The following is a 115,343-nucleotide window of genomic DNA, read 5'->3' as shown; positions in this document are numbered from 1 at the left end:
GTTGATCGCTACAACCGCTTTTTGCTGGCCGATCTTCTTGAGTTCCGCCGCAGTCAGGCCGTGGAAGATGTCCGGAAGCTTGCCTGAAGCAACCGTAACCTTCAGCTTGTCGCTGTAAGTGGCCGGCGAGTAAGCCTGGAAATTGATCTTAATCCCGGTGCGCTTCTCGATTTCCTTCACGATAAGCTTGTCGTTCAAATTCGTGTTCTCGCTGACGACCATCCATGTAATCGTGGTTGGCTTATCGACAAGCGGCAGCTTCAATCCGCCGGTGTCCCCATATTGATTGGGATCTGCCGCAGGCGCGGGATCGCTTCCTTTATTGGTTTGATTTCCGGCCGGAGCTTCTTCGCCGCCTTTGCCTTCTTTGTTGCTGTTGTTGCTGCCGCACGCAGCCAGTACCGCGATGAACATCGTCAGTACCAGCAGTACGCTGACCAACTTCTTTGACATTTTTCTTCCTCCCCTTATGATGTCGTCTTCCCCCCGAATCTTTGCAACCGATTACAAGCTTCGGATATTTCTCATGATAAAAGCGTTTACAGCAACCGTAAATTATTCGATTTCGGCGTTATCTCTATTCCTCCCCCGATCTGATGCAAAAAGCCGAAAAACCCTGTCATATCAAGGTTTTTCGGCTTGTGGAAAATGCTAAAGCGGTAGAAATATATAAAAAAGAGGGCGAATTTAAGCAATGATTTCACGCCATTAATTACGGCTTAAACACGATTTCACGCCCGGTGCGGGCCGATTCATAAACGGCACACAGCATTTTCATTATTTCCACGCCGTCCTCGACCGGGCTGAGCGTCTCCTACAGGCCGAGAGTGCTGTCGATGAAATGCGCAACCTCGTTCCGGAAGGCGCCCTCGAAGTCGAACGAAAGACTGTCGACCTGAGGAGCGAGATTCAGAATCGTGTCGTATTTCTCCGATACGATGGAAAGCTCGGGCTTCGGATCGTACGCCATTCACGGTAACCTTAAGATGAGAGTTCAAATATTCCGCTACAGCCTCCGATTGTTCTGTAACGCCGAGCTTAATTCATTTCGCGGAACGCCGGGATTCACTCCGGGATCGACGACCCGTCCGAATTCAAAATAATCTATATAAAGCACATAATGCATGTTATTCTCTTCCAATGTCACCTTCGAATATCCTTCACTGTATCCGTATGCGCCTAAACAACCGGAGAACGCATCAGGATGCCCAACCAAACATACAACAATCCCAAACAGCAGATTACTGCTTTCTTCACATCTCTCACGCGTCTTATGCGGGTAGAAAAGGTGAGGCCCTTGCCTCCCGGATTCGGATAAAGGGCCTCTTGATTTCAACTATTGCGAATATCTTTCACGTCATTGAGATGTAAAAGCGTACAGATTGCCGTCGAAAGCTCCGACGACGAGCGTATTGCCAGTAATGGCCGGTGAGGAAGCGACCCATGTGCCGATCTCGTATTGCGATAAAAGTTGTCCTGATTTTTTATCTAGTGAATACAAGTTGCCATCGTTAGAACCGATAAAGATGGTATCTCCACTGACGGCAGGCGAGGAAATGATTCCGCCCTTGGTGCGGTATTTCCATAGCAATGTACCTTTTTCGGCATCAAGCGCAACGACGTTGCCATCCGACATTCCTATATATACGACTCCGTCCACCAGAGCCGGTGAAGAACCCGTTGTATAGCCCGCGATATAGGAAGTATCGGTGCTTAAGTAACGCCAAAGCTCTTGGCCTGTCGAAGCGTCAAGGGCGACGATGAGTCCGCCTTTATAACCCAGACCCATATACAGCCGGCCATCCGCAATGGCAGGCATCGAATGCATAACATTATCTCCGAGGGCCGGTTTTGTACGCCATAGTTCGGCTCCGGTCTTCGCATCTAATGCGACGATCCATCCTTCGGCACCGACATAAACTTTACCGTTATCATAAACCGGCGAACTATCGGCGAACCAGCCTCCGGCAAGCGGTTTGTTCCAGAGCTCGTCGCCTGTCTTCGCATCCAGCGCCATGATCGCACCGCCGCCGTATGCCTGATATACCACCTGTTCCGCGACAGTCGGAGAATAGTACATCCACGCCCGGCTCCCGTCCTGCGGGCCTACTGTTTTCTCCCAAAGCTTCTCGCCGCTTGCCGCATTCAACGCATAGAGCGTTCCGTGAATCGACGAGGCGTAGACGATGCCGTCAGCCACAGCCGGCGAAGAATGCACTTGGGCGTTGGCTTTAAAATACCACTTCCTCAGGCCCGTCTTCAGATCAACCGCATGAACTCCCTGATGATCGGCTCCATCTTCGTCACGCGTTCCTATATACGCCACTCCGTCGGCGATTGCCGGCGAAGAAGTGAGAATGCTCCCCGGCGTCTTGTAACTCCAAGCCAACCGAAGTTCTGGCGTCAAAGCATCGGCAGCCTTTCCGGTATGCTGCGCATTGCCGTGAAACATCGGCCAGTTTGCGCCGGCTTGAATGTCGGGTAAACTGCCGGGCCGAACGATTTCATACTCGCCCGATCGTTCCCAACGTTTTCCGGCAGCATCGGTTACTTTCACTTCAATCTTGTGCTTGCCGGCAACTGACCTTCGGGCATCATAGGCTGCGGTCCATGAAACTGCGCTCGACTTCTTCAGATTGAACCACACGCCGCCGTCAATGCGATATTGAACACTGTTGACTTCTTTCGAAGTATCGTATGCGTTGACCAGCACATCCATCATACCCTGCTCGATTTTGCTTCCCGGCGCTGGATTGACGATGGACAAGCTTTTCTCGACATCAAACATTTTGAAAGGAGTAACCTGGCTCCCACCCTTGAACTTCACATGTCGGAACCCGTTAGGTGTCTGGTCGATCGTATACGCGCTTGAGTTGGTGAGAACGTAGTTAGCCCCCGGTAACTTGTCCATCGTGTCGACATCGTTCAAATGGATATGTCCCATTAATAACAACACCGTGTTGTACTTACCAAGAAGATCGATGTACTCCTCGGTGCCGTTCGGCGTCTGCGGAGCCTTCAGAGGTTTGTGGATGATGACCACGACCTCTTTGTCGACGGCGTTCGCTTCCAAGTCCTTGCGCAGCCATTCAAGCTGATCCGCCTCGCTAAATCCAAGGTTGTTTTCGAGCGTGACGAAATGGCGGTTGCCATAGTCGAAAGAATACCATTCCGGTCCCAAATACATGCGGTAGCGGTCGATTCGGGTACGATAGTCCGGACCGGGGGTTACATCATGATTTCCTACTGCCGGATATACAGGAATTTTTGAGACTGCAGTTCCCGCCATGTAATCCAGAAACTCCTGATCTGTCGCGCGGTTGGTCAAGTCTCCGCTCACAGCGATAAAAGCAGGCTTCTCGGTCGAATTATTGATTTGCTCAATCTGCCCGATAAACCGTTCCTTGTAGTTTGCCGAGCCCGCTTGGACATGAACATCGGCCGCATTTGCAAAATTAAAGTCCGGTTTGGCAGTCTCGGGAGCGATCAACAGGCCGAAATCCTGCACCCGTTGTTCATTTGGTTGCAGTTCCCCAAGCTGCTTGTAAAATTGAGGCGTCTTATCCTTGTTAACAGGCACTTTATAACCGCTGGGCACATTGACGAAAACAATGTCACCCAGTCGTCTTGCTGTATCTACGGTTAGACTATAATTTCCTTCGTCATCCGTCTTTGTAAATTCCTTGCCGTCGGAGACGCTCATGCCCGCAATACCGGGTTCATTGGCATCTTTAACGCCGTCCGCGTCCTTGTCCTTAAAGACGGTTCCGGTTACAACCGCGTCGGTGTCAAGCGCGAATACAGGCTTTATCAAAGCCAACAAGGCTAGCCCAACCAAAAGCGCAATAACGGGATACCGAATCTTTTCCTGAAACTGTTTCGAGCCAACCATCATATCGATCACTACCTCACCACTCCTTTTGTTTGTGCATACTTTTTACGAATTTCACCTGCAAGCGGAGAAAACTTAACTCAATATGTACAAGCCCCCCTTTCAATGCGACTGTAACAAGGTTTTGTTAAATTAAGGAACGGCCAATGATAATTATTTCTAAAGATAAGCACATCCCTCCCTAATGAATGGAACATTATTGGAAGTTTTCTTCCAAGTAGCAGACTTAAGGGGTTACTTCTCGAAACGAAAAAAAATCGTACGCTAAGCAATTGCGTTGCATGAAAAAACCGAACCCTTTACTCTACAAGGGAATCGGTTTTCGTAATAGCAATCGAGTAAGAGGGGGCTAGTCTTTAGCGGTCCGATGCATCGCGTTTGGCCTGGATTCGGTCACCTGCGAGAAAGCAAAGCGATTTCGGTCCAAATTCAGCCTTGAGCGGCAGCTTATCTATTTCTGAATCCAAGCAAAAAAACGGCTGCTGTTCGCATTTTTCGCGACAGGGCCGTTTTCGTGTTTTCTTACGCTCTCCCGCAGCTAAACCGGGAGAACGAACTCGGAATAATTCGTTGGGACACAAGGCGGCACGCATACCCGATTCGTCGAGACGACCGCTTCTTCGAATTGTTTCACGGTTAAACGTCACCTTCCTCTCATCTCGCGAAGCCTCATCTTCTTGATTCCAGATCCGACGGCGATTTCCATTTTATTGGAAAGGGATTCTCATAACGGGCGGCGAGCGGTCTCGGCCGTTCCATCTGCTGCCGCCGGCCCGGAGACGTTGGAGTCGGGTGTCGCCCAGGCCATGAGATTGTGGTTCAGCATGAGCAGCTTCGCGCTCAGAAGCGCCAGCACCGACGTCAGCTCGACGATCTCCTCGAGCGTCTGCTCCAGCCGTTCGGCGTCTTTGGACATCCGCGATACGTCGAAGGAGTCCATGACGACCGCGGCCGCGGCGAGACCGGCGGCGATGCAGAACCAGATCCAGGCGGCTTTGCGAACTTTGAACACACGATAGATGTAGACCAAGAAGCAGAGCGCGACAACCGCGTAGAGCAAAATGACGAAGTCGCCTGCGCCCATCCAGGGCAGCAGCCGGATATCGGCAGGCTTCAGCCAGTGGTCCCGGACCCGTTCGTGAAGCGCAAACCGTTCATCCGCCATGAGGAAAAAGCAGGCGCCCGCAAGCAGCAGCCAGACTGCGGCCTCCAGCCGAAAGCCGCGGCGCGCGTAGACGAGCGTCAGGCTAAGCAAGGCCAGCAGCCCGCAGCCGAACCAGACGACGCTCTGCAGCCAGGTCATCGGGGTTTGCTCGGATGCGATATACTCCCAGTAACGGGGCCACTTCACGGCCAGCAGCAGCAGCACGAAGACGGCGCCGATGACGAAAGCAGCTGCAATCAGCCTTCGTTCCATGCGCCGCAGCCGTCCGGCGGCCGCAGCGTATTCCCCGTTATCGTGAAGCGCCGGCGAGTTATTCGTCATCGCGATTCCGTCCTCCCTTCATCGCAGTTCTATGCCGCGAATCGTCCTTCAACAGGCCGATGACGTTATCGACCCATGCCTCATACCCGCGCTCGATGACTTCTTCGGAATACCAGGCCGTATGGCCGGTTTGCAGAATGCGGCCTTCTTCGATCTGCCGCTGCGCCCGTTCGTTCGCGAGGGAGAAGCGGTCGTCGACCGCATAGCCGCGAAGCCGTCCCTGCTCGATGGCGGCGACGACCGCTTCCTCCTCGACCAGCGCGGAGCGGGATACGTTGATCAGGATGGCACCGCGCTTCATCTGTCCGAGCTCGCTAGCGCCGAAGCTGTGTGCGCTCTTCCAGCTGGATGGGTAGTGCAGAGACACGATGTCCGATGAAACGAGCAGCTCCTGCAGGCCGACCATCGTAATGCCGGATCCCCGCCCGGGCCTGGGATCGCAGCCGAGCACCCGCATGCCGAAGGCCGCCGCGATTCCCGCCACATGGCTGCCGATCCGACCCAGGCCGATCAAGCCGATCGTCTTGCCGCGCAGCTCCCAGCCTTTGACCGAGGTGCCGGCCGGAACCCGGCCTCTGACGCGGTCCTGGCTGAGATGAATCCGGCGGGATAGCGTCAGCAGCATGCCGATCGCATGCTCCGCCACGGATACGGTGGAATACTCGGGCAGATTTGCGAGGGCGATGCCCCGTTCTTCCAGCCACTCCAGGTCGATATAATCGACACCGGTCGCGAACACGGCGATCCCCCTCAACTTCGGCAGCCCGCCGAACGCCGCCTCGTCGATAACCGGCACGGAACGCGGCGTCAGTCCCGCGACGTCGGCATCTTTCAGCAGAAGGGCGAGTTCATCCGGCGGAATGGGATCAAGCGCCTGATGGAATACGATGTCGCCGGCCGCTTCAAGGCGAGCGAGCTGCCCGGCAGTGAACGTTTGCTTTCCCATGGCGGTAATCAGAACGGCTTTTCTTTTCATATGCGATCTTCCTCCTATTTACAAGGATGGGGCAGAGTCATCTGATGCGGCAAGAATCAACCCTTTCATCGCAGTATAGCTTCCGGATGTTTCCAAGTTATTTCGACGGCGAGAGCGGCTCTCCTCCGTAAGATGAGGAGATTCCCGGCCAGCGGCTGTACGAGAACCGTGCGTTTTTGAAGCGTATCCGCTTTTTACTGAATGGCCGCTAATTCTTCATCGGTAAGGCGAATCTTAATCCGGTTTGGACGTTTACGGTTTTCACTCAACGAAACTCCCTGCCTTCCTTCTCCTTTGGAACTTATTTTTCAAACATGCTTACGTGCTCCAAGCAGTGTAGATGTGGCGGAGGGAAGCGACAGGGTCATGGCCGCAATGGCAAGAACCCGCAGGGCGCGAGGCTCACTGTACCCGAAGGGCCGGAACGAAGAGGAGGAAGTCGGTAGCCTTTACATGTGAGAAGCCCTGCGGTAGATTATCTGGGCAGCCATGACCAAGAGCGACCGCAGCCACGGCTACGGAGCGGTACAAACAACGAAGAGCTGCATGGAGTTGCTACGGAGGTTTCGAGGACGAAGCAATGGAAGCAGTGGAAGCAGTGCTATTGTTCCGCTTACTTCCATTGCCAGTTTGCGCCGGCCTAACTCCGATATGGAACCTGCCCCGATTAAGCCAACCTTCAATTTTGCCATCTGAATTTCCTCCTGTTGTAGGGTAATGAAAATTACGGATGAATGCGGACTGCCGCTCCGCTGGTTCTGCTCTCCTCCGCCTTCTCCAGAAAGCGGATGATCGCGATGGTTTCCTCCCAGTTGAGGGAGGGGCGGCCGGTCTTGAACATCGCGATGACCTGCTCCATTAATCCGGCATAAGCCGGTCTCGCCGCGGCGCTGGCATTGATATAAGCCGATCCTTTCGTACGGTGGACGAGAGCGCCGAATTGATAGCTGCCATCGCGGCTGCCCCGGATCGTGCCGATGCGCCCGTCCCTCCACCTTCCGGTTATAAGCTCATGCGATTCGGACGAGCTGGCATACACCTCTTCGCAACCGGTGCCCATAATGGCAAACAGCATCTCGGCTGTATGTATCCCGTACCAGAAATAATAGGATTGGGTCGGCTCCACCGGCATCGGCCCGTGTACATCCGCACCGGTAATCATGCCCGCGCCCTCCCGCTCAAGCTCGGCGATCAACGCGTCCGTATAACGGAGCGATGAAGCGCTCATGACCGGAATGCCGTGCTTAGCCGCAATCCGGCCGATCTCTTCCGCATCCGCGGCTTTAAGGGCAAGCGGCTTGTCAATGAATACCGGCTTCCCGTAAGAAGCGATTCTGCGGAACTGCTCCAGATGAACCCGCCCATCCGCGGATTCCAGTAGAATCGCGTCGCAGCGCTCGGCGACCTCCTCCGGGGTAGCGACGATTTCGACGCCATATTGATTCCGCAGCTCCTCCGTGAATCCTTCCACGCGGTTGATGCTGAGCGGAAAGTCGGGCGATCCGCCCGGGTAAGCGGCCGTCACGCGGCCGCCCGGAACATGATGCTCATGATTCACATCGTTAATGAGCTTCGTAAATGCCGTGACATGCGAAGTATCCAGACCGATCATACCAATCTTGATGCTGTCCATTGGCAATCTCCTCCTCATCATCATTCATGACGCCCGGGTTCTCCCGCTGCAGTGCCTATAGCAGTACTTGCCGCTAGCCGATGCAGGGCAATCGCAGCGAGCAGCGATGCGCCGAGCGGAATGCATTCCTCGTTCAACGTATACCTTGGATGATGCAGCCCGCAAGCTTGATCCGCATCCTCAAGCGGGCCGGAGCCCAGCCAGAAGAAGCAGCCCGGGATCCGCTCCAGATAGACGGAGAAATCTTCCCCCGCAAGCGTCGGTGCAGCGGTAATTCTGCGTTCCGCCCCGATCACCCGGTCCAGAACCGAATCGACATGGCTGACGCAGGCATCATGATTCATCAATACCGGCACCTGCCGGATATACCGAAGCTCTGCCGTACATCGATAACCGTCGGCAATCTGCTTCACGATCCGCTCGATTCGGGCAGGCATCGCTTCCTGCACCCGCGGTTCGAAGGTGCGGACCGTGCCCGTTAATTCAGCGCGGTGCGGGATGACGTTGTTGGCATGACCGGCCTGAATGCTGCCGATTGTGACAACAACGGGATCGAATGGCGAGACCTCGCGGCTGACGATGGTCTGAAGACCCATGACGATGGCCGAAGCGCAGACGACCGGATCGACCGTTTGATCGGGAATGGCGCCATGGCCGCCTCTTCCTTCGATCGTCAGCTCGATCCGGTCCACCGATCCCATAAGCGGGCCGTATTTCGTCGCCGCCATGCCCGCCGCCAGCGTCGGGAGGTTATGCAGCCCGTATATTTCGTCCACGCCTTCCAAAGCGCCTTCCCCAATCATCGCCTTGGCGCCGGCGTTAATTTCTTCCGCCGATTGGAAGAGAAGGCGGACCGTACCCGCGAACGGCTCCTCCCGAAGAAGCCGCGCCGCGCCAAGCAGTATCGCGGTATGCGCATCATGACCGCAGGCATGCATCACCCCCGGACGGGCAGAGGCGTACGCCAGACCCGACTCTTCCTCGATCGGGAGCGCATCCATATCTGCCCTCAGGGCGATGACGGGTCCAGGCCTGCCGCCCTTGATATCGGCGACAATACCATGTCCTCCGACGCCCGGTTTATAGGCAATGCCGAGCGCCTCCAATTGCCGTCCTACTTTGGCCGCTGTCTCGGACTCCTGGAAGCTAAGCTCCGGATACCGGTGCAGATCGCGCCGGAAAGCGATCAATTCGTCCGCGATTCGTTTGCCCGCATCAATGACATTCATGGCTTCGTCGACTCTCCTTCCCCGTTCTCCTGACGACTGCGATTCGCGCCGTAGAGATCCTTCATAATACGGCGCCCTGTCGGCGTCTGGGCAAGACCGCCCTTGGCCGTCTCCCTATGCTTGGCGGGCATCGCCGTTCCGACCTCCAGCATCACGCCGATGACTTCATCGGACGGAATAACGCTCCGCACGCCTGCCAGCGCCATGTCCGCCGCGGCCAAGGCGGTCACGGCTCCAAAGCCGTTGCGTACGATACAGGGGATCTCGACCAAGCCGCCTACCGGATCGCATATTAAGCCCAGTGAATTTTTGAGCGCCAAGCCGACCGCATGCACCGCTTGCTCCGGCGTCCCTCCGCGCAGCTCCGTCAAAGCTCCGGCCGCCATGCCGATCGCAGAGCCGACCTCCGCCTGGCAGCCGCCTTCCGCCCCGGATATGAAGGAATTGTTCGCGATGACATAGCCGATCGCGCCGGCGGCGAACAATCCCATGACAAGATGGCGGTCTTCCCACCGGTAACGTTCCTGGGAGCTGACGAACACGCCCGGTATGATGCCGCAGGAGCCTGCCGTCGGCGTCGCCACGATGCGCCCCATCGAGGCATTCACTTCGGATACGGATAAGGCGTAGGCCAGCGCTGTACACGCTTCCACGCCAAGCGACGGCAAGCCGCTGCTCACATATTGATGAACGCGGCTTGCATCGCCGCCGGTCAGACCGCTCCGGGAGGGAACGGGCTCCTCGATGCCCCGGCGCACAGCCTCCTTCATAATGCCGTAGTAATCGGCCATCTGCCGGAACGTATCCGACTCGCTCTGTCCCGACTCCTTCGCTTGCTCGCTCAGCATCAGCTGCCCGATGGATACCCCGTCCGAACTGCAGCAATCGATCAGCTTCCGCAGCGTTTGAAATTTCATGATTTCACCTCTTCGGCCGTAAGATCCGCAAGGCAGACGCGCCGGACATCCGGCAGAACGCGTATGCGTTCCATCAATACACCCGGAACCGCTTCGTCGGTCTCCATAACCGTCAGCGCTTCCCCGCTTCTGCCTTTGCGGTCCACATCCATATAACCGATATTTATGCCGTCTCCGCCCACAATGTTCATCATGTCCGCAAGCATGCCGGGCCGGTCTCCGTGAAACACCAGCAAGGTCGGATAATTCATGGTGAATTTGACGTCGAAGCCGTTGACCGCCGTCAATTCGATATTGCCGCCGCCGATGGAGGAGCCGACAATGATGTCCTCCCGCCCGTCACCGCGCAAGGTTAACCTTGCCGTATTCGGATGCGCCGCCGGATTGGAGCCGGTCTTGAACGCAAGCTTCATGCCTGAAGCGTCTGCGATCGCCAGCGCGTCCCGGATCCTCATGTCATCCGCAGCATAGTCAAGGAGACCGGCGGCAATCGCCAGATCGGTCCCATGACCGCGGTAGGTTTCGGCGAATGAACCGTAGAACATAATTTCGGCCCGGGCCGGAAGCCCGCCGAAGATGCGCCGCGCCGCGCGCCCTATACGGACAGCTCCCCCCGTATGAGAGCTTGAGGGCCCGACCATGCTCGGCCCGATAATCGAAAATACGTCTTTAAACCGCAAGATAGACCACCCCGCTCATCAATTCCGAGCCGCTCACAATGATGGCGCAAGCCCGCAGCTTTCATTATTCCCCGGAAAGCCATTCCTGCAGATGAGCCGCGACAAAATCATCGTCGTTCAAGTGCGGGTAATCCCGGTAGACCCGGTCGATTTCTTCCGCTTGGCCCGGCGACAGCTCCTCATGCGGATTCAAGCACCATATACCCTTCAGCAGCCCTTGACGCCGAAGAACCTCGTGAATGCCCGGGATGCAGCCGGAAAACTGGTGCGCGGGATCGAAGAATGCCGCATTGGCATCCGTTACTTGAACGTTCCGGGTCAGCCATTCCTTCGGAATTTCGCGGGAATCGCGATAGCGCTTCACATCGTTAAGCAGCTCCACGGCCTTATGCGTCCAGACCGCCCAATGGCCCAGAAGGCCGCCCACGATCCGCTTCTCCACGATCGAGTCGTCGACCGTGAAGCGATACGACGTGAGCAGATCATTCACGATGTTGTCGTCATTGCCCGTATACAGCGCAATCTCGTCGCACCGGCTGGAATAGCATACCGCACGGACGACATCGATCGTCTGGTACCGGTTGAACGGCGCCATCTTAATCGCCGCCACATTCGGAATTTCAGCGAATTCGCGCCAGAAGTCGAAGCTGAATATTTTGCCGCCGACGGAAGGCTGCAGGTAGAACCCGATGACCGGGAAGATTTCCGCCACCTTCCGGGTCCGCTCCAGAATCTCCTGCTCGCTGAGGTCCGCCAGGCCGCCCATGCTGAGCAAGCCTGCGTCATAGCCCAGCCCCTTAGCTATGCGGGTTTCTTCCAAAGCCTGTTCGGTCGGTCCGCAGATGCCCGCCACCTTGATGAACGGACGGTCGAGACGGGCCCGTTCAATTTCTTCCGCAGCCAGCCGCAATACCGGCTCATACAAGTCGATGCCCTTGTCGCGGATTTCGAATTGCGTTGAATGGACCCCGACCGCAATGCCCCCGGCTCCTGAAGCGGCATAATAGCGGGTCAAGGCGCGCTGATGCTTCTCATCGAGCTTGCGGTTCTCATCCAAGGCCAGCGGGTGAGCCGGAATAACCAGCCCTTCATGAAGCGCCGCGAGCAGTCCAGGCGACAGCTTATTGTTCTCGCTCAATTAGAATTTCCCCTTTCTTTCTTGAAAATGGGTCGGTTTATTCCATGTCTGGCCGCCTGCCTGCACCCATTCCGCCACCCAGTCGATCATCTGCAGCAGCGATACGCGCGGATAGCCGAACAGCTGGTGGGATTTCGAAGCATTGTTCAGCAGCGCGTTCTCCGACTCCTTGCCGGTGAATGCCGCTTCCTTGCCCATTCGCTTCGCCAGCTCCTCCGCCGCCCAGCGGATCGACATCGTCTCCGGTCCCGTGACATTCACGACCTCCGGCGGATTCGAGCACTTCGTCAGGCAGCGCAGCGCCATCTCATTGGCGTCTCCCTGCCAGATGATATTCGCATGTCCCATTGTCAGATCGATCGCACGGCCTTCATGGACGGATTTGGCCAGTTCCAGCAAGACGCCATACCGCATGTCGATCGCATAGTTCAAGCGGTACATCGCCATGGGCGTACCGTTCTGATGGGAGAAGTATTCGAATACCCGCTCCCGGCCGAGACAGGATTGCGCATATTCGCCCAGCGGCTCCGGAGCGACCGCTTCATTCACGCCCCCATTGCCGACCGGCGTGAACGGATAGATATTGCCGGACGAGAACACCACGATCCTGGAATGCTTATATTTCTCCGCCACCCGGCCGGGCATATACGCATTCATCGCCCATGTAAAATACTCGCGGCCGGTCGTTCCGAATTTATTGCCCGCCATATAGATCACGTTAGAAACATCCGGCAATTGGCGAAGCTCATCATCGTTAAGCAGGTCGCACGAGATCGTCTCGACGCCGGCTTCCTCCAGCTCGCGGCGCGCTTCTTCATTCGAGAAACGCGAAACGCCGATGACGCGCTTGTTCAGGCCCCCTTGCTTAATGGCATTAGCCGCCAGCCGCGCCAAGCTCGGGCCCATCTTGCCGCCCACGCCCAGTACGATGATATCTCCTTCTATCGAACGCAAATCCGCAATAAGCGCCTCCGAGGGCTCCGCCAGTTTGGCTTCCAATTCTGCTACCGTTCTCATGTCCGTCGATCGCCTCCTTGTTTGCTTTCCTCCTCTATCATAACGACCCGCTTTATATAAAGACAAATCTTTTAATCGTCTTTAAATAGACGTCCGAAGCCATCTCGACACGACCCGCATTCACGGCAAAAAAGCGGTATGGAGCACGCGCCACATCCGCTTTTATCTGAAGACTCTTCCGCCTTATAGAGGGGTTTTCTGCAGAAACGTAAATTTGAAAATCTGTCTCGGCCTTCCGCGCGGCACCTTCTCCAGCCCCGATACTTCGACAAATCCCTGATCGATCCAATGAAGCAGCAGCCGGTGTGCGCTTCGCACGGTAATACCAAGTAATGCTGCAAGCTCATGGACTTTGTACTCATATTTGTCCAGCCTTGCCCGATTGTGAAGCAGCTTGCTTAGATAAGCGCTCGTCATACCGGCGTCCTCCGCCCGCTTGATCAGCTCCGCATCGGTGAAGGACAGCACCTCGCGGATCGGATCGGCCATCTCGAGCGGCCCGATCAGCGTTCCGTCCTCGCGGACGATGAAGCAGGCGTTGCCCCCGGCCTCCTTCGCCTTTCGCATGGCGACCCGCGCATTCGTTCCCGCCGCGCTCGCCGACCGGCCGAAGCCCATGCCGATGCTGAGCGAGAGGCCGTGCGTTTTATTCATATCCTTCGCCAGCGGAATTGTCTTATACCCGCCCGATTCGCGCTCGAAGATGCCGCGTGTCGTGAAGAACAGGTATTCATCGCCGCCCAGATGCGTCAAGTACCCATCCAAGGACTCCACATAGTCAAGCACCATCCGATGAATATCCAGCTTCAGCTTCTGCACCTCATGCTCGCTGCTGCGCTTCAGCGCAAGGCTGCCGAAGTCGTCCACGTTAATCATGCCGACAACGATTTGCGCTTCCTTGCTGCGGCGGGATTCCGTCGACAGCAGCGCGCGTTCCAGCGTCACGACGATATCCTGATCCGAGGGCAGGAGCCAGCGATTCGGAATACCGAGAGCACTGAGCTCCTGTGCGGCGGAACCGGCACCCGTAAACGCGATCGAGCATGCTCCGCTGCGGAACTGCTCCTGATGGAACGCGAGCAGCTTCTCCATGGACGTATAAGCAGGCCCGTCGAAAATAACGGTGCGGATGCCGGATATGTCCAGATCCTTCAGCGTTCGCATGACCATCGTCTCCGACAAGGTGTCCACCGATATTCCGCCGGCGAGACTGCCGTTCTGCTGCGCATAGAACAGCGCCTTGTACAGGCCGGCATCGGTAATCGGGACATGCAGCGTCGGAACCGTAACGTTCATCCTTTCTTTCGCCTTGCGGTGAGACAGAGGATCGGCGAATAGAATCACCTCGACATCGCCGCCGATTTCTTCGGCAAGCGCCGGCGCTTCGTCCTCATGCCCATAAACTAGCGGCACGGGCGCAAACGACGGAAACGTCTCGATCATGCGCAGGATGGCGTCGACGATCGTTCGCGGTCCGATGATCCCGATGCGTATTTGATGAATGTGACTGCCGCTCGTTACCGACAAGGTTGATCACTCCGTTCATGGCATTCCTGCTCAGCTGCCGCCTTTCTTACAGGCATGACGCAGAAACATGATTATGGATAATCATACCCAATCCAGAAATTTTGGCAAGCTATGGAGCCTGTACATCCCTTTTTAGGTAGAATCACCATGGGTGCTGTAGGACTGAACATTTTTCAGAAGGCATGGACTTTCGTTTAATTATCGACTCCGCCTTATTTCCCTTCTTTGACGAACAGCTCAATCCGGTTCTTGATCGAATCGCGAACGGTGCGGAACTGGTGCATGATTTCGTCCTCGGTTCCGGTCGCCTTTGCCGGATCATCGAACCCCCAATGCCATTTGGTGACGTTCTGATTGGAGATCACAGGGCAATGCTCGTCGGCGTGGCCGCACAGGGTAATGACATAATCGGCATGATTCAATATCTCCGGATCGATCACATCAGAGCTGTTCTTGCTGATATCCACGCCGGCTTCGTTCATGACTTGAACCGCACGCGGATTGAGTCCATGCGCTTCAAGACCCGCGCTTTTCACTTCGTATTTGTCGCCGCCCAAAGCCTTCAAAAACCCATCCGCAATTTGGCTTCTGCAGGAATTTCCGGTACACAAAAAGTAAACGATAGGTTTTTTCTCCATGATGAAAAATCTCCTTTTCATATCATTAATTTACGCGCCTTGATGCCCTTTTTTCGTTTGTTTGCCGCCCAAAAACGACTTGATGATCATCGCAGCTGCCACAAGCACGACCGCAATCGCCGCAATGCAGAGCCAAATATTCACTTGAAAGGTTTGAAGGACATACAGCCACAGATAAAGACCGATAAGCGTAATGAATAACGTAGGAACGGTTAACAGGATGCCGACTTTGAAATAATAGCCCCAGCTGATTTTCACGTTTTTCGTGGACAGTACATGCAGCCAAAGCAGGGTGGCCAGCGAGCCGATCGGTGTAATTTTCGGACCTAAATCGGAACCGATCACATTCGCATAGATCAGTGCCTCACGAATGAACCCGTCGGTTTGAGTGCCTTGGATGGCCAGCGCATCAATCATGACCGTCGGCATGTTATTCATAATGGACGACAGGATCGCCGCGATAAAGCCCATACCTGCCGTGGCTGCGAACAGCCCATGGTCTGCGACCGTTTGAATGACCTTGCCCAGCGCATCGGTAAGACCGGCGTTTCGCAGGCCATACACGACCACATACATGCCAATGGAGAAAATGACAACGGCCCAAGGAGCGCCTTTCACAAGCTTCCACGTATGAATCGCAGGGCTCTTTCTCGCAGCGAACAGAAACGCAATGGCCGCGGCCCCGGCAATGACGGATACAGGGATCGAGAAAAATTCACTGACGAAATACGCGATAAGCAGTGCGGCCAAAATGACCCAAGATAATTTAAACAGCCGTATATCCTTGATGGCTTCCGTCGGCTTCTTTAATTGGGTAAGATTATAGCTGTTCGGAATGCTTTTCCGGAAATACAGATACAGTACAATCAAGCTGGCAAGGATGGAAAAGAAATTCGGAACAATCATGCGGCTCGCGTATTCCGCAAAACCGATGTTGAAAAAGTCCGCCGATACAATATTAACCAAGTTGCTGACAATAAGCGGCAAAGAAGCCGTATCCGCAATGAAGCCGCTCGCCATAATAAACGGCAGGATCATCTTGTCGTCGAATTTAAGCGCCCTCACCATGGCGAGCACAATCGGCGTCATGATCAGAGCCGCACCATCGTTTGCAAACAGGGCGGAAACCGCCGATCCAAGCAGGATGATCAACACAAACATCAGCAGACTGTTCCCGCGTGCGAGCCGCGCCATATGCAACGCCGCCCACTCGAAAAATCCGATTTCATCCAGTACCAGCGAGATTAAAATAATGGCGACAAACGTCAGCGTTGCGTTCCACACGATACCGGTAACGGTTCCGACGTCCGCGAAGCTCACCACGCCGAATAGCAGAGCAAGGATCGCTCCAGCACTCGCGGACCAGCCGATATTCAATCCATTCGGCTGCCAAATAACAAACGTTAAGGTCGCTAAGAAAATAACGAATGCAGCAATAACCATGGAATCCTCCCCATTAATCGCAATCATTTTTCACTTGATTAATTTTCTCTTGTAACGATGGGAGGCAGCCCAAAATCGCCTGAATATAGGGTTTATCTTCAATATTCAATGAATAATAAATCCACTGCCCTTTGCGTGTTTCGCTCACAAGCCCCGCAGCTTTTAATTTACGCAAATGCTGGCTTGCGTTGGGCTGCGAGGTTTCCAGCAGCTCCACAAGATCACAAACACACAGGGAGCGATGCTTCAATAAGGCCATCATGGTGAGCCGGGTCTTATCCCCAAGCAACTTTAAGCTTTCTGCTACTTCATCGATTTGTTCCAATGTCATGCCTCCAATCCAAAGACTACAGCTCATCGATTATTGCTTCATCATGAATAAATATATACGCATTCGCTTATATAATCAACAAGTTATATTGTGGACGTTTTGTAAAGGGATAAGCGGCCTCCTGTCGGACTTCTTCACCAAAATCGACTCTGCAGCGGCTGAAGAAGGCAATTTGCGAATAAGGTTCAGCTTCCTCCGGCAGCCCTGCATTTAAAAAAAGCACCCCGAAGGGTGCTGAACTTGCGAATTAGTTCTCAATAACGATGCCGCTCAGCTTCATGTTAACCGGAGCTGCGATCGTATCCCCTACCGGGCACTGCTTCTCCAGATACGCAACGAATTCCTCGACGCGCTCTCTCGGCGCATCGGTCTTGATATGGAAGGTATAGCGGATATCGGAATAACCCCGGCGGACATCGGACTTGTCGAAGAAGCCGTCCAGATCGATATCGCCTTCGACTTCCACCCGGAAATCCTCGAGACGGATATCGAATTTTCTTGCATAGACTCTGGCAACAATCGACTGGCATGCGCCGAGCGAGCCCAGCAGCGCTTCGACCGGGTTCATCCCCGTATCCGTTCCTCCCAGACTCTTCGGCTCGTCAATCGTCAGCTCGAAATTCCGGGAACGGACTTTCACGACGACTCCTTCTTGCAAATGCGCGGATGCTTTGAATGTTTGAACGGCCATTTCTCTCGCCCCTATTCTACTAAATGATATTTATCGCTATAATATCATATATTTCCTATGTAGTTAATAGGGATTTCTATAAGGCAGCCATTCTTTGTTACAAAATAACGACAATGACGCTAAACATGCCCTTAGTAGCGGTATAAATGCCGGTCTTCCGCCTCGCGAACCCATACCTGCATGAACCCGGCCTCCCGGTTATCCCACGCATAATAAGGGATGAACAAACAAGACTTCCCTTCCGCCGCTTTGCCCCTCAGAACAGTTACGCCGCCGAGCAGATCCTCCCGGTGCTCGACCGATAGCGGTTCACGCGCCGCCAGGGTAAAGTCGTCGCATGACAGCTCCGGATTATCGGTCTGCTCCATGCAGTATACAATTGGTCCGCGCTGGAGGGCAAGCCTGCCCTGGTTCGCTTCTACCTCCGGTCTTGACCGGACGACTCCAACCGGCATATCGAGCTCCAATATAACGTTGTCCCCCGGCATCCAATGGCGGTCCAGAACAAGATAGCCATTGTCGACTAATCCTTCCGAGCCCGGCACTTGGCCGTCTGGAACCGTTAACTTATACCCTCTGCACCAGCCGGGAACGCGCAGCCGAACCGCGAACCTGTCCGCCCGATCCGGAGAAACCGTCAGCTCGATTCGTCCATCCCAAGGGTAGGCTGTGCTCTGCTTCACCTTGACGTTCGTCCCGTTCTTCACTTCCAGCGCCGCTTCGCCATTCATGTATTGATTGACGACAAGGCCGTCATCCGACGATGCATAGGCATACTGGCCGATCGAGGGCAGGAATCTGGCCAGGTTCGTCGGGCAGCAGGAGGTGCCGAACCATTCTACGCGATGATGATCTCCCTTCGACGCCAGCGGATTGACATAGAAGAATTTGTCGCCTGACAGCGAGATGCCGGCCAATGCCCCGTTGTACATCTCCCGTTCCACGACATCCGCATATTTCGCATCGCCGAACAGCAGGTTCATCCGGTGATTCCAGAACGCCATGGCAATGGCCGCACAGGTCTCGCAATAGGCGGATTCATTCGGCAGATCATAGTCATGCGTAAAGCCTTCATTGTGCCGGGACGGTCCGATACCGCCCGTCACATACATATTCCGCTCTACCGTATGTGCCCAAACCCGGTGCAGCGCGTCGACATACGCCGCATCGCCCGAGGCATGCACGACATCCGCCATTGCGGTGTACAGATACATCGCCCGTACAGCGTGGCCGGTTACCTTCTCGATGTCCCGAACGGGAACATCGTCCTGGCAGTAAGCCGGCCCCCACTCCTCTTTGTCCCAAATCGCTCCGACGCCATGGCCGCGGCCCCGTTCTTCCAGCAGCCAGAGCGCAAGCTTCCAATAGCGTTCCTCGCCGGTGGTGCGATACAGCTTCACAAGCGCAAGTTCGATTTCTTCATGCCCTTCCACCCAGTGCCGCTTGCCCGGACCAAACACACGGTCATAATGGTCGGCCATTCTGCAGGCAACGTCGAGCAGCTTCCTTTTGCCCGTCGCTTCGAAATAGGCAACCGCCGCCTCGATCAAGTGGCCGCCGTTGTACATCTCATGCTTCTCCATGTCCGACCATTTGCGGTCGGGCGCTTCCAGCGTGAAATAGGTGCATAAGTAGCCATCCGATTCCTGCGCCGCGGCTATTAGATCGATAATCCGGTCGATCTCCGATTCCAGCTCGGGATCCCGGTCCGTCATCAGGGCATAAGCAGCCCCTTCAAGCACCTTATACACGTCGGAGTCGTTGTAGTAAATGCCCTCGAATTTGCCTTCCATCAATCCGCCGGCTATGGCGAAATTGGCTATGCGTCCGGTTTCCTCGCATTTGTCCAGACAGGCCTTCATTGTCGTGCTCTTCAGCACCTTCAGTCGCGGCTGCCAGAAGGCATCATCGATCGCAACCTTCGTAAAGGGTACGCTCTGCCAGCTTTTAATCGCCGCTGTTTCTGCTTGAGCCATCGGAATCATCCTTTCATCATTTCTTTCCCTATCCATTCCACCCGTTTCGCGGAATTCCTTCCAGATCATGCCGCCCAATCAAAAAACGACTAGACAGGTCGATCCGGAGTTTGCCCTTCGGAAGGCAGAAAGCTCGCCCTCTACCATACCTTCGGGCATAGTGAGAAGCGAGCTTTCGATTACAGTCCTGACAGCAGCCGTTTCACGATGACGGCAGCTTGCGCTCTTGTCGCAAATCCTCCAGGCTCGAAGGTCACGGGTGAAGTTCCTTCGATAAGCCCTGCCTGAAGGGAAAGGGCGATGGCCTTCTTAGCCCAGCCGCTTATTCGGCCTTTGTCTTTGAATTTGTCGAGCAGCTTGTAATTCGGCCGACTATCATCGGCATCATGCAGCCACGCATACGCCCGCCAAACCATAACGGCCATCTCTTCCCTGGTAATCGGTGCATTCGGCGATAACCGGCTGCCCATTACTCCCTGCATCAGTCCCTCAGCGGCGGCCGCTTCCACCTCGGGGTAATACCAGTCCCCCTTGCCAACATCGGCAAACCTCGCGTCCCCTTTATCAGACTCTGCGATCGTAAGGCCTATTGCTCTTACGAGCAGCACAGTGAATTCGGCGCGCGTTACCGCTTGATTCGGCATGAACAATTTCGGCGTTGCGCCTTTGACGAGAAGCCGCTGCGCCGTCCAGCGTATGTCCGGCGCCGCCCAATGTCCCGCGATATCCGTGAACGTATTCGTATACGCCAAGACGGCATAATGCCCGGATGAGCGAATCGGGAACGCGATGCGTTTCTCCATGCTTGCCGCTTCTTGATTCCAGACGTACTGCCAGCTGCTGAAGCTCGGATTGAACCGGTATAGAGCTTGCTGCTGAGCCGTATCGGCCGACAGTTCAATGAGAATCGAATGACCGGACTGCAGCTCGACCGGCGTACTTTGTTGTCCTTGCATCATTTCCAGCTCGATGATCATCGGCTTCCCGATCGGCTTCAGCGCTTTTCCGCTCTGCCGGGCCGCGGCTTCGGCGTAAGCCTTCTCCTGTTGAGCCGTGACCTCGGCAAACGAGAGATTCCAAGAAGCGCCGGACGGCAGCACGGCCGATTGGATCATGCTTGCCGGTATCGAGGCCAGCATGGCACCCGGTTTAAAGACGAGGCTGGCGTTATGTTTCTTCAACTCGGCCAGCGTGTCGGCAGTAAGGCGCATCACATATTCGCTCGCCTGCTCGCCGACTTCAACATTCAACCGCTTTTGTCCGTTGGCATCGGACTGCAGAGCCTTCTCGATCGCTCTGCTCCGGAGTGCAATCAGCAGTCCTGATCCGCCATTGCCGCTTGTGAACTTCTCCGTCTTTATCACGGCTTCGTCCGGATCCGGACCTGGTCCCGGTCCTGGACCAGGTCCGGGGCCCGGGCCGGGTCCAGGGTTGTTTCGCTTGACTTGAATGTCGTATGTCGCGGTCTTCTTGCCGTCCTCTGCGGTCACGACGATTTCGACTCGGCTTTCTCCAGCCGGGATGGTCACGGTCATTGACGTGCCGCTCACGGCATCTTTGCCGTTAATCGTCAGACTCTTCGCCTTCGGATCATTCATTGTCGCCTTCACATGCAGCTTCGAGACTCCTATACCCAGTGTGATGCTGTATGCATTCCTCGCCGGATCGAATGCCGGCGTCAGCTTACCCGGCGTTACCGTTAGCGCCGAGAGCGTCGCATCGCTCGATACCGGATCCGCCTCGCGGTTCACTTGGATCTTATACGACCGCACGGTCGTTCCATCCTCCGCGGTCACGGCGACGGTGATCAGGCCATCGGCCGGGATAGCTACCGCCATCGCCGTGCCGCTCACGGCGGCATCGCCGTTGACCGTCAGGCTCTTCGCCTTCGGATCGTTCTTCGTCGCCGTTACTTGCAGCGACGTCACATCTTTGCCTACGGTGACGCTGTAGGCATCCTTCGCCGGATCGAATGCCGGCGTCAGCGTACCCGGCGTTACCGTCAGCGCCGAGAGCGTCGCGTCGCTCGATACCGGATCCGCTTCGCGGTTCACTTGGATCTTATACGACCGCACGGTCGTTCCATCCTCCGCGGTCACGGCGATGGTGATCAGGCCATCGGCCGGAATAGCTACCGCCATCGCCGTGCCGCTCACGGCGGCATCGCCGTTGATCGTCAGGCTCTTCGCCTTCGGATCGTTCTTCGTCGCCGTTACTTGCAGCGACGTCACATCTTTGCCTACGGTGACGCTGTATGCATCCTTCACCGGATCGAATGCCGGCGTCAGCGTGCCCGGCGTTACCGTCAGCGCCGAGAGCGTCGCGTCGCTCGATACAGGATCCGCTTTACGGTTCACTTGAATCGTGTAGTCGCGGACGGTTTTGCCATCCGCCGCGATGACGCGGACATCAATAGTGCCGTCCTTCGGAATGGCTGCAGCGGCCGCCGCGCCGCTTAAGGCATCGATGCCTTCAATGACTAACTTCGCTTGCGGATCGCTCGTTACCGCATTAATCCGAACCTGCTCTGTGGAAGACGGCACCTCCACGGTATAGGACAGCCGCTCAGGATCAAAGTCAGGCGTCAACCCGCCTTCTTCTATTGAAAGTCCCGACAGCGCGGCATTGTTCGAAACCATCTGCCTGGAAACGAGCAGCGTCTTCTCCTTCGAGCCGTTGCCAGCCATGTCGGAGACCACCCCGGCATGCAGCTTCAGTTCGCCGGTTTCCCCGGCCGCCAGCGGTTCTTTCAAGCTGATGAGAATGGTGTTTGCGTCATCCTCGACCGCGGATCGAACCGCCGATGCGATTGCTTCTCCGCTGCCGTTCCATTCCAATTTCGCCGCGTCGGCCACAGCCTCCAAGGGCTCGTCGAAGGTGACGCGAATAATCATCCCTTCTCCTTCGACTGCCGCGCCTGCGGCGGATGGACCTTGTTCATCGCGAATGCTGACTGAGAACAAGCCCTCATTACTTTCATTCATCCAAACGCCCGCATAGCTCTGGAAATATCCGGCGTTCACCTTTACTCGATATCCCAATCCCGCCGCCAGCGTGCCGCTCTTCGGCGTAAACCGGACGATTTGCGACAGCAGCTCGCCATCCGGACCCGCCGGGTTCGCCTCCGCTTTCTCGAAGGACAACGTCCCTTCCAGCACTTTTCCTTCGGGATCCATTATCGTCACGGCTTGAGCCGGGAGCTCCGTTACCTTCACATGCTTGGTCAGCAGTACCTCTGCGTAGCTTCCGCCCGCAGATGTGAAGCCTTGGACGGACTTCACCTTCGGCGCTTCCCTGGATACCATCCCCGCATTCACTTCCGTATGCGGCGGAGGAACGTCCAGCTCGGCACTCGATACCGTTTCGTAGCCGGCTTTCTCCCAGACGACCTTCCACTTGCCCGGCGGGACATCCCAGCCGTATTTGCCTTCTCCATTCGTATCATGCGGGTTGATTTGCTCATATGGACCCGCATCCCACACGGTCCATTCCCCGCTATCCGGATCCTGATAGAGCACCGTCGCCTTTACGCCGCTCAGCCGGTTCCCGGGCACGGCTTCGTACACATAGCCGCTTGGGTCGTAGATCCAGCGCAGCTTGGCGATTTTCCACCGCTTGCGTTTCTCCTTATCGACATCTTCGTTCAGGCATTGGTTGTAGCCCGTGCCGACGGCATCGATTTGCTGGTCGACATAATTGTCAATCTTGGTCCCGATCACCGCCGATGTGCCCGCGGCCGCCACCGCCCCTGCGCCCGATAGCCCCATCGCCGCGGTCCAGACGCCGAGCCCGAACTTGGCGACTTCGCCCCCGACGACGGCGACAAGCGCTTTGCCCGCCTGCTTGACCGTGCGCGGAAGCTCCGATAGGCAATCTAAACCGCTCGCTTGGACTTTGTACGTTATTTTGTTGATTTTTTCGGCGAATCCCTGCATGCCGTCATATTGGTTCTTAATGGAGTTGAACGTCCCGAACTCCGAACCGTTCGGACCGAACTGCGTGTACGTCTCCGTCGTCACGGCCACGAAAGTCGGGTCGGGAGCGAACGCGCCCGCCTCGCCGGATGCCTGCATCGTTTTCAATCCGGCAGGCCAGCCGTTCGGGAACAGGACTGCCGCCGGCACGTAACCCTTCGCGAATGTCTTGAACCCGTCTTCCGTTTCCGTCAGTCCGACCGTGCCGCTTAGCAGCGGACTTCCCGAACGCTGGGCAAGCTCGATCTCCTCCGGCGTGGCCGAATAATTCGCGTTCGGCTCAAGCGTGAGCGTAACCGTCATCGTCATATCTTCCAATTGAGGGAACGTCAGCCGCACGGTTCCCGAAGATTTGCCGTTCTTCAGCTCGAACGGAGACGTCACCTCAAGCTCGAAGTCGCGCATGGCCGGCGGAAGCGATTGCCGCATCTCGTCGAGCGCCGGTATGTCGCTGACGTCGAACGCGAACGGTTCCGGCTTCGTATCGAAATCGACATAGATGTCGCCGAGGGAATCTTTGCCGGTCGGAGCGATCGCGCGGAATAGGCCGCCGTCCCTCACGGCTTTCACCGGTTCTCCGCTCTGCCCCTCCAAATAAACGTACACGTTCTCGACATCGTCCGGCCGATCGAATTTCAGCTCGAATTGGAACGGATTTCCCGGAACGACGGTATACGGAAGACGGGAAACGCCCAGGCGCGTGTCCATCGTCACCCATTTGCCGGAAGGCGCTTGCGCCATCGCAACCTCAAGCAGCCTCGGTTTCTTCGTGTCGTAGCTGACATAAGCCGCCTCCGACTGAAGCTTCGCGCCGCCGGCCTCCGTCTCGGCGCGCAGCGCGTGCATCCCCGGATCGCCCAGATCGGGCAGCTCAGCCTCCAGGCTCCACGTCCCCGACGGCGCGGCGGTCGCGGCGCCCAGCAGCGCCTTGCCGTCATATACCTTCACGGCGCTGCCCGCGGGCGCAAGTCCGCTCAGGGCAATCGTCTTCATAAACACCCGGTCCGGCGCGTCAATCGTTACCATCGGCGCGTCCAGCTGTATGCTGCCAATCGCCTCCTCCACCTGTTCGCCGCCGATATCGGCGCGAATGCGGGCCGACGTATTGACCTTGCTCTTATTAAATGCCGGATCGACTTTGGCCTGAAGGCCGACTGTGCCGGATTTCTTCGAGGCAATCGTTCCGAGCGGCACGATCAGCGTCCGCCCTTCCAGCTTGGCTTCCCCTGCCGCCGCGTCCCCGCTAACGGCGATGCGCCCGCCCGCGTCCGCCACGGGGGTCAGCCCTTCCGGTATGTCGATCAGCAAGCTTGCATTATCGGCAGCCGATGTGCTGCCGTTCTTGTAACCGACCCTGAAACTGACGGTACTGCCGGGCGTGATCCGATTCGGCGATACCGCGAAATAATTGCCGTCATAAGTAGAGAAATAGCTTCTGCCCGTGAACCCGACCGTCCCCAGCTGCAAAATCTGCTGCTCCGCGACCGTGAATTGCACGCTCGCATACTCGTATTTCCCTTGTGCGCCCTCGAGCTGCCGGGTGAGCTCCATGACGTAGGTGCCCGGCTCCGGAATGTTGATATCGAAGCCGCTGTCCGAGAAATCTTCGTCCCCGAGGTACCCCGACGATATTTTGTACCCTTTATCGTTAATCTTGTAGAGTCTTCCCGAAACCCAACGGTGATCGGTTTTCGCCAGCGCACCTTGGATGCGCCCGCCCTTTTCTTCCAAATACAGTTTGGCGGTTCCGTTCGCGTTCGCATCCAGCTTCACGTCCTGACACGCCGTCATGTAAGCCGGAATCGTGGCGGTGACGCATACGGATACGGTATCGTTCGGATTGCCCTGGAAATGATAAGCATTGTGAAAATAACCCGTCATCCAGCCGAATTTCGATTCCACTCGCGTAAGGAAGCCCATCTGCTCCAGATTGACAGGCCCGATCAACTCGCTGTCGATATATTTCAAATATACCTCGAGATTGACGACGCCGCGGCCCGGCTGCTTCACCGGAATGTCCAGCGTAGTCGTCTTACCCTCGGCGATCTGGACCTGGAGGGCGTTCTCCGTACTGTACTGGTAGGAACCTTCCGATGCCTCCAGCTGCGCTTCTCCCGCCAGCAGCGACAGCCGGTAAGCGCCCTCCAGATTGGTTCTCGCCGAGCGGACGACCTGCTGGCCGCGATAGGTTTGCGTCGACGTAACCAGCGCGTTCCTCACGGGCTGGCCGGACGGGGACCTTACGAACCCTTCCAGCAGGCCTTCTCCCGCTGCCTTCAGCTTGACGATTGTCTCATTCGCGCCCGGCGCGAGCAGCACCTCTTGATTCGGCACCGGCTCCATCAGCCGTTCACCGATGTCCACCTTGGCGGTCAGCTTCTCTCCCGCCTGCAGGTTATCCTCCCAATTCGTCCAACCATCGCTGCCACTGTAATCGAAACCGATGTAATTCTGCTTCGCATCAAACAGCTCGACCCGAACGCCGCTAACCGGCAGACCGGTCGGATCGACGATTTGGAACCGGGCCTTCGCAGGCTGCACGACCGGCATGCTGATGGTCCGCGTCCGTCCGGCCTCCGCCCGCACCTGCTCCTGCTTTGCCCACACATAGCGATAATCCGCGGAGCGAAGCACGACGGTATAGTCTTTGCCCGGCACGATTCCCCGGACGGTAACGGGATCCGATCCGGACAGAACGGATATCTGTTCGCCGTATTGACTGCTGAACACCGACAGAATGCCGCCGTTCAGACTTGCCCCTCCCGGGTTGTCGAACCCGATGGCCAGGCTGCCCGCCACTTGTAACGGAAAACCGCCCGCCTGCTTCTCCACCGCCTCGCCCGGTTTTGCGGGGTCCGTCAATTTGACGTTCAACGAAGTCAATTCGCTGGTGCCTTCCTCCATTTTATAGGTGATCCTGTACATGCCCGGAGTCGATGCGGTTTCCGTCATAGGCAGTACCGCTTTGCGCGTCTCCGGTGCCGATTCGTTCTTCCATACCCAATACGTCAGCTCGGCATCGGCCTTCTTGCCCGGATCGCCGTATGCAGTAAAGACCAGCTCGCTGCCCGCGAGCAGCATTCCGTGTCTCATGTCGTCGGTTTCCCAGGTGACGCGCAGCTGGCCGCCCGGATTCTCGCCGCCCGCACCCAGTTTGTAGGTCGGGCCGCCGAAGCTTTCGTGATACCCTGCGTTCACCGCTTCCACCTGGAACAGGTGATCGGCGCCCGGCAGGAGTCCCGCTGCCGTATAAGAGCCGCCCGCGCCCGAGTATGGCACATAGCCGATAATCGTTCCGTCCTCATACACATGGTAGCCGAGTATTCCGCCTGCATCGGCGGCATCCTGCCAGCTCAGCTTCACGCTCTCGTCCGTCCGTTCGGACGGCTCCAGCTTGCTCCCCGCAGGCCAGACGGGCGCTTCGCCTCTGGCTGCAATGAATATACCCGGAAGCTCGAACTCCTCCGTGCCGAAGGTGTCCAAATAATTCGAGAAATACGCGACGAGCGTTCCGCCGCCTCCGACGACCGGGCGTTGGCTCGGATTGACCAACCGGTGAGGACTGTTCGGCACGGTCACGGGAACGGCAATCTGCGAGGCGATATCCGCCACGTATGCCTCCTCGGGGAGATCGTTCTCTTCGTCGTTGTCGTGGTCGTCGTCCGTATCCTCTACCCATTGGTAAGCGAACTGAAATCCGACGTACGCTCCGTCGTCGCTGATGACCGGACGCTCGCTCTCCCGTGCGAATTGGACCCCGCCCGCACCCAATGACACCCGGGTTGCAGCTGCCTTTCTCCGGTCATAGACAAAAATATCTTTCTGTTCGTTTGAATCGCCTTCAACGAGGTTGCTCGCCTCCGATTCAAAGGCAATCACTTGCCCATCCGCGCTGATGGACGGATCGCCGCTGCGGGAATCGGCTTCCTCTCCGTTCAACCCGAGGCTGATGCGTTGGAACGGGACAGCATCGTTCTCGCGGTCATAGACATAAATATCCGACTGGAAATTTAAGTCGTCATCAACGAGTCTCGCATCCGTCTGGAACGCGATATAGCGTCCGTCGCCGCTGATGGAAGCAGCCATGCTGTTGCCATGATCGTAGTCTTCCATTCCTGCGCGCGTGCTGATGCGCTGAATCGAACCGTCGTCTTGGTCGTACACGAATACGTCGCGGATGTCGTCGTCGTCTTCCGGCACGAGACCGGCGGCAGCCGAGTCGAATACGACATAACGGCCATCCGCGCTCATCGACACCCTGTTCGAATACGCATCATCCCAACTCTCTCCGCCCACGGCCGTAATGACGGTTTGATTCCGGGTTTCGCGGTCGAATAAATAGACTTGCGCCGATGGGTCCATCAAATTCTGCTCAAACGAGTAAGCGACGTATCGTGAGTCGGCGCTCATATCGAAATGCAGCATTCGGTCCGTCTGCTGGCTGCCCGGGCCCATCACGTTATCCGTGACGCCGGTCACGCGGTCGTAAACGGAGATGACCGACTTGATCTCCAGAGGTTCCGCTTTGTACTCGAATTTTTTGAAGCCGATGTAGCGCCCGTCAGCACTCAGCTTCACTTCCGGATGATTCCCGTCGTAGATTATCGGGAGCCTGGTTCCGCCAGCCTTGGACAGCATGTTCCAGGACAATGGCGCCCCCGCCCCTGCCGGCGCCGATAAGGGCGCTGCGCCGCCCGTTCCCGGGGGCTCGCTCGGCTTCTCTCCATCATTCCCGTCTGATGCCGCCATCGCGGCATAGACTACCTTCATAAGATCCGCCATCTGTTGATAATCTTCGTTGCTTTGCCCTTCCCGGCCGGCGGCCGACGCTGCCGGAAAGGTCGACAAAACCAGCGTTACTGCAAGCAGCAGCGCCACTCCCTGTTTCCATCTCATGCTTAACCTACGACTCATCAATGAATAACCTCCATTAGAATGATACGTATAGTATCACAACGAATACAACATGTATCATTCTAACAGCGAACCGCTTGTCCTTGATAGTGGCGGAGGTAACTCGAATTGTAAAAATTTTTCATTTGTCTCCATGTCAAAGGAACTATGAGTCGAAAGCCAAATTCGAAATTGGCCTACTCGAGGAGCAGGCAAGAACGCTCATATCCTTAATGCTGCTTACGTAAGAATCAGATGTCGTTGGATTGCGGTATAAAACACGTCTGAAGTTCTTGACATGACTAGAACTTCCGTTCGCTCTTCTCGAAGTAGTGGATAGGGCGGATCTCAATACCCCAGCCGAGCTGCTCGCCCGCACCCACTTGCACGGCTGGATGTAAGGAAGCCACCCGGATTGCTTCCTCCATGTCACTTGCTTCTATGAGGAACGCGCTGCCAATCATCTCCTTGGCTTCGATATAAGGGCCATCGGTAACCCTCACCTTTCCATTCCCATTCCGCAAGCACTTGTTCTCCAAGGCAAGGCCGGCATCGATGAGCACTTGGCCGCTCTTGTATAGTTCCTCGAGGTGGGACTGACATTCGCGCATGACAGCATCGATCTCCGCCTTAGGGCGGGAATCCATTTTCTCTTGATCGAAGTAACCCAAACATAGGTATTTCATTTTTTATTCTCCTTTATTGGTTGGATTTTGGCTTGCCTCTATGAAGTCGACGAACAGTATACTGCAAATTCGACATATCCTGAATAAATTTTTTAGAAAATTTCGACTTTCGAAACTATCGGCCAGCCATGACGGTATATCCCTTTCCTGCTGCTGCTGTTCGGTCAATGCAAAAAAGACACCTCACGGTGTCTTTCATAAAACTATGAAATATATCACCCAGGCAATCGGGCGCTCCTTGAATAAGGAACGAGAGGCTGTCAGAGCAAATATCTCAAATAAATATACACGGCAGACATCCCGACGGAAAGCAGCATGAAGGGAAATCCGTATTTCAGAAATTGAACGAACGTGATGGGATGGCCTTCTTTGGCGGATAATCCCGCCGTAATGAGGTTGGCACTGGCTCCGATAAGCGTTCCGTTGCCGCCCAGGCAAGCCCCAAGCGCCAAGCTCCACCATAGCGGCTCCAGATTCTGCATGCCCATATTGCCCATTTCCTGAATCAACGGAATCATGGTTGCCACGAAGGGGATATTGTCCATAAAGGCGGATGCGATCGCGCTCATCCATAAGATAAGCATTGAGGTCGCAACCAGATCGCCTCCCGTCAGCTCCATGGCTTTCACCGCCAGGTCGCCGATAACCCCGGTATCCACCAAACTGCCAACCAGCGTAAACAGCCCGATAAAGAAGAAGATGGTTGTCCACTCCACGCGGGTGAAGGCTTCCTCCATGGCGTGCTCTCCGGCGAGGAGCAGCAGGACGAATGCCCCTGTCAGCGCCACGACGGACGATTCCACATGGAAGGTCTGGTGCAGGAAGAAGCCTGCGATCGTCAAAGCCAGAACGACCAGGCAGCGAACCAGCAGCGGCCGGTCGGTAATCAATTCGCTTACGTCCATCTTCATGATCCCCTGCTTATATTCCTCCGTCGTCCGGAGACGCTTGCGAAATAGCAGAACGAATATAGGGAGATGAACCAGCATGATGAGCACGACGATTGGCGTCAAGTTCTCAATGAATGCCATGAAGGTCAGCTCCGGCACGGCGCTGCCAATCATAATATTCGGCGGATCTCCGATCAGGGTAGCCGTCCCGCCTATATTGGAGGCCAGAATCTGGGTAAACAGGAACGGAAACGGCGGCACCTTCAGCTGTCTGGTAATGCTGAATGTGACCGGTACGATCAACAGAACGGTCGTGACATTGTCCAGAAATGCCGAGCCTATGGCTGTAATAATGGCGAGTGCGACCAGAATCTTCACGGGCTCGCCTTTGGCCTTCTTGGCTGCTGCGACCGCAATATAGGTGAACAGTCCGGTTTTGGCCGTTATGCTCACGATGATCATCATGCCGATCAATAGCCCCAGCGTATTGAAATCGATATGATGAGAGATGGCTGATTCAACGTCCACGATGCCCAGCAGCACAACCAACAATCCGCCCAGCATCGCGACGATCGTACGATGAATTTTCTCCGTAATAATCATCGCATAGGTAATTAAGAAGACGGCAATAGCCACAATCGCTTGCTGTTCCATATGTCCTCCTTGCATGCCAGGCTGCGCTTGGCTTCCGTATACCCTTTGCGAGAGCTGTCGCTAAACCGTCCACACTCTTCTCGGCTTATAGCCGGCTTTATCTAGGAAGTCCCGCTCCGTCGCTGCAGACAATCCGGATATCGGAATCCCGGCGGATTGCGAGACGACCAGCATCCGGCAAGCCATCTCAAGCGTCTGCAACGCCATTCGCGCTTCGCGGATTGTCGTATCATACACAAGAACGCCATGATTTTCAAGCAGCAGCACATTGGCCAGCTTCACTTTCTCGCGAACGCCTTCCCCCAGCGCATCGGACCCCGGGTGATAATAAGGTACGCGCTCCACCCTCTCCAGATAATACATCGTCTCGACGAACCAGTTCGAAGGAATTTCGATTTTGGAGCTGGCGACGAGCGTGCTGTAGAAAGGTGAGGCATGCAGAACGGCGCCAATCTCTGGGCGGTTCTCATACACGGCCCGGTGCATCGGCGTTTCCTTCGAAGGCCTCCGGCCTTCCGTACCGTACGAGCGGCCCGCCAGATCGCATTCGATCAGATCCGGGCTGTCCAGCTCACCGAGGAATGTCCCGCTGGCGGTAATCAAATATCGATCGTTTTCGGTCCGGGCGCTGATATTGCCCGCATTTCCCCATGCAAGCTCATATTCCATCATATACTTGCCTGTATGCTGCAGTTCTTTTCTTACACGCTCTATATGCGGCATAATGCGATATTCCCTCCGGTCTGTCCTGAACTAGCCTTGTCACCCCCGGACAGGCGTCCCTATCCGACATAAGCGCATCCGGGCCGTGACAAGCCGAATGGCCGCATCGCAGCCATTCTTAAGAAAACCTGTACGAAGCAATCGAGAGCTTCGTTTGCTGCTTGTTGTACGTACTCATCAACCCGGCTGTTACTTAAGCAGATTAGGGATGAGCATACTGATTTGCGGGATGAAGGTAATCATCATCAAGGTGATGATCAACACGACATAGAACGGCAGCATCCCTTTTGTAATCTGCCCCAGATTGATTTTGGCAATCTGCGCGGATATGAACAAATTGATCCCTAGCGGCGGCGTACACATGCCGATCGCCAGGTTCACGATCATAATGATCCCGAAGTGAACCGGATCGATGCCAAGCTGTACCGCAACCGGCGCCAGCAGCGGAGCCAAAATGATAATCGAAGCATTCGTCTCCATGAACATGCCGACCGCAAGCAGAAACAGATTGACAAGCAGCAGGAACACGATCGGACTATCGGAAATCCCGATGAAGAATTGGGCCACATCCTGCGGAATGCCTTCACGCGTCAAGATCCACCCGAACAATCCGGCACTCGCCAGAATGAACATGATCGCCGATGTCGTAATGACGGATTGCGTCAGAATGTTCATCAGCTGCTTCAATTTAATTTCACGGTACACGAGCACGCCGACGATGAAGGCATAGCCTACCGCTACCCCGGCCGCTTCAGTAGGCGTGAAGTATCCGCCATAGATGCCGCCGAGAATAATGACCGGCATGAGCAGGGCGAAGAAGGATTCCTTGAACGCCTTCCAGAGCTCGGCTCCGGACTTTCTCGTTTCTTTGGCATACTTGCGCTTCTTCGCGATAATCAAGATCGTCGTGATTAAGGATAATCCGATTAGAACACCAGGTATGAAACCGGCCATGAACAGGTCGCCGATCGATGTTTCCGTCGAGATACCGTAGAGGATCAACGGGATACTCGGCGGAATAATAACGCCCAGCTCGCCGGATACCGACTGTACGGCACCGGTAAAGTTGCGGTGATAGCCCCGGGAGATCATCGCCGGAATCAGAATACTGCCCAGCGCAGCCGTTGTTGCCGCACTTGAACCGGAAATCGCGGCGAAGAACATCGAGGTCACGACGGTAACGATAGCCAGGCCGCCGGAAAAATGGCCGGTGAGCGCATTGGCAAACGCGACAAGTCTCCGTGAAATCCCGCCGTACTCCATCAATATCCCCGCAAGAACAAAGAACGGAATGGACATAATAGGGAATGAGTCTATGGAGGTGAAAGACCGCTGCACAAGAACGATCAGCGGCGTACCGCCGTCCCACCAGATCGCTACCGCGGACGCAAGACCCATCGATATTGCAATTGGAACGCCCAGCGCAAAGAACAGAAGGAGAAAAACGAATAGTATAACACCCATTAGATGTGCTCCCCCTTTCTAAGCGCTTCTTCAACCTCGGATGTTTCAACATGATCGGTCGTCAGCAGCTCGATAATAACGGCTATTGCGTTAATTATCATAAGCAGCGCGCCGATCGGAATCGCCATATACGGAATATCCATGGATATTCCAAGCCCTGCGGACATTTGACGTCCTACAACCTCGAGCATATCGATGCCTTGAACCAATAGAATGATGAAGAAAACAATAGATATGAGCATAACGGCTATTTTTAGCACCTTACGCACGCTAGGCTTCACCTTCTCCATCACCACTTCAATGGCAATCATTCTATGGTTGCGCAAGGCCAGCGAGGCTCCAAGAAAGACGGTATAGACCATTAAATAGCGAGCCGCTTCCTCCGACCAGGTTAACGGGTAGTCGATTACAAATCTGCATATGATTTGCGCGATAATGATAATGGACATGGCTGCAAGCATAAGTCCAACTATGATACCGACCACTTTGTTCATGAAATCAATACATTTCATAACGGGCTGCATTCGGTTATTCCTCCTGTTCGACGGCATCCATCGTCTCACTTCTCTCATGCTGAGCTCGTAAGCATAGGAGAGCCGGTATCGATTCGGATCTAACGGATACCGGCTCTATCTGCCTGTGGATTATTTCGTGTTAACGATGCTGTCGTACAATTCTTTGCCGTATTTATTCGCGAATTCCTCGTGAACGGTCTTCGCTTTCTCCGCGAATTTCGCGGTGTCCACTTCAACGACTTCCATCCCAGCATCCTTCAACTGCTTCAGAAGGACCTCTTCCTGCTCGGCGACAAGGTCATTCTCGAATTGCGTCGCTTCCTTGGCCGCTTCCTCAATGGCTTGCTGCTGCTCCTTCGACAGCTTCTGATACGTGATGTCGCTCATGGTCAGCATGACATAGCCATAGACGTGGTTGGTCATCATCAAATATTTTTGAACCTCTTGAATCTTATTGCTTGCAATGAGAGCGAACGGATTCTCTTGGCCGTCGATAACGCCTGTTTGCAGGGAAGAGTACACTTCGCCGAAAGCCATTGGAGTCGGTGAAGCGCCCATCGCTTTCCATGCCGCAATCGATGCCGGAATCTCAGGAACACGGACTTTCAATCCCTTTAAGTCTTCCACTTTCGCAATCTTTTTATTTGCTGTCAGCTCGCGCGGTCCCCTTACCCAGAACTCGAGTCCGCGAACCTGTGCATTCGTCAATAAATCCTCTTTCATCTTCGTGCCTACTTCGCCATAAAGCACTTTCTCCATATGCTCTTGATCACGGAACAAGTATGGCAGTTCCAAGATGGAGTAAGGCTCATAGAAATTGGAGAGTACGCCTGCCACCAGTGCGAAATCGACGGAACCAAGCTGCATGCCCTCGATCAAGTCGCGGTCATTACCCAAGGTAGAGCTTGGGAATACATCCACTTCCACGCTTCCGTTCGTCTTTTCCTTCACAAGCTCGGCGAACTTCAGGGCACCCTTGTGCCAAGCATCGGATTCACCGGTAATATGACCGAGACGGAGCTTGACCTTCTTCTCCGTACCTCCGTTACCGCCGGTTGCGGCATTGCCGCCATCCCCCTTGTTCCCACACGCTACAGCGCTTACAAGAAGCACAACCAGCATTGTGACCACAGCTATTTTCTTTAACATGAGTACTGCCTCCCAGTTGTCTGATTATATCTAGTATTGAGGTCGGTTCGGCTTCACGACGCGGCGGTGTGAAGCCGACTGCCCCCTTTTATCCGAATAATAGCTTAAAAAGTAATGAGAACCTTCATTGAACGGTCTTCCTTCTTATCCACTAACCGGAAGCCTTCCGCAGCCTGCTCGTAAGGCAGACGGTGCGTAATAATGACATCCTTCTTGACCGCGCCGGCTGCAATTAGATCGATTGCCGCAAGGGTATCCTCCCGGTTGTACGTCATGCAGCCGATAATTTCCTTCTCTTGATTCTGCAAATTGTGGATGTCGAACGTCTGCGTGCCATGGAACATGGCGATCGTAACGATCCGGCCGCCTTTGCGAAGAAGGGCCAAGCCTTGGTCGATAATGCCCGGAACGCCCGCAGCCACCAGCACTTTATCGAATGCTGCTCCGACAGCCGACTTGGCTTCCTGCGTCCACTCCGCGTTATCTCTAATATTGAGGGTATGCGTCGCCCCCATCTTGCCGGCGCTTTCCAGCGCATAATCCATGACATCCGTAACTAGCAGTGTAGTCGCGCCGGCCGCCTTCGCCGCAGCCATGGCCAGCAGCCCGATCGGGCCTGCTCCCAGAATCGCGACCTTATCGCCTACTTGAATGCCGGCCTTGCGAACCGCGTGGACACCTACGGCAAACGGCTCAACCAGTACGCCCTGCTCGTAGTCCATCCCGTCCAGGAGCTTGAATACCGTCTGCTCCGGCGCCGCAAAATATTCCGCCATCGCGCCGTACCAGCTGCCGATTCCCGGCGCGCCGCGATTTTCACAATAATTTACTTTGCCCGATAAGCAATAATCGCATGTACCGCATCCCGTCTGCGGCTCTACCGTTACCCGGTCGCCCGGCGCAAACTTGGTAACCGCCTCTCCGACCTGAACCACCTCGCCGGCAATTTCGTGGCCGATAATGACAGGAGGCTTGCGGAAGGGATGCAGCCCCTTGTACGTATGAATGTCCGAGCCGCAAATCCCGGCAACCTTAACCTTGATAAGCACGTCAAGAGGGCCGAGCTCGGGAATACCGACCTCTCTTACGACGACCTTAGAAGCATCCTCCACATATACAGCTTTCATCACAATTTCCTCCACTCTTTCTCTCTGGTACTCCTTTTATCTGAATAACTTTTGCTTGGAATCTTGAAGGTGATCCCGCATATAGCCGACGCAATCCTTGCTGCCTGCCTTCAGATGATCATAGATGACGCAGTGTTCCTTCCAGAACACTTCCATTCTGTGCGGGTCCTTCCGAAGATGACGGAGTGTAATCCGCAGCAGGTGATCCTGATAATTAAGCAGAACCCGGTAAATTTCCTGATTGCCCGTAAACGAGCAGATAAGCAAATGAAACTTATGATCGGCTTTGGCGAATGCCTTCACATCGAGACGCTGGACGATCTCTTCGGTTTCCTGAAGATTGGCAAGCAGCTTCAAGCTCTGCTCTCCGGTCAGCCTTCCCAAGATCTGCTCCACATTGAAGGTTTCGAGCGCGGTCCGAAGGTCGTAAATATCGATAATACGGTCCAGCGCGAGATCATTGATAATAATCCCTTGTTTGGAAGATACGGTGACAAAGCCTTCCGCCTCCAGACGGGTCAGAGCCGATTTGATCGGTGTTTTGCTCATCTGCAGCAGCTCGATCAGCTCCCGCTCGGATAGAAACCGGCCCGGTTCGAATATTTCCTCCAGGATCCGTTCCTTGATTTCCGTGTAGGCAACGTCTTTCAACAATGGAGCCGCACCTGTCTCTTTCATTTCATCCATCCCATAGCTCCCCTTTCACTTTCATAGTTGGAATAATTATAGGGTAATTATTCCGATGCGGCATCCCTAACCTTGGCAAAATAATCGGGGCTTCCGAATTGTCCGCCCTTCAGGGCAAGCTCCACGCCATCCATAAAGCCGTCATGCGCGTACACCTTGCACAGCGGAGCGCCTGGAGATATAGGCAGCAGCATCTCCAATCCGTAAATCCCCATCTCGCTCGTGACGAATCCGGACGTGTCCCCACCTGCGATAACGACTCGGCGCAAGCCGGCTTCGCGCATAATATGATTCGTCCAGCGCCCCAGCTGCCGGCCAATGAGCTCTCCGGTTCGAGAGCTCTCGATGCCATTGGCGCGGAATAGCTCCCGGGTCGCCGCAATCGCCTCGTCTTCGGGACCGAGCGCGGTGTAGAGCACGACGCTCTCCCCTTCGTTCAACAGGCGGATGGCTTGATCGAGCAGCTCCTGCGGCAGCTTGTCCGTATCCGCTACAGCCTCCGGCGTAATCCGGATGCCGTGGAAGCCTTGCCCGATCGCCGTTTCGATCTGGCGCTGGCTGACCGGGGAGGCGCTGCCGGATACCGCCAGAATACGGCTTGCCGGCGCAGCCTCCGTTACATGAGCCGTCTGCCCGGCCGCTCCGCCGGCTTGCTCCCAGTATGCCGTCAAGGCATATTCGACGCCGGACGAACCGACCACAAGCCGCGTCCCGTCAGCTGAAGCCTCCCATATCAATCGACCGCTAAGGGAAAGCCTCTCTTCATCCAGCACATCAAACAGCAGCACAGGCGGCTTCTCCTTCAGCTTCTCGCGATAGCGCCCGCTCACGAGCTCCGGCTCGCCTGCAAGCTCCAGAATGTCGATCAGAGCGACTTCTTCGCCCAGCTGTTTCTGCAGGTGGAGCCGCAGATCCGCTTCGCCCATCGGAGTGACGGGGTGACGCGACATGACCGGATGGCGGTCCAAGCGGTATACCTGTCCATCCATTCGCGCAAAGTGCTGGCCGAATAGCGTATACCGTCCCAGCGCGGGAGCGCCGACCAGGAGAGGAACGGTATCCTGACCCGGGAAGAAATGGCGCGATACGCGGATCGCTTCGCCGATACTGCCGAATTCAGGCGATGAATCGAACGTCGAACAGGTCTTATAATGCACGATCGGCGCACCCAGCCGAGACAGACGCTCCATCACCGGCCGGACTTCCTCCGCTAATGGAGCCGGCGCCTTGGCCCGGCTGGTGCCGGCGACCCCGACGCAGCGGATGCCTTCGAACCGCTGCAGCATACCCGGAGTCGGCGCTTCGAGAAACAATACCGTACGGTACCCGCTTCGCGCCAAAGCCTCCATAGCATCGGTCGATCCCGTAAAATCATCGCCGTAGAAGGCGAGTAGAAGCTTATTTTCACTCATGTTCGATATCCTCCAAGGATGATGTTACTTCTTGCCGAATACCCGGATCGCTTCTTGAAGCTCGGGATGTGACTTCGCGTACGCGTTCAATTCGATCCCTTGAACGGCCGCTTCCCAGCCAAGCTGCATACTGCGAACGCCTTCGGCCGTTCCGCCCGGGTGAGCGAGAATGCCTCCTCCCGCCAAGTGAATCAAGTCCAGCGATCGGACGGCCTCATACGTCGGGATCGCGCTGCCTGCCCATTGCGCCGAGGACAGCACCGGCATGACCGTGTATCCGCCCAGTATCGGCGTCAAACAATCTTGAATCGATTGCGCAACCGAATCGTTGCTTTCCGAGAATTTGCTGTCCAGGCCATTCGTATGAAGGTGATCGACACCTGCCAGGCGGCACATCTTCTGATAAGCTGAGAAGCTCATTCCGAGCAGCGGGCAACGGGTCATAGCCCCCCATTGGTTGCGGTGCCCGTGAACCGGCAGCTCCGTGTACTGACGAAGGTGGGCGACGCCCGGCAAGCCGACGCTGTTGATGCTGACCATCACGCAGGTGCCCCCTGCTTGGAGGACGATATCATGGTTTCGCTTCATCTCGTCGATATCGCCTGTAATATTGAAGGCGTACATCAGTTTCTTGCCTGTGCGGTCGGCTGCCCGTTCGATCTCGGCCATTACGGTTTGAACACGCTGTTCGAACGATGCATATGGCGGATTCCCGCACAGCTCGTCGTCCTTCACGAAATCCAGTCCAGCCTCCGCCAGCTCGCGGACGAGCGGTCCGTATTCGGACAACGGCAGCCCGATGCTCGGCTTGACGATGGTCCCGATAAGCGGACGGCCGTAGACGCCGGCAAGCTTTCTCGTCCCCTCTATGCCGAATTTCGGTCCCGGATAGCGGTCGCCGAAAGCCTGGGGCAATTCGAGGTCCACCAGCCGGAGTCCCGAAAATTCCCGCAGCTCATATAAATTCCCGGCGACGGTGGACAGCAGATTCGGCAGAGACGGCCCGATATTATGAAGCGGAAAGGACAGCTTGACCAATGCTCTTCTGTAGATCGGCTTGCCGCTGCCAGGCGGAAGATAACTCCCCGGCAATGAGGGGGAATCGTACTCGCCCAGCGCTTCGATGCCGACCACTTGTGCGGCATGCAGCGCTTTCAACTCCGGCGTTTCTCCAGGAACGGCGATGAAGGTGCCCGTAGACTGCTCGCCCGCCATGACGGCGGCCGCTTTCTCGAGCGAATAAGGCGTTTCAATGAGATAAGTGGCATAAATTCGGTCATTCATTCTTACGCTTCCCTCCCACTAATAAAAGAGCGTTCCATGATCGGTCATCATTCCATATTCGAGTGCTATAAATTATTAGATCTATCTTAAATCTATCTTAGATCTATGTGAGATCTATTTGATCTGATCTTAAATAAATCGCTTTCTTTTGTCAACGGGAATTATCGAATTTTGTCGATGAAAACTCTTTCATCATAAGTTTGTGAATATATTCGCAATCGTGCAATGCCTGTCATTACAGGGGTTTTGCTCATAATGAAAGCAGAAAACCAGGCATACAGGCGAAGTGGAATTGTTATAAATTACTATGAGTCCGAACTAGTGCGACGGCTCTTTGTTAATATGGTGAATGGCCGATCATTGGCCCTATTAATCTTGAATGCGGTTTATTGTTCGCCATACCGCTCCACCCTGAAATAAGAAAAAGGAGGCCTCTGACAAGGCACTCCCGTTTCACATGTTTACGCCTACTCCCACGGATATTGCGTCAGCAGGTAATCCGCGAATTTCTTGCTTTCTTCCCGTCGTCCTTTTCTCATCTTCGTGCGGTATTCAGCCGTTTCGTGCAGCTTGCGCTCCTCTTCCGTCTCCGGGACCACCTGCGGCACGGGAATCGGCCTGTTATTCTTATCCAACGCGACGAAGGTAAGGAAGGCGGTCGCGGCTATTTTACGCTCCCCGCTCAGCAGGTCTTCCCGTATGACCTTCACGAAAACCTCCATAGAAGTTCGGCCCGTCCATGTTACGAACGACTCCAGCGATACCGAATCGGACGGCCGGATGGGCTGAAGGAAATCGACGGAATCGGTGGAAGCCGTAACAGCCGTTACGCGGCACAGCTTGGACGCGGAGATCGAAGCGATATCGTCGATATAGGACATCAGCTTGCCGCCGAATAAGGTGTTGTGGTTGTTCACATCTGTCGGGAACACCCGGGAAACTTTAAAGCACCGGGTTTCCTTCGAAAATTTCGTCTCCAAGTGCACTCACGCCACTTTCCTACGGTTTGCATTCACTCCGACCATTGTCCCCCTTTTAGGGGTACGTTATGCTTCGCGAGTCTGTCAATAGGAAGACGTCCGATCCAGCCGGCTTTCATCCCGCATTGTCCGTTCATCCGTCGAATACCTGCATGTAAGGCGAATTCCCTATTCGAACCACAATCGCGTTTCTCCGCTGCCGCTGCTTCTCCCGCTCCGAGTGGGCGTTTTCGCTTGACGCCAGCCTTCGGATATGCTCGAAATCGGGATGCACCACCTCGTCCGACAGATAAGCGGATACATCGCTTCCGGGGATCCGTCTTCTGTTCAGAGAAGCGATCATCTCCTCCGCTGTCTTAATCCCGATGCCGTGGCCGTAGAACAATCCGTTGGGAAGCATGACGGCGTTCTCCCCCTGCCATTCGGGCGTCTGCGGGTTATAGTCGGGATTCATGAAATAGAGAATATCGCCCAAGTACGCTTCATTCTTGTTATCGACGGATATTAAGCGCAAATCATCGTCGTACTGCCATGTGTATAAGAGCAGGTTTTGAAAATGCGTGTTGAACGCATCTTCGCCGATCGTATCGAGCACCGCCTTATATAAGAGAATCACCATCGCCGTCGCGCATTCGAACGCATACATCCGGCCGTTCCGATAAATATCGTTAATGCCGTCGGAAGGCCGGACGCCGCTATTCAGCCGGAACCCGCCCTCCGGCGTACGGGTCCAGAACTGCTCGTTACTCCGAGATTTGCTGAACACGGCAAAATCGACCCTGCTTGCGTACAAATCCTTCGCGGCTTGCACGATATTCGCCCGCAGCTTCAGCTCAAATTTCAAAGCCTCGAGCGATGGGTAACGATATACAACCGGGCTGTCTTCCTTCTTCTGCACGACCTCTTGTTCAAACTGCGAGAAGGGCTGCTCATTCAGTTGTTCCGTACTCATGTTTGCGACAATAATCACGGCCTTCAACTCCCGGGAGCGTAATTTCACGTATAGGTTATTGTACGTACACGGCCTGGATTGGTGCAGAATCAGACCCTGTCTTCACAAAGTCCCCGCAAGGCGAATAGTCTTACGGTCGCTGTTGTTCACGGTCGGTCACAATGAAAAATAGCCCTACAGGCACTAAGCACCCGTAAGGCTATTCCGTCTTCGCTCCGCTCGCAATGTTCCAGTGCCCGCTAGCCCCGGCTGATCAGCCTGCGCAGCACCGGCTCCAGGTTATCCGCCATCTGCATGAAGCCCAAGTCGGTGGGATGAACCCCGTCGACACAGCATTCCTGGGCGTGGCGGGACAGCAGCTTCTCGCCGTCGTAAAAATGGATGTTCCGGTCTCCCGCATTCTGCAGCGAGTGGACCAATTCCATCTGCATCCGCTTTCGGGTTTCCTGCATCTCCCGCGATGCGGCGTCGAACAGCTCCTTGGCAAAATAAATGCGCGAAAGCACCAGAATAGGCACCTTGGGGTGAGCTTCGCGGTAAATCCGTATAAATTCAGGCAGCGTCTGCGCGTACAGCTCCGGTGAAACGCTGTTCGCTTCATAGTCAAGCACAAGGCATGCCGGATCGGGAATCGTCGCCAGGATATGCGCCAGCTCCGGCTCGCCCTTGCCGGACCCGGAGAAGCCGAGGTTCACGAATGCCCTGTTGATCCTTCGGCTCAGCACATTGGTATAGCACAGGCCCGGTCTGGAAGCGCAGCCTCCCTGTGTAATCGACGTTCCGTACACGAGAATCGTACCGGGGTCGTATGCCGGCGGAGCCTCGACGGAAGCGCCCGCTTCCAGGCCGACCGACACTTCCTCCACGCCTTGATACAACGGAAAATTCAATACGATCGTCCGGGTTTCGGCGGAACCGCCTTCGAACAATACCGCCTCGTATTCCAAGGCCTGCGTATCGAAAACGGCCGTGCTGCGGTAATGCAGCGTTCCATCCAGTTCCTCGTAGCAGTCAAACCCGCACTGTCCGGTAGCCGCCATATGATACATGTAGGCCGGTCCGGCCAAGCGGACCTTGATCGCCAGCTTCGGCGAATTGGTTCTGAACCGAATCTGCCCGCCTGCGGTATGGTTCGCCAGGTTGTCGACTGCGCTAGGCAGCGGGAAAGCAGGTTCGATAGGAAGACGGCGGTACTTGCCCTCGGCTTGAAGCCAAGGGAAACCGGCAATAATGTAAGGCGTTTCAAGCGGTGAATGCCAGACATAAGCAGCAGCTAATTCTGTGCTCACAGGAACACTCCTCCCTCATTACCATCTTAAAATCCAGTTTTACCCACAACCCATTATTTCACCTTTTCGGCTTATAAGTAAACCACCTAATTCAGCCCCTTCATCATCCCGTACAAATAATCCACCGATTGCATCGCATATTCCTTCCGGATCGGCTGGCCGTCCTTTAGCAGCACCAGACAGGGAACACTGGCTATTTTCCATGCCTCGCGCATCGCCGGCGAATAGTTAATATTCAGTTTGTACATCGGAATCGAAGCGGAGGTCGCTTCAATAATGTCAAGCATCCGTTCCGCGATTTTGCAGGTACCGCACAAGGGGGTGTAGAAGAATACGGCTTCATGACCGTTTGCGCTGCTGGCGATTGCACGCAGCTGTGCTTCATCGATTTCTCGCATGGCGGCGACAGACGTCCTTTCCGGTTTTATTATCGAAACATGATTCCATTGCTACCATTCTATCGTTCCGCTGCATCAGGTATCAACCAAAAAACACCGCCAAGAGCGCCCTCCGGCGCATCTGACGGTATCCTTGTTCATCCATGCACGCTATGGAACCCTTGTCCGGCAGTCATTCCATTCCGGCCACTAGGGGAGTTCTGACAAACGTTATACGTTACGATCGATTACGAATGTTGTTTAATTGCGATTCGCTCATGTGCAGTTCTTTGATCAGGCTGTTGTAGAAATAATTTTCTTGACCGTTCAGCCCATGCTTGTTATCCTTCAGGATCAAACTGCCGATATTCCGTTTCAAAATCTCGTTCCGACGCTGCATCATTTCAATGTTAGTCAAGTTAGAAACCTCCAGTTGTATTCCCGATGGATTCGGTATCTATAAGTATATCGAACCTGAAAGGAGATGGAAAACCGTCCCTGTCGGCCTCAGAACGGATAAGCCGTTCTCAGCCATACTGACATGAAATCCAATGCGGGCATTCGAAAAATTCCGGCCATATCCTCCGCATAACGGCACATTTCCGCCGAGAATAAACGCAAAGAGAGCACCACCCGCGCGGAGCTCTCTTCTTATTCCTATTCATTTTCCGCTAGGCGGGATTGGATGGCTGTGCCGAACATTTGCGAATCAAGGCAATCTGACCCGCATGCAGCCCGGTATGATACAGCACCCGTCCCAATGCTTCACGAGGAGTAGAGGTGCCGATCGGCGAGGATACCGGTTGATCCCATGCCTCATCAGGCAGCCGTCTCATCGCCTCGGACAAATAGGCGTCGGACGCTTCGGAGAAGGCCAGCATCTCCTGCAGTCCCGTGAAGGTCGAATCTCCCTTGGACGGTCCGCTTGTGATGAATGCGATATCGGCAGGCGTGCTGCTGTTGAAAAACCAATCCGCGAACATATACTCCACTTCCGCATTATGGCGCAGCATGAATCCGATGGAGGATGTATCTTGGGAAAGCTTCAGGTTGAGCTCTTCTTCCTTCAAGCCCTGCATCGATTTCTGAAAACGGTCGCGTACCGTTCTCCATACCGGATAAACCGCTTCAAACGACATTCGTATCCACACCTCTCGCGTTTATTTTTTCTTATCGATCACGACATGCTCGAACCGGTCGCCCGACAGATCCACATCGAAGGCTTGCCCGAAGCCCACGACATAACGGCCTTCAATCGGGGTTAGCTCGAATAGTGAAAAATCCAGCCCCCGCAGCATATCCATCATCTTACTGCCGAAGGATTCATTGAACAGCGCGAACACTTCGTCATGACCTTCGTTGCCGAGGTTTGCCGTTGAGCAGGCCCACCTTGCGCGTTCGCGGGCGAACGTATTCGGCGACTGCGACTCGTCCGCAAGAAGCATGACGGATATCCGTTTGCTCTCCTCCACATAGCGGTAGTGATCGGATATTCGGCTAATATAGATGTATAATTTCCCGTCCATCTTCACGAAAGGCGCGTAGCTGGCGAACGGATTCCCGTTCTCGTCCAGGCTGCTAATGACCAGCGTCTTCCGGCTCTCTACGAAATCCGTAAATTTCTTCTTCATTGCTTCCGTATCGATCTGCTTCACGGCATATCCCTCCACTAATTAATGAGCCATCGGCTGGGCTTTCTTGAGCGGATGAATCCGGGGGAACGCGGCATCGGCCACAAATTCGACCTCCGCCTCCACACCGTATACATAGCGAATCATATCCCGCGTCAATACGTCCCGGGGCTTGCCTGTCAGTGCCAGGCTGCCTTTCTGGATCACGCAGATTTTATCGCTGTACGCACTCGCCTGATTCAGGTCATGAAGCACCATGACGATGGTTATTCCCAGCTCCTGGTTGACGGTCCGGACCAGCTCCAGCACTTCCAGCTGGTGCGCGATATCCAAGTACGTTGTCGGCTCGTCGAGCAGCAGCACCTTGGGCCGCTGCGCCAGCGCCATGGCGATCCAGGCGCGCTGGGCCTCGCCTCCGGAGAGGGAAACGACCAGCCGCTTGCGGAACGCCGCAAGCCCTGTCTGCTCGATCGCCCAATCGACGATTTCGTAATCCTCCATCGACAATCGCTCGTACCACTTCTTGTGAGGAAGCCGTCCGTAAGATACGAGCTCCTCGACGGTCATGTCGGCCGGCGTTTGATTGGATTGGCATAAGATGCACATGATCTGGGAAATCCGCTTGTTCTGCATGGACCGGAGCTCTTGTCCGGCGATACGAACTCGGCCGCTTTCGCAGGGAATCAATCTCGATATTCCTTTCAGCAAGGTAGACTTGCCGGAGCCGTTAGGCCCGATAATCGAGACGATCTCGCCTTCATTGACTTGCAGGGTGAAGTTCTTCACAATCTTGTTGCCGTCATAACTGATCGTTAAGGCTTCGGCTTGAAGCATGTTAAACATCACCTTTTCTCATCAAGTATAGAAAGTAAGGCCCGCCGGTGACCGCCATGACGATACCCGCCGGAATATCCAGCGGAGCGAAGAATGTCCTTCCCACGGTATCCGCGAGCAGCAATACAAGCGCGCCCAAGCCGATGCTCATCGGCAGCAGGCTCCGGTAATCGGACCCGACAAGCATGCGCGCCATATGCGGAACGACCAGACCGACAAAGCCGATCATACCGACGGTCGATACCGATACGGCGGCCAAGTAGACCGCGATGAACGATAATACAATTCGAATCCGGTTAATATTCTCGCCGAGATTGAGCGCCGCTTGCTCCCCCAAGCGCAAAATATTCGCTTGCCGGATGCAGAACAGCGCCGCAATCCATCCGACGATGGAATAGGGAAGCATGACGCCGACATCGCCGATTCCTTTGCCGGTCATGCTGCCGTTTAACCACTGCAGAGCCGCTGGCAGCTTGTCGCTGTACAAGATGGAGAGCAATCCGATGATTCCCCCGAATACCGAGTTTACGGCTACCCCCGACAGAATAACCCGGATCGGCGTAATCCCCCGTTTCTTCCATGCCAGCGCATACACCATGACCGCCGCCACAGTGCCGCCGGCAATAGCCGCGAACGGAATGAACGAAGAGTAGTTGGGAACGACCAGCAGAATGAACAGCACGGACACGGCGGCGCCGCTGGACACCCCGGTAAGGCCCGGATCCGCGAGCGGATTATGCATGACCGCTTGGAGCAGTGCGCCGGAAATCGCCAGGTTCGCGCCGATCGTCACGGCCAGCATGACTCTGGGGATCCGGATGTCCCATAGAATGGTATCCGATACGTCGCCGCCGCGGCCGAACAGGGCGCTCACAATCTCAACAGGTGAAAATCGCACGCTCCCGAGCCCTACGGACAAGATCATGGCCGCCAACAGCAGCATGAACGTCATCCCGATTGCGAATCCTTTTGACCTCTTATGCTCCAGCACTTGCCTTCCCCCAGTTCAACGAACGAAACACGGACAGCCGTTTACGTTATTGATACAATTTAGTCGTCATTTCTTTGTAAGCATCCGCGGCTTTGACAAGCGAGGCAACGCCGAACAAATTGTAGTCAAGCGCGGATACTTTGCCGTTCTTGAAGGCATTCAATTTGTCCCATGCCCCGTTCTTCTTGACATCCTCTTCGAATTTCTTGATTGCCGTATCCGGATCGCCGTGCGATACGAGCAGAATCACATCCGGATTGGCGGCAACCACATTCTCCATATTGAGCATGACGTACGTTTCGTCGGACTTTAGCACATCCGATACGACGTTGGATGCGCCCAGCTTCTTAGCGATGCTGCCCGGGAACGTATTCTCGTTCATGAGCATGAAGGATTCGGCCGATCCGAACAGAAGCATGACTTTCGGCGCCGTCTTGCCCTCCGCCTGCTTGGCAGCTTCGCTCTCTTGCTTCTCCAGGTTCGCCAGAAACTCGTTGGCCTTCTGCTCCTGCTTGAAGACCCGGCTCATAACGACCATGGAGAGCTTTAATTCTTCCAGCGAGTCCGACGGTATGTATGCGGTCTTTAATGAAGCCGGTTTAAATTGCTTCTCCAGGCTGTCCTTGATCGACTCCGGACCGAGAACCAGATCCGGCTGAAGCTTCGTCACCTGCTCCACGTCAGGCTTGAGCGCCGACCCGATTCGCTGCACGTCCTTGAATGCCGCCGGGAGCTCGACCGTAGACGTGGGAACGCCGATAGGCATAACGCCCAGCACGTCCAGAATCTCGGAGATGGCGACCGATGCGCTGACCACCTTGGCCGGCGCTTCTTGACCGAACTGAGCTTGCAGCTCGGCCGCTTTCGCTTCGTCGACCGCGATCGCCGTCACTCCATCCGCAGCAGGCTTATTGGTCTCATCCTGCTTTTCGTTGGCGGCATTCCCTTTCGTTTCGTTCGATTCGTTCGTTTGGTTCGCTTCGTTCGCCGTCGGCTGATTGCTGCACGCGACTGTGAAGGCTAGCAATGACAAGCTGGCATACAAGGCCCATTTTCGAGATATTTTCATCTTATTCGTACACCCCTCTAAAACTTAAATGATAGTGATTCTCAATATCATGCCAATGTATACTATCATGAACTGTTAATCCATTTCAATATTAATTGAGAAAAATTCTTATTCTCATTGATTGCTTGTCTATCCGCCCCGCCAATCTTCTCAATCTGTCCCTAGTTTGATACAATAGACTCCATTGATTTTTCAAGCGAGGCTGCATCCGGCTGGCGGTCCTGATCAAACAAAGAAGCCGCGGGCGTTGGCGCACTCCATTCTGCTTCTATAACGCCGAAAATAAATGTTACAGCTCGCGCTCCGGCGCCCTGAACCCCCGTAACGCCGTTTTTTACCGTTACAGCGGGCAAAACCCGAGATGCGCACCCCATGCTGCTCCTGTAACGCCGGAAATAGGCGTTACAGATCGCGCTCCGGCGCCCTGAGCCCCTGTAACGCCGTTTTTTACCGTTACAGCAGGCCGAGTACGGGACACGCACCTCATTCCCAAACACGCGCACAGCCTTGGAGCATGTCAGCGGCAGCTGCTGCCCCCATGACTTAACCAATCGCCCCTTGCCTGCTATCCACCTTCCCCCCTGAGCAATCTGCTGGGGGATTTTGTTCGAATATAGATCGTTTACGAAGTCCGCTGTTTCTCCTGAATCAGCTAAAGCATAACGAGAAGGTGAATTCCATGAGTAGCATACATCGTTTCACATCCCTGCCCTCCGGAACGGCCGGCTCGGCTATCCCGCATGCGGAAATAGCATCCCCAAACATTGCCGCGCAGCGGAATAATGCGCAGGATCGGGATGCCGGCTTCTTCCGTACTTTGGAGCAGAGCGGGTTGACGTTGAATAAGCCGCAGCTGGAAGCGGTACGGCATCATACGGGTCCGTTGCTGACGCTGGCAGGAGCCGGCTCGGGCAAGACATCCGTCTTAATCTGCCGGACGGGCTATCTGCTCGCGGTCCACGGCATCCCGGCGAGCGCTATTCTGCTCCTGACGTTCTCGACCAAAGCGGCGGCCGAGATGAGAGAGCGCATTGCCCGTCTGCCCGGTCTAAACGCCTCGGCTGTCCATCAGCTTCAGGCCAGGACCTTTCACTCCTTCTTCCTGCAGCTGATCCGCAGGCACGGCAATCAGCTGGATATCTTTCATGAAACCCGGCGGCAGCATATTCTGCTAAAACAAATTATGCGGGAGCTGGGCCTGCAGCAGGACGCTTACCAGCCGGAAACGCTGCTCGCTCTTCTATCCTCCTATAAGATGAACCTTGTCGGTCTGGACGAGCTGCCGGAAGCAACGGACGGGGAAAAAGAAATCAAGCGCATCTTCGCCCGCTACGAAGATTGGAAGCAGGAGAACGGCAAGATCGATTTCGACGATGTGCTGCTCAGCGCATATCGGCTGCTGAAGCAGCAGTCCGACCTGCTGCGGTCGCTGCAGACGCGATTCCAATATGTCATGATCGATGAATTTCAGGATACCAACCATCTTCAATATGAATTAATCCGAATGATCGCCGAGCCCCGGCAAAATTTAATGGTCGTCGGCGATGACGACCAGACGATCTATTCCTTTAACGGCGCAAGGAGCGAATTCATTCTTCATTTTGAGAAGCGCTACCCGTCGGCCAAGGTCATTACGCTCGATATTAACTACCGGTCAACCACAGCAATTGTCGGCCTCGGCAACGAAATTATCCGGCACAACAAGGAGCGGCGGCCCAAGACCTTGCAAGCAACGAAGGAAAGCGCGGTTAAGCCCCAATATATGCGGCCTCATACGGCGGATGACGAAGCGGATCAAATCATCACGCGTATCCTCCAGGAGGTTCAGCAGGGAACACGGACATACGGCGACTTCGCTATATTATACCGGTCATCCAGCAACAACCGGGCCATATTGGAGCAGCTCGTACTAAAGGGAATTCCACATATCGATTTCGGTGATGGACAGCTTTTATACGAGCATTGGCTCGTTAAGCCGGTCGTCGACCATCTGCGGCTTTCCTTGAACCGGCGCAATTTCGATGCGATGGAAAGCATTCTGCCCTCTCTCTACCTGAATCGCGAGAAGGGAATGGCGATCATTCGCGCGAAGGAAGCGATAAGGCCCAAGAAAGGGCCGCTCGTGCATTTGTTATCGCTGCCGGAACTGAAGGATTACCAGAAGGACAAGATCACGGACCGTCTGGCACTGATCAAGTCATTCGTAACCATGAAGCCGGCGCAGGCCATTATACACATTCGAAAAACCTTCTATGACGCTTATTCGGAAGCTAGTGAACGGCATAAATTAACGCTGCATAAGGAGATGCTGAAGGAGCTGCTGGACGAGCTGGAAGCTTCCGCCGCGCGCTTCGATACGGTCGAGGCTTTCATAGCGTTCATCGATGACGTAGTGGCCAAGAACAGCGATAATACCCGCCAGAAGCTGCAGGAGCAGGGCAATCGCATTGCATTGATGACGATCCATCGTTCCAAAGGATTGGAATTCCCCGTCGTCTGCTTGATCGGGGCTTCCGATGGCAGCTTGCCGCACAGCTCGGCTCTGGATACCGACCGGATGAAGGATGTCTTCACGAGGACGGGCAGCAGGCCAATCAGCTCGGTCGCATTGGAAGAGGAGCGGCGTCTTGCTTATGTGGCCGTTACCCGTGCCCGGGAGGAGTTGTTCATTAGCTCCCCTTCTCAATACAGAGGCAAGAAAGCCGCTATTTCGCAATTCGTTCTGGCTGCCTTCCAACAAGCAGCGGGTCCCTCAGCTTCGCCTAAGTCGGTCCATACGAAGACGGGCCGGCATATTTCCAGCCCCGGTTCCAAGCCTGCAGGAGAGACCGAAACCGTTCTGGCATGGGTTTGCACCAGCCCGCCATGCATCGCTTGGACCAGAATAGACCCGTATAAAGAAGCGCATCTGACATCCAAGCCCTGTCCGCTCTGCAAGTCGGCCATGGAGAAGGGCAGCAAGGCCGTCCCGGTGTAGACGCGCGCAGCGGTTCCCGGGTCGCGGATCAGACGTCTTATAAACGCTCCGCTTCAGCCATGCGAAAGACCGTGCCCGGATAGGAGGCACGGTCTTTTAATGACGTATAAGTTACGTCAGATGAAACAACTTTAGAAACTGCTCATATTCCAACCAAACCCGTCTTGCAGCGAGCCGGTCCAACCCGTCCGTCCCGGAGTCTTTACATTCCGATTATATGCTACGCCTGGTCAAGCGAGCTTTGAAGCTGCTCGTACTCCGGCTTCAGAATCGAATACTGATGGGAATCGAGCCATCTTCCCTGCTTATTATGCAGCATATGCCCCCGCAAGTGCCCTTCATACTTCATCCCGAGCTTCTGCATGACTCGGGTCGAGCCTGCATTGTCCGGCCGGCAGGTTGCAAAGATCCGGTGAAAACCCAGCTCTTGAAATCCGAATCGCAGCAATGCCGCAGCCGCTTCCGCTGCGTATCCGCGCCCCCAGTAGAGCGGGTAATAGCAGTAGCCGATCTCTCCCTGACCGGGTGAATGGACGAATATGCCGGTGCCGCCGATTAATGCCTGCGTCTCCTTCAGTATTACGGCCATTTCGAATTCAACCCGAGGTTTGCGGCTTTGTGTCTCCATCATATGATGAATATAATCCAGCGTCTCTTCCTCCGTATTGGGTCCCCAGCTCATATGCCTGACTACAGCAGGATCGGATGCATATTCATGAACAGCCGCAGCATCACCATGTGTAAACTCTCTCAAGATAAGCCTCTCCGTCTCCACCATCATGGCGTCTTCCCCCTTCCGGTTCCATAGTAATTAAACCCCATGCAGTTAGGAGTATTATGGCCGAATGTATCCGGTCATGCAATATTCCCTCAGCCAGCCGAATAATGAAAAAGAGACCCGCTTGTGGTCTCTTGTTTATGCCTGGCATTGCCCGTGCCGCGTCTACTTTATAATCGAAACCGTTCCGATGAACGGCAGCGGCTTCATTCGGCCGTTAGCCGCATTAATAATCCCGATAATGATGTAGACGAAGATAGCCAAATTCGCGAAGGGAAGAAGAATCCAGCCTATGATAGGTATAATGCTCAGCACAATATTTACCCCTACCGCCGCCAAGAACAGCACCAGTCCTTGATTGGCATGATACATCGCGAACGGGGAATCCTTGGCGGCCAGAAGCGGAACAAAGAACAGAATGTAGGCCAGCACCGCCATCACTTTGTTCGTCTGCACATCGTTCGGATCGGGCTGCGGGCCAGACGAAAACGAATTCTGCATAACCACACCTCTCTCATAAGAAATAAGGTCACTAGCATTGCCGGACTGATAGGCTTTCAATGAATCCTATGTGCCCTTATTAGCGGTTATGACAGAACCCCCCGCACGCCGAAGAAACGGCCCAAATACCGTCGCTTCGGCGGTGCTGCGGGAATCTTGCGCCTTGTGCATCAAGACTACGGTCCGGCAATACTTCCCGAGCTGTAAGGGTCCGAATAGCTTGTATCCGTCTTCTTCCAGACATCCTCATATTCGGGATACCGCTTAAACTGGGCAAGCGCGTAGGAACAGGAAGGAATGATGGTTCTCCCCTGCTCTCTTGCATCATGGACGACCAAATCGAGCAGCTTACGGGCCAGATCGCGTCCACGGTATTGCGGATCGACATGCGTATGATCGATAAGCCAGGTATCCACATCCACAAGCTTGTACGTCATCTCACCGATCGGCATGTCTCCTGCTCCAATGAGCACATAGCTGTTTCCCTGCTTCTGCGCCACAATTTCGTCTCCCGCTTCACCATTCGTTTGCTTGGCTTCTTCTGTCATGACGGCCACCTCCAGATCCTATTTGTTTCGTCATTACCCCAAATTGCGGGATTTGAGCCTTCCAGCGGTTCCTTCTGCGAATTGCATAGCTCACAGAGTTATAGGGTGTGCCAATAACAAACTTATTATCTCATGCACGCCCGAATGAAGAACCGCCCTTATGCTTGCATGCCGAAAAGCCGTTAGAGAGCCCGGACTCTCTAACGGCTTAATGCGTTTCACAGATCGCTGCCTTACTGCTTATGCTGAGCGGCCTTCGATAAGCATCCGATCGCCGAGAAGTGCATCGCTTCGTGAATGAAAGCGAAATTGACCAGCTCCCCGACGGTTTCGAACCGGAACGGCCCCATTTGGACCGGGGCTCCGAGCTTCTCCTCCAGCTTATCCGGGGAGATCTCCGAGATGCCGTTGAGCTGCGCCGACAATTGTTGAATGAGCTCTTCCTTGGTTGGAGGCGCGGCCGTCCAATCCGCCGGCTTCGTTCCGGTATTGAACAGACCCGCATAGGAAGCGGGAAGCTGAGAAGCGGATTTGAAGCTCATGGAGAGAAAATGATCCAGACAGTATACGATATGCCCGATATTCCAGCGAATCGTATTGTTGAACGGGGCCGGCTGAACGTCGTACAGCTCCTCAGGAATGGATTGAGCCTGATGCAGTACCATTTGACGGACCGATTTACCGGTATTCACAATGCTTTGGGACATAAAAATTCCTCCTTTTTTATTTATTCGTTTAGGATTATGTTGACAAGATAAGTGTACCCCATCCAAGGAGAACCAACAATCTCGCTTTTCCGATTATAATGATAAGTAAAAACGATGATTATCATCGAAAGAAGGTTCGTATGGAGCTTAGACAATTGGAATATTTTATCGCCGTCTGCGAAGAGCTGCATTTCTCGCGGGTTTCCGAGAAGATGCGCACGACCCAGTCGAACCTCAGCCAGCAAATCAAGCTGATGGAGAATGGGCTGGGGCTTCCGCTAAGAACGGAGCCGGTTCGAAAATTGAAAGGTTCGAGAATCTGCTCAAGCTGAACGAACAGGCGCGCCTAGTGCCGGCCAAGTAACGGTTGAGACGCAAGAGACCTGCCCGGAAGTAACTCCGGCAGGTCTCTTGTCGTTTCACTCGCTATATGACGATCGTTTGGAAGTCGCGCTGATTGTCCTAACGAACCTCCGCCAATTCGCGCGTCCGCTCCCGGTCCCTCTGCAGCTTCCACAGCTTCCAATAGACGCCGTGACGCTCCAGCAGCTCCTGATGCGCGCCTCTCTCCGCTACCGTCCCGTTCTGAAGAACGATGATTTCGTCCATTCGCTCCAGACCTGTCAGCTTATGCGTAATCCACAGGACCGCTTTCTCGCCGAGCAGCGGTTCTATATGGCTGGTAAAGGCCTGCTCGGTTAACGGATCAAGCCCCGTCCCCGGCTCGTCGAATAGAATTGCCGGGGCCTCCCGGACGAGCGCCCGCGCCAGCGCAAGCCGCTGCCGCTCTCCTCCGGACAGCTTCGCTCCCCATTCGCCGATGATCGTATCGTAGCCTTCCGGCAGCCGCTCGATCGTCTCGTCAATTCTCGCCACACGGGCTGCTTCACGCAGCTCATCGAGCGACGCCTCAGGACGGCCAAGCCGTAAATTCTCGGCTACCGTCGCGTTGAATAACTGCACATTCTGCGATACGACCGCAAATTGAGCCCGAGCCGACTCGCCGGCGATATCGCGCAGCTCCGTTCCATTAATCGCAATGGAGCCTTCCTCGTAAGACCGCAGCTTCATCAGCAGCTGCAGGAGCGTGCTCTTCCCGGCGCCGCTTTCGCCAACGATCGCAATTTGCTTCCCTTGAACGAGCGTTAGCGACAGATCACGCAGCGCGTAGGGCTCTTCGGGCGCGTAACGGAACGACAATCCGCTTACCTGCGCCTGCCACCTTACATCGGCTTCACCCGCTTCAGACACTTCCTCCGAAGCCGGAGCCGGATTGGCCGGTTTGGCCGGATTGGTCGGTTTGGCCGGTTTGACCAATTGTGCCTGATCGCCGGCTTCATCGGCCAGCCGGAACAGCCGGTCGCCGGCGGAAATCGTTTGCCCGAACAGCTGGAACGACAGCGGAAGCGGCATGACCGCTTCGAAGCAGGCGAACGAGGCGAGCACCAGCGCGGGAATCATGTAGCTGTCGATATGGCCCGATATCGTAAGCGGGATAATGGCAAGCAGCATCAGCCACATGGTCAAATGCGTCAAGAGGGACATAGAGCCTCCCGTGAAGGCCGAGATCCGGTTCTGCTTCGTCTGATGGGCATCCAAGCGGCGCTGAATCGTAAGAATGCGTTCTTCCATATTCTGCGCTTGCCCGTACAGAATCAACGTCGGCAGCCCCGTCAGCAAGTCGGAGGTTTGTTCATAAATTTCCGATCGTGCCTGCACGAAGTCCCTTCCGCCGCTGCTCCCTATCCGGTGGCTTAGCCATGGAATGACAACCCCCGCCGTGAGCAGCATGCCTGCTAGCAGCATGCCCAGCCGCAGATCATAATTCGCCATAAATACGAATCCGAGCAGCACGGTCAGAGCGGCAACAACCGGCGGCGCGATGACGCGCAGATATAAATTCTGCAGCTGCTCCACATCGCTGATGACAGAGCCCAGCAAATCGCCGCTTCGTTTGTTCTCAAGCAGCTGCACCCCTCTTGGCTCCAGCCGTTCGTACAGCCATACCCGCAGCCGCTTCAGAATGCGGAAGGTGAGATCATGGGAAACGAGCCGCTCCACATAACGGAACACCCCCCGCGCAATCCCGAAGAAACGCACGCCGACAATCGGGACGTAGAGCAGCAGAACCGTCTCCGGCCGCAGCGCAGCCTTGGCAATCAGATAGCCTGACGTTCCCATCAGACCGACGTTAGTGGCGACGGTTCCGAATCCGAGCAGGATCGCGAGCAGCGTCCACCACTTGTAAGGACGGACGAATTGCAGCAGGCGGACGAAGGTCTTCCGTCTTCTGACAGGTGCGGCATCTGCCGGCGATGCTATACCCGCAGCAGGAGGCAGAGCCCTCGCACCTTCTTCCGACCGCTGACGCATATGATCGGCCGCCGGAATGTATTCCGCGTCTCTGCGCTCCGCAGCTGCATCCTCATCCGCTCGCGCAGCCGCTAACATATCGGCATACAGTCCGCCGGCTGCAGCCAGATCATCCGCGGTACCGGCTTCGACGATCCGTCCGCCGGCCAGTACGACGATCCGGTCCGACGCGCGAATCGTGCTCAGCCGATGCGCTGCCGTAATGGACATGCGCCCGCGCAGCAGCGGTTCAAGTGTCTTTGTGATATTCGCTTCATTGGCGAGATCCAGTCCCGCCGTCGGTTCATCCAGCATGAGCAGAGGCGCCTCTCTCAGAAGCGCCCGCGCGATCGCGATCCGCTGCGCCTGTCCGCCGGACAGCCTGACCGATTCCCCGAGCGGCGTGTCGTACTGCCGCGGCAGCGCCTGAATGAAAGCAGCCGCCTGAGCGGCCTCCGCCGCCGCGGCTACCTCCGCTCCGCTTGCATCCGGCTTGCTGATTCGAATGTTGTCGCCTATCGTCCCGTGGAAGAGATGGGGGTGCTGCGACAATACCGACTGCTGATTCCGCCACCATGACATGGAGATCTGCGACAGATCGATACCGTCAACCAGAATACGCCCCGAAGCAGGTTTGATAAAGCCCTGCAGCAGATCCAGCAGCGTGCTCTTCCCTGCCCCGGTAGGTCCGACCAAGGCGATCCGCTCGCCCGGTTCGAGCGTGAGCGAAATATCGGACAGCGCCGGACGGGCTTCGCCGGCATATTGGACGGTGACGCCTTCGAATACGATGCGGTATCCTTCCGGCTTCGGCGGCAATACGGCGGCCCCTTCCTTCTCGACCCATCCCGGAGGTTCCGTGTTCAAGATGTCGAAGATTCGCCCCGCTGCCGTCACGCCGTTCATCCCGGCGTGAAATTGAGTCCCCAGCGTCCGGACGGGATTATAGAACTCGGGAGCCAGAAGCAGCACCAGGAAGGCGTGCTCGAAGCCGATTTCGCCTTCAATAAGACGCAGGCCGAGGAACACGGCTACGATAGCGGTGCTTAATGACGCGAACAGCTCCATAACGAACGCGGACAGAAAGGCCAGCCGCAGCGTCCCCATCGTCGAGCGCCGGTGCTCTTCGCTGATCCGCGCAATGATGTCGATCTGCGCCCGGCTGCGGTTGAACATCTTCAGCGTCGGCAAGCCCCGCAGCATCTCATGAAAGTGCCCGCCAAGCCGGCCAAGCAGCTGGAACTGGCGGTCCGTCTTCGCCTTCGCCGCCTTGCCGATCAGAATCATCAAGATGACCAGCAGCGGCAGCGTCACTGCGAAGATAACCGCCGATAACCAGTCCGTTCCCGCTACGACGAAGAACACGGCAGCGGGAATGAACGTAGAGAGCGCCACTTGGGGCAAATACTTCGCCAAATAATTTTCCAACTGCTCCACGCCTTCATAGACCGTGTTGATCAGTTCCCCGCTCCGCTCGCCCTTCGCGTAATCGGGTCCCAGCTCGGCAAGCTTGCGGACCAGCCGGAGGCGCAGATCGCTCTTGATGCGCTGCGCCATCTGCGTCGACGCATAGTCGCCTGCTGCCTGCAGGACGGCTCGGAGTCCGATAACGCCAAGCAGCACGTACAGCGCAGGCAGCAGCGCAGCCAAGCTTTGCCCGCCGAGGAAAGCCCCGTTCGTAACTCTTGCCATATAGATCGCTTGAACAATCAGCAGCAAGCCGCCTGCCACACCGATGATTACGCTAGCCGCGAACAGCTTGCGGGTGCCCTGCACCTGTTTGAACAGTTGTTTGATCATAATTGGTTATCCTTTATTAATAATCCAAGTGATCCGTGGCCGTAACCCGTTTGCGGAACACCCAGTAGGTCCATGCTTGATAAGCCAATACGAACGGAATCGTCGTCAAAGCAACGATGGACATGACTTTCAACGTATAGGTATTCGATGCTGCATTGTAGACCGTGAGCGACCATTCCGGGTTAAGCGATGAGATCATGACGTTCGGGAACAGCAGCATGAAGACCGTAATCGTCGATAATACGATGGTTGCCCCCGTCATAATAAATGCCCAGCCGTCGCGTCCCGCTTTAATAAAGAAGTGAACGGACAATAAGGCCAACCCCGCCAGAACGGGAACCATACCCGGACTTAATCCTTTGGAAGTAAACATATCCGTCTCGAAATAACTGAGTACGACGAACAAGAGCAGAACCGCGCTTGTCCATGCGCCGATCCGATATGCAACCGCCCGTGCCCGCTCACGCAGCACACCTTCCGTTTTTAACGAAAGGAAGAGCGCTCCGTGCAGCAGGAAGAGAAGAACCATGCTCACTCCGGCCGTCAAGGAATAGAGGGAGATCAAATCCCAGAAAGAGCCGACGTAATTCATATCCGCATCGATCGGCACCCCTCTCATCAGGTTGGCTAGCGCGACGCCCCACAGCAGCGCGGGCAGCAGGCTGCCGAAGAAGATGACCCAATCCCACGTAGAGCGCCATTTCGGATTCTCGACCTTACTGCGGAATTCAAAAGCAACCCCGCGCCCGATCAGTGCGAGCAGCATGAGGAACAACGCCATGTAGAAGCCGCTGAACAGCGTCGCATACCAATTCGGGAAAGCCGCGAACATCGCGCCGCCAGCCGTGATCAGCCATACTTCATTGCCATCCCAGAACGGGCCGATCGTATTAATCATCACTCTGCGTTCCGTATCAGACTTGCCTAGAAACGGCGTAAGCATGCCGACACCGAAATCAAAGCCTTCCAGAAAGAAAAATCCGACGAACAGCACGGTAATCAGTATAAACCATATGGTTTCCAGCATTCGCTTTTTTCCGCCTCGCTTTCAAGTTGATTCTTCATTCTTCCGCCCTCCTATAACGAAGGGGCTGGAGCTGCATCGGCATTCGGCGTATGATTCGGATCGTGAGATTCGTCCGCCTCATCCGCTCCCTGGCGGACCGTCTTCACGACGAGATAGACGAACACCGAGGCCAGTATGCCGTAGACCAACGTAAAGCCTATTAAGGAGGTGGCGACCATACCGGACGATACTAATGGAGATACGCCGTCCTCCGTCTTCTGCAGACCGAATACGATCCACGGCTGACGCCCGACCTCCGTCATAATCCAGCCTGCCGAATTCGCAATGTACGGGAGCGCCATCGCAGGCAGCATCCATTTTAAATATCTGCGATACTTTTCCGCCTTGTTGCGGATAACGGCAATCGTTCCGAACAAGCCGAGGAAGATCATCGCCATTCCCGCCCCCACCATGATCCGGAAGCTCCAGAACGTCGTCCGTACCGGCGGAATATAGTTACCCGGTCCGTATTTGGCTTCGTACTCGGCTTGCAGTTCCAGCATACCCGGCACTTTGCCGGTCAGGCTGTTATAAGAAAGAATGCTTAGCGCGTAAGGAATTTCCAGTTGGAACCGGTTCTCCCGCTTCTCCGGATCAATGGAGGCGATAACCGTCCAAGGCGCGCTTTCCCCGCTCGTATGCCAAAGCGCTTCGGTGGCCGCCATCTTCATCGGCTGCGACTTCATCAGATGCTGCGCTTGGTCGTGGCCGGCGAATGCAGTCAGCAGGCTGGACACGAGCACTACCACGATGCCGATCTGGAAGGAAGCTTTGAATATATCGGTCTGCTGCTTGCGCAGCATTTTGTATGCGCTGATTCCGACCACGAACATCGAGCCGGTAGCGAGCGCCCCGAAGATCACATGCGGGAACTCAACCCACAGCTGTTTATTGCCAAGCAGCGCGAAGAAGCTCGTCATTTCCGCACGGCCGTTCACGATCTCATAACCAACCGGCTCCTGCATAAAGGCGTTCGCGCTCAGAATCCATAGAGCAGACAGCGTCGCGGCGACCGCCACGAGCCAAATACAGGCCAAATGGACCTTCTTGGACAAGCGATCCCATCCGAAGATCCAGATTCCGATGAATGTGGACTCCATGAAGAAGGAGACCAGCGCTTCGACGGCCAGCGGACCGCCGAACACGGCGCCGACGAACCGGGAATAATCCGACCAGTTCATGCCGAACTGAAATTCCTGAATAATACCGGTGACAACGCCGACCGCGAAATTCAGAAGAAAGATTTTCCCCCAGAATTTCGTCATCCGCTTGTATTTGTCATCCTTCTTGACGACATACATCGTTTGCATAAATGCGATTAAATAAGCCAGTCCGATGGTCAGAGGGACAAACAAAAAGTGATAGACGGTCGTAATGCCGAACTGCCATCTGGCCAATTCCAATGCTTCCACAGTAACAGCCCCTTTCAACTAATCCTCATTATAGGACCCGCTCAGGGCGTGTTATGTGATTTTTATCACAATATCCTGACAAAGTTTTTGAACATTTATTGCCTAATTCTGCAATTGCTTGCTAGGCTTCACAGCATTCGATCAAGCGGTGTTATAATGGAAGGTGAAATACGATTATATGTTCTCAGGAGACAGTGCCATGATGGAACCGATTTACAAAATGGATGATACGCAGTGGGCCGAGCTCCTCCACGATGTGGAGGGGGAATTCAACGACCTTACGATCAAGCGTGGATTCCAATACTATAAGCAAGGACGCGTCCGTAAGCTGACGATGCAAGACAGCCGGGTCATTGAAGCGATTGTCGAAGGAAGCGAGAACTATCGCGTCAAGATCCGGCTGGACGCATTGGCGGACAGCAACTGCTCGTGTCCAGTAAGCTGGAACTGCAAACATATGCTGGCCGCCCTCCTCGACTATGCCAACCGGCAGGAGCGCCCGGTTCATGCGCTCGTCAATGCCAAATCGAATGCCATGCTGCAGCAGACGGCGAAGAACGCCTTGCATGCCGCATCCCTTGCCGCCAAGCAAGCCCGGGAGCTTGCCGAGTTCAAGGAACGGGCCGGTTCCTTGAACTCCCTCCCGCTGCCGGAGTGGCATAAGCTGTTTGAACATTGTCTCGCCCCAATGGCCAATCACACGCCTAACGCCCATTATGTCCAAGGTGCTCTCAGAGCGATGAATAGCATCAAACCCCAGCTATCCCCTGGCATGGAGCAGCTGTTCCGCCTTCATACTTATCTCTACATACTTGAGAAGCTTGTGAAGCATTCCCAGCATACGTGGAACCATTCTTCTCATGTCTACATGGGGTATCACACGCAAGTTGCAGCCGACGATGTGGAGGAAGCCATAGAGCGCTGCTTGGCGGAAGAGCTTGCCGCCGCGCCTGACCCGGAGCATGGGCAGCGCTTGACGGAGACGCTGGCCTATCTACGCACTCATATGCTGACGGAAGCGCAGAATCTTCATTATTACTTCGGCTTGTATTACCGGCTATGGCAAGGCTGGCTCCGAACTGACGGAAGCAATTACGTGCTGTATACAGAGGAGCTGCAGCAATTGAAGGCTGCCGAAGGGACGCTGCAAACTGCATCTGCCCGCCTCCAATGCACGCTGGCTCAAGTCTGGATGCACTTCTACCTGGGGCAGGATCGGGAGGCCTTGGAGCGGCTGCGCAAGGCAACCGTTATTCCCGCGATGAAGCGAAACCCGATTTATCCGCTTCTGGATATGCTGATCGAGGCAGAGCAATGGGAACGGCTGCGGGATTGGCTGACGGCAATCGGCCCTCTGCTCCGATCGGGTGATGAATTGGACGAATACGGACGTTATTGGGAGATGACCACCCGGCATCATCCTGAGTCCGAGCCCGATATGTGGGAGACGCTGGACCGCATGTCTCCTTATTCCAGAGGCATCTATGCAGATGCATTGCTTACCTATGGCAAATGGGAGCAGTGGATCGATTATCAGCTCAGTACGGGCAGCGAGCCCCTGGAATTCCGCGTCAGCGTCCTGCAGCCGATTGAGAAGGAAGCGCCGGAGCTGCTCCTGCCGTTCTATCATCAAGCGGTGGAACGGTACATCGCGCAAAAGAATAGAGACAGCTACAAAGCAGCGGTGAAGCTGCTCAAGCGGCTCGCCAAGCTGTACAAACGGATGAAGCAGGAAGCGCGGTGGGAGCACTTCCTGAGCTCGTTCACCGGCCGCCACAGCCGGCTTCGCGCCCTGCATGAGGAGCTTCGGAGAGGAAAATTGATATCATGAGCCTACATTTGGAAACGATAACGATACAGGTCAGCCTGACCACGCACGGGGATGCGCTCATCTATGGATCGATTCCTTCCTACCACGCGCCGGGCTTATTCATGAAGCAGCGGTTGTTCGCCTGGCATGAACCTTCCTTCTACGGGACCGAGCTGGACATTCAAACGATCCAGGAAATCGAGCTTGTGCTGCTTCCGTCCGAGCAAGTCATTCCTTTCTTTGCGGAAGGCAAGCTGCTTCAGCATGTCGAGTGGATCTGGGATGAAGACGCCGCTCCGCTGCTTCAGCTTGCCTCCGTACTAGCTGCATGCATCGAGGAGAAGAAATACGCACCCAGCTTTCCCGCTTATCGAACCGGAAAGATATTGTGGTCGTGGGATGATGAAGCCCTGGATCAGCAAGCGCAAGCGGCGCTGGAACAGCTTCGCGCACAGAACGGCTTCTATGACGGCCTGTGCGCGGCGTTCTCCGCCGCCGTCTTTCACCGTTATTATGGAACGGAGGAGACGAATGCCGATCTGCGCAGGGAGTACCCGCTTCTCTTCACGCCAGGCAGTGCGGCGGCAGCAGGCTTAGATGAGCAAGCCTGGCTCATTTCCATCGGCTGGAAGGCGGATACGGCACCGTTCCGTCCTCTGCTGCAGCTGCTCGAGCCGGATGAGGATGACCCCGAATGGCGGCTTAAGCTCGTGCTGCAGGATAAGGGGGATCCGGGTCTGCTAGTGCCTGCCCGGCTAGCCCAGGATGGACAAGCGTCAGGCTCATGGCCGGCCGATTGGTCGGGGCATGTGCGCGAGCGTTCTGCAAGCTGGCTTGAGCGCTTACGGGCATGTCTGCCCACGGTGCTGCTATCGGGCAGCCGCGGCGATATCTTGGGCGGGCCGTTGACCGATGAGGCTGCCTGGCAATTCCTGACGGCGGACAGCTACCAGCTGCTCGAAGCCGGCTGGCAGGTGCTCCTCCCGGCTTGGTGGGAAGCGGCCAGCCGGAGGAAGCCCCGTCTTCGCGCCAAGGTCAGCTCGGGCGCCGGCAGCTCCGGGAGCTCGCTGTTCGGGCTTCAGTCGCTCGTTGATTTCGACTGGCGGATTGCCATTGGCGACACGGATTTGACCGAGAGTGAATTCGCCGAGCTGGTCGCCCGCAACGAACGCCTGGTCCGCTTCCGGGGGCAGTGGATTCCGCTCGATCCGGCCCTGTTGGCACAAATCCGCCAAGCCATGTCAGGCGTGGACGACATGCAAGGACTGTCCTTCCAGGATATTCTGCAGCTGCATCTGCTGGGGAATACGGACGAGGCGGAAAGCGCCGCGGCGGGGCAGCCGCAGCAATCCGCAAACATCCAGCTGGAGGTCGAGCTGAATGAACATCTGGCCAAGCTGATCAGCCAGCTCGGCCAGCAAGCGGAATGGCCGTCGGTCGACTTACCTGCCGGATTGCAAGCAGATCTGCGCTCCTACCAGCGCGACGGGTTCGCCTGGCTCGCCTTCCTGCGCCGTCTTGGACTGGGAGCCTGCCTGGCGGATGACATGGGACTCGGCAAAACCGTCCAGTTCATCGCTTATTTATTGCATGTGAAGGAAACGGCGGATAGGAATGCGGAGGCCGGATCAGGCTCCCCTTCCTTGCTCATTTGTCCCACCTCGGTGCTGGGCAATTGGCAGAAGGAATTAAGCCGGTTCGCTCCTTCACTGAAGGTGATGCTTCATTATGGAAGCAAACGTTACAGCGAAGAGGCTTTCTGGGAAGAAGCGCGGCAGGCGGATATTATACTCACCTCGTATGCCACCGCAACGCTCGATCAAGAGCTGCTTAAGGCATTCACTTGGACAACCATCTGCCTGGACGAGGCTCAGAACATTAAGAATGCGCAGACCAAGCAATCGACGGCCGTCCGGAGCTTCCCGGCCAGGCATCGCATCGCCCTCACCGGAACGCCGATCGAGAACCGGCTGTCCGAGCTATGGTCTCTCTATGACTTCATCAACCCGGGGTATCTGGGCACCATGCGGGGATTCGCCAACCGGTTCAGCAATGCAATTGAGAAGGAGCAGGACGAGCAGCGCACGAAGGATTTGCAGAAGCTGGTGAAGCCCTTCCTGCTCCGCCGCAAGAAGAAGGACCCGGCCATACAGCTCGATCTGCCGGATAAGAACGAGATGAAAACCTATATTCATCTCACGCCCGAGCAGGGCGCGCTTTATGATCAAACCGTGAGCGATCTTATGGAACGCATGCAGAAGCTGGAGGGCATTGAACGCAAAGGAGCCATCTTGGCCGCGATTACGAATCTGAAGCAGCTCTGCGACCATCCAATGCTGCTGACAAAGGAGTCCCTTCCTGAGCTGTCTAACGCAAATGGGAGCCCTCTCGATACGGAGACACTGGTCAACCGTTCGTCCAAGCTGGAGCGTCTCCTTGCCATGGTGAAGGAGCTGCGGGAGGAAGGGGACCGCTGCCTGATCTTTACCCAGTACATTGGCATGGGACAGATGCTGCAGCAGGTTCTTCAGCAGGAGCTGCAGGAGCCTGTCCTCTATCTGAACGGCAGCACCTCCAAATCGGCTAGGGACCGTATGATCGAGCAGTTTCAATCCCGTGCGTTGCCGGCCCAGGATCAGCCGTCCGTATTTATCCTGTCGATCAAGGCCGGAGGCGTCGGTCTTAATCTGACGGCAGCGAACCATGTGTTTCACTTCGACCGCTGGTGGAATCCGGCGGTTGAGAATCAGGCAACGGACCGCGCTTACCGGATGGGCCAGTCCCGCGACGTGCAGGTACACAAGTTTATATCCCTGGGCACATTGGAAGAGCGGATCGACGAGATGCTGGAGAGTAAACAGCAGCTCAGCGATACGGTCATCTCCAATTCCGAGGGCTGGATTACCGAGCTGTCGACGGAGGAGCTGAAGGATCTGTTCACGCTGCGCCGCGATTGGGCCGGGTAATAATCCCCCTGAAGAGGAGCAATTTGAATGACCCGAAATGGCTCATCCACCTAATACATCAAGATATTCCAATATATTCCCTTGATCCTATTCACATTTTTTGTTACGGTATTGGGATAGGCATAACGGAGGTAATTGAATGCAGAAGTTAGGAAGAAACGAACCATGTTATTGCGGCAGCGGAATCAAATATAAGCGCTGCTGTCTGAATAAGAATGCAACGAACCTTGCAGTACCCGCAGCTATCGTTCCCGAGGCGGCTCCCGCTGACCCATCCATCCCTGACCTCATCAATGAACAATTAGCGTGGGAGAATGAGACTTATCAGCAGACGGCTATGAATTTGTATGAACAGACCCAAGACTTGTATCCCGCCGATGAAGTCGGCCAGGCGATCCGGCTCTGGAATGATTATTCCAAGGCAGAGCAGCCCGTCATCAAGAAAGCAGGCGTGTTCCCCGCCGCCCTGGAGCAATGCATCTGCGCCATGAACGGCCATGAGGTAACAAAGTCCCAACTGGCGGACAAATACGACGTTTCCGTTGCAACCATCACGCAGCGGGCGAATCAGATCATGAGCTTCGCTGCACCTGAGCAGCCTTAACCATAAACGTCATTAAACGTTGAACTAATACTATATTTATTCTATGTACAAACAACCCAGCACCGTATGAAGTGCTGGGTTGTTTATGTTCTTTAATACCTTGCAACGCGAGCAAGGGCTGCCCCGCATTCATACATGAATGCGGGGCAGCCCTTCTTTATTGCAGTAGGCTTCTTCTTTAACTGCGTTTCACAGACTCCCCTTCGACAAGGGAAACGTAGATACGCTCATGTTCGGAGCCGAGGCCTTCAATCAGCTTGAGCAGCTGCTCGGCCGCAACCGCGCCCCATCTTCTTTTGGAATAATCAATAGAGGCCAGGCGCGGCTGTATATAATCCGCGGTTTCGATATGATCGAACCCAACTACATGGATATGCTCGCCGATCCGGTACGGCGTATCCTTCAGCGCGCGGTACATGCCGATCACCATCTCGTCGTTCAGGCAGAAGACGGCAACCGGGCCGCTGTATTCACTGATGATGCGCTGCGCCGCGGCGGCGCCGCTCTCTTTGTCGAAGTTGCCGGGAATCTCGGCATACCAGAGCGGGCCGTTGCGCTCCACCGTCTGGCGCGCCGCCTGCAGCCGCTGCTCGGCGTCGTATGAGCCTGTCGGCCCCGTTACGACATACAGCTTCTTATGGCCATGCCGCAGCAGATATTCCACCGCAAAAGTCGCTCCGGCTTTATTGTCCAGAAGCACCTGAACGATGTTGGGATGACTCAGCTCGCGGTCCAGCACGACCAGCTTATGGCCGCGGGTTGCGTGAAAAAGAAGCTCCTCGTCCGAGAATAGCCGGTCCAGAATAATCGCGCCATCCAGGAAGCCTTCCCGCAGCATCCGGTGGGACTGCGTTCCGCTGCAGATGACAAGGTCATATCCTCGTTTGCCCATCTCTTCTTTCATGCCTTGAAGAAGCTCTCCGTAGAAAGCCCCTTCGAAGGATGTCAGGAAAGCTCCGAGAATTTTGGTCTTCCGCTTCTTCAATGTTCTGGCAGCCGCATTCGGCACGTAATGGAGCTCTTGAGCAACCGTTAATATCTTCTTCCGTGTCTCTTCCGTTACCTTAGGATTTCCGTTCAGCGCGTAAGATACGGTTGCGATGGATACCCCCGCGTGCTTGGCAATGTCTTTGATGCTTACCACAGCTATCGCTCCTGTCTTTCACTACCCGCTTTCAATTCTCTTCGTCGATTATATCAAAAGTATAGCCTGAGGGAATACTTTCGGTGGGAAACACTCCCTATTCGCCTTCGTTATTCCATCCCGATAACGACTTCGTTCAGGCCATCCTTAAGGAGTTCCGCAAGCGTCCCGCCCTCGATGCGGACGCCGCCGTGGCGGTAACGGTTCCCGTTAACCGCCGTCTGTACGGACTCTCCGTTCACGGTTACCGAGCGGACGATATCGCCGCCAATCGCGTACCGGAACTGGATATCCCGTCCCATCCATTGGAAGCGGAAGCATAGCCCGTCCATATCCGCAGGCAGCACGGGGTCGATGATCAGATCGCCGCGTTCCTGACGGATGCCCAGACCGTTCGAAATTAACTGATTCATATAAATGCCGGGACCGCTGGAATAGATGCGCCAGCCGCCTTTCACCTGAACGTCGCCCGTACGCAGCTTGCCGAAGCCCTCCTGGGCCTCGTACCGGTCCGCGAATTTGCCGTCCGAGCTGCTGAAATACGCGTTGCTCTGGCGCCAGTCCGCATTAGGGACGACATCGCGCAAGCCGACGGGATTGATCATCGCCAGCCCTTGCCACACTTCATCCCGCTTGCCCAGCTTCGCCATGGCTTCGATGAAGCGGATATGCGCGTGGACATACTGCAGGCCGACCTCGCGGCCGAAGTTCGCGGCTTGTTCCGCGCGTTTGAACCGGGTGCTGACGCCGCCCGCATATTCCGCAGGACGATTCATCAGGCGAACGCCATCCGGGCAATACAGCTCCTGCTTAATGAGACGGTAGTGCGCCTCCGCTTGCTCCTCGTCGAACAGTTCGCCGATCATGCTTCTCGTCATCGGAAGCAGTCGGTACGTAATGCCCGTCTTCTCGTCGCCCGGATGAAGCATCAGCTCGATGCTGCTTGGTTCCTCCATATACGCAAAGCCCGATATGACGCCGTCCTTCACCAAGTAGCGGTTGAAGTCGGCCTTGATGCCCTCGGCCAGCTCCTTCAGTTCTGCCGCCAGTTCCGCAAGCTCCTCTTGGCCCGACAATGCGCCGGATAACTGGGAGAACACTTGGTACGTGAGCGATACTGTCCAGCTGCTGATCATATATTGCTTCAGCTTGGCGTTCGCCGGCTGCAGCGTATCGTCCCAGTCGCCGTCCCCATAGGAAGACAGGTTCGTTCCGTGAAGGAAATGATCCTTCATATACTGCAATTCCTTGCGCGCATGGTCGAGAACGGTATACGTCTCTTCCGTCAGCTCGCCTCCATGTGCGGTATATGGCACGCGTTCCTGCAGGATCGAGAAGTCGCCCGTTACCCGCAGATAATCGCTCAGCACTTTCAGCGGCCATACGATAATATCCCCGTGGCTCTCCTCCTGCTGAATGCGGTAATACCGATCGAACATGAACCATTGCGGCCAATTGCCGTCATGCTTATATTGATGGGTGTAGACCGTCTTCAGAATTTCCTTCACTTGATCGTAATTTCCCGTCGCCATAAAATATTCCGTCGGCCCTTGGCATACGTCGCGCGTGCCCCAAGCCGCACCGCTGTATTGTTCCAGTCCATGCGGTACAGAATAGTGAACAAGCATGTTATGGGTATACCACCATGCGAGCGCATTAAACTTCTGCAGCTCCTGCGCCTTGTTTCCCGCTTCATGCGACAATTGAAACCCGTTCATGACGGACGACAAGAAGGACCGGTAGCGCTCAATCTCCGTCTCGGCGGAACGTTCCAGAGCCGGCCGGTTCGAATGAGACGTTTCCTCCAGGTTGCCTTGTACCGTCATCCGCCACTTGTCGGACGGCTCCAATTCCAGCACCGCAAGCGACGCCGATCCTGCCGGCGCTGCAGCCGCCAGAGCCTTCTCATCCCGTACCGACATTGCCGCGCCTTCAACGCTAACGCGGAAATGCAGCCCCGGATAAGCGCTCACGCTCATGGATTCCGCATGGGCGCGGAAGACCAGATCGCTGCCGTCCAGCTCCATGCGATACGGAAGCTCATATTCCTTGTCGTTCATCGTGATCTGATTCGTTACGAGGAAGCGGCATTTCTTGCCCGCCTTCGAGACGGCTTCAAGCGCAAGCTCCGGCGAATCCACCGATGTCCATGCCGTAACGGTGAGCGTATCGTCTGCCAGCTTGTAATGCCATCTGGCATAGTTGAACCCGATCTCGTACAGCGATGGCATTGTAAGCAAGCGGTATTGGCCTTCCTTCTCGACATAGATCCGCTGCCCGGATGTTTTCAGCACGTTCAGCGCGTTGCGGGCATTCGTCATTAATTTATTGAAGGAGGTATTGCCCAGCGTAATCTGCGAGTGGAAGATCCCATACATATAGTTCGTCGAAGAGATAACGTTATCGTTCAACCGCGCGTTGTCGCCGCTCATCAGAATGTGGCCGTTCGGCCGTTCCATGCGAAGCTCCTTCGCCTTCAGCACGATATGCTCATACGTCCCGGTGAAGAAAGAGAGCAGCTCTTCGCCATCCCATTCTTCCTGCTGCCGCACAGGGAATAACGCTTCTACGTCGGCAAGCGTCATCGTTTCGGCGCGAAGGGGCTCGCCCATTCGTTCATTCAGTACGATTCTCTCGCCTGCCGGACGGCCTTCGCCGGTATCCATCGCTTTCGCTTGCTCCCAAGCCCCAAGCACTTCCTCCCGGAACTCAAGCTCGGATACCGCAGCCGGATGATCTGGCCTTAGCAAACCGTAGAAAACAAACGAAGACGTTCCACTCAGCTGAACCGTCTCCGATTGAAGCGCCGTATAGGCAAATTCATATTGGTATACGGTATTGTCCAGTTCTTTCCGCCCAAGCGCTTCCGGCACATTCGTCTCCTTATAAGAGAGGCCGAAAAATTGGAAGCCATCCGTCGAATACGCGGTCGCCTTGGTCAACGAGCCTTGCTGAAGGTACGGAAAACCTGTTGACATCGGCTGATTTTGCCTCGAGCAGACCGCATATCCGTTCTCTTCGTCGCTGAACGCCGTATGACCCACATATTGCGACATGTACGCTTCATTCGTGCGCACCGCGCCTTTGTCGGCGAGTCCCATGTCTTGGCCGTAAATCACATCGGCCTGAACGCCTTCGCCGCCCAGCTGTACTTCCCAGAACCAAACCAGTCCCGGCATAAGCGTAAAGATGACTCGATAAGCTACGCCTAGAGCTTCCCCGCTCCATACGATGCGCCGCTCCGAGACGCTCATCTTGCTGCTTGACCGCACGCCCAGCAGAGGCGCGGATATAATCCGCTCCCCTTGATGCACGCGCAGATAAAGATTGTTCATCGATCCATCGATCGGGTTGGACATAACCTGGTTAACCATTAACCCTTTAAACTGTATATCCCGTAAATCTCCGCTCTCCATGAACGTAAAGGCAAGCCCGTCCGCCTGAACGGAGATTGCATCCAATTTCTGTTCTGTACTCATCTTACGGGTCTCCTTTCCCACTGCGTCATTCTATGCTTTCAAAACAAACTTAAGCTCCTGCACATCACGGCTGTTCGGACCGACCATGACCATGAACTGTCCCGGATCGCTCTTATATTGCAAATCCGAATGGTGATACCGAAGCATCTCCTCCGTAATCTCAAACACGATATCCTTGCTTTCTCCCGGCATGAGCGCCGTTTTCTCGAAGGCCTTCAGCTCGCGCAGCGGCCGGACAGTCTCCCCCGCTATGTCGCGAATGTAGAGCTGAACGGTTTCTTCGCCCTCGAGTCTGCCGGCGTTCGTTACCCGAACGGACAGCTGGAGCTTGCTGTCAGCGTTTAGCTCGTTAGCCGACAAGACGGCTTCCCCGTATTGGAAGTCGGCATAGCTTAGACCATATCCGAACGGCAGCAGCGGCTCGTTCGGGATATCCAGATACTGCGATACGTAGCGCACCTGAGCATCCGGTGCCCCTTGCGGTCTTCCTGTGTTGAAGCTGTTATAGTACACCGGCACCTGTCCCACGGAATGCGGGAAGCTCATCGTCAGACGGCCGGACGGATTCACCACGCCGTAGAGCAGCTCCGCCACCGCGGCGCCGCCGTTGCTGCCGGGATACCAAGCTTCCAGCACGGCGTCCGCTTCTTCCAGCACGCCATGAAGATCAAGCGGCCTGCCGTTGAACAGCACGACGGCCACCGGCTTGCCCAGTGCTTTCACTTGCTTCACCAGCTCCAGCTGCATGCCGGGCAGACGGATATCGGCCCGGCATCCCGCCTCGCCGCTCATCTCCGAGCTTTCGCCCAGCGCCAGCACGACAACGTCGGCTTCACGGGCGGCAGCGAGCATAGCCGCAAGCTCCTGATCCGTCATGCTCTCTACACCGCAGCTTGCCGCCGACACTTGCGATTGGCCCGCAATGGCGAGCATGCCCTGGTTCAGCGTAACGGCTTCTTCCCTTACGCCCATGCAAGACCATGGCCCGAGCAAGTCATCGCTGAGCGCGAACGGACCGATCAGCGCCACCTTCGCCGTCTTCGAGAGCGGCAGCATGGCTTCATTCTTGAGCAGTACGCATGACTTAAGCGCAGCCTCGTGGGCCGCCGCACGGTGTTCGCCGCTAAGGAGAATTTCACGCTCCATCGCAGGATCAGCATAACGATGCGGATTTTCGAACAGTCCCAGCTTGCGCTTCAGCTTCAGAATGCGCATGACTGCTTCGTCGATAAGCGCTTCGTCCACTTCCCCGCTCTCCACCAGCTCCTGCAGGTGGTGAACGTAACACGGCGTCATCATCTCGATGTCGACGCCGGCTTCAATCGCTTTGAGCGCGCATTCCCGCTCGTCCTCCGCGACGCCGTGGGGAATCATCTCCTTCACCGCGCCCCAATCGGAGATTAGAACGCCGTCGAAGCCCCATTCATCGCGAAGCATGTCTCTCATCAGTCTGCGGTTGCCCGTCGCCGGAACGCCGTCCACCGTATTGAAGGCGGTCATCACCATCTCGCAGCCTTCCTCTAGCGCGGCACGGTAAGAAGGCATATAATATTCGCGCCTCATCCATTCCGACATATCGACCGTATTGTAATCCCGGCCCCCTTCAGCAGCGCCGTAAGCCGCGAAATGCTTGATGCAAGCCGCCAGCTTGTACGGTTCCTTCGACAAATCCACGCCCTGGTAACCGCGCACGAACGCGCGCGCAAACAGGCTGTTAAGCCACGGGTCTTCGCCCGTCGACTCCATTACCCTTCCCCAGCGGGGATCGCGCGTCAAGTCCGCCATCGGCGAGAAGGTAACGTGAATGCCGGCCACGGACGCTTCCTTCGCCGCGATCGCCGCGGAGCGCTGCGCCAGCTCAAGGTTCCAGGAGCTGCCCAGCGCCAGCGGCACAGGGAAGATGGTCCGGTAGCCGTGGATGACATCGGCCATCGCAACGAGCGGTATGGATAACCGGTGATTGCGGATATGGGCATCCTGAATCGCGATGGCTTCCTCCGCTCCGCCCAGTCCAAGCACGGAGCCCGCATGATGGACGGTCTCCTCCGTTATGCCCATGCCTTCCAGCGGGCCTGTAATCTGGCCGGCGCTGTCCGCCCCTTCGTAGAATGCAGGCGCAAGCTGCAGAAGCTGCGCAATCTTCTCGGTTAATGTCATTTCCTTCAGTAACGATTGCAATTGTATATCCGTCAATGCTGTAACCTCCGCTTAATGGATGTATTCGTCTTGGACGTCTTCCATCAGCTTTTCCAGCTGCTTCTTCAAGTCTTCTATTCGATCTGCGTATTCCGGGAGGCCGTACACATTGTTCAGCTCATAAGGATCCTGCTCCAGGTCGAAGCATTCCCATTCCGGCGGGCAGGATTCGTCGCGTGAATCCGTCGTGCCCAGCGCCTGTGCGTAATAATAGATTAATTTATACCGGTGCGTGCGAATGCCGTAATGCGAATAAACCTCATGGCAGCCGTCCAGATGCATCCAATACCGGTAATACATCGATGTCCGCCATCCGTCCGGGATCATGCCGTTCAACAGCGGCCGAACGCTGAAGCCTTGCATCCGCTCATGGACCGGCAAACCGGCATATTCCAGGAACGTAGGGGCAAAGTCCGCGTTCAGGATCATCGTATCGCTCACGCTGCCAGGCTTGATTTCCCGTGGGTAACGGATCAAGAACGGCATCCGCAGCGATTCCTCGTACATGAACCGTTTGTCGAACCAGCCGTGGTCGCCGAGGAAGAAGCCTTGGTCGGACGTATAGATTACGATTGTGTCCTCCGCCAGCCCGGCTTCGTCGAGATAATCCAGCATGCGGCCCACGTTATCGTCAATGGAAGCGATGCAGCGGAGATAATCCTTGATATACCGCTGATACTTCCACTTTCGGATCTCTTCGGGGGACAACCCTGCCGGCGGCGGGCCCTTCGTATCCAGATCGTTCAGATCGTCAATGCGCATCTTCGCCTGGACGGCCGCCTGCGAACGCGTGGCGTAATCGTCATTGAACGTGACCGGCTCCGGAATCTCGATATCTTCATAGAGATGCATATGCTTCTCATCCGGCTCCCAATGGCGGTGCGGTGCCTTATGATGACACATCAGCATGAACGGGCGTTCCTCGTCCCGGTTCCGGATCCAATCCAGCGATTTATCCGTAATAATGTCCGTAACGTACCCGTTGAATTTCTTCACCGTACCCATCTCGATAAAATCGGGATCACGGTAATCGCCCTGATCCGGCAGCACGCTCCAATAATCGAATCCCGTCGGGTCGTAGTTGCCGCCGTGTCCGAGATGCCATTTGCCGATCATCGCCGTCTGGTAGCCGTCCGCTTGGAGCAGCTTCGGGAACGTCACTTGACGGCCGTCCAGATCGTCGCCGAGCGTCTTGACGCCATTAATATGGTTATAGGTCCCCGTCAGAATCGAGGCTCTGCTTGGCGCACAGATGGAATTCGTGCAGAAGCAGTTGTCGAAGCGCATCCCTTCATTGGCTAGCCGGTCCAGATGGGGCGTTTGGTTGATGCGGCTCCCGTATGCTCCGATGGCATGTGAAGCGTGGTCGTCCGACATGATAAACAAAATGTTAGGACGCTTGTTATCGGAAGAAGACATGCAGGAGAACCTTCTTTCTTAGCTTTATTTCATTCCGGAAATGCTGAAGTTCTCAATAATATGCTTCTGGAAGTAAGTGAACAAAATGATCACGGGAACGACCATGAACGCCGCGCCGGCCATCTGCAGGCCGTAGTTGCCGGCATATTGCCCTTTCAGAAGCGACAAGCCGACGGATAAGGTATACAGCTTCTCATCGTTCGCGATAATGAGCGGCCACAGAAAGCTGTTCCAGCCGGCAATAAACGTGAGAATCGCTTGAACCGCGATAATGGGCTTCGAGATCGGCAATACGATTTGCAGGAAAATGCGATATTCGCTCGCGCCGTCCAGACGGGTCGCTTCCAGCAGCTCCGTCGGAATCGTCGACATAAACTGGCGGAACAGGAAAATCGCGAAAGCCCCGACGAGGCCCGGAAGCACGATCCCAATCATCGTGTTCGTCAGTCCAAGGGAATTGAGGATCAGATATACCGGAATCATCGTCACCTGGCTGGGGATCATCATCGTCGCCAGCACAAGCACGAAGAGCACGTTTCTGCCCTTGAAATCGTATTTGGCGAAGCCGAAGCCCGCCACCGCGTTCAGAAACAGGCCGACGAACGAGAACGCAACGACAATCAGCGTGTTGACCAAGTACACGTCGAAGTTCATGTTCTGGAACAAATATTTGAAGTTATGCAGCGTCCAGGTTTCGGGCCACAGGGTTGGCGGGACACTCGCGATCTCGTTTTCCGGCTTGAAGGAAGACAGGATCATCCAGAAGAAAGGCAGCAGGAAGAAGATGCCTCCAATGGCCAGAACAATGCCGGATATCCATTGAAACGAGCTTCCTCGACGCTCCTTCCCGTTCTTCGTTGCAGTTGTTGAACTCATTGTTATCTCCCCGCTTCTCAAGTCATGTCCGACTCATTTTTTTGCATCTTCAGCTGAACAAGCGTAATGGCAATGATGCACACGAACAGCACGAAGGATCCGGCAGCCGCGTATCCGAAGTTGTTGAATTTGAAGCCGTTCTGGTAAATAAACAACGCGACGGACAACGTACCGTCAAGCGGACCGCCATTGGTCATGACGAACGGCTCCTCGAAGAACTGCAGCCAGCCGATCATCGTCGTAATGGATACGAAGAAAATCGCAAACCGCAGCATCGGAACCGTAATTTGCGTCACCTGCTGCCATACGTTCGCTCCGTCAAGCTGCGCGGCTTCGTAATAGGACTTCGGAATGCCTTGAAGCGCCGCGATGAAGATAATCATGTTCAGGCCGATCGACTTCCATAACGCAAGGAGGATCAGCGAAAGCTTGGCGGTGGTCGGTTCCGTCAGCCACGGCACATCCGGCAATCCCACAAGATTCAGCAGGTAGTTGAACAGGCCGATCGACGGATTATAAAGGTAACTCCAAACAACCGCCACGGCCACGATGTTCGTCACGGAAGGGAGATAATAGACAACGCGAAAGGCTTTGAAAATCCGGGACGTGCCCAAATTGATCAACAAAGCGATAGTTAACGAACATAGAACAACAAGCGGCACGCCGATGATAACGTAGAAGAGCGTATTGAAGATCGCCTTCAGAAATACGGGGTCCGCCAGCACTTCAACATAGTTGGTAAAGCCGATAAACTTGATGTTTTCGAAATTCGCCAATCCTCCAAGGTCCATATCGGTGAAACTGATTACGAGCGCAACCAGGATCGGAACGAGGGAGAACAGGGCGAGCAGAATCAATGTCGGTGCGATAAATACATAAGGCGCTTGTTTATTCAGAAAACTCTTCATCAGGAAATCTCACTTCCTTCTTCATGCGCGCGGCATATATAAGAGCAGGCCGGCCTAATGCAGCCGGCCTGCTTCAGTTCGGATCCGAAGATCCATGTTGCTGAAACAATCGTCAAGATTACTTCATCAATTTGACAACTTCGTCATTGAAAGCGTCCATCTCTTTCTTCACGTCCGCGTTGTTGCGGTAGATGACTTCGAAGTGCTTCAGGTAGGTTTCGCCGATACGCGCAAATTCCGGAATGACCGGCATAGGTACAGCTGCGTTCAGCTGCTCGCCGATTACTTTGTAGTTCGGGTCATTCTTCAGCAGATCGTTCTCCCATGCAGAAGTTACGGCCGGCAGGGAGCTTGTATGCTCCATCCACTTGATCTGCGTTTCTGGCTTGCTCATGAACGCGATGAACTTCGCTGCAGCGTCCTTATTCTTCGAGTATTCGAAGATCGACAGGTTGGAGCCGCCAAGCAGCGAGGTGTTGTTTTCTTTCTTCGGCAGTACGGCCATTGCCCACTTGCCGTCGATTTCAGGCGCTTGATCCTTGATCAGTTTAATCATCCACGGACCGCTGATGAACATAGGCAGAATGCCTTCTTTGAAAGCAGGGATAATATCAAGTCCCAGATCCTTCGGAGCGGAGCCGTTCTGGTAGAAGCTGTTGAGGTATGTTACGGCTTCAACGAATTTCGGGTCGTTGAAGTTAGGCTTGCCGTCTGGCGTGAACCATTCCGCGCCATTCTGACGGGCGAACATGAAGCCCAAGGATTGCTCTTTCGGGTCAATGCTGATGCCGTATTTGCCGTCGCCGCGGGCAGCAAGCTTCTTAGCGGCATCGGACAGTTCGTCCCATGTTGCAGGAGCCGCTTCATAGCCCACTTCTTTCAGCAGATCCGTACGGTAATAAAGAACGCGAGTCTCAACGTACCAAGGCGAGCCTACATACTTATCGCCGAACTTCGCGCTTTCAACCGCACCCGGATAGAAGTTCTCCTGCTTCAGCTCCGGATATTGCGACAGGTATGGCGTCAAGTCAGCAAGCGCACCTGCATCAGCGAATTCCGGGATCCAGGAAGTACCCATCTGAATGACGTCCGGACCTTTCTTGGATGCGACAGCCGTCAGCATCTTCTCATGGCCTTGATCCCAAGGCAGCGATTGAACCTTAACCGTAATGTTCGGATTTTCTTTCGTGAATTCATCCGCGAGCTTCGGCAGCGTCTTCGCTTCTTCGCCCATGCCCCATACGTTCAAGGTTACTTTCTCGTTCCCCGCGCCTGCATTCGTGCCGCCGGATGTATTGTTGTTAGTAGATCCGCAGCCCACCAGCAATCCTGCGCTTAGCACAAGGGCCGTCATCACTTTAAATGTTTTTTTCATGTAGCTTACCCCTCTCATGATGTCGCTGATAATGTTCCATAATAGGTACTTACCTTTAATTACGCTTTTTCAAGCACACTTTGGCCTATCCGGTCGAGAAGCGCATCCACCCCCAGTTAGAATGTCCCTCATTATCCAATGTGATTCAAACGTTGCGTCTGGACAACTTTGGTGAAACGTTTCAATCCAGCTCGAAAATTGTCGATAAAAATGTATATTTATATCTCTTTGCGGAATCTAAACGTTTCAACACGATTATATTGTATTGTGTAATCGAATTCAATAGCCTTTTTTAAGAAATTTTAAACGTTTATATTTTGGTTTCGACAAATGAAACTCTCGTCCAGAAGTCAAGCTGCTTCTTCACAGCTGCTGCAGCTGAGTTTGACGAATTTGTGGCTGATCAGCCGCTCTCTGCCGTAACCAAGAAGTTCTTTTTTCCATCACGTAGCGGCCCGAGACCGCGAAGACCACGCAGTTCATCGGCGCTGTGATCGCAAGCTATCTTCGATGCGGTTCTCATAAAAAAAACGCTGAACCCTTCTAACGAAAGGATTCAGCGCGTATGACAGTATTCGATTGAATCCTTTCTACTATTCCTTGGCTCTTATCCGACCTTCCCAGGATTGAAGCGCCGCCGCGCCGGAGCATTAATTGACAGGCACGTCGAACGAAGCCTTCTTGAGCAGTTCCCCCCAGGTTGAGATCGTCTTCTCCTTCTGCCCGCAATAGACCGGGTTCGTGAACGCCAGGAGCTCGCCGTTCGCTTTGCGGATTTCGAATCTCACCCATTCATATTCTGCCGCTCTCCAGTGCAGCTTGAATTCTGTCGCATGCTCCTCTTCCGGTATATCCAGAACCGATGCTTCCGCTCCATTCGCAATGACGTGCAGCTTGCCTTGGGCAGCCCCGGTAATGGCAAGACGAATGTCTACCGCCCCGTTAGCCGCCGATGCAACCGCTTCCGTCAAATCGCTGCCGAGCGGATATTCATTCCCTCCGACGCTAACCCGCACATCCAGCTCCGGTCCGCGCGATACATATACACGGCCCGCTTGAACCGCCGCCAGGATGGCTGCCGGCGACAACCGCTCCGCATACACATAGGTTCCCGGATCGCCTATGACGGATGGCGGACTGCCATCGGAATAGGTTTCCGTAGGCAGCATATGCGAATCGGAGCCTCCGATTCCGGGCAGCCTCCAGCCTTCGTTCCACAGTGCGCTCCACAGGACGAGCGCGCGTTCTGTTGCGGCCGGGTTCGTCGCATAAGTAGGATCATTCCATATCTCCAGGCAATCTACATTCTTCAGAAGCGTGTCTTCATACACCCAGGCCCATGGCGTCAGCATCGGATGGTTGACGGAACGAAGTGCTCCCTCTTGGCCTACCTCCGCCATCAATCGATTCATCCCCTCGCCGGTGCCGATCCCCCCGTCCGGCGCATTATAGGTCCAATTATGCCACTGCCGGACTCCAAGCGCATTCCAATGACCGCTGCCGGACGTATATTCAACGCCTGGGATGACAAGCGCGCGGCCTTGAGGCCATGACGTGGAGATCAGATTATGGTCCGTGGCTACAAAGAAATCCAGCCCCATGATCTCCGCCTGTTCCATGTTGCGCTCGGGTGTCATCTTCCCGTCTGACAGAACGGTATGCGTATGGAAATCCCCTTTATACCACCGCGCCCCTTCTTCCCGGCATTCATGCCAATCGTATAAATCCAGCTTGTAGTCCTTAACGCCATTCATTGCTTCTGTCCAATAATTCCGTTCGCCAGGCGGGATGCAGCTGCCCTCAGGAACTTCGCCAACCCCGGATTTCCATTCCAATGCAAGCGTGCAGGCCGGCGGTGAGCCATCGACAAACTTAATCTCCCATTCACCCGCCTCGATCTCTCCGGGAACCCCCAGGAAGCTCGTCTCCGCGTACTCGCGATGAATGATAGCCGATCTGCTGTTATAGCAGTTCAGATGAGTATACCGAACTCTTCCGCCGGGATCGCGCAGTGTAAACGTACGCCACCCTCCTTCACCCTCGTAATCGAACGTGAACATCAGCCAATCCGCTGGACCCTCTACGTTAAATAATACGGATGATGGCCTGTCTGTCTTCAAGCTGCCGGTAAATATCATCTCTTCCTTCCCTCCCATGTTACCTTGTCAGTCTGCCCCGAGTATACTTTACATTTCCAGCCTTGTATAGATCATCCATGCGCCTTTGCAGGATGCGAATGCTCGATGAACACGCAAACGGCCGTTCACCGGCGAAATGCCGGGAAACGGCCGCTATTGCTATCTGTTCAGGTCCATGCTAATGCTGCCTGATGGATAGATCAGCACGATCTATTCGGACCGGGATGGCGCTGGCGGATCCTCATAGGCCTTCCTTCCCCTTCCGGCATGACCGGCGAGCTCCAGCTGCCCGAATCCGCTCACCGCTTCCCTCGTGCCGTCCCGGTTCGGGTCGGCATAGCGGGTGAACCAATAATCGAGCCGCTCCTTCAGGGCCGCCCGCTGCTCATCCGCTTCGGGGCCATCGATCAGATTCCGCCGCTCATCCGGATCCTCCGCCAGATGATACAGCTCATGGGGACCGTACGCATAACGATGGACATACTTCCATTCCTTCGTGCGGATCATGCGGACAGGGCCGTATTCGTCATAGATGACGATATCCTCGCGCCCCGTCCCGTCCTCGCCGAGCAGCAGCGGCAGAAAACTGCTCCCGGGCAGCTCGCCTGCTTCCGGATGGTCAAGCCCGAGCAGCTCCAGCAAGGTCGGCATCCAATCGTAGCCGCTCACCATCTCGTCGCAGACGCGCCCTGCCGGAATTCGGCCAGGCAAGCGAAATATAGCCGGCACTTTCACTGAGCTGTCATACATGTTGAACGGGAACGTGCCGTTGCCTTTGCCCCAGATGCCATGCTGCCCGCAATTGAAGCCGTTGTCGCTCAAGAAACAGATCAGCGTCCGCTCACGGATGCCCTTCTGCTCCAGCTTGTCGAGAATCCTTCCGATCTGCGCATCCATCGCCGTCACGGCCGCGAAGTAGCCCTGCAGGTTCCCCCGCTGATCCTCGTCCCACGGCGCCGTCGGTATCGTCCACGGATGACGGGGCTCCTGCGGACAGCTATCGAATGCGCAGTCCTCATACAGATCGACATATTCCTGCGGATGGCTGTCGATCCAGGGGCTATGCGGAGCCGTATAGTGAACGCCAAGATAGAAGGGCTGCTCGTCATGCTGCGCATCAATGAAAGACAGTGCGTCGTCGGTGATCGCGTCAGTCAGATAACCCGGTTCGCGGATCAGCTCGCCGTCGCGGATCATTGGCGCATCGTAATAAGGCCCCCCGCCATGCTGGTGGACATACCAATGCGTAAAGCCCTTCTGCGGCGTCCGGCTGTCTCCGAGATGCCATTTGCCGCTTAGACCCAGAACATAGCCGGCATCCGCCAACAGCTCGGTATAGGCAGTCAGCCCTTGAAGATACTCGATTGGCCGCTCTCCCACGTTGCCGCCCCGAATCCAATCGTGCACGCCGTGCTGCGACGGAATGCGCCCGGTCAGCAGCGAAGCCCGTGCAGGCGAGCATACCGGCGATGTGCAGAAGAAGCTTGAGAAGCGCATCCCTTCCGCCGCCAGCCGGTCCAGGTTTGGCGTGCGTATTTCCGGATTGCCCGCGCAGCCGAGCGCCCACGGGCCTTGATCGTCGGCCAGTATAAATACAATGTTCGGCTGTCCGTTCTTCGAGATCTTCATCCTTGTATGCACCCTTTCACTAAGCCGTATTTTTACTGCTTCTGCGCTTGATACGCCGCATTGACCGCACCAAGCACCTTGCTGCCGCCTTGTGCCCGCCACTTGACGGACAGCTCGGCGAGCCCGGCATCGATTTCCTTCTTGACGGTAAGCATGTCCATATAATATGGATTGAACAGCTCGCCGAGAACGCCGGACGTTTCCACTTCCTCATCCGTCGTGACGCGGACAAGGTTCGGTAATGCATGATTCGTCGCGATGACGGCGGATTCCTTCGCCCGCTCGATCTGTTTTTTCCGTTTGCGGCAAATAATGAAGCATCAGCGGCAACACGACGCTGCCCCAGGACCAGCCGCCGCCGGCGAATCCGCCCTTCTCGCGCTCTTCTTCAAGATAGATGATCCTGTCGCCGTCTTTCGTATAATGAATGCCTTCGATGCCCAGCTGCAGCAGCTCCCGCCCTTCATCCGAAAGCATGAACTCGATAAACCTGGCCGCCTTCTCCGGATCCTTGGCACTCGTCGTCACGGCGGTGAACAATCCGCCCTTCGATACGCTCAAGTCTTCACGGCTGTGCCGACCGGCCATCGCCCATTGTGAGAATTTGTTTATATCCTCTTAATAATTCGTAACGTTTTCTTGTCAAAGCTGTCAGCTCTGTTCCGTATAATCATTTTCATCCTCGAGTTTAGTGGAACAGGAGTGTTTATTATGGAACTGAAAAATATAGCCGTATTGTTCGGGGGCTGCTCGACCGAGTATGACGTCTCATTGCAATCCGCCGCTTCCGTCATCGATCATTTGGACCGCTCAAAATATCATTTTATTTTGCTTGGCATTACAAGAGAAGGAACGTGGCTGCGATACAACGGCAGCACCGCAGACATACGCAGCGACACCTGGCATACTTACGACAACTGTATCCCGGCCTTTATCTCGCCTTGCAAGAATGCCAGAGGCATTGTCGAGCTGTCCGGCACCGAATATCGAACCACCCCCGTCGACGTTGCCTTCCCCGTTCTTCATGGCAAGAACGGCGAGGATGGTACCGTACAAGGATTGCTCGAGTTGTCCGGCATTCCATTCGTTGGCTGCGACACCTTGTCATCTGCGATTTGCATGGACAAAGCGACCGCCGGCCAATTGGTTCGGGCAGCTGGCGTCGAGACTGCGGCCTCGGTGACGGCGTTTGCAGGCGATGACCTCGATCCGGCCATCCGAGAAGCGGAGAAGCTGGGCTTCCCATTATACGTTAAACCGTCGCGATCCGGCTCGTCATTCGGCATTACAAAAGCATACGACAAGCAGGCGCTTAGGAATGGTATTCAAGCTGCCTTCTCCCATGACCGGAAGGTCGTTATCGAGCAGAACGTGACCGGATTCGAGGTCGGATGCGCGGTATTGGGATATTCAGAGCCCGTCATCGCCGCAATCGACGAGATCGAGCTTACAGGCGAATTCTTCGATTACGAGGAGAAGTATTCGCTGCGCACTTCGAACATCCACCTGCCCGCTAGAATAGAACCAGGTACCGCCGACAGGATCAAGGCGGCCGCCCGCCTGATCTACAAGACGCTGGGCTGCAGAGGACTTGCCAGGGTGGACATGTTCCTGACGGAGGAAGGCCGCATCGTATTTAATGAGGTGAATACGATGCCCGGCTTCACGGCGGCCAGCCGGTATCCGAACATGATGCGCTATAGCGGCATTTCGTATCCGCAATTGATGGACAGGTTGATCTCGCTTGCCGCTGCGAAGGAGGAGGCCAACCATGAGACCCGCTGCTGAGCATATTGTCCGATTGCACCGCGGGATGATCCACAGCGGCAGCTTGGTATTGGTCAATCGCGAGCATCCGATCGCAGAGCACTATCGGCCAGATGACATCGTCCCGGTAACGACGATTCAGCAGGCTGGCACGGAGGAGAGCCAAATCCGTCTCCATCGAACCGGGTACCGGCAGTTGAACGCTTTGCTGGAAGCCTCTCATGCCGCAGGCAGCATCGGCATTGTGAGCGGTTATCGTACGCTGGCGCAGCAGAAGCATATTTACGACAGTTCATTAGAGGAGCATGGCGCCGCATTTACGGCTAGCTATGTCGCGCGGCCGAATGAGAGCGAACACCAGACCGGACTGGCGGTCGATGTCGGTCAATTGCGGGATGATGTCGATTACCTGTGCCCATCCCTTCCCGATCATGGCGTTTACGCATCTTTCAAACAATTGGCGGCCGAATTCGGTTTTATCCAGCGGTATAAGGAAGGGAAGGAAGCCATCACGAACATCGCTTGCGAGCCTTGGCATTATCGGTATGTCGGCGTTCCGCATGCTATCATCATGGAGAATTACGATCTGTGCTTGGAGGAGTACATCGTTTATATGAAGCAGTTCGCCTTCGAAGGGACGCATCTCTATATGAAAGTTAAACAGCATCTCATCGAGATATATGCCATAGATGTCGCCGACGAAGGCGAAACCTTGATTCCGATCAGGAGCGGCTCCCGCTATGAATGGTCCGGCAATAATACGGATGGATTCATCGTCACGATCTTCCATGATCTCGGGAAGGTGATTCAGTGATGAATACTCTCCCTCCCGCCGCGCTGCTGCTGCGGCCCAAACCGGCTTCCGAAGCGTCTTCCGTCCGCCGGGCTTGGGCGGAGATCAACCTGGATCACTTAGACCATAATTTACTGGCGCTCAAGACGGCTCTTCCCTCCCGCTGCGATATTATGCCGGTCGTGAAAGCCAATGCTTACGGACACGGCAGCATACAAGTCGCCCAATATCTGAATCGGATCGGCGTCAACCAATTTGCCGTCGCCGAGATCGAGGAAGGGATCGAACTGCGCAAGCATGGCGTGAAAGGCGACATTCTCATCTTGAGCTATACGCCGCTCGGACGCGCGTATGACTTGTTCCGCTATAGGCTGACTCAAGCGATTGTCAGCGCCGAATATGGACAGGCATTGAATCAATGCGGGCTCAAGCTGAAGGCTCATGTGAAGATCGACACCGGGATGAACCGTTTAGGCGAGCCTTATGAGAACATCCAGGCCATTATATCTTGCTATCGGCTGGAACATTTGCACGTAATGGGAACCTTCAGCCACTTATCCGTATCCGACAGCACCCGATCCGAGCAGGCCGCATTCACGAACATGCAGGTGGAACGCTTCCTGCATGTGATCCGGCAGATTGAGGCAGCCGGCTGCAGCCCGGGTGCCGTCCACATCCAAAGCAGTTACGGCATATTGAATTATCCTGCGATCGATTGCGATCTCGCTCGTCCGGGCATTGCGCTGTATGGGCTGCTGAGCAGGGAAGACGATGCTGTCATGGCGCCGATCGAGCTGCGGCCCGTGCTGTCCCTCAAAGCCGCCGTTGCGCAAGTGAAAGAGGTACGCGCTAACAGCCCCATCGGCTACGGCCATAAATTCATCCCTTCGCAGGATATCCGGATCGCCACCCTTACCATTGGTTATGGCGACGGTATTCCAAAGACGCTGGCCGATAATGGCGGCTATGTACTGATCCGCGGCCAGCGGGCCGGCATCATCGGGAATATCTGCATGGACCAGTTCATGGTCGATGTCACGGCCATTCATGGGATTCGGCACGGCGATACGGCTACGCTGATCGGGCAAGACGGTTCGGAGACCATTACGGCGGGCCAAATCGCCTCACGATGCGGAACCGTGACCAATGAAATCGTCAGCCGCATCGGAAGCCGGGTAGAACGGGTCTATACGTCCACATCGAACGAGCAGGTAGAGACCTCTGTCTGAGGACTCTACCTGCTCGCTTGCCAGTATCTGAAGATATCATATCCAATCTTGCTAGGCCCGGTAAAGACAAGCCGTCCCGGCCTGCACCATCACGGAATGCAGGACCCGCCCTCAAGTGCCGGACGCGCCAGCGCGGTATACTGCCGCAGCACCCCCTTGTGCGTGACGGCCGGCTTCTCCCATCGGCTCAATCGCGCCGCGATCGTCTCGGCGATTTCCTCCGGCGTCCGCACAGCGCCGGCGATGCCGACGATGTCGATCGTCCGGCCCGGAATGTCGATGCGGATCAAATCGCTGTTCTCTACGGCCGCAATCGGTCCTCCGTCCAGCGCTTCCGGCCCGAGATAGCCGACGCAAGGGCCGCGCGTAGCGCCGGAGAACCGCCCGTCCGTCACAAGCGACGTCGTGCGCGATAATACCGGATCCGAAGCGATCAGCTCGGACATGAAGAACATCTCCGGCATGCCGGTCGCCCTCGGCCCCTGATAGCGGATAATGACGACGTCGCCAGGCTCGATCATCCCGGCTGTAAGCGCGTCGACCGCATCCCGTTCGCTGTCGTATACTTTAGCCGGGCCCTGATGCATCATCATCTCCTCGGCGACGGCAGACTTCTTGATCGTTGCGCCGGCCGGCGCCAAGTTGCCCTTCAATACGGCGAGCGAGCCCTTCGGCTTAAGCGGCTTCTTCAGCGGATAAATAACATCCCGGCGGTTCAGCTTGTAGTTGGCGAGGAACATCTCGGCAAACCGCGGCATCTCGCTGCGGCGGTACGTTTCCAGGTTGTCCGCGACACTCTTGCCTGTCACCGTGAGCGCATCGAGATGCAGCTCATCGCGCGGCTCCTCCATCACGGCGGGCACCCCGCCCGCGTACCAGAACAGCTCTGTCGGGTATTTGCCAGCGGTCTTCATCCTACCGACCTCCCCGCGTCGATTCCAGACCCGCCATATTTTGCCGTATGAATGATTATAAATTTGATATTACCAATAATTGACTTTGTGTCAACCAAATGTTATATGATGTCAACAATTTTGATAGAATGCTGACCGCGTCTACTTATTCCTCCCTATCGCATTCGGTCAGTTCATATGCTGCAGGATCGATTCCAAGCAAAAAGAAGAGCATTCCCTTACGGTTTCAACCGCTGCAGGAATACTCTTCTTTGCTGCCATTACCTTATAAATGCTAGGTTTGCGAATCGAGATTACGGCTTCACGACAGAGACGAGCGACTCGTTGGCTCCGGAAATAACCGACACCTCCGGAGACAGCGCCAAGTTCTTCACATACACGGAATCTCCGATGTTCATATCGCCGATATCAAATTCTACGACAGCCGGCAAATCTCTTGGCAGCGCCTCTACTTCAATAAACTCGCACTGAATTTGCACGACGCCGCCCTGCTTGGTGCCGGTCGGCGTACCCGTAAATTTAACCGCGAGCTTGGTGCGCACAATCTCGTTCGACTGCACCCGCTGGAAATCCACGTGCAGCACATCGCGCGTGACCGGATGCCGCTGAAGATCCTCTAGCAATACCGTTAGCGTGTCTCCCCCGTCAAACTGCAAGTCGATCATGCTGGACTTCCCCTGCTTCAACCACTTATGAAATTCGATCGCCGATATATGCACCATCTCGTTCTCAGTATTCCGGCCGAATACGACGCCAGGCAAGCGGCCCGACTCTCGCATATTACGAAGTCCCGATTTGTTCGAATGCGTGCGTTTCTCTGTTTGAAAATAAGTTGTCATCGTGAATCCGCTCCTCATCATTAAATAATCGTTGCCTACTATTCATAGTCATTGGAGCTTCCCCGGACGGGGATACAGAGAGAAACATAGCATCACCACCTCCATGTTCTACTAAAAGCCAGCGCAAGACATTTAATGTAAAAAGCCACTAATATGCGCGAAGGCACCCCGCTCTTGATCGAGCGGGATGCCTATAGTTACACACACCATATCATAGAAACCCGGACTTGTCGAGTCGTTCCCGATTCTCCTCTTAAGCCGAGAAGAGGCCTCTATCCTCACCGGAAACTTATACATTCTTATATTTTCAAATTATCGCTCGAAGCCGGGCAATTGCCTGCGACCGGTCGGCGACCTCTAATTTCCCATAGAGACTGCTGATATAATTGCGAGCCGTCCCCTCTGCGATATGGAGCGCATCGGCAATTTCACGGTTGTTCAGCCCTCTCATGATGAGCTGCGCCAATTCTTCTTCCCGTTCGGTCAGTTTGAAGCGCTCCCGATGGGTTCTCTTCCAATATTCATGATCCTCAACGAACCTGTTCATCCTCGCCGCCAATTTAGCCGCGACGGCAGCAGGAAGAATAAACTGGCCGGATACGGTATCGCGGATCGAGGCGATCATTTTATCCGCATCCGTATCCTTCAGCATATAGCCGCTCGCACCGTGCACCATACCTTCAACGATGTAATCCTCATCCATAAATGTGGTCAAGATCAAGATGGTGATTTCAGGACGGCTCTGCTTGATCCGTTTCAACGCGGCAATGCCGTCCATAACCGGCATTTGAATATCCAGCAGGAGCAGATCGGGATCAAGCGCCTCCGCCATCTCGCAAGCCTCCAGCCCATTCTTCGCAAGGCCCACCACTTCCATATCGTCTTCCAGATCCAGAATCGTCCGAAGTCCTTCCCTCGTCAGCATCTGATCGTCCGCAATCAAAACCGATATCATTCTCATCTCTTATCTCCAATCACTCGCGCCCCGTAAGGCAGATCGATCCTCAGCAGACATCCTTGATGAGGCCGGGAATCGATGGATAAGCTGCCGCCCAGCAGTTCCGCGCGTTCTTTCATCGCTTTCAAACCGAATCCCATCGTTATCGAACTGGCGCCCATCCCTCGGTCTTCAAGCCTGAACTGTACATGTGACCCGTCCGATCCCAGACTGAAGCGGAATTCCGTGCTTCCTCCATGTCTAATCCCATTGGTCAAGCCTTCCTGCAGCGCATGATAGATCGCTTTCTTATGCGCTGTCGTCAGCTCCGGCAAATCCTCCATGGCCGCATGGATGACAACGCCCGTATTCCTCTGCGCATCCTGAATCAGCTGATTCAACATTTGCGGGAGGTCGGCAAACCGGTCTTCCTTCAGCATATGAACCGAGCCGCGGATTTCATTCAGGCTATGCCGGACTAGATCCTGAGCTTCTTTCAGCCGCGCCGAGGCTCCCTCGGCATTCTTATGGATCAGCCGCCTCCCCGCTTCAATCTGGACAACCGTCGAGGTGAGCGTATGTCCGACGATATCATGAATTTCCTGCGCGATACGATTCCGTTCCTCATAGATCGAAACTTCGGCCAGGGCTGCCGATGTCTCGCGCATCGACTGCTCCAGACTGCGGGTCCTTTCTTTCACCTGCTCCTCCAGACTATTGTTCAAATATTGAATCCCCGAGTAGAGCTTGGCATTCTCAATCGAGATTGCGCATTGGGAACCAAGCAGCTTCAGCACCTCCAGCCGCTGCGGCGTAAACACGCTTGTGGAGAGCCTGTTCTCCATATACAGCAGACAAATCAACTTGCTCTGGTGCATGATCGGAAGGCAAAGAACCGACTTAAGCCCTTTATTCCGGACATACCGATTGCGCGTGAACATCCCTTCACGGGCGGCATCATGCAGCACGACCTCCTCAGCCGTTCTTGCCGCATAGGCAACAATGGCAGCCGGAACAAGCTCCGATTCATTCTTAAGCGGAACCGATTCGATGCGCAGCTCCTCTGCCGTACCATAGGCCTCGAGACTCCATCTGCCTTCATGGTGGAAGATAAGCGCTCCATATTCCGCGCCGGCATTATGGAGCATAATGCGCATCAGCGTATGCAGCAGACGGTCCATCTCCATCTCGCCCGAGAGGGCTTGGGCGGACATGACGACAGACAACGAATCGAAGCGCTCCAGTCCCGACTCCCGCCGGATGTTCAGCAGATAGCCGTACTTCTGTTCCATGTCGGCCGCTTTGGCCGTAGCGCCCCACTGCAGGTAAGCTTCATACGCTTCCGTCATATAGATTCTGGCGAGCTGCATCTTCCCTTCGCGGAGTCCGTATCTGCCGCAGCATTCCGCGGCCATGGCCAGATCGTGAATATGCCCGTACTTGCGCGCTGCTTCGATCGATTGCTCGTATAGCTCTACAGCCTTGCGATACCTCCGTTTCAGCCGGGCCATCTCGGCTTGGATCAGCAAATATTTGTGCTGATAATTTTCCGGACAACGACTGGCATGCTGTCTCATGGCCTTCAATCGCTTGCGCATATTTGCCCAATAGCCGCGTTGTTCCTTGGGGGATGCTTCTTCATATAATTGGGCCCTAACGAGCACCTCATAGGTGTAATGAACCGTATGCTCATAACCGGCTTGCCGGGATTCCTTGATGGCGGACACCGTCTTCTTCAAGGCGTCATTCGCTTCCCGATAATGGCCGAATAAATAACCGGGTAAATATTCAAGGACATAAACCAGCCCTTGAATAATATTGAACCGGTCCCCGTGAACCGATTCGGCGAAGTCCTTTCTGCTTATATCCGCCGGATCGAACGGGTCATTGGGCGCCCGATATCCCGTTAAACGGACGAGCAGCGCGGCCGTGATGGTCGCTTGTTTCCAATGCAGGTCGTTATTATGCCGCTCAAGATCCCCCGCGTGCGCAATCAGCCGGTCATAGATTTTCCCGAGCGGATGACCGTATTGCAGGAGAGTGGCGCAATTAATCAGCACGCTCTGATTTCCATGCCACAGATCCCCGGCCTCCAGCCCTATTTTGCCGGAATACTCGGTAAAGGTCTCGAGCAGCGACGAATCATAGCGCCGCCAGGCATCGAAGCACAAGGCGAATGAGGAAAGCGTCTTAACATGCAGCGTCGGATAGGACCGCGACAGGCTGCATGCAAACATCCCCCACTTGAACGCCGCTTCATAATTACGGAAGTAAGCATACTGGAATATGGCATAGGCGATAAACCCGATCGAGGCTTCCGGAGTCATGCCATATTCCAGCGTCATTTCGACCATCGTCAGCGAGGAGGCGAGCCAGCCATTCAGGTTTACGAAAAACAGCGCATTGCTCGTATGGACCATCACGGACATGGCCGCTCTACGGCTCTCATCGGTCATGGGCGGAAGATTATGGAGCGAATCGATCGGATGCTTCCGGATTTTCCGGCTCAGCCTAAGCCATTGCATCGTCAATTGAAGCCGTTCAGGCTCGAAGTTATGGCTTATATCCAGCAATCTCAACGCTTCGCGGCCATAAGAGATAACCTCCTCATAGTTATCCTTGCTGGACTCCAATTGAATCATCAGACTGTAGACGAGCGCTTTGTCCAGATTGGAGGCCGCTTTCTGCAGAAGCAGCCCGAACAAATCATTCGCTTCCGCAAAGCGGGCGCATAGATATTCCATTTCGGCCCGTTCCCGGAAAACGGCAAAAGCAAGCTCGTACCGATTGTCCCAGCTATCTTCGCCGATCAGCGCCGTGGCGTGACGAAGATAGCCTAGTGCCGTCTCATAAGCGGTTGCCTGTTTCGCCTTCAAGCCGGCTTGCAGATTCAGCTCCGCCAATTCCAGCCGCTGCTCCGGACGCTTGATCGACTCCACCGCTTGATTGAAATGATTCACCGCCTCGAAGATATGAACCTCTTCGTCTATCTTCATACGGTCGATCAATAAGGCGCCGATTCGCCAATGCAGATCCAGACGCTCAGCCTCGTCGACAAGCGCATAGGCCGCTTGCCGAATGCGGTCATGCTGAAATTTATACCTCATGCTCTCGCCGCCGACCGGCTGCAGCAGCCCTTCCCGGACCGCGCTGCCCAGCGCTTCCAACAGTTCATTCATCGGCTGTCCGGCGATCGGAAAGAGCATATCCAGCTGAAACTGGCTGCCGAAGAATGCGGCGCGGCCCAGTACATGGACCGTCCGTTCTGGCAGATGCTTCATCTTATCCGATATATAAGCAGCGGCATTATCGGCGACGTTCATTTCGGTAATAGAGGCAAGATTCCACTTCCAGCTCCGAGTGGAATCGTCGAAGGCGATATGCTTCTCGTCAACTAAATCCTGCAGGAATCGCTTGAGAAAGAAGGGGTTTCCCTCCGTCTTGGCAAGCAGCACCGGGGTCAGCTCATCGGTCGCTGCCGCATCGCAGCGCATCGAGTCGCCCAGCAGCCGCTCCAAATCGGCGGCTTCAAGCGCATGCAGACGGATGCTGCTCATGGCCGTACTGCGCTCTGCAAGCTGCTTCTGCAGCCGGCTGATCGAATGATGCCCGGTAATATCGTCGTCCCGATACGCCAAGGCGACAAGCAGATGCTTCGTTTCCCGATCCTCCAGAAGATAGGTCAAGTATTGCAGGGAGGATTCATCCGCCAACTGAAGATCGTCAAGGAACAGAACCAATGGGCGGCCCCGGTGAAGAAACAGATGGAAGAACCGGTTCAGAACGCGATGGAACCGGTGTTGGGCTTCCTTGGGCGGAAGCGGCTGAACGGGCGGCTGCCGGCCGATCAGCAATTCCAGCTTGGGAACCAGCTCGATCAACAGCTGTCCGTAACCGTCTACCGCGCTTAGGATGCGCAGCTTCCAAACCTCAGCCTGCAGCTTGTTTTCCATCAGCAGTTGACTGACCATTTCGTCCATCGCTTGAATCCATACGCCATATGGGCGTGCGGTTGGCGCCGGATCAGACTTCCCCTCCGCGAGTACCCCATCGAAAGGCGCGATTCTTCGGAAGGTCTCTTGGACGAAGGCGGTTTTGCCAATCCCCCCGCTCCCGCTGATCCAGACAACCTCCACCGCTCCGTCCGATGCCCGCTGAAGCGCTTCCTGCAAGAAGCGCTGCTCGGCAATTCGCCCGTAGAATCGGGCTGGCATCTCCCAGCGGTCAGGAATGTCCCGGCCCGCCAGCGCAAAAGACTGCACAATACCCGCCGCCCGATATTGGGCCAGGCATTCTTCCAGATCGGATTTGATCCCGTATGCGCTGACATACCTCGCTTCAGGCGTCTTCTCCATGCATTTGGCAATGATGCCGGAGACCATCTCCGGTATAGCCGGAGCTCTATGATGCAGAGGCTGCGGTTCACTGGCAAGGTGGTGATAGACGACATCCGGCACGCCCTGATGATCGAAAGGCAGGTCTCCGGACAACCATTCATATAAGATGACGCCCAGTGAATAGAAATCGGAGCGGTAATCCGGCGCGAGCCCTGTTCTGCCCGTCTGCTCCGGAGAGATGTAAGGCAGCACGGAGTCGGGCCGGTCCGTCAACAAGGATAGCGGACTCTTGTCCGACTCGGTTGAACACATCCGGATATCCGCCCATTTCACTTCGCATGTATCGGGATTGACGATCAGCTGGAAGGGCGTTATTTCATTGAGCATGATTCGTTCATGATGGATTTGCATAAGACAATCCACCGCGGCAGCGGCAATGCTAAGCCGTGCCGCAACCCCTATATGACCGGAGCGCGCACGCAAGATCCGGTCGAGGGTGCTGCCGCCGATATCCCTTAGGAGCAGGACAGGCCTCTCCGCTATGGTCTCAAGGCTTAACGCTTCTGCCGTTCCCCGCCCGCCCAGCCTCTTCAGAATGTCATACTCATACCGGAAGGAATCGGCAAGATTCGATCCCGGGTACTCCCTGCGCGCCGTCTTGGCGATTACGCTCGTGCCGTCCTCGCGACGCACTAGCCGGTAGAGGCTGATTTCATCGCTGCTTCCGATCGTATCTATCGTTTGATAACCAGGTAATTCAAGCATGGTTTTCGACTCCCAGCGGCATAAATTGACAGATTCCCCTATAATAAATCCTTTTTCACCTATGACTATTATATCATTCGGACCGGTCCAGGTTTGCTTTAATTTACATAGGCAAACAGACCGCCCTATGGACGGTCTGTTTAATAGCGCCGCTCTTCTAAGCCGCTGCGGCTAATGGAAATCCAAGAGAGAATACCGCCCCTCCCTCCTTGCGGTTATTAGCCGTAATCATCCCCCCGCATCGCTCCACAATGGCGCGCGAAATGGCGAGTCCCAGTCCTGATTCGCCCTCCTTCCCCTTCACGAAGCGGTGAAACAAATACGGAAGAAGGTCGTCCGGTATGCCGCTGCCATCATCGGACACCGATATTTCGATGCGGCCTTTGTTCATGGCGGCGTATATATAAATATGTTTATTGGCATGCCGAATGGCATTGGCGACCACATTGAGCAGCGCTTGCAGCAGCTTGTCCCGGTCAGCGTGAATCATCATTCTCTTCTGTTCACTGAAGAAGGGGTGCAGGATGATATTCTTTTTGACAAGTACAGGATTAAGCCGTTCAACGGCCTCCGTCAACAGTTCATTCAAACATACCAACTCGGGCTTGTACACATCCTCCTCGCTGTCCAGCTTGGCTAATAGCGTCATCTCCGTGACGATTTTACTTAGTCGGCCGCTTTCGCTGAGAATAATGTCCAAGCCTTTACGGATACCCTCTTCGTCAAATACGCCATCTCGTATTCCCTCCGTATATCCTGCAATGGACATAAGCGGCGTTTTCAGTTCATGGGACGCATTCTGGAAAAATTGCTTCTGCGCACGGTTAAATCGATTCAATTCCCCGGCCATTTCGTATACCGTCCGAGCAACGGAGCCGATCTCACCTCCTGCTTTCACCAGATTCACCTTCGCGAATTTGCGCCCCTTCACTTTCGCTAATTCCTCTTTCAATTTCATAAGCGGCTTGATTAGTTTTCCGGTAATCAACTGGCTGAGGACCAGCATGAGCACGCCCCCAACGCAAAATACAAGGAGCAGTCTTCCAAGCAGCGCCTGCTCGATTTCTTTGATTTTGCTGATTGGGGTAAGGAGCGTCAATGTTCCTTGAGGTATGGCGTTTACTTCGACTAGAAACCGTTCATCCGTCCCATCCCATATTTGCTGCAAATTAGAGAACGACTCCGATTCCTTCAAGCTAGGCGCGATCGGTCTTGATGTGAACGATAGCGGGCCTTCCACAATATTGCCTTGCGTATCACTAATAATGGCTGCCGTGCTAGAGTTGACAGACGAATCTATCGAAGCGATAACAGGCAGCTTCTCGTAAGTTGCGGGTCCGGAAGACGCCTTCAGGGTAGCGCTCATCGTATTCCCCATCATCTTCAAATCCGCCATCTGTGCCCCCATGAAATGGTCTAATAATACATAGTGAATCAAGACCGCCGTTATGGATAAGACGATCACGAGCGCGATACCGAAAGCCAGATTCATTTGGTGAACGAGCTTCATGATTGAACACTCCCATCCGTTCTCATTCGATAGCCATGTCCCCATACCGACTCAATGGGTAAATGCTCGATTTTTTTGCGTATCCGTTTAATGAGATGATCGACGGCACGATCGCTCCCGACATAATCGTCGCCCCAGACAAGCGTCAGCAAATCTGCTCTCGTAAAAGCGCGATTCGGATTCAAGGCAAAAACGTGGAGCATGGCGAATTCCTTGCTCGTCATGTCCACTTCCTCGCCCTGCCAGAAGATGCGCCGCTCCTCCGGCATCAATTGAAGATGGCCCGCTTCAATTTTGGCGGAAGCGTTCGGAGCGCTATCCTCCGTACGGCTATATTTATACCATCGCTGAAGCTGGCGCTTGATGCGGGCCACCAGCTCGCGCGGACTGAAAGGTTTGACTAAATAATCGTCGCTTCCCAGCTCCAGACCCAATATTTTATCCACCTCGGTGTCCTTAGCCGAAATCATAATAATGGGGACGTCCTCTTCATTCCGTATCCGTCTGCATAACTCATAGCCGTCTATGCCCGGCAGCATAATATCCAGCACCCATAGGTCGGGAGGATGGCTTGTCCATAACTCCCATGCTTCCTCGGCACTCTCGAGGCCAATCGTTTGATAGTTTTCCTTCTTCAAATAAACTTCAACCAGATTCCGTATATGTTGATCATCGTCCACAATGGCGATTCGATAATTGCTGTTCACCTTCATTACCTCCCGATTCTATCTTTAACAAGTATAGCAAGCCGCCGCCTCCAATTGGGCCGTGCCATCGTTTTTCCACAAAAGCACCAATCTTCTGCCATGCCCCTTCTGTAAAGTAAAACAAGTAAGACAAACCCATTAGGAGCGTGAAACCATGAACCACAAGCTTATTATTTCCAGAGTTGCCCTTTCTTCCGCATTATTATTGTCCACCGTTGCCGGTCCTGCAATTTCGAATGCTGCCAGTACAAAGCCAGCAGAAATCCAAGCCGCGCAAAAGAAGGCTTCCCATCCTTTCGCAGATTTAACGAAAACGATATCTGTTGTCGACAGCTTCACTAACCCGTTGGACGTAGCCAAGAAATACGCACCCGACACCTTGGAAGACTGGACAAAGACATTGGATCGCTATGAGAAAACAGTCGGCAAGAACTTGACCGCAGCCTATTCTATAGTCGAAGCGGCGCCTGTGGCTTCAACAGACGCTGGAAAAGCAGAAAAAATCAAGCTCTCTTCTGCTTCAGCTAGCTCTGCGAAGGAACTCAACATCTCCGAGGCTGAGATTGAGATTTCTTCCCTTAACGCTTCAGATGCATCCGTTACGCTTACGAAAAGCAGTAAACCAATTGCCTCTAAAGAGGCTCTTATGGCGACAGCGGTCGCCATTGAGGACAACGATGCCGATCTGACCTTTATCAAAGCGGAAATCAAGCTGGCGCAAGCCATTCAAACAGAGAATTCCGCGACGATAAAGCATGCGCTTAGCGAGCTGCTCGAACAGTACAAACAGCAAATTAAAGAATGGGAAGCAGCTGAATAATCGAATACGGCGCAAGGAAACAAGTCCGCCGCCTCAATACGGCAGCGGACTTGTTTGATTAAGGCAGCTTAAATTATTTTTTATCCCAAACATTGGTTTGCCTGCTTAGCGCCGGCGGAATTCTGCGACATACAGGGATTGGAATCAGGTGCGATAACATATTCAAAATGCGAGTGAAGCGTCAGGATTCCTATTAAGACGGCTATGGCCTCAATCCATCGCAAATAGAGCCATCATCAATGCGAATGATGGCTCCATTATGAAGACAATGGGATTCTTATGATATCCAAGGTCAACTAACCATCTTTAAGCCCACGACAGAGAAAATAACCCCAAGCATGCAGCCGATCCGGAGCCAGCTCTTCGGCTCCTTGAAGAAGATCATCCCGACAATGGCAGCTCCGACGGTTCCGATTCCTGTCCAAACCGCATAAGCCGTTGCCAGCGGTATGGTTTCCATCGCCCTGACAAGCAGTTGGAAGCTAATCAAGAATCCGCCGATCAGGATGATGTTATTGGTCCAGTTGTTATTATGGGCTACGCGTTTTATACCGATTACCCCGATAATTTCCAACAGTCCCGCCGCAATGAGCAGCATCCAATCCATCAGGCCTCACTTCCTTTACTCGACAATTTCAAACCGATGATACACGCTAGCAGCAGGAGGATGAAAGCAATCCGCAGCGCGCTTACGGCACCGCCGGACATCACGATTTCCACAATCGTCGTCCCCAAAGTTCCCATCCCCGCAAATACGGCGTATACTGTGCCAACCGGTAACACCTTGGCAGCCCTAATAATTAAATCGAAGCTTGCCAGCAGGGAGACGAGAACGACAATGCTGGGAATGGCCTCGTATTTGAACCCGCTTGCCCACACGATTTCCAACAGTCCTCCTGCAAGCACATACGTCCACGCTCTCGCCTCGCTTAATTGCTTATCTGGTTTAACTGCCATGGCTGTCTCCTTCCTGCAGGTGCTGCAAATACAGATCCACGATTCGATCGATATAATCCATGACATCGGCATCCATTCCGTACACTTTCGTTTCCATCCCTTCTTCGGGACGGATCATCGACCAATACTTCTCAATGAGCCGCTCATCCTGCTGAAACCACTCCATGGAAACCTCTACGATTTGTGCCGCGAGATTCTGGGAATTGCTAGAGGACGGAGGCTCATGGAGATGCTCCTTGACCTTCCGTATCAATCTCGCCCACTCCATGCTTCGAGGATCGTTAGCGCTAAGGTCCGGCAGTTCTTTAATGATCTTAATTTCACGATCCGTAAAATGCTGGGCAAGAAACGTTTCTCTGGGCTCGGAAGGTGACCGCAGCGCTTTAATGAAGAGAAAAATATCCTCCGCGTCGACCTCTCCCTTCATCTCGAAGGCATGTCTGGCCGTCCGCAGCAGCTTCTCCATCTCGTCCAGACGCTTCTTTTCTTCCGCCACCGCCGCCAGTTCAAATTCCAGATACGTTCTCCAACGGTTCTCTTGCGATTCTTTTCCTGCGGAAACGGAAAGTAGTTCCTTGATGGATGCCAGCGTAAAGCCCAGCTCCTTCAACGCCGTTATATGCTGGAGCAAGCTGAGCTCCTCATTTGAGTAGTAACGGTAGCCTGAATCAGCCACCTTGGCAGGCTTTAATAACCCGATCTCATCATAATATCTCAGTGTTCTAATGGATATGTTCGTCTTCTCGGACAGCTGCCCTATGCTGTACATCAAGCTCTCCCCCTCTCAACGATAAGTATAAAGTCTCCAGTATACGTAAGAGTCAAGTTTTTTCACGAAGGACAGCATTACGTTGAACATGCAAACAACCACAACCTTTCGCGGTTGCGGTTGCTTGCGGTCAGGGGTTGAACAAGTGTCGGTTGAATCCGATTAAGCGAACGTTCAGGCTCTATCGCTTGGGACTCTTGACGAAAGCGGCTTCGGTCAAGCTGTCTTCCGGAACGTCAGGTTCACTCTTCCAGCCGCACACCCCTGCCAAGCTGCTTGGCTTGCAGGTAATAATACGCGGCAATGGCGATATCGAACACGCCGAGCCCCATCGGATTGAAGAATACCGGCGTATCCGCGGCGAATTCAGCCATCCCGCCCCGGCATACGACGTCCGTTATCGTGCGTACGTCAGATTCGGTCAGGCCATAACGGCGATGGAGCTGTTCGATATCGGTGTTCTCGCGGCACACCTCATGCCAATCGTCCACAATGACCGTTGTTATCCCCGCAACGCTTTCGGGCATATAGTCTCTCAGCGATACGTTAAGCAGCAGCGTCCCCGCAGGCGGCTTCTCGTCAATATACCGTTCAGGGGATACGGTGCAAGTCGCAATGATGTTTGCTTGCCGGTACAGCTCTCTCCAATTGTCTGCAATCTTCGTGATTGCCCGCAAATGTCCGGGTACGGTGTCCGGTTCAATCCCTTTCAGATCGTATAATATGACCTGCTTCAGCTTGCTCCCGAACAAATCCGCGCACATGTCGAGATGCAGCCGGCCGATCGGGCCCCATCCGATAATGCCCAGCCTCAGCTCCGCGGAAGGTCTTGCTTCCGCGTAAGCGCGAAGCATAAGACCGCTGACAGCCGCCGCCCGCAAGCCATTCAGCAGACCGCTGTGAATGAATGCGGCAGGCTGGCCTGTTGCAGGATCATTAAGAATAATCGTATTATGCGCCCTCGGCAGTCCATAGCGGCTGTTATCCGGAAATCCGGCGATCCACTTGATGCCCGCCATCGCGGTCGATCCGCCTACGAAGGCCGGCGTCGCGATGATCCGATTGGCGGGATCATGGAACCGCAAATAGGTTTTTAGCGGGCTGGCGCATTCCCCTCGCTCTCTTGTCCGCACGGTTTCCTCTACGATGTCGGTGAGATGCCTCCAATCCGTGCCCATGTCACGGATATGGCCATCATTCAAATACATCATCATTCTAACCCCTCTGCAAGCGTCGATATCGTTAAGCCCAGCTCCCGTCGTACCCATTCGTCATTGAATACCGTATCCAGGTACCGCTCGCCCCGATCGGGAAGGATCGCCGCGCATACCGACCCGTCCGGGATGCTGCCGCCGATCCTGCGAATGGCCGCAATGACGCCGCCAGACGACGCCCCGGCGAGAATCGCTTCGTGCCGGATCAGATCCCGGCAGCCCTCAACGCAGTCGGCGTCCGATACCTTTATTACGAGATCCGCCATATCTTGGCGGTACAGATCCGGTATCTTCGCAGCGCCAAGACCCGGGAATCGCCGCGTTCCCTTCTCTCCCCCGAACAGAATGCTGCCCTCCGCGTCGACCGCAACGATCTTCGTCGGCCACTTCCGGCTCCGAATGTATTCCATGCAGCCGCGGATCGTGCCGCAGGAGCTGACCCCGCAGAACAAGTAGTCCGCCGCCCCGAGCTGTTCCCCGATTTCCTGCATCGTGGTTTCGCTATGAGCCAGCGCATTGTCCGGATTGCCATACTGATTCGTCCAGTACGCCCCTGGTATTTGCCGCAGCAGCTCCTTCACCCGCTGAATCCGCGCGGGCAGAAATTCCCCGGTCAGCGCATCCGGCTGCGTCACCAAATCAATTTCGCCGCCAAAGCTGCGGATAATCTGCTTATGCTGCTCCGTTGTCCGCGGGTCGACCACGCAGATGAATCGGAGCCCCGAATAACGGCACAGCTGCGCCAGACTGATGGCCAAATTGCCGGAGCTCGATTCCACGATAACGCTGCCGCCGGTCACTTCGCCCCGCCGGATCGCTTCGCGAAGCATGTACAGCGCGGGCCTGTCTTTGGCGCTGCCTCCCGGATTCATCCACTCCAGCTTGCCGTATACTTCGAACGGTTCATGACGGAACAGCTGCTGCAGCCGAATAAGCGGTGTCCTGCCGATCGCTTCGGTGATACCTCCGTCGAGCCTCACAGTCATCCTTCCTCACGTATAGAAGATTTTTTTGTTCTTCACGGAGCTGCGGTTAAGCGAATCGTCGAAGATGCCTCCGATGACCTGAATGCCGTCCAGTATGCCATTTTGGATCATCAGGCCGATTGCGGGAATCCGGCTCTCCAGCTGTACCCGGATACGCCCCAGCACCTCCTCTGTCGCCGCAGGGCTGTACACGCAGACGCTAAGCGCATTCCCATTCACGGTTACGCGGACGACCGCTTCCCTTATATGCTGGTAGACCACATCCTCGATATCGTAGATGCTTATTTTTTCGCCGTGCTTCAAGTCCGGACCGATTCGTTTCACGATGCTTTGAAAGCTTTGCCTGGGCGACCCGTCCACCATAATGGGCCGCAGGTCGCGCACGACATCGTAGGTGACGTAGCGCAGCGCGGGAAACGATTCCCTCACCGTCGAGGTCAGCACAAGCACCTGTTCCTCGTCTGGGCACAGCGGCTCGGCTTCCTCGCCAAGCGCTTCCGTGCCTATACCTTCGGCGATAATTCCCTCCGCAAACAAATACCGCCCGTGGCGATGGGAGAAATAAGCGATCGTGCCGATTTCGATGGAGCCGTACGTATCCGTAATATGCTCTGCTCCGATATTCAATCGTTCCGCCGCCCGCTGCATCCAGCCCGGCGAAGCGATTTCGCCGACCAACAGGACATGCCGAATGCCGAATGCCGCCGGATCGTCCGCCGCCAGCAGGATCCGGTCCAGTATGGAGGGCATCGTATAGAGCACCTCCGGCTTCATCCGTTCCAGCTGCTTGATATGCTGTTCGACCGGCAGCCGGAACGACAGCGAGCCGGCCTCCATGCCTAATTGGCGGAATACTTCAACAGCCGTCGCCTCTGCATGCCCCGTCCCCATATCGGCCATCGCCGACCGATAGCGGTAAGGCTCGAGAATCGTCTTGAACACATCCAGCTTAATGCGCAGATAGGCTTCTTCGTCCTGCTCCGAGTAGAAGATCGTCTTGCGCCGGCCGGAGCTCGTGCCCGAGGTCCGGTAACGGTTCACGCCGTGAAGCTCAGCCAACGGATTGTTATCCGTATAATAATAGGTCTCCAGCACAGATGCCGTTATCAGCGGAAACCGTTCCAACGACTTCGCACCCGCCGCTGCGCCATGATTCTCCTGTGCGCCAAGCTGCCGGATATACCAAGGGAAGCGCTGCCCCATCCGGTCGATCAGTTGCTTCCATGCTGCAGGCATGAGCCCCTTCCCCTCTCCCCATATGTGACTTGCCGATTTATGCGAATTTATTGATTGTATACCATATGTCAGCCTCCCCTGCGGCGTTCGTTCTTGTTCGGATCCCCGGATGCGCGGGCGGGAGCCTGGCAGGAAAATTGATGCAGGTTGATCGCCAATGGACCGCTTCCTTCGTATGATGAAACATCAATCACCTTAACCTTAAGCGAGGGGAATACCGCCGTGAAGAAGAAGACGAGCAGCACCCAAGCTGTGTCCAGCAAGCTGACGAAGACGAGAGTCGTCCTTCGCAGCAAGGAGCTGGCGAAGCATGTTCCGTCCACCCGGCCGTTCAATCGCGGACAGCTGCTTGCCATGCTGGAGCAATACCGGATGGTTTACGTGAAGCCGGATGCGGGATCGATGGGCATCGGGGTCATGCGGGTGGAGAAGAAGTCGGACGGCTACCGCTACCAAAGCGGGGCGCAGGTATTTGTCTTCCCGGCCTTCCAGACGATGTTCCATTCCTTGCAGAAGAGAATCGGCGGCAGGCGCTACTTGATTCAGAAGGGCATTCATGTGCTGCGGCACGACGGCCGTCCGTTCGACTTTCGCATCATGATTCAGAAGAACCCTTTCCGGCAATGGGAATGCACCGGAACGGCCGGCCGAGTCGCCCATCCGCGCAAAATCGTCTCCAACGGGAGTCAAGGCGGCACCATCTTCCAGGCAGCGGCCTTGTTGAATCCGATTACGGGCAAACAGAAATCGTCTCGGCTTCAAAGTCATATGAATCATCTGGCTAGACTGACAGCGGCTCAGTTTGGCCATGCCTATCCGGCCATGAACGAGCTCGGGCTCGATATTGCCGTCGACCGCAATCTGAAGCCGTGGATTCTGGAAGTCAATACCCGCCCGGATCCCTGCCCGTTCACCAAGCTGGACAATCCGGCGAGCATCCGCAGAATCGTCCGATACGGCAGAGCATACGGCCGCCGCTATTGCCTGACCTGCTCCAAAGCCAAGAGAGCGCCTGGGCGCTGAGGGTATGGCATAGGTAAAGAAAGGCATCTTCTTGAGGCGGAAACGAAAGATCCACAACCCGGCGGGTTGTGGATCTTTGCGAGGGATAAGACATCGTAATGGCAGAGTCGCCCGAGCTTGCGAGGATGTCTACGTCGGGGGAACTACCGGCGATTCAACATCGCCATTATTATCGTGACCGCCTGTGCTCTTGTGACGATGCCGGCCGGATCGAAGCGGTTATTGCCCACGCCCTTGATCAAGCTGGCATCCGCAGCAGCCGCCACGTAAGGGATCGCCCATTTCGGAATCCGGTCGCCATCCGCGAATCCGGGCGTGGCCGAACCGGCCTCCGGCACATGCAGGCCGGCCGCGCGCGCCATAAGCGCCGCCATCTCCGTCCTCGTCATCGTCGAGTCCGGCCGGAAGGAGCCGTCGGCATAACCGGTAATCATTCCCCTCTCCACGGCCTTCGCGATGTAAGGCTTCGCCCACTTCGCAATACTGCCGGCATCCGTGAACCCAATCGGAGCCGCATCGCCTACCGGCAGCTTCAACGCCCGCACCAGCATGGCGACGAACTCCGCCCGAGTGACTTCCTTATCCGGCTTGAACGTTCCGTCTTCATAGCCGGTCACAATACCGAGCCGGATGGCCTGATGTATGCTGTCGGCTGCCCAGTGGCTGCCCGGCACATCGGTCAGCTTTGCTTCACGGTCCGGACCTTCCGGCTGCGGCTGCTGTCCCGAGTCCGGCTCCTCGGCCGGGTCCGTCTTCGTATCCGGGTTTGTCTCCGGTTCTAATCCCGAACCCGGAGCCGTTATGGGACCAGGCCAATAGCTTCCCGGCTCGACCGATAGACGCACCTCGTAAACCTTCTTCGTCACCCCATCCTCGGCCGTTACCTCGATCGTCGCCTTGCCCGACGTCGATCCGGCTTGCGTAACCGCCACGGAGGCTTTCGGATCCATGGCGGCCGCTTGGACGACCGGTACGGCCGACGTGCCTGCGGGAAGCTTCGTCTCGTAGCCGGCTTTCCCCGGTTCGAAGCCTTGCACCGGGCTGCCTCCGACGGTGATGGCCTTCAGCCTGGCATCATGCGACTGCTCATCCTGATATACTTCGATGGCGCTGATGCGGGAAATGCCAAGCGCATCGCCTTTGTAGCTGATGACTCTGATCTTCTCCGTCGTCACATCCGGAATGAGCGCCTTGACCGCCTCGGATTCATTGCCTTTCACCGAGTAGAGCGTGATCCACTGCGTCCCATCCCAATATTGAACGTCGAAATCCTTCATCTGGAAGCCTTTGGTCGAATACACCTCCACATGATTGAAGGTCGTCGGCTGCTTGAACGCCACCTGGAGCCATTGCGGATTATCGTAGGATGTCCCGCCGTCCAGGCCGGACGTCCAGCCCGCCCAATCCCCGTGGTTGCTCGTAATCGCCTTGATCGGCCGGTAATCGTTGCGGTAGTCCGTCGATGATGCGGTAACGGTTGCCCCCTCGAATAACGGATTGATGATTTTGTCGTTGAATTTGATCGTATAGTCGTAGTAGCCGCTCGTACCCGAGCCGTCCATCGCCGTCGCGACAACCTTTACCGTTCCTTCCTCAAGCAAGTAGACGACGCCGACTTCGCTGATTTGCGCCTTGTCGGTAGGCGTTACGCCATCCGCCTCATAGACCGCCCATTCCACCCGCTGATCCAGCGAATCCGCCGGTTCGAAATAAGCGAGCATCTGACGGTTGCCTCCGTCCTTGACCGTAATTTTCTCCGCCTTGGCCGGCGGCTCGCTCTGATCCTGACGGGTGAGGATGACCGTCTTAGAGGCCGACGATCCGCTGCCGTCTTTCGCCGCAGCGATGACGCGGACGATCCCGTTCCCCGATGCGGTCAGCAAACCGCCGGCATCGATGGCAGCTGACAGGGTCTCCGAGCCGTCCAGTCCCGTGACGCTCCAATCCATTTCGTCCGTCCGATCCTCGCCCGCGACGGACGCCGACATCTGCAGTGAACCGTGCTGCGTGAAGATCGTCGTGGCGTTATCGGCACTGGATACGACCAGCTTGGGCGCAAGCGCGGATTCGGCGGAGGTGACGAGCAGCATCCAGTCGTTCTCGTCCGGCTTCTCGGGTACGGTCCATTGTCCGTTTATCGGAACCACCGCATCGGAAATCAGCGTATATTCCCCGGTTCTGGTGTTGTACCACTGCGCCTTATACGTCGTATCCGCCATCCGCTTCAGCGTACCCGTCCGCTTCTTCGTCGTGTCGGCAAAGTAGGCCGCATACGTCCGGCTGCTGTCGACGGCCAGGAACGATTGGCCTTGGGCCGCAAAGTCGGCATAGGACGTATCGCCGAATACCGGCGTCAGCCTCCACCACTCCAGATCCGAGTAGAAGCTCTTGAAGTACGTCATCTGGCTTCCAGCCTGCGCATTCAACCCGTCGAACCAACGGTAATAAGGACCGTAGTGAAACCAGTCATCCGGGGAATGGTTGATGGCCCAAACCCCCTGCGCCCCGTAGCCGAAGCCGAAGGAGCCGTTCTGGAAAGCGATGTACGGCGCCTTGCGCGCATACTCGGTCGTCGTGCTGTTATGCTCGTAGCCCGTTTCGTACGTCACGACCGGTTTGACGGCCGGGTAGGCCATGAACGATTGGTAGAACTCCTTGGTCAGCGTCAGCACCTGCGCCGCGAACCAGGAATGATAAGGCTTGTCGCCCCAGGTCGTCTCGAACGACGCGACTGCCGCCATATGAGCGGTCAGCGGATGCTTGTAGGCATCGCTGTCATGGATCCCCTTGGCGACGAGCTGCCAGTACTGCGGATCGATATTGCCGAACCGCGGATCGATCTCCTGGGCGGTCGTCCACAGCACCGGATAGGCGCCGTATCTCGCCTGCCAATACCGTCCCAGGCGCTGCAGCAGATCGGGATCGGTCACGTTCAGCACGCTCGTGAACGTCAATGCGACGTTCGCATGGACCAGCCCGGCATCGGCCACATATTGGAATTTGCGGTCGATATCGGCGAGTTTGGCCAAGCTGTCCGCGGCAATGCCGCTCGACACGTTCAATCCCATGCCGTTCGCATACAGCGGCTCCGATTGATAGACGGTATAGCCTTGGCTGACGCGATGATCGACCGCGTATTTGAACTGCGAACCGATGCCGTCGACATTCGAGGCTTCGAAGTCTTCATCCGGCATCAGCCAGTGCGTGTCGCCCAGATAGAAGAATGGCGTGCCGTCGCCGTACGTGAAATACCGCTTGCCTCCATCGGCCTTCAAGAAGCCGCGCTTGTAAACTTCCAGAGGGCCGTCATACGGAACGGCCGTGAACGCGATCGGCTCGCTTCGGTTCAAGCCCGCGTCGCCGGGCTGATTCGAAGCCGTCGTCACCGTCCATTCGCCCGCCGACGTCGGGGCGAACCGGACCTTCCACGTGCCGCCCCCGTCCCAGAATGCCGGCCGGGTCAATATCTCTCCGCTTGGCCCGGTGAAGGTCGCGGTCGCATCGACATCCAGGAACGGATTGTCGTACGCCGCGAGGCTCTCCAGAGCGAATTCCAGCTCGCGCCATGTCTCGGCTTCGGGCAGAATAACGATATCCGCAGAGCCCGCGATACCTGAACCGTCGGCAGCCGTCGCCGTCGCCGTCACGATGCCCGGCGATTTCGCGGTCAAGAGGCCGGTATTGGCATCGATGATTGCATCGCCGCCCGAGCCTTCCTTAGGGGCAACGCTCCAGGCGACCGAACGGTCCGTGGCGGATGCGGGCTCGATAGCAGCCTTCAGCTTCATCGACAAGCCGTTCACGACCTCCGGCTTCGGCGGGCCTTGAACCGTAATGCGCTCGGCCGGGATCGTCTCGGAGGAATACACCCGGAATTCGTACAGATTCGCCCAGTCGCGGGCGATGAACCGGACATACCGGCCCTTCGTTCCTTCCGGAAGCGCCGCCCCAAGCTCATTGGGCTGCTTCTCCCCATTCGTCGCAGACTGATCCTTCAAATATTCATGCTCGCCTCCATTGCCGCTGAGGACCCGCGTCCAGTTCACGGCATCGCCGGAGACATAGATTTTGTTCGTGCCGTTCCAGAACCGGTTGAACAGCACCTGGACGTAATCGAGCGTCAGCTCGCGCCCAAGATCGACATAGAAGTCGACCTTGCCGTACCCGCCCGCCATCGTGGCGGGGCTGCCGTCCGTTATATTGACCGGGGCGCCGTCATTGAATTTCATGCTGTTATAGCCGGTGACGGCAGCTCCCTGCGAAACGATGCGCGAGCCCGCCGGCGGCTCGCGATAGGCCGTGTCCGCGTACGGCGGCTCCTGCGGGGAATAGACCTCCACTTCGTAGAAATTGGCCCAGCTCTTGGCCGTCAGCCGGACGTACCGTCCTTCCGTCCCGTCCGGCAGCAGGGCGCCCAGTTCATTGGGCTGCTTCTCCCCGTCCGTGGCTGCCGTGTCTTTCATATACTCGTGGGCTGCCCCGTCGCCGCTAACGACCGGTTTCCCCCAGCTCTGGCCGTCATTCGAAACATAGATCTCATTCATGCCGTCCCACATCCGGTTGTACAGAATCCGCACGTAATTGAGCGGCTGCGTCCGCCCCAGATCCAAGTAAAAATCAACGGTCTCTTTGCCGCCCGCCATCGTGGCCGGGTTGCCGTCCGTTATGCCGACCGGATCCCCGTCATTGAATACCATGCCGCTTAGCCCGATAACTTCGCTTCCCTTCGATACGAGATAGGCGGAATCAGGCGCTTCGCTGTACATCTTGGCGGTCTCCGCCCAGACGCTGCCGGCGGGGATAAGCAGCAGCAGGCTAAGCGCCATTATGGATGCCGTCAGGCCGGCCAGCCGTTTCTTCATCGCGATCAATCATTCTCACTCCTTTGGCCAAAATGCGTTCAAGGCTTGAATACGTTTCGAATCGCTTCCAAATAAGCCATGCCGTGCGTGGTGTCCGGCTCCAGATACCCTCCTTCCGTCCATTCGTTCCAGGCGTATATCGTCAACATCGGAGGGCTCAGGCGCATGCGGTCCACATAGGCTTTCGCTTTCCGCAGCGCGCCTTCGAACGCCTCCGGCGTATTGCCTGCAGCAATCGGGGTATACGGATACTCCCCTCTGACATACGGCTGATCCGGATCGCATCGCGGGCTGGGGTCCCAGCCCATCGTCACGTTCGGGTAATAGGGAACGGAGGCAAATTGCGCCTGCAGCCCATCCCACATCGCCGTCGCTTCATCGGCCCACCCGGCATAATCGGCGTCCGGGAAGGACTCCGGCTCGAGATGATGCAGCCAGACGTAGGAGGTGACGCTGTCGATCCCGAGCCGGGCCATCAGCGCGTTCGCGTCACTGCCGATAATAGCCGCATGGCGCGGATTCAATCCCCATTCCACCAAATTGAGGTGAAGGCCGGCGTACCCGGCGGCTACCGTCTTGCGGCGGAAATCGGCCAGGGCGGCGGCCGTTTCCTCGATGCCGCCCAGCCCCTTCACGAGCGTCATGCACTCATAGATGGAGAAGTAGAGCTTGCCCCCGATCGTCAAATAATGATCGTAACCGAAATATTGACGGACGATGTAATCGGTCATGGCGTCGAACCTCTCCCGCGACACTTCATTATGGTTCGCCCACATCAGCGCGAACTTCAGCCGGCTGGAGTTGCCCGCCTGCAGATACCCTTCCTCCAGCGCCCGCTGCAGGAAAGGCCCTTCACCGCCGCCCATATCCCAGTACCAATCGTACAGAAACGCCGTGATGCCATGGTCGGCTGCCGCATCGACCTGCATCTCCGAAACGCGGGGATCGGCTTCGTCGATCTCCCCCCAGAGCGGCGTCTTCGGCTGCTCATGCCCGGGGAACCGGGGCTTCGCTGCGCGCAGCGACGGCCATTCCGTCCACCCCTTCCCCTTGCTTGCCTCGTTCTTCGGATCCGCATGCCACTGCGGAAAATAGTAGACCGCTACTTCGTAGCCGCCGTCCATAAGACCTCATCCTCCTCTTCATTCATCCGCCTACCCTTTAACCGACCCCATGACGAGCCCCCGCAGCATGTGCTTTTGCGTCAGCACGAACATCAGCAGCAGCGGCAGCATGGCCAGAACGCTGATCGCGAACACCGGACCGAAGTTAATCGACTGCTTATTGAACATAAATTGAACGATCATCGGCATCAGCGTCATTTTCTCGGGAGAGTTGAGGAAGATCAGCGGTGTCAGAAAATCGTTCCAGACTCCGTAAACATTCGTTAGAATAAAGGTCCCGGTCGCAGGAAGCAGCAGCGGAAAAATGATGACCCAGAACATCCGCAGCGATCCGCAGCCATCGATATTCGCCGACTCCTCGAGCTCCCGGGGAATCGACTTGGTGAACGCCGAATAGAGGAAGGATGCGAAGGGGATAAATCCGGCCGTATACAAGAGGACGAGCAGCGTCCGCGTATTGATCAAATGCAGGAAGGTCGCCAGCTTGAACAGCGGAATCAGCGACCCGACCGTCGGAATGATCATGCCCGACATGAACAGGTAGAAGAACAACTGGAACACCCGCTCCTTGCGCCTTGCGAGCACGTACCCCGCCATCGAAGCGACGAAGATCGTCAGCGCCAAGCCGCCTGCCGTAACAAGCAGGGAGTTAAGCAGACTGCGGAAAAATTCGGTCCCCAGCGCCTCTTTGTAATAATCCAGATACAGCCGGTCCGGGAGCTCAAGCGGCTTATAGAATATTCGAGGTTCCTTGAATGACATCGTCGCCAGGTACAGGACCGGCAGGAGAAAGAGAAGCGAGACGAAGAGCAGCGCGATTTCCGTCCCGAAGGAAGCCCGTCTGGATCCGTTCACTAGAGCTCGACCTCCTTGCGCCTCGTAGCGGATAGCTGCACGACCGACACGATGACAATGAAGATCGCAAGCACGATGCCCCCAGCGGTGGCGTACCCGTAGTTGTTATCCTTGAATGCGGCATTGTAGACGGCCAGGAACAGCGTATACGACGAGGTGCCGGGACCGCCGTTAGTCAGAATGTACGGCAGGTCGAACAGCTTGAGCGAGCCTACGACCGTCAGGAACAGCACGATGGTGACGGCGGGCATCAGCATCGGCAGCGTAATATAGCGGAACAGCGACCAGCCCCTGGCCCCCTCGATATCCGCAGCCTCGTACATTTCTTGAGGAATTGCCTGCAGACCGGCCAGATAAATAATGGCGCAGTAACCGATGGCCTGCCACTGCGTCAGCAGAATAATGGCGGGGAAGGACGTCCTCACATTGCCGAGCCAATCCTCGGTGATGGATTCAAGACCGATACGGACCATCACCTCATTGATCAATCCGTCGTATTGCAGCATCTGCCCCCAGACGACGGAAGCGACGACCAGGCTGATGATGACCGGCAAGTAGAACGCCGTTCGAATGAATGCGCGCGTGCGGAACCGGCGATTGAGCAGCACCGCGGCGAGCAGCGCCAGCGGATTCTGCACGACAAGGCCGAACGCCGCCATCTTGAGCGAGTTCCACAGTCCGTCCGTCATATGCGGATCTTTCCAGATATGCGCATAATTCGCCCACCCAATGAACCTCGGCTTGCCGATACCGTTCCAATCGGTGAACGAATAATAGATACTCTGCAGAAAAGGGACATAGAAAAACAGGATAAAGATCGCGGCGGCCGGGATCAAAAAGAGGATCGACGCCATATATTGCTTGCGGTTCAGATTCATGGTTGCATTCCCTCTCCGAAATGATGGGGCGTCCCGGACGCAGCGGCTGCGTCCGGACGCGGAGCGGCTTGCCGGCCCCGGACCGGGCGGCATGCCGTACGTTCATTAGAATTGCGGCAGCACGACCGCCGCTTTATCCTTAGCCATGGCATCCTGTGCGGACTTCAGATCCGCCGGATTGAACTTGACGCCGGAGACGACCTTCGTGAGCACATCGACCATCGCGTTTGCGCTGCTGGTCGGCATGAAGGCGGTCAGCCCGTATGGAAGCGTAAGTCCGCCATCCAAGTACTGCTTCACCGTATCCATGACAGGATCGGCGAATTTCACATTCACGTCGGTAAACATCGGCAGGCCGCCTTCGCCTTCCAGCCATGGCGCCATAACCTCCGGGCTTAGCATGAGCGCGACCAAATCCTTGGACTCCTGAACCAGCTTCGTCTTGGCATTGATACCGAGTCCCGTGCCGGAAGCGAAGGTCAGGCTGCTCTTGCCCCCCTCGTCCATGAACGGGAAGAAGCCGATCTGAAACTTGTCATAGCCGCCTTTCTCGATATTTTCGGCGTTAGCCGAAGGCATCCAAGGCCCTTGCACGATCATCGCGGCCTCGCCGGAAGCGAACAGCTGCGCCGATTGCGGCCAGTCGATGCTGAGCGCGTTCTTATTGAAGTACCCTTTGCCCTTCATCGTGTCTACATGCTGATACACCTTCTGTATGACGGCATCGTCGAACGCCACCGTTCCGTCATACAGCTTCATGCCGTAATCCGCATCGGTCGGGAACGTGTAGGACTGCAGCCAGTTCATCAGAAACATGTTCGCCGTCCACAAATCCTTGAACCCGAGCGCGATCGGCGTCTTGCCGTCCGCTTTGATTTTCTCGCAGGCGTCAAGGAACTCCTGGACCGTCTTGGGCGGCTGAATGCCCAGCTTGTCGAACAGATCCTTGTTGAACCAGATCCCGCCGCCGATGTTGCCGGCTCCCGGCGCGCCGAACAGCTTGCCCTCGTAGGATAACGTCGGGTCCTTCTTGGCGGCTTCGTTCATCCGGCTTACCCAGGGCTCGCCGGACAAGTCCATCAGATTGCCCGCTTTCGCATAGTCAAGCGTCTGGTAGAACGTCACGTCCGGCGCCGTATCGGAAGCGAACTGCGCCTTCAGCTTATCGAAGTACGTCGAGCCGAGCGTAATGTCCCATTGGATCGTGGCGTTCGGATACAGCTTCTTGTATCCTTCTTCCACCGCTTTCTTGAATGCCACCTGATGCCCCCGCTCGTCAATGAACCAGGCGCCGGCGCGAATCGTGAACGCCTTGTCTTTCGCCGCACCCCCGCCATCATCCGCCTCGCCCGCAGAGTTTGATCCGGAAGAATCGCCGCCGGCGTTCTTGCCGGTATTCCCCGAATCCCCCCCGGAGCCGGTACCCGAATTGTCTCCTTGGCCGGCACCCGAGTTGCCCCCCGAATTGCCGCTGCATGCTGCCAGCGCCGCTACGACGATCAGCATCATCGCAAGCAGCAGTATCGCCCGTTTCTTCATCTGCGCACCTCTTTCTCATATGGTGAAATACGTGAACAATTGCAATTGTAACCGCTTACCAAAAAAGTCGGGATACTTGCATTCGGCTTTATCATCGTTCTATTTTACTGACGGTCCCGCCTGGCTGTTGCTTGAAGCTTGTATGCGCTTGGCGATACGCCGACAACTTTCTTGAACAGCAGGCTGAAATGGGCGTAATTTTTGAAGCCCGCCGCGTAGGCCGCTTCGTAGGCTTTCATATCCTCGCGCAGCAGATTGATCTTGGCCGCCTCGATGCGGGTCAGCCACAGCAGGTCGGAGAAGTTCTGCCCCGTCTCCTTCTTGATCACTCGGCTTAAGTACGAATAGTTGACATTCAATTGCTTGGCCACCGCCTGAAGCGTCAGCTCGCCCTCGTAGGCCTCGCCGATGATCTGCTTCGTCTCGGCGACCAGCCGCTTCGGCGCATGTTCCACCAGCTCGGCGATGCGGCTCGCGCAGCTTAGCATAACCAGTTCCACCTCGCGCATCATATCGGTCAGAATGACGCTGGACATCACTTTCTCCCGGATGCGCATCCGGGTAAGCGAATCAGGCTCCAGCCCGAAATCCTCCATGACACTCTCCGCCCGCTCGACCAGACGCAGACAGAAATGTTGGATTTCTTGCTTGCCGGCACCGACGGTCAGCATCATCCGGTACACTTCGCGAAGCGCTTCGGTGATCCCGGGCCGGTCGCCAATACGGAGCAGATCCGCAAGCCGGTTCGTGGAGAACGTTATCCGATGCTCCTTCTCGCTTCGAATGGACTTAATGGCGTCATAGGCAATGACCGACTTCTTCCCGAGCAGCATCCGGTACTCCATGCAAGCCTTCAGCTGCCGGATCGCTTCCGGCAAACGCAGCAGCGACGCTTCCAGCAGGCTGATGCCTACGGAAAGATGGAGCTCCGGCGTCATCGCCCCCCGTTCGATCATGCGCTTGGCAAGCTCGATCGCTTCCTCCTGCAGCGTCGCCGCGTCCACGGTTCCTCCCCGCAGCAGGACGTACAGCCCGGCGTCCGCCGTTCCTGTCCAGCAGGGAACGATCGATTGCTCGAGAATCGGCAGCAGCGTACCCGTCAGGCTTCGTTCCCGGAACGGGCTTCGCTCGTCATTCGTCCCCGCCACGGCATCCAGCTCCGCATACAACAGAACAAAGGATTCGTCGGATGGATGCTCCGCCAGCCACGCCCGCTTCTCTCCATCCCTATCTTCCGGAAGCGAGAACAGTGCGAAGAACGTCTCCTGGTGCTTCCACTCCAACTGCTGCTGCTGCCTTACCTGCTGCACGGCCCAGACCAGATCCGCCGCGACGAAAGGCTTCGTGATGAAATCCACCGCGCCAAGGCGTATCGCTTTCTTCGCATAGTCGAATTCATGGTAGGCCGATAGAAAAATAATCGGCAGCTCCGGCTGCTCCCGGCGGAGCGTCTCCGCCAGCAGGATGCCGTCCATGACCGGCATGCGGATATCCGTCAGCAGAATGTCCGGCCGCTCCCGGCGTGCGATATCGAGCGCTTCCGCCCCGTTCGCGGCAATAGCCGCTACGCTGCAGCGGATATCCGCCCATTCCGGCATAGCTGCAATGTAATCGCGGATTTCCCGCTCATCGTCTACAACCAGTATTCGCATCTAGATCCCTTCCCCCTGCCAAATTTGTATCGGCAGCGTGACCTTGACGGTGACGCTGCCGGCTTCGCGCGTCAGTACCGCGCCGTATCCGCTCCCGAAGTGATGCCGAATCCGGTCGTTCACATTGTCCATGCCCGAACCAAGGCCGCGCCCTCCGTCCTCCCGCCGCCGCGGCGGCGGGGGATCGTCCTCTGCCTCCGGGCTCTCCGGCTCCGGCGAATGGTTGCGGATCTCGATGGCAAGGTGATAATCTTCCTCCCTTGCCTCAATGTCGATCCGTCCGCCACCCTGCAGCCGGTCGATTCCGTGAATGATGCTGTTCTCCACAAGCGGCTGCAGGATCAGCCGGGGAACGGCGACGTTGCGAAACATCGCCGGCAGGTTGACGGAATAGCCCAGCCGTTCTCCGAACCGGTACTGGTGGATTTGCAAATATTTTTCCACGAAGATCAATTCCGTCTCCAGCGGTACGTAAATATCGCCCGGCGTGATAGAGAATCGGAAGATGCCCGACAGCTTCTGCACGACATCCGGGACGTACTTCGCCTTCTCGGGCGACTGCGAGATAATGCTGATATATTCCAGAATGTTATATAGAAAATGCGGATTAATGTACATGCGGATCGCCTTCAGCTCCGCCTCGCGCACCTTCAGCTCATTCTTGTAATTCGTCTCGATCAGCTGTTCCGTGCGGGTAACCAGTTGGTTGTAGCCCCGGCAGAGCATGGCAATCTCGTCCCGCCCTTTGACCTGCTGATAGACCTGATACTCCTCCAGCTCGGCCTTTCGCATAAGCCGGTTGAGCCGCCGGATCGGGTTCGTAATGCGCCTCAGAATTTGATAAGTCGCAATCACGACGGCCACCCAGGCCGCCAGCGTCACCGCAAGGGCGAACAGCGCCTGTTTCTTCACCAGCGTGCTCGCTCCCACCTTCGCCAGCCCGATGTATTGAAAATCGGCGTACTGGGATTTCTGCCTGACGACGAGCGAATCCCCCGCGGTATCGGCCCCAATCAGCTCTCCGATGTCCGATAGCTCGGCGGATGACAAGATGAGGTTGTCGGCATTCGCGATATAGAATGTTCCCGATTCATACGTTTCGTACAGTTGAGATGCGTTGACAGGGTCAACGGTCAGTACCAGCATGCCGATCTCCGTACCGGAAGTCATCTTGGCTCCCTCGGCATACAGCTTCAAATCGCAGGCCATCCGTTTATGGTCGGTGAAGAACGCCCACTGCGGAACTCCCTTGAATTCGAAGGGCAACAGACGGAAGGCTTCCACGTATTGTAACCGCTTACTTTCGTCGGTGGCATAAATACTCCCGCTTTTGCTGATCAGATAGATGTTGTCAATGAAATCTCCGACCTGGCTGCGTGCCTGCTCCAGCTCGGACTGCATCAATTCAGTCGCGGCGGCCTCCAGCCGGCTGCGGTCTCCCTCTGCCGCATCGGCCCCGGCCTTGGCATCCATGGCGAGCAGCGACAGAATGGACTCCTGCTGGCCCAGCTCCGACAACCGCTTGCGCACCTCGTAGAGCCGCGTATCGATTCGGCTCGCGGTTTCGTTCAGATTCTGCTGAACCGCTTCCGTATCCTTCTTCTCCAGCAGCTGGTCGGAACGGACATAGTAGGCGGCGCTGACGATCGAGAGCGGCACGAGCGTCAGGATGGAGTAAATAATGAGCATTTTGTACAAGAGTCGGGACTGAATCGTCCGGATGAGCCGGATTGGCATGTCCGGCGGCCTCCTTTCCATTACACCTTTGATAATCAAACGTGGTTAAACACTCGATCTTGACGCTTTTTAAAAAAGCAAAGGCTATCCCTCTAAACCATGCCGATTGTTTGGGATAGCCTTCTCGCCGCTATTAGGTCTGCATAACACGTTGCAGCGCCCTTGTCACTTGAGTATAAATCCGCTGTCGAACCGCATTGCGCCGCAGAACCGCAAAGGATTGCCTACGCCAACCTTTCCCGGGTGCATGTTTATCAGCTTCATAATCGTGTGCATCCACTGCAAGCATTAGATGTTTTTATTATATCTCACTCGCCCCGCTCCCTCCTACCATATATTCCATTATTAAGCATATTAAAAGTCTTGCATGTAGCTGCATTCACAAGAATGCGGCCGGCATGTTCACGCTGCGGAAAGAGTATCAAATGACTTAAAACTGGGGGAACAACAATGAAAGTTGATCCTAACAAGTTTGAGTTTGGAATCGAAAAGGAATATGCGATAATTTATAAGGGACGTGACTTTCATAAGTTACTCATTAGCATCACAACGGGTCGTAAATAATTTAAAGTCTATGGCGGACGTTCATGGTTCAACAACATTTAAGATTTCAGGAGGCAGCATGGGTCTCTTCGAGTATTTGAAAGGGGTATACGAAGCTTGGATCGACTATCCCAAAAGAGAGGGCATCTTCATCACGAACAAATACCGAATACAACGCTTCCTTGGCATTGGCAGCTACGGGTTGACCTATTTATGCCTGGATGCGGATTCCGGCCAAGAGGTCGTTCTGAAGCAAGCCAAGCCAAGCAAGGGGGCGGTCGGTCGAGATTTGTTGTACCGGGAGATTGATGTTCTGGGGCGGCTGCGGCATCCTTCGATTCAGAGATGCTTGGCGTCGTTCGAATATAAAGACCAGTTGTATATGGTAACCGAGCACTTGAAAGGACAGACGGTGGAAGATTTGATTTTCGAGCGAGGAGTAGTGTTTTCTGAAAAAGAGGCGCTTTGTTTCGTTCGCAGATTGATGGAGATTTTAAGTTATGTCCATGAACAAGGATTCGTTCATCTCGATATCCGGATACCGAACGTCATCTTGGATGGAGATCAGATCCACCTCATTGATTTCGGCTTGGCCCGTCGCTTGGGGGAACCGATTCGCACGGAACTCGGATCGAAAGTTGAGACCACGCGAAATAGAACCGTAGAAGCTCCGGACGATCTATATGCTGTTGGCCATTTTTTTCTTTTCATGCTGTATTCCGGTTATGATTCGTGCACGTTTGAAGATGAATCAAATTCAGGGTGGGAGGACGAGCTGAATGTATCGCCGATGACCAAGCAAATGCTTCGCAAGCTTCTCCAGATCGATCCCCCTTATCTGGGTATACAACAATTTATGCGGGATTTGGACGATTGGTTGAATCGATGAGTATATTAAAAAGAGCCGCTATATGCGGCCTCTTTTTTGATTAGCTAGAACTTTTATATTTATTTTTGTAGTAGGCGCGGCCTTGGTATTGGTGTCCGTAACCTTGGTCGGACGAATTCCGGCGACCGTAAAACTGCTTCCGATCACTGGAACTGTAGCGATGACGTTGCTTGGAATGTTGGACAGACGCAAATATTTTTCGGAGAAAACGCTTGAGCATTTCTTCATTCCTCCTTTGGCTTTAGTTTTTACTACGGGTAACAGGTCGCGAGGTTTCCAATTAAGACATGTTTTATCATTCCCACTAGGGAGAAAAAACAAGAGTTCCTGTTTTCTTGTCGGACAAAACAAGTGATGTAAACGCATGAGATTCAAGATAAATGAAGGAACAGTAAACCATGATAAGCGCTTATAAATGCTGGCAGCTCCCATGTCCGGAACAGCTGCTTGGATACCGCGAAGAAAGCCAAAGATCCGCAGCCCCTGCGGGCTGCGGATCTTTGGAGACTGCGGTATCGAAACGGTACATTATTCTGCGTGATAGCTTACGCCTTTAACCGGCGACTCTGCCGCCTGTCAGGCCGATTCCCTCGCCCCCGCCTTGCCCTTCGGGTGAAACCC

General features: G+C 55.4%; 85 protein-coding genes and 2 pseudogenes (2 of these 87 running past the window's edge). 11 read left to right on the top strand and 76 right to left on the bottom strand.

All coding sequences use genetic code 11. The annotated features are described in order from the left end of the window. From L1F29_RS02285 to L1F29_RS02100, 38 genes and pseudogenes are all read right to left on the bottom strand, one after another. Window positions 1-453, bottom strand: the beginning of a protein-coding gene (locus tag L1F29_RS02285; RefSeq protein WP_258386792.1) for an extracellular solute-binding protein. It extends 1,179 nt beyond the left edge of the window; 453 of the gene's 1,632 nt are visible here — the first part of the coding sequence; its start codon is at window positions 451-453; its stop codon lies off the left edge, out of view. 259 nt (window positions 454-712) lie between these two features. Beyond that, a pseudogene (locus L1F29_RS34305) lies at window positions 713-955 on the bottom strand (Gfo/Idh/MocA family oxidoreductase); the annotation flags it as partial. A gap of 402 nt (window positions 956-1,357) precedes the next feature. After that, window positions 1,358-3,895 carry an outer membrane protein assembly factor BamB family protein gene (locus tag L1F29_RS02275; protein WP_258389577.1) on the bottom strand — a complete coding sequence of 846 codons (2,538 nt, stop codon included), beginning with the start codon at window positions 3,893-3,895 and terminating at the stop codon, window positions 1,358-1,360. Between the two features lie 721 nt (window positions 3,896-4,616). After that, window positions 4,617-5,378: a DUF8692 domain-containing protein gene (locus L1F29_RS02270; RefSeq protein ID WP_258386791.1), complete on the bottom strand. Its 762-nt coding sequence runs from the start codon at window positions 5,376-5,378 to the stop codon at window positions 4,617-4,619. Next, window positions 5,368-6,354, bottom strand: coding sequence for a 2-hydroxyacid dehydrogenase (locus L1F29_RS02265; protein WP_258386790.1), 987 nt, complete (start codon window positions 6,352-6,354; stop codon window positions 5,368-5,370). Before L1F29_RS02265 ends, L1F29_RS02270 begins: the two co-directional genes overlap by 11 nt. A 724-nt stretch (window positions 6,355-7,078) precedes the next feature. Beyond that, a complete protein-coding gene (locus L1F29_RS02260) occupies window positions 7,079-7,987 on the bottom strand; it encodes a Gfo/Idh/MocA family protein (protein WP_258386789.1) in 909 nt (302 codons plus the stop codon). Between the two features lie 20 nt (window positions 7,988-8,007). After that, the gene (locus tag L1F29_RS02255; protein ID WP_258386788.1) at window positions 8,008-9,216 is read right to left on the bottom strand and encodes a M20 metallopeptidase family protein; all 1,209 of its coding nucleotides are present in this window, start codon (window positions 9,214-9,216) and stop codon (window positions 8,008-8,010) included. Beyond that, complete coding sequence (gene sdaAA, locus L1F29_RS02250) at window positions 9,213-10,133, bottom strand: L-serine ammonia-lyase, iron-sulfur-dependent, subunit alpha (protein WP_258386787.1); 921 nt, start codon at window positions 10,131-10,133, stop codon at window positions 9,213-9,215. Before sdaAA ends, L1F29_RS02255 begins: the two co-directional genes overlap by 4 nt. After that, window positions 10,130-10,813, bottom strand: coding sequence for an L-serine ammonia-lyase, iron-sulfur-dependent subunit beta (gene sdaAB / locus L1F29_RS02245; protein WP_258386786.1), 684 nt, complete (start codon window positions 10,811-10,813; stop codon window positions 10,130-10,132). The genes sdaAA and sdaAB overlap by 4 nt, the downstream gene beginning before the upstream one ends. 64 nt (window positions 10,814-10,877) lie before the next feature. Then, complete coding sequence (locus tag L1F29_RS02240; protein ID WP_258386785.1) at window positions 10,878-11,951, bottom strand: dihydrodipicolinate synthase family protein; 1,074 nt, start codon at window positions 11,949-11,951, stop codon at window positions 10,878-10,880. Further along, window positions 11,952-12,968 (bottom strand): NAD-dependent epimerase/dehydratase family protein, encoded by a 1,017-nt coding sequence (locus L1F29_RS02235; RefSeq protein WP_258386784.1) that lies wholly within the window; start codon window positions 12,966-12,968, stop codon window positions 11,952-11,954. It abuts the gene before it with no gap. Window positions 12,969-13,151: 183 nt separating this feature from the next. After that, window positions 13,152-14,411, bottom strand: coding sequence for a helix-turn-helix domain-containing protein (locus L1F29_RS02230; protein ID WP_373876518.1), 1,260 nt, complete (start codon window positions 14,409-14,411; stop codon window positions 13,152-13,154). Between the two features lie 296 nt (window positions 14,412-14,707). Beyond that, the gene (gene arsC / locus L1F29_RS02225; protein WP_258386782.1) at window positions 14,708-15,133 is read right to left on the bottom strand and encodes an arsenate reductase (thioredoxin); all 426 of its coding nucleotides are present in this window, start codon (window positions 15,131-15,133) and stop codon (window positions 14,708-14,710) included. Between the two features lie 30 nt (window positions 15,134-15,163). Then, entirely contained in the window at window positions 15,164-16,576 is a 1,413-nt protein-coding gene (locus tag L1F29_RS02220; protein WP_258386781.1) for an arsenic transporter, read from the bottom strand. 13 nt (window positions 16,577-16,589) lie between these two features. After that, window positions 16,590-16,901: an ArsR/SmtB family transcription factor gene (locus L1F29_RS02215; protein WP_258386780.1), complete on the bottom strand. Its 312-nt coding sequence runs from the start codon at window positions 16,899-16,901 to the stop codon at window positions 16,590-16,592. 253 nt (window positions 16,902-17,154) lie between these two features. After that, entirely contained in the window at window positions 17,155-17,598 is a 444-nt protein-coding gene (locus tag L1F29_RS02210; protein WP_258386779.1) for an OsmC family protein, read from the bottom strand. A 131-nt stretch (window positions 17,599-17,729) separates the two neighbouring features. Next, the gene (locus L1F29_RS02205; RefSeq protein WP_258386778.1) at window positions 17,730-19,574 is read right to left on the bottom strand and encodes a glycoside hydrolase family 127 protein; all 1,845 of its coding nucleotides are present in this window, start codon (window positions 19,572-19,574) and stop codon (window positions 17,730-17,732) included. Window positions 19,575-19,753: 179 nt separating this feature from the next. After that, complete coding sequence (locus L1F29_RS02200; protein WP_258386777.1) at window positions 19,754-28,462, bottom strand: cadherin-like beta sandwich domain-containing protein; 8,709 nt, start codon at window positions 28,460-28,462, stop codon at window positions 19,754-19,756. A 281-nt stretch (window positions 28,463-28,743) separates the two neighbouring features. After that, on the bottom strand, window positions 28,744-29,127 hold the full coding sequence (locus tag L1F29_RS02195) for a YciI family protein (protein WP_258386776.1): 384 nt from the start codon (window positions 29,125-29,127) through the stop codon (window positions 28,744-28,746). 260 nt (window positions 29,128-29,387) lie between these two features. Further along, window positions 29,388-30,671 carry an ArsB/NhaD family transporter gene (locus L1F29_RS02190; RefSeq protein WP_258386775.1) on the bottom strand — a complete coding sequence of 428 codons (1,284 nt, stop codon included), beginning with the start codon at window positions 30,669-30,671 and terminating at the stop codon, window positions 29,388-29,390. A 60-nt stretch (window positions 30,672-30,731) separates the two neighbouring features. Next, complete coding sequence (locus L1F29_RS02185; RefSeq protein ID WP_258386774.1) at window positions 30,732-31,394, bottom strand: class II aldolase/adducin family protein; 663 nt, start codon at window positions 31,392-31,394, stop codon at window positions 30,732-30,734. 189 nt (window positions 31,395-31,583) lie between these two features. After that, the gene (locus L1F29_RS02180) at window positions 31,584-32,858 is read right to left on the bottom strand and encodes a TRAP transporter large permease (protein ID WP_258386773.1); all 1,275 of its coding nucleotides are present in this window, start codon (window positions 32,856-32,858) and stop codon (window positions 31,584-31,586) included. Then, complete coding sequence (locus tag L1F29_RS02175; protein ID WP_258386772.1) at window positions 32,858-33,382, bottom strand: TRAP transporter small permease; 525 nt, start codon at window positions 33,380-33,382, stop codon at window positions 32,858-32,860. Before L1F29_RS02175 ends, L1F29_RS02180 begins: the two co-directional genes overlap by 1 nt. Window positions 33,383-33,502: 120 nt before the next feature. Next, window positions 33,503-34,522, bottom strand: coding sequence for a TRAP transporter substrate-binding protein (locus L1F29_RS02170; protein ID WP_258386771.1), 1,020 nt, complete (start codon window positions 34,520-34,522; stop codon window positions 33,503-33,505). Between the two features lie 104 nt (window positions 34,523-34,626). Then, a complete protein-coding gene (locus tag L1F29_RS02165) occupies window positions 34,627-35,649 on the bottom strand; it encodes a zinc-dependent alcohol dehydrogenase (RefSeq protein ID WP_258386770.1) in 1,023 nt (340 codons plus the stop codon). A gap of 36 nt (window positions 35,650-35,685) precedes the next feature. Beyond that, entirely contained in the window at window positions 35,686-36,336 is a 651-nt protein-coding gene (locus L1F29_RS02160) for a GntR family transcriptional regulator (RefSeq protein WP_258386769.1), read from the bottom strand. Window positions 36,337-36,383: 47 nt separating this feature from the next. Beyond that, complete coding sequence (locus L1F29_RS02155) at window positions 36,384-37,748, bottom strand: four-carbon acid sugar kinase family protein (protein ID WP_258386768.1); 1,365 nt, start codon at window positions 37,746-37,748, stop codon at window positions 36,384-36,386. A 24-nt stretch (window positions 37,749-37,772) separates the two neighbouring features. Continuing rightward, window positions 37,773-39,032 carry a ribulose-bisphosphate carboxylase large subunit family protein gene (locus L1F29_RS02150; RefSeq protein ID WP_258386767.1) on the bottom strand — a complete coding sequence of 420 codons (1,260 nt, stop codon included), beginning with the start codon at window positions 39,030-39,032 and terminating at the stop codon, window positions 37,773-37,775. A 467-nt stretch (window positions 39,033-39,499) separates the two neighbouring features. Beyond that, window positions 39,500-40,012: an acyl-CoA thioesterase gene (locus tag L1F29_RS02145; RefSeq protein WP_258386766.1), complete on the bottom strand. Its 513-nt coding sequence runs from the start codon at window positions 40,010-40,012 to the stop codon at window positions 39,500-39,502. Between the two features lie 133 nt (window positions 40,013-40,145). Next, window positions 40,146-40,982 (bottom strand): protein-glutamine gamma-glutamyltransferase, encoded by an 837-nt coding sequence (locus L1F29_RS02140; RefSeq protein WP_258386765.1) that lies wholly within the window; start codon window positions 40,980-40,982, stop codon window positions 40,146-40,148. A gap of 221 nt (window positions 40,983-41,203) precedes the next feature. Further along, complete coding sequence (locus L1F29_RS02135; protein WP_258386764.1) at window positions 41,204-42,253, bottom strand: SGNH/GDSL hydrolase family protein; 1,050 nt, start codon at window positions 42,251-42,253, stop codon at window positions 41,204-41,206. An 86-nt stretch (window positions 42,254-42,339) separates the two neighbouring features. Then, window positions 42,340-42,651: a thioredoxin family protein gene (locus tag L1F29_RS02130; RefSeq protein ID WP_258386763.1), complete on the bottom strand. Its 312-nt coding sequence runs from the start codon at window positions 42,649-42,651 to the stop codon at window positions 42,340-42,342. Window positions 42,652-42,868: 217 nt separating this feature from the next. Beyond that, entirely contained in the window at window positions 42,869-43,048 is a 180-nt protein-coding gene (locus tag L1F29_RS02125; RefSeq protein WP_258386762.1) for a hypothetical protein, read from the bottom strand. 253 nt (window positions 43,049-43,301) lie between these two features. Then, window positions 43,302-43,769 carry a DinB family protein gene (locus L1F29_RS02120; RefSeq protein WP_258386761.1) on the bottom strand — a complete coding sequence of 156 codons (468 nt, stop codon included), beginning with the start codon at window positions 43,767-43,769 and terminating at the stop codon, window positions 43,302-43,304. 21 nt (window positions 43,770-43,790) lie between these two features. Then, window positions 43,791-44,285 (bottom strand): HugZ family pyridoxamine 5'-phosphate oxidase, encoded by a 495-nt coding sequence (locus tag L1F29_RS02115; RefSeq protein WP_258386760.1) that lies wholly within the window; start codon window positions 44,283-44,285, stop codon window positions 43,791-43,793. Window positions 44,286-44,303: 18 nt separating this feature from the next. After that, on the bottom strand, window positions 44,304-45,095 hold the full coding sequence (locus L1F29_RS02110; RefSeq protein WP_258386759.1) for an ABC transporter ATP-binding protein: 792 nt from the start codon (window positions 45,093-45,095) through the stop codon (window positions 44,304-44,306). A gap of 1 nt (window position 45,096) precedes the next feature. Then, entirely contained in the window at window positions 45,097-46,047 is a 951-nt protein-coding gene (locus tag L1F29_RS02105; protein WP_373876517.1) for a FecCD family ABC transporter permease, read from the bottom strand. Between the two features lie 85 nt (window positions 46,048-46,132). Continuing rightward, the gene (locus tag L1F29_RS02100) at window positions 46,133-47,155 is read right to left on the bottom strand and encodes an ABC transporter substrate-binding protein (protein WP_258386757.1); all 1,023 of its coding nucleotides are present in this window, start codon (window positions 47,153-47,155) and stop codon (window positions 46,133-46,135) included. Window positions 47,156-47,834: 679 nt separating this feature from the next. Here L1F29_RS02100 and L1F29_RS02095 point away from each other — a divergent pair. After that, window positions 47,835-50,132 (top strand): UvrD-helicase domain-containing protein, encoded by a 2,298-nt coding sequence (locus L1F29_RS02095; protein WP_258386756.1) that lies wholly within the window; start codon window positions 47,835-47,837, stop codon window positions 50,130-50,132. 220 nt (window positions 50,133-50,352) lie between these two features. Here L1F29_RS02095 and L1F29_RS02090 read toward each other — a convergent pair whose 3' ends face one another. The 4 genes from L1F29_RS02090 to L1F29_RS02075 all read right to left on the bottom strand — a co-directional run bounded on the left by L1F29_RS02090 (window position 50,353) and on the right by L1F29_RS02075 (window position 52,666). Beyond that, entirely contained in the window at window positions 50,353-50,913 is a 561-nt protein-coding gene (locus tag L1F29_RS02090; RefSeq protein ID WP_258386755.1) for a GNAT family N-acetyltransferase, read from the bottom strand. Between the two features lie 162 nt (window positions 50,914-51,075). Then, window positions 51,076-51,411, bottom strand: a complete 336-nt coding sequence (locus L1F29_RS02085) for a magnetosome magnetite crystal formation protein family (protein ID WP_258386754.1) — start codon at window positions 51,409-51,411, stop codon at window positions 51,076-51,078. 176 nt (window positions 51,412-51,587) lie between these two features. Next, window positions 51,588-51,959, bottom strand: coding sequence for a GNAT family N-acetyltransferase (locus tag L1F29_RS02080; RefSeq protein WP_258386753.1), 372 nt, complete (start codon window positions 51,957-51,959; stop codon window positions 51,588-51,590). Window positions 51,960-52,192: 233 nt separating this feature from the next. Continuing rightward, window positions 52,193-52,666, bottom strand: coding sequence for a DinB family protein (locus L1F29_RS02075; protein ID WP_258386752.1), 474 nt, complete (start codon window positions 52,664-52,666; stop codon window positions 52,193-52,195). Between the two features lie 140 nt (window positions 52,667-52,806). On the opposite strand from L1F29_RS02075, the pseudogene L1F29_RS02070 reads away from it, so the two are divergent. Then, window positions 52,807-52,947 (top strand): annotated as a pseudogene (locus tag L1F29_RS02070) (LysR family transcriptional regulator); the annotation flags it as partial. Window positions 52,948-53,128: 181 nt separating this feature from the next. Here L1F29_RS02070 and cydD read toward each other — a convergent pair. From cydD to L1F29_RS02055, 3 genes are read right to left on the bottom strand one after another with little or no spacing between them, the layout of a single operon-like run. Further along, window positions 53,129-56,818, bottom strand: coding sequence for a thiol reductant ABC exporter subunit CydD (gene cydD / locus L1F29_RS02065; RefSeq protein WP_258386751.1), 3,690 nt, complete (start codon window positions 56,816-56,818; stop codon window positions 53,129-53,131). A gap of 16 nt (window positions 56,819-56,834) precedes the next feature. Further along, window positions 56,835-57,845: a cytochrome d ubiquinol oxidase subunit II gene (cydB, locus tag L1F29_RS02060; protein WP_258386750.1), complete on the bottom strand. Its 1,011-nt coding sequence runs from the start codon at window positions 57,843-57,845 to the stop codon at window positions 56,835-56,837. Window positions 57,846-57,895: 50 nt separating this feature from the next. Further along, the gene (locus L1F29_RS02055; protein WP_258386749.1) at window positions 57,896-59,296 is read right to left on the bottom strand and encodes a cytochrome ubiquinol oxidase subunit I; all 1,401 of its coding nucleotides are present in this window, start codon (window positions 59,294-59,296) and stop codon (window positions 57,896-57,898) included. A gap of 199 nt (window positions 59,297-59,495) precedes the next feature. Here L1F29_RS02055 and L1F29_RS02050 point away from each other — a divergent pair, with 199 nt between their 5' ends. The 3 genes from L1F29_RS02050 to L1F29_RS02040 all read left to right on the top strand — a co-directional run bounded on the left by L1F29_RS02050 (window position 59,496) and on the right by L1F29_RS02040 (window position 64,676). Next, the gene (locus L1F29_RS02050; RefSeq protein WP_258386748.1) at window positions 59,496-61,127 is read left to right on the top strand and encodes an SWIM zinc finger family protein; all 1,632 of its coding nucleotides are present in this window, start codon (window positions 59,496-59,498) and stop codon (window positions 61,125-61,127) included. After that, window positions 61,124-64,072 carry a DEAD/DEAH box helicase gene (locus L1F29_RS02045; protein WP_258386747.1) on the top strand — a complete coding sequence of 983 codons (2,949 nt, stop codon included), beginning with the start codon at window positions 61,124-61,126 and terminating at the stop codon, window positions 64,070-64,072. The genes L1F29_RS02050 and L1F29_RS02045 overlap by 4 nt, the downstream gene beginning before the upstream one ends. Window positions 64,073-64,211: 139 nt before the next feature. Further along, window positions 64,212-64,676, top strand: coding sequence for a YecA family protein (locus L1F29_RS02040; protein ID WP_258386746.1), 465 nt, complete (start codon window positions 64,212-64,214; stop codon window positions 64,674-64,676). A 178-nt stretch (window positions 64,677-64,854) separates the two neighbouring features. On the opposite strand, the gene L1F29_RS02035 is transcribed toward L1F29_RS02040, so the two are convergent. The 11 genes from L1F29_RS02035 to L1F29_RS01985 form a co-directional block, all read right to left on the bottom strand. Then, the gene (locus tag L1F29_RS02035; RefSeq protein WP_258386745.1) at window positions 64,855-65,820 is read right to left on the bottom strand and encodes a LacI family DNA-binding transcriptional regulator; all 966 of its coding nucleotides are present in this window, start codon (window positions 65,818-65,820) and stop codon (window positions 64,855-64,857) included. A gap of 110 nt (window positions 65,821-65,930) precedes the next feature. Further along, a complete protein-coding gene (locus L1F29_RS02030; RefSeq protein WP_258386744.1) occupies window positions 65,931-69,299 on the bottom strand; it encodes a GH36-type glycosyl hydrolase domain-containing protein in 3,369 nt (1,122 codons plus the stop codon). A gap of 30 nt (window positions 69,300-69,329) precedes the next feature. Further along, window positions 69,330-71,456, bottom strand: coding sequence for a glycoside hydrolase family 3 N-terminal domain-containing protein (locus L1F29_RS02025; protein WP_373876516.1), 2,127 nt, complete (start codon window positions 71,454-71,456; stop codon window positions 69,330-69,332). A gap of 51 nt (window positions 71,457-71,507) precedes the next feature. Next, a complete protein-coding gene (locus L1F29_RS02020; protein WP_258386742.1) occupies window positions 71,508-72,914 on the bottom strand; it encodes a sulfatase family protein in 1,407 nt (468 codons plus the stop codon). A 24-nt stretch (window positions 72,915-72,938) separates the two neighbouring features. Then, window positions 72,939-73,790, bottom strand: a complete 852-nt coding sequence (locus tag L1F29_RS02015; RefSeq protein ID WP_258386741.1) for a carbohydrate ABC transporter permease — start codon at window positions 73,788-73,790, stop codon at window positions 72,939-72,941. Window positions 73,791-73,807: 17 nt separating this feature from the next. Further along, window positions 73,808-74,698 (bottom strand): carbohydrate ABC transporter permease, encoded by an 891-nt coding sequence (locus L1F29_RS02010; protein ID WP_258386740.1) that lies wholly within the window; start codon window positions 74,696-74,698, stop codon window positions 73,808-73,810. 118 nt (window positions 74,699-74,816) lie between these two features. Next, window positions 74,817-76,073, bottom strand: coding sequence for a sugar ABC transporter substrate-binding protein (locus L1F29_RS02005; protein WP_258386739.1), 1,257 nt, complete (start codon window positions 76,071-76,073; stop codon window positions 74,817-74,819). Between the two features lie 650 nt (window positions 76,074-76,723). After that, window positions 76,724-78,211: a CehA/McbA family metallohydrolase gene (locus L1F29_RS02000; protein WP_258386738.1), complete on the bottom strand. Its 1,488-nt coding sequence runs from the start codon at window positions 78,209-78,211 to the stop codon at window positions 76,724-76,726. Between the two features lie 210 nt (window positions 78,212-78,421). Continuing rightward, a complete protein-coding gene (locus L1F29_RS01995; RefSeq protein WP_258386737.1) occupies window positions 78,422-79,840 on the bottom strand; it encodes a sulfatase family protein in 1,419 nt (472 codons plus the stop codon). Between the two features lie 32 nt (window positions 79,841-79,872). Further along, the gene (locus tag L1F29_RS01990; protein WP_258386736.1) at window positions 79,873-80,046 is read right to left on the bottom strand and encodes a hypothetical protein; all 174 of its coding nucleotides are present in this window, start codon (window positions 80,044-80,046) and stop codon (window positions 79,873-79,875) included. A 4-nt stretch (window positions 80,047-80,050) separates the two neighbouring features. Further along, window positions 80,051-80,401 (bottom strand): hypothetical protein, encoded by a 351-nt coding sequence (locus tag L1F29_RS01985; RefSeq protein ID WP_258386735.1) that lies wholly within the window; start codon window positions 80,399-80,401, stop codon window positions 80,051-80,053. Window positions 80,402-80,551: 150 nt separating this feature from the next. Between L1F29_RS01985 and vanG the strand changes: the two genes are divergently transcribed. Genes vanG through vanT form a run of 3 tightly spaced genes read left to right on the top strand, consistent with a single transcriptional unit; the run spans window position 80,552 to window position 83,629 of the window. Further along, on the top strand, window positions 80,552-81,628 hold the full coding sequence (vanG, locus tag L1F29_RS01980; RefSeq protein WP_258386734.1) for a D-alanine--D-serine ligase VanG: 1,077 nt from the start codon (window positions 80,552-80,554) through the stop codon (window positions 81,626-81,628). Beyond that, window positions 81,612-82,421, top strand: coding sequence for a D-alanyl-D-alanine carboxypeptidase family protein (locus L1F29_RS01975; protein WP_258386733.1), 810 nt, complete (start codon window positions 81,612-81,614; stop codon window positions 82,419-82,421). Before vanG ends, L1F29_RS01975 begins: the two co-directional genes overlap by 17 nt. Continuing rightward, window positions 82,421-83,629, top strand: coding sequence for a serine racemase VanT catalytic subunit (gene vanT, locus L1F29_RS01970; RefSeq protein ID WP_258386732.1), 1,209 nt, complete (start codon window positions 82,421-82,423; stop codon window positions 83,627-83,629). Before L1F29_RS01975 ends, vanT begins: the two co-directional genes overlap by 1 nt. An 89-nt stretch (window positions 83,630-83,718) precedes the next feature. On the opposite strand, the gene L1F29_RS01965 is transcribed toward vanT, so the two are convergent. From L1F29_RS01965 to L1F29_RS01940, 6 genes are all read right to left on the bottom strand, one after another. After that, window positions 83,719-84,543 carry an IlvD/Edd family dehydratase gene (locus L1F29_RS01965; protein WP_258386731.1) on the bottom strand — a complete coding sequence of 275 codons (825 nt, stop codon included), beginning with the start codon at window positions 84,541-84,543 and terminating at the stop codon, window positions 83,719-83,721. 293 nt (window positions 84,544-84,836) lie between these two features. Then, window positions 84,837-85,382 carry a 50S ribosomal protein L25 gene (locus tag L1F29_RS01960; RefSeq protein WP_258386730.1) on the bottom strand — a complete coding sequence of 182 codons (546 nt, stop codon included), beginning with the start codon at window positions 85,380-85,382 and terminating at the stop codon, window positions 84,837-84,839. A gap of 307 nt (window positions 85,383-85,689) precedes the next feature. Next, window positions 85,690-86,343, bottom strand: coding sequence for a response regulator transcription factor (locus tag L1F29_RS01955; protein WP_258386729.1), 654 nt, complete (start codon window positions 86,341-86,343; stop codon window positions 85,690-85,692). After that, on the bottom strand, window positions 86,340-91,421 hold the full coding sequence (locus tag L1F29_RS01950; protein WP_258386728.1) for an AAA family ATPase: 5,082 nt from the start codon (window positions 91,419-91,421) through the stop codon (window positions 86,340-86,342). The genes L1F29_RS01955 and L1F29_RS01950 overlap by 4 nt, the downstream gene beginning before the upstream one ends. 157 nt (window positions 91,422-91,578) lie before the next feature. Further along, window positions 91,579-92,931, bottom strand: coding sequence for a sensor histidine kinase (locus L1F29_RS01945; RefSeq protein WP_258386727.1), 1,353 nt, complete (start codon window positions 92,929-92,931; stop codon window positions 91,579-91,581). After that, window positions 92,928-93,638, bottom strand: coding sequence for a response regulator transcription factor (locus tag L1F29_RS01940; RefSeq protein ID WP_258386726.1), 711 nt, complete (start codon window positions 93,636-93,638; stop codon window positions 92,928-92,930). The genes L1F29_RS01945 and L1F29_RS01940 overlap by 4 nt, the downstream gene beginning before the upstream one ends. Window positions 93,639-93,792: 154 nt before the next feature. On the opposite strand from L1F29_RS01940, the gene L1F29_RS01935 reads away from it, so the two are divergent. Then, complete coding sequence (locus L1F29_RS01935; protein WP_258386725.1) at window positions 93,793-94,458, top strand: hypothetical protein; 666 nt, start codon at window positions 93,793-93,795, stop codon at window positions 94,456-94,458. Window positions 94,459-94,750: 292 nt separating this feature from the next. Here L1F29_RS01935 and L1F29_RS01930 read toward each other — a convergent pair whose 3' ends face one another. The 6 genes from L1F29_RS01930 to L1F29_RS01905 all read right to left on the bottom strand — a co-directional run bounded on the left by L1F29_RS01930 (window position 94,751) and on the right by L1F29_RS01905 (window position 99,620). After that, a complete protein-coding gene (locus tag L1F29_RS01930; RefSeq protein ID WP_258386724.1) occupies window positions 94,751-95,065 on the bottom strand; it encodes a DMT family transporter in 315 nt (104 codons plus the stop codon). Then, window positions 95,065-95,415, bottom strand: a complete 351-nt coding sequence (locus L1F29_RS01925) for a DMT family transporter (RefSeq protein ID WP_258386723.1) — start codon at window positions 95,413-95,415, stop codon at window positions 95,065-95,067. The genes L1F29_RS01930 and L1F29_RS01925 overlap by 1 nt, the downstream gene beginning before the upstream one ends. Next, on the bottom strand, window positions 95,405-96,184 hold the full coding sequence (locus L1F29_RS01920; protein WP_258386722.1) for a MerR family transcriptional regulator: 780 nt from the start codon (window positions 96,182-96,184) through the stop codon (window positions 95,405-95,407). The genes L1F29_RS01925 and L1F29_RS01920 overlap by 11 nt, the downstream gene beginning before the upstream one ends. 242 nt (window positions 96,185-96,426) lie before the next feature. Beyond that, complete coding sequence (locus tag L1F29_RS01915) at window positions 96,427-97,395, bottom strand: 2,3-diaminopropionate biosynthesis protein SbnB (RefSeq protein WP_258386721.1); 969 nt, start codon at window positions 97,393-97,395, stop codon at window positions 96,427-96,429. After that, window positions 97,395-98,384, bottom strand: coding sequence for a 2,3-diaminopropionate biosynthesis protein SbnA (sbnA, locus tag L1F29_RS01910; RefSeq protein ID WP_373876468.1), 990 nt, complete (start codon window positions 98,382-98,384; stop codon window positions 97,395-97,397). The genes L1F29_RS01915 and sbnA overlap by 1 nt, the downstream gene beginning before the upstream one ends. A gap of 6 nt (window positions 98,385-98,390) precedes the next feature. Continuing rightward, the gene (locus tag L1F29_RS01905) at window positions 98,391-99,620 is read right to left on the bottom strand and encodes a phenylacetate--CoA ligase family protein (RefSeq protein ID WP_258386719.1); all 1,230 of its coding nucleotides are present in this window, start codon (window positions 99,618-99,620) and stop codon (window positions 98,391-98,393) included. A 222-nt stretch (window positions 99,621-99,842) separates the two neighbouring features. On the opposite strand from L1F29_RS01905, the gene L1F29_RS01900 reads away from it, so the two are divergent. Next, on the top strand, window positions 99,843-100,643 hold the full coding sequence (locus L1F29_RS01900) for a YheC/YheD family protein (RefSeq protein WP_258386718.1): 801 nt from the start codon (window positions 99,843-99,845) through the stop codon (window positions 100,641-100,643). 143 nt (window positions 100,644-100,786) lie between these two features. Here the strand turns inward: L1F29_RS01900 and L1F29_RS01895 are convergent, their stop codons facing one another. From L1F29_RS01895 to L1F29_RS01865, 7 genes are all read right to left on the bottom strand, one after another. Next, window positions 100,787-105,505 (bottom strand): S-layer homology domain-containing protein, encoded by a 4,719-nt coding sequence (locus L1F29_RS01895; protein ID WP_258389576.1) that lies wholly within the window; start codon window positions 105,503-105,505, stop codon window positions 100,787-100,789. 38 nt (window positions 105,506-105,543) lie between these two features. Beyond that, window positions 105,544-106,629: a glycoside hydrolase family 99-like domain-containing protein gene (locus L1F29_RS01890; protein WP_258386717.1), complete on the bottom strand. Its 1,086-nt coding sequence runs from the start codon at window positions 106,627-106,629 to the stop codon at window positions 105,544-105,546. A gap of 30 nt (window positions 106,630-106,659) precedes the next feature. Then, the gene (locus L1F29_RS01885) at window positions 106,660-107,484 is read right to left on the bottom strand and encodes a carbohydrate ABC transporter permease (protein WP_258386716.1); all 825 of its coding nucleotides are present in this window, start codon (window positions 107,482-107,484) and stop codon (window positions 106,660-106,662) included. Next, window positions 107,484-108,362 (bottom strand): carbohydrate ABC transporter permease, encoded by an 879-nt coding sequence (locus tag L1F29_RS01880; protein ID WP_258386715.1) that lies wholly within the window; start codon window positions 108,360-108,362, stop codon window positions 107,484-107,486. Before L1F29_RS01880 ends, L1F29_RS01885 begins: the two co-directional genes overlap by 1 nt. 105 nt (window positions 108,363-108,467) lie before the next feature. After that, the gene (locus L1F29_RS01875; RefSeq protein ID WP_258386714.1) at window positions 108,468-109,901 is read right to left on the bottom strand and encodes an ABC transporter substrate-binding protein; all 1,434 of its coding nucleotides are present in this window, start codon (window positions 109,899-109,901) and stop codon (window positions 108,468-108,470) included. A gap of 104 nt (window positions 109,902-110,005) precedes the next feature. Continuing rightward, a complete protein-coding gene (locus L1F29_RS01870; RefSeq protein WP_258386713.1) occupies window positions 110,006-111,553 on the bottom strand; it encodes a response regulator transcription factor in 1,548 nt (515 codons plus the stop codon). Next, a complete protein-coding gene (locus L1F29_RS01865) occupies window positions 111,554-113,290 on the bottom strand; it encodes a cache domain-containing sensor histidine kinase (protein ID WP_258386712.1) in 1,737 nt (578 codons plus the stop codon). A gap of 622 nt (window positions 113,291-113,912) precedes the next feature. Between L1F29_RS01865 and L1F29_RS01860 the strand changes: the two genes are divergently transcribed. Next, window positions 113,913-114,722, top strand: coding sequence for a serine/threonine protein kinase (locus tag L1F29_RS01860; protein ID WP_258386711.1), 810 nt, complete (start codon window positions 113,913-113,915; stop codon window positions 114,720-114,722). A gap of 576 nt (window positions 114,723-115,298) precedes the next feature. Here L1F29_RS01860 and L1F29_RS01855 read toward each other — a convergent pair. Next, window positions 115,299-115,343 carry the 3' portion of an MFS transporter gene (locus L1F29_RS01855; protein WP_309252373.1) on the bottom strand. The gene runs 1,149 nt beyond the window's last position, so 45 of the gene's 1,194 nt are visible here — the last part of the coding sequence; its start codon lies beyond the right edge, outside the window — the gene reads right to left on this strand; it ends in the stop codon at window positions 115,299-115,301.

It is taken from the genome of Paenibacillus spongiae, assembly GCF_024734895.1.
Lineage (GTDB): Bacteria > Bacillota > Bacilli > Paenibacillales > Paenibacillaceae > Paenibacillus_Z > Paenibacillus_Z spongiae.
The sequence above is the reverse complement of the archived record's forward strand: the minus strand, read 5'-3'. Positions and strand labels throughout refer to the sequence as shown.

What these genes read in the sequence shown, in the direction of transcription:
- L1F29_RS02270 (WP_258386791.1), bottom strand. Translation starts at nt 5,378, where the DNA reads ATGACGAATAACTCGCCGGCGCTTCACGATAACGGGGAATACGCTGCG.
- L1F29_RS01875 (WP_258386714.1), bottom strand. Translation starts at nt 109,901, where the DNA reads ATGAAGAAACGGGCGATACTGCTGCTTGCGATGATGCTGATCGTCGTA.
- vanT (WP_258386732.1), top strand. Translation starts at nt 82,421, where the DNA reads ATGAATACTCTCCCTCCCGCCGCGCTGCTGCTGCGGCCCAAACCGGCT.
- L1F29_RS01880 (WP_258386715.1), bottom strand. Translation starts at nt 108,362, where the DNA reads ATGAATCTGAACCGCAAGCAATATATGGCGTCGATCCTCTTTTTGATC.
- L1F29_RS02170 (WP_258386771.1), bottom strand. Translation starts at nt 34,522, where the DNA reads ATGTTAAAGAAAATAGCTGTGGTCACAATGCTGGTTGTGCTTCTTGTA.
- L1F29_RS02200 (WP_258386777.1), bottom strand. Translation starts at nt 28,462, where the DNA reads ATGAGTCGTAGGTTAAGCATGAGATGGAAACAGGGAGTGGCGCTGCTG.
- L1F29_RS02185 (WP_258386774.1), bottom strand. Translation starts at nt 31,394, where the DNA reads ATGCCGCATATAGAGCGTGTAAGAAAAGAACTGCAGCATACAGGCAAG.
- L1F29_RS02000 (WP_258386738.1), bottom strand. Translation starts at nt 78,211, where the DNA reads ATGATATTTACCGGCAGCTTGAAGACAGACAGGCCATCATCCGTATTA.
- L1F29_RS02015 (WP_258386741.1), bottom strand. Translation starts at nt 73,790, where the DNA reads ATGAGTTCAACAACTGCAACGAAGAACGGGAAGGAGCGTCGAGGAAGC.
- L1F29_RS01860 (WP_258386711.1), top strand. Translation starts at nt 113,913, where the DNA reads ATGGGTCTCTTCGAGTATTTGAAAGGGGTATACGAAGCTTGGATCGAC.
- L1F29_RS01955 (WP_258386729.1), bottom strand. Translation starts at nt 86,343, where the DNA reads ATGAGAATGATATCGGTTTTGATTGCGGACGATCAGATGCTGACGAGG.
- L1F29_RS01995 (WP_258386737.1), bottom strand. Translation starts at nt 79,840, where the DNA reads ATGAAGATCTCGAAGAACGGACAGCCGAACATTGTATTTATACTGGCC.
- L1F29_RS01960 (WP_258386730.1), bottom strand. Translation starts at nt 85,382, where the DNA reads ATGACAACTTATTTTCAAACAGAGAAACGCACGCATTCGAACAAATCG.
- L1F29_RS02190 (WP_258386775.1), bottom strand. Translation starts at nt 30,671, where the DNA reads ATGGAACAGCAAGCGATTGTGGCTATTGCCGTCTTCTTAATTACCTAT.
- L1F29_RS02020 (WP_258386742.1), bottom strand. Translation starts at nt 72,914, where the DNA reads ATGTCTTCTTCCGATAACAAGCGTCCTAACATTTTGTTTATCATGTCG.
- sbnA (WP_373876468.1), bottom strand. Translation starts at nt 98,384, where the DNA reads ATGACTGTGAGGCTCGACGGAGGTATCACCGAAGCGATCGGCAGGACA.
- L1F29_RS01965 (WP_258386731.1), bottom strand. Translation starts at nt 84,543, where the DNA reads ATGAAGACCGCTGGCAAATACCCGACAGAGCTGTTCTGGTACGCGGGC.
- L1F29_RS02175 (WP_258386772.1), bottom strand. Translation starts at nt 33,382, where the DNA reads ATGCAGCCCGTTATGAAATGTATTGATTTCATGAACAAAGTGGTCGGT.
- L1F29_RS01895 (WP_258389576.1), bottom strand. Translation starts at nt 105,505, where the DNA reads ATGAAGAAACGGCTGGCCGGCCTGACGGCATCCATAATGGCGCTTAGC.
- L1F29_RS02080 (WP_258386753.1), bottom strand. Translation starts at nt 51,959, where the DNA reads ATGACAGAAGAAGCCAAGCAAACGAATGGTGAAGCGGGAGACGAAATT.
- L1F29_RS01865 (WP_258386712.1), bottom strand. Translation starts at nt 113,290, where the DNA reads ATGCCAATCCGGCTCATCCGGACGATTCAGTCCCGACTCTTGTACAAA.
- L1F29_RS02075 (WP_258386752.1), bottom strand. Translation starts at nt 52,666, where the DNA reads ATGTCCCAAAGCATTGTGAATACCGGTAAATCGGTCCGTCAAATGGTA.
- L1F29_RS02260 (WP_258386789.1), bottom strand. Translation starts at nt 7,987, where the DNA reads ATGGACAGCATCAAGATTGGTATGATCGGTCTGGATACTTCGCATGTC.
- L1F29_RS02095 (WP_258386756.1), top strand. Translation starts at nt 47,835, where the DNA reads ATGAGTAGCATACATCGTTTCACATCCCTGCCCTCCGGAACGGCCGGC.
- L1F29_RS02235 (WP_258386784.1), bottom strand. Translation starts at nt 12,968, where the DNA reads ATGAGAACGGTAGCAGAATTGGAAGCCAAACTGGCGGAGCCCTCGGAG.
- L1F29_RS02025 (WP_373876516.1), bottom strand. Translation starts at nt 71,456, where the DNA reads ATGACATTAACCGAGAAGATTGCGCAGCTTCTGCAGCTTGCGCCTGCA.
- L1F29_RS02010 (WP_258386740.1), bottom strand. Translation starts at nt 74,698, where the DNA reads ATGAAGAGTTTTCTGAATAAACAAGCGCCTTATGTATTTATCGCACCG.
- L1F29_RS01870 (WP_258386713.1), bottom strand. Translation starts at nt 111,553, where the DNA reads ATGCGAATACTGGTTGTAGACGATGAGCGGGAAATCCGCGATTACATT.
- L1F29_RS02150 (WP_258386767.1), bottom strand. Translation starts at nt 39,032, where the DNA reads ATGAATGACCGAATTTATGCCACTTATCTCATTGAAACGCCTTATTCG.
- L1F29_RS01945 (WP_258386727.1), bottom strand. Translation starts at nt 92,931, where the DNA reads ATGAAGCTCGTTCACCAAATGAATCTGGCTTTCGGTATCGCGCTCGTG.
- L1F29_RS02205 (WP_258386778.1), bottom strand. Translation starts at nt 19,574, where the DNA reads ATGGCTCAAGCAGAAACAGCGGCGATTAAAAGCTGGCAGAGCGTACCC.
- L1F29_RS02230 (WP_373876518.1), bottom strand. Translation starts at nt 14,411, where the DNA reads ATGATCGAGACGTTTCCGTCGTTTGCGCCCGTGCCGCTAGTTTATGGG.
- L1F29_RS01920 (WP_258386722.1), bottom strand. Translation starts at nt 96,184, where the DNA reads ATGTACAGCATAGGGCAGCTGTCCGAGAAGACGAACATATCCATTAGA.
- L1F29_RS02180 (WP_258386773.1), bottom strand. Translation starts at nt 32,858, where the DNA reads ATGGGTGTTATACTATTCGTTTTTCTCCTTCTGTTCTTTGCGCTGGGC.
- L1F29_RS02275 (WP_258389577.1), bottom strand. Translation starts at nt 3,895, where the DNA reads ATGATGGTTGGCTCGAAACAGTTTCAGGAAAAGATTCGGTATCCCGTT.
- L1F29_RS02165 (WP_258386770.1), bottom strand. Translation starts at nt 35,649, where the DNA reads ATGAAAGCTGTATATGTGGAGGATGCTTCTAAGGTCGTCGTAAGAGAG.
- L1F29_RS01925 (WP_258386723.1), bottom strand. Translation starts at nt 95,415, where the DNA reads ATGGCAGTTAAACCAGATAAGCAATTAAGCGAGGCGAGAGCGTGGACG.
- L1F29_RS02130 (WP_258386763.1), bottom strand. Translation starts at nt 42,651, where the DNA reads ATGCGAGAAATCGATGAAGCACAGCTGCGTGCAATCGCCAGCAGCGCA.
- L1F29_RS01935 (WP_258386725.1), top strand. Translation starts at nt 93,793, where the DNA reads ATGAACCACAAGCTTATTATTTCCAGAGTTGCCCTTTCTTCCGCATTA.
- L1F29_RS02265 (WP_258386790.1), bottom strand. Translation starts at nt 6,354, where the DNA reads ATGAAAAGAAAAGCCGTTCTGATTACCGCCATGGGAAAGCAAACGTTC.
- L1F29_RS01905 (WP_258386719.1), bottom strand. Translation starts at nt 99,620, where the DNA reads ATGCCTGCAGCATGGAAGCAACTGATCGACCGGATGGGGCAGCGCTTC.
- L1F29_RS02195 (WP_258386776.1), bottom strand. Translation starts at nt 29,127, where the DNA reads ATGAAATACCTATGTTTGGGTTACTTCGATCAAGAGAAAATGGATTCC.
- L1F29_RS02045 (WP_258386747.1), top strand. Translation starts at nt 61,124, where the DNA reads ATGAGCCTACATTTGGAAACGATAACGATACAGGTCAGCCTGACCACG.
- L1F29_RS02255 (WP_258386788.1), bottom strand. Translation starts at nt 9,216, where the DNA reads ATGAATGTCATTGATGCGGGCAAACGAATCGCGGACGAATTGATCGCT.
- L1F29_RS02110 (WP_258386759.1), bottom strand. Translation starts at nt 45,095, where the DNA reads ATGCTTCAAGCCGAAGCCTTAACGATCAGTTATGACGGCAACAAGATT.
- L1F29_RS01915 (WP_258386721.1), bottom strand. Translation starts at nt 97,395, where the DNA reads ATGATGTATTTGAATGATGGCCATATCCGTGACATGGGCACGGATTGG.
- L1F29_RS02040 (WP_258386746.1), top strand. Translation starts at nt 64,212, where the DNA reads ATGCAGAAGTTAGGAAGAAACGAACCATGTTATTGCGGCAGCGGAATC.
- vanG (WP_258386734.1), top strand. Translation starts at nt 80,552, where the DNA reads ATGGAACTGAAAAATATAGCCGTATTGTTCGGGGGCTGCTCGACCGAG.
- L1F29_RS02100 (WP_258386757.1), bottom strand. Translation starts at nt 47,155, where the DNA reads ATGAAAATATCTCGAAAATGGGCCTTGTATGCCAGCTTGTCATTGCTA.
- L1F29_RS01950 (WP_258386728.1), bottom strand. Translation starts at nt 91,421, where the DNA reads ATGCTTGAATTACCTGGTTATCAAACGATAGATACGATCGGAAGCAGC.
- L1F29_RS02085 (WP_258386754.1), bottom strand. Translation starts at nt 51,411, where the DNA reads ATGCAGAATTCGTTTTCGTCTGGCCCGCAGCCCGATCCGAACGATGTG.
- L1F29_RS02210 (WP_258386779.1), bottom strand. Translation starts at nt 17,598, where the DNA reads ATGGCCGTTCAAACATTCAAAGCATCCGCGCATTTGCAAGAAGGAGTC.
- L1F29_RS01975 (WP_258386733.1), top strand. Translation starts at nt 81,612, where the DNA reads ATGAGACCCGCTGCTGAGCATATTGTCCGATTGCACCGCGGGATGATC.
- L1F29_RS02030 (WP_258386744.1), bottom strand. Translation starts at nt 69,299, where the DNA reads ATGAGTACAGAACAGAAATTGGATGCAATCTCCGTTCAGGCGGACGGG.
- L1F29_RS01930 (WP_258386724.1), bottom strand. Translation starts at nt 95,065, where the DNA reads ATGGATTGGATGCTGCTCATTGCGGCGGGACTGTTGGAAATTATCGGG.
- L1F29_RS02090 (WP_258386755.1), bottom strand. Translation starts at nt 50,913, where the DNA reads ATGATGGTGGAGACGGAGAGGCTTATCTTGAGAGAGTTTACACATGGT.
- L1F29_RS02220 (WP_258386781.1), bottom strand. Translation starts at nt 16,576, where the DNA reads ATGGTTATTGCTGCATTCGTTATTTTCTTAGCGACCTTAACGTTTGTT.
- sdaAA (WP_258386787.1), bottom strand. Translation starts at nt 10,133, where the DNA reads ATGAAATTTCAAACGCTGCGGAAGCTGATCGATTGCTGCAGTTCGGAC.
- L1F29_RS02120 (WP_258386761.1), bottom strand. Translation starts at nt 43,769, where the DNA reads ATGTCGTTTGAAGCGGTTTATCCGGTATGGAGAACGGTACGCGACCGT.
- L1F29_RS02005 (WP_258386739.1), bottom strand. Translation starts at nt 76,073, where the DNA reads ATGAAAAAAACATTTAAAGTGATGACGGCCCTTGTGCTAAGCGCAGGA.
- L1F29_RS02050 (WP_258386748.1), top strand. Translation starts at nt 59,496, where the DNA reads ATGATGGAACCGATTTACAAAATGGATGATACGCAGTGGGCCGAGCTC.
- L1F29_RS02160 (WP_258386769.1), bottom strand. Translation starts at nt 36,336, where the DNA reads ATGGATGAAATGAAAGAGACAGGTGCGGCTCCATTGTTGAAAGACGTT.
- cydD (WP_258386751.1), bottom strand. Translation starts at nt 56,818, where the DNA reads ATGATCAAACAACTGTTCAAACAGGTGCAGGGCACCCGCAAGCTGTTC.
- L1F29_RS02155 (WP_258386768.1), bottom strand. Translation starts at nt 37,748, where the DNA reads ATGAGTGAAAATAAGCTTCTACTCGCCTTCTACGGCGATGATTTTACG.
- L1F29_RS02105 (WP_373876517.1), bottom strand. Translation starts at nt 46,047, where the DNA reads ATGACGTTCATGCTGCTGTTGGCGGCCATGATCTTGTCCGTAGGGCTC.
- arsC (WP_258386782.1), bottom strand. Translation starts at nt 15,133, where the DNA reads ATGGAGAAAAAACCTATCGTTTACTTTTTGTGTACCGGAAATTCCTGC.
- L1F29_RS01890 (WP_258386717.1), bottom strand. Translation starts at nt 106,629, where the DNA reads ATGGACGGCGGCTACGAAGTAGCGGTCTACTATTTTCCGCAGTGGCAT.
- cydB (WP_258386750.1), bottom strand. Translation starts at nt 57,845, where the DNA reads ATGCTGGAAACCATATGGTTTATACTGATTACCGTGCTGTTCGTCGGA.